Raw genomic sequence first — 115,343 nt, forward strand, 5'->3', positions numbered from 1 at the left:
ACCCCAACTTCTTCGGCATCTCGCCCCGCGAGGCCCTGGCCATGGACCCGCAGCAGCGACTGCTGCTGGAGACCACCTGGGAGTCCTTCGAGTCCGCCGGCATCGACCCCACCGACGTACGGGGCAGCAGCACCGGCGTCTTCGTCGGCACCAGCGGCCAGGACTACGGCTCGCTGCTCGCGTACTCGCCGGAGGCCGCCGAGGGCTACATGCTGACCGGGATGACCAGCAGCGTCATCTCCGGCCGGGTGGCGTACACGTTCGGGCTGGAGGGGCCGGCGGTGTCGCTGGACACGGCCTGCTCGTCGTCGCTGGTCGCGCTGCACTGGGCCGGCCAGGCGCTGCGGCGCGGCGAGTGCGACATGGCCCTCGCCGGTGGCGTCATGGTGATGGCCACCCCGACCGCGTTCGTCGAGTTCTCCCGGCAGCGCGGCCTGGCCGCCGACGGCCGGTGCAAGTCGTTCGCCGCGTCCGCCGACGGCACCGGCTGGTCCGAGGGCGTCGGCATGCTGCTCGTGCAGCGGCTCTCCGACGCCCGCCGGCAGGGCCGCACCGTCTACGCGGTGGTGCGCGGCTCGGCGATCAACTCCGACGGCGCCTCCAACGGGCTGACCGCCCCGAACGGCCCCTCGCAGCAGAGGGTGATCCGGCAGGCGCTGGCGTCGGCCCGCCTCACCACGGCCGACGTGGACGTGGTCGAGGCGCACGGCACGGGCACCACCCTCGGCGACCCGATCGAGGCGCAGGCCCTGCTCGCCACGTACGGGCGGGAGCGGCCCGCCGACCGGCCCCTGCTGCTCGGCTCGATCAAGTCGAACATCGGCCACGCCCAGGCCGCAGCCGGTGTGGCCGGCGTGATCAAGATGGTGCAGGCCATCCGGCACGGCCTCGTCCCGGCGACGCTGCACGTGGACGAGCCGTCGCCGCACATCGACTGGACCTCCGGCGCGGTGGAGCTGGCGACGCAGTCGCGGCCCTGGCCGGCGGTGGACCGGCCGCGCCGGGCGGCGGTGTCCTCGTTCGGCATCTCCGGCACCAACGCCCACGTCATCATCGAGCAGGCCGACGAACTGTCCGTGGCACCGGCCGAGCCCAGCCCCGGGCTCGTGGCCTCCGACGCGGTGCTGTGGCCGCTGTCGGGACGGTCGAAGGGCGCCCTGGCCGGCCAGGCGGCCCGTCTCGCGGAGTACGTGCGTGAGCGCGGCGACATCGACGCGGCGGCGGTGGGCTGGTCCCTGGCTACGACCCGGTCGGCGTTCGGTCACCGTGCCGCTGTCGTCGGGTCGGGCACGGAGGAGTTGCTGGCGGGGCTGGACGCGGTGGTGTCCGGGACGCCGGCCGGCAACGTCGTCGCCGACACCACCACGTCCCACGGCGCGGGCCCGGTGTTCGTGTTCCCGGGCCAGGGTGCGCAGTCGGCACGAATGGCCGCCGGTCTCGTCGGTCGTGCGCCCGTGTTCGACGCGCGGCTGGCGGAGTGCCAGCGGGCTCTCGCCCCGTACCTCGATGTCGATCTCGTGTCGGTGTTGACCGGCGAGGACGAGTCGTGGTTGGAGCGGGTCGAGGTGGTGCAGCCGGTGCTGTGGGCCGTCGGTGTGGCTCTGGCGGCGGTGTGGCGGCATGCGGGTGTGGTGCCGGCGGCGGTGATCGGGCATTCGCAGGGTGAGATCGGCGCGGCGTGTGTGGCGGGGATCCTGTCCCTGGAGGACGCGGCGAAGGCGGTCGCGTTGCGGTCGCGTGCGCTGACGGTGCTGCGGGGTACCGGCACGATGGCGTCGGTCGACCTGTCGGCGGAGTCGGTGGCCGAGCGGCTCGGGGAGTTCCCCGGGGTGGGCGTCGCGGCGGTGAACGGTCCGTCCACGGTCGTGGTGTCGGGTCCGCCGCGGCCGGTTGCCGACCTGGTGGAGGCGTGTCAGGCCGACGGGGTGCGGGCGCGGTTGATTCCGGTGGATTATGCGTCGCATTCGGCGGCGGTGCAGGATGTCGCGGAGCAGTTGCGCGCCGACCTGGCCGACGTGACGCCGCAGCCGGGCCACACCCGACTCGTGTCGACGCTCACCGGGGACTGGGTGGACCCGTCCTCGATGACGGCGGACTACTGGTACGACAATCTGCGGCAGACCGTCCAGTTCGAGGCCGCCGTCCGGGTGGCCGTCGAGGCGGGTCACACCACGTTCGTGGAGATCTCTCCGCACCCGGTGCTGGCGATGCCGGTCACGGCGATCCTGGACGACGCCGGCGTGAGCGGGCACACGCTGGGCAGTCTGCGCCGCGGTGACGACGACGCGACGCGGCTGCTGACGAACCTCGCCACCGCGCACACGATCGGTCTGCCCGTCGACCTGACGGCCGTACTCGCCGAGACCGACACCGTCGCACTGCCCACGTACGCCTTCGACCACCAGCGGTACTGGGTCGAGCCGCCGGTGCACCGGGCGCAGGACGTCGCCTCCGCCGGCCTCCAGGACGCCGGGCACCCGCTGCTCAGCGCCGCGCTGACCTTCCCCGACAGCGAGCGGATGGTCTTCACCGGGCGGCTGTCGGTGCGTACCCACCCGTGGCTCGGCGAGCACCGGGTGATGGACAACATCCTGCTGCCCGGCACCGCCTTCGTCGAACTGGCCACGTACGCCGGTGAGCAGGCCGGCTGCCCGACGGTGGAGGAGCTGACCCTGCTCGCCCCGCTCGTCCTGCCCGAACTCGGCGCGCTCCAGGTGCAGCTGACGGTCGGCGACCGGGACGACGACGGGCGGCGTACCGTCCAGCTCTACTCCCGGCCCTACCGGGACGGCTCGGACGAGATCCTCGCCGACGTCGCCTGGACCTGCCACGCCACCGGTCTGCTCGGCCCGCAGCCGGCCGACGCCGCGCCCGCCTTCGACCTAGGGGTCTGGCCGCCGCCCGGCGCGACACGCGTCGAGTCCGACGACTTCTACTCCGGTATCGAGGCGACCGTCTTCGGCTACGGACCGGCGTTCCGTGGCCTGCGCGCCGCGTGGACCCGCGACGACGAGGTCTTCGCCGAGGTCGAGCTGCCCGCCGACCACCACGCCACGGCCGGCCGCTTCGGCGTGCACCCGGCACTGCTGGACGGCGCGCTGCAGGCCATGTCGATCGGCGGCTTCCTCGGCCGGATGGGCGACGGCGCCGACGCCAGCGTGCCCCGTCTGCCGTTCGCCTGGACCGGGGTCTCCCTGCTCGCCGCCGGGGCCACCGCCCTGCGCGTACGCGTCGCCGCGGCCGGCGAGGTCGGCGTCTCCTTCCAGGTGGCCGACGCCACCGGCGCCCCGGTGCTGCACGTCGACTCGCTGATCATGCGCCGCGTCTCCGGGGACTCCCTCGGCGCGGCCCGCTCCGGCCGGCACGAGTCGCTGTTCCAGGTGGACTGGCCGGTGCTGCCGGTGCCAACCGGCCCCGTGCCGGCGGCCACCCGCTGGGTGGCGCTCGGCGACGACCTGGCGCTCAGCGCCGCCTGCGAGGCGGCCGGTGCCCGGGTGCGTACCGACGTCGGGCTCGACTCGCTGGGCGACCTGCTCGCCGGGGGTGAGCCGACGCCCGAGGCGGTGATCGTCCCGGTCGGCGACGCCGGGGACCCGACGGACCCGGAGCTCGCCGCACAGGCGCGGGCCACCACGCACCGTACGCTCGCCGCGTTGCGGACCTGGCTCGCCGACGACCGGTTCGCCGACTCGCGGCTGGTGCTCGTCACCCGGAACGCGGTCGCGGCAGGGGAGCAGGAGCCGGTGAACCTGCGCCAGGCCCCCGTCTGGGGCCTGCTGCGCACCGCCCAGCTCGAACACCCGGGCCGGTGCCAGCTCGTCGACCTCGACGACGCCCCGGACAGCGCCGCCGCGGTGGCCGCCGCCATCGCCTCCGGCGAGCCGCAGCTCGCCGTGCGCGACGGGCAGGTCCGCACGCCACGGCTCGGCCGGGTTCCGGCCGCCGTCGAACCGCTGCCCGGCGGGATCGACCCGGCCGGCACCGTGCTGATCACCGGCGGCACCGGCGTGCTGGGCCGCATCCTGGCCCGCCACCTCGCCACCAGCCACGGCGTACGGCACCTGCTGCTGGCCGGGCGGCGCGGCGCGGCGGCCGAGGGGATCGGCGACCTGGTCACCGAACTCGCCGGCACCGGTACGGAGGTGGCCGTCGTGGCCTGCGACGCCGCCGACCCCGAGGCCCTGTCGGCGCTGCTGGCCGGGGTGCCTGCGGCGCACCCGCTCACCGCCGTGGTGCACGCCGCCGGCGTCCTCGACGACGGCGTGCTGGAGTCGATGACCCCCGACCGGGTGGACGCGGTCGCCGTGCCGAAGATCGACGCCGCCTGGCACCTGCACCGCCTCACGGCCGACGCGAACCTCGCGGCCTTCGTCCTGTTCTCCTCGGCGGCGGCCACGCTGGGCAGCGCCGGCCAGTCCAACTACGCGGCGTCGAACGCCTTCCTCGACGCCCTCGCGGCGCACCGCCGGGCACGTGGGCTCGCCGGCAACTCGCTCGCCTGGGGCCTGTGGGAGCAGGCCAGCGGCATGACGGGTCACCTCGGCGACGACGACGTGCGACGGATGGCCGAGCAGGGCGCCACCGGCCTGGCCACCGAGCAGGCGCTGAATCTCTTCGACGCCGCGTGGCGGCTCGACGCGGCGGCCGTCCTGCCGATGCGCCTGGACGTCGGGACGCTGCGCGGGCAGGCGGAGGGCGGCACCCTCGCGCCCATCCTCCGGGCCCTGGTCCGGGTGCCGCTGCGGCGCTCCGTGGACGCCACCGGTGCCCGCTCCGGCGGGGTCCAACTCGGCCAGCGGCTCGCCGGACTGGCCGCCCCGGAGCGGCTCAAGGTGGTGCTCGACGTGGTACGGGCGAACATCGCCGCCGTCCTCGGCCACGCCGGCCCTGACGCAGTCGACCCGAACCGGCTCTTCACCGACCTGGGCTTTGACTCACTCACCGCCGTCGACCTGCGCAACCGGCTCAACAACCTGTCCGGCCTGCGGCTGCCGGCGACGCTCGTCTTCGACTACCCGACGCCGACGGCGCTCGCCGAGAAGCTGACAAGCGAGATCGCCGCCGACGCGGCGCCCTCCACCCAACCGCTCTTCCAGGGCATCGACACGGTGGAGAGCCTGCTCACCGCCATCCCGCTCGACCCGGCGGCCCGCGCCCGGTTCACCGCCCGGATGCAGGACCTGCTCGCCAAGGCGTCCGACCTTGCGGCCGGGCCCTCCGTCGAACCGGACCGGCCAGACCTCGACTCGGCCAGCGACGACGAGATCTTCGACTTCATCAGCAAAGAGTTTGGAATCTCCTGAGATGACCAACCTTCGGATCGAGGCAGGGGCCACCCGATGAGCGACGACAAGCTGCGGTACTTCCTCAAGCGGGTGACCGCAGACCTGCACGACACCAAGCGCAAGCTGCAGACCGTCGAGGCCCGGGATCAGGAGCCGCTGGCCATCGTCTCCATGAGCTGCCGCTTCCCCGGTGGCGTCCGGTCGCCGGAGGACCTGTGGGAGCTCGTCGCCGACGGCCGGGACGCGCTCACCGAGTTCCCCGACGACCGGGGGTGGGACCTGGAGGCGCTCTACGACCCCGATCCCAACAAGCCGGGTAAGAGCTACACCCGCATCGGTGGGTTCCTCGACGGTGCCGGCGACTTCGACCCGTCCCTCTTCGGCATCTCGCCGCGTGAGGCCCTCGCCATGGACCCGCAGCAGCGGTTGTTGCTGGAGACGTCCTGGGAGGCCGTCGAGCGGGCCGGCATCGACCCGCTGTCGCTGCGCGGCAGCTCCACCGGTGTCTTCGTCGGGCTGAGCACCTCGAACTACGGCATGGGTCTGCCGCACGTGCCCGAGGGCGTCGACATGTACATCGGCACCGGCAACACCACAAGCGTCGCGTCCGGCCGGATCTCGTTCACCCTCGGCCTCAACGGCCCGGCCGTCACCGTGGACACCGCCTGCTCCTCCTCGCTGGTGGCCCTGCACCTCGCCGTGAACGCGCTGCGCCGCGGCGAGTGCGACCTGGCCATCGCCGGTGGCGTCACCGTCATGGTCACCCCCGGTGTGTTCGTCGTCTTCTCCCGGCAGCGCGGCATGTCCGTCGACGGCCGGTGCAGGGCCTTCGCGGCCGGCGCGGACGGCACCGGCTGGGGCGAGGGCGGCGGCGTGCTCGTCGTGGAGCGGCTGGCCGACGCCGAACGCAACGGCCACCCGGTCCTCGCCGTGATCCGGGGCAGCGCCCTCAACCAGGACGGCGCCTCCAACGGGCTCACCGCCCCCAACGGCCCCTCCCAGCAGCGGGTCATCCGCCAGGCCCTCGCCAACGCCCGGCTCTCCACCGCCGACGTCGACATGGTCGAGGCGCACGGCACCGGCACCACCCTCGGCGACCCGATCGAGGCGCAGGCGCTCATCGCCACGTACGGGCAGGACCGCCCGGCGGACCGGCCGCTGTGGCTGGGCTCGGTGAAGTCGAACATCGGCCATACCCAGAGCGCCGCCGGCGTCGCAGGTCTGGTCAAGATGGTGATGGCGCTGCGCAACGGCGTCATGCCGGAGACCCTGCACATCGACGAGCCGTCCCCGCACGTGGACTGGACGGCCGGGGCGGTCTCCCTGCTCACCGAGTCCAAGCCGTGGCCGGAGCTGGACCGCCCCCGCCGCGGCGGCGTCTCCTCCTTCGGGGTCAGCGGCACCAACGCCCACGTCATCCTCGAGGAGTACCGCCCGCGCGTCGCCGAGGCGGCGACCGTCGACGGCGAGCAGGCGGACGGGACCGGCGCCGTCGAGCCCGCGCGCCGGCCGGACCTGGTCGCCTCGGACGTGACCCTCTGGCCGGTTTCGGCCCGGTCGAGGACCGCCCTGGGCGGGCAGGCGGCCCGGCTCGCGGACTTCCTGCGCAGGCGCGGCGAGATCGATCCGGCGGCGGTCGGCTGGTCGCTGGCCACCACCCGCTCGACGTTCGACCACCGTGCCGCCGTCGTCGGGTCGACCGCCGACGAGCTGCTGGCCGGGCTGGACGCCCTCGCCGCCGGCCAGCCGGCAGGGAACCTCGTCAGCGGTACGGTCACCAGCGCCGGCGCAGGTCCCGTCTTCGTGTTCCCGGGTCAGGGGGCGCAGTCGGCGCGGATGGCGGCCGGGCTCGTCGGTCGTACGCCGGTGTTCGACGCGAAGCTGGCCGAGTGCCAGCGGGCCCTGGCGCCGTACCTCGACGTGGACCTCGTCGGGGTGTTGACCGGTGACGACGAGTCGTGGCTGGAGCGGGTCGAGGTCGTGCAGCCCGTGCTGTGGGCCGTCGGCATCGCCCTGGCGGCCGTGTGGCGCGCGGCGGGCGTCGTCCCGGACGCGGTGATCGGTCACTCGCAGGGCGAGATCGGCGCGGCCTGTGTCGCCGGGATCCTGAGCCTGGAGGACGCTGCGAGGGCAGTGGCGTTGCGGTCGCGGGCGCTGACGGTGCTGCGGGGGACCGGGACGATGGCGTCGATCGACCTGTCGGCCGACGCGGTTGCCGAGCGCCTGGGGGAGTTCCCGGGTGTCGGTGTCGCGGCCGTCAACGGGCCGTCCACCGTCGTGGTGTCCGGTCCGCCGCAGCCCGTGGCCGACCTCGTGCAGGCGTGCCAGGCGCAGGGCGTCCGCGCCCGGCTGATCCCCGTGGACTACGCGTCGCACTCCGAGGCCGTGCAGCAGGTGGCCGAGCAGCTCCGCGCGGATCTGGCCGGTGTCAGTCCGCGGGCCGGCCACACCCGGCTCGTGTCCACTCTCACCGGGGACTGGGTCGACCCGGCGGTGATGACCGCTGACTACTGGTACGACAATCTGCGGCAGACCGTGCTCTTCGACGCGGCCGTGCGGACGGCTGTGGCCGCCGGGTACACCACGTTCGTCGAGATCAGTCCGCATCCGGTGCTGGCGATGCCGGTGACTGCGATTCTTGACGACGCCGGTGTGAGTGGGCACACCATCGGTAGTCTGCGTCGTGGTGACGACGACGTGACCCGGTTGCTGACCAACCTGGCCACCGCGTACACCGTCGGCCTGCCCGTCGACCTGACGAAGGTGCTCCCGGCCGCGGCGACCGTCGACCTGCCCACCTACGCCTTCGACCACCACCGGTACTGGCTCGACGGCAGCGGCGGGCCCGACCTGGAGAGCCTGCTGTCGGGCATGAGCGGCGACCCGGGCGACGCGGGCTTCTGGGCCGCCGTCGAGAGCGGGGACGTCACGGCCCTCGCCGAGACCATCGCCACCGAGGAGACCCCGGCACACGAGGTCCTCGACGCGCTGCTGCCGGCCCTGCCGATGCTCGCCTCCTGGCGCCGGCAGCGGCGCCGGCAGGCCGACATCGACAGCTGGCGCTACCAGGACACCTGGAAGCCGCTGACCGGCGTCGCCAACCGGGGCATGGACGGCACCTGGGTCGTGGTCCTGCCGACCGGCGACATCATCGAGCCATGGCAGGACGCCTGCGTCGAGGCGTTCGCGGCGGCCGGCGCGACCCTCGTCCCGGTGGCCGTCTCCACGCCCGACGTCGACCGCGACCAGTTCGGCAAGCTGCTGCGGGAGGCGCTGGCCGCCGCACCGGGCGGCGACGCCACCGCCGAGGTCACCGGCGTGGTCTCGCTGCTCGCCTTCGACGAACTGGCCCACCCGCTGCACCCCTCCGTGCCCGGCGGCTTCGCCGCCACCGTCGCGCTCTTCCAGGCCCTCGGCGACATCGGCCTGCGCGCGCCGATGTGGAGCGTCACCTCCGGCGCCGCGTCCGTCGGTATGGCCGACCTGCTGCGCTCCCCGGTGCAGTCGCTGGTCTGGGGCTTCGGCCGGGTCGCCGCGCTGGAGCACCCGCAGCGCTGGGGCGGGCTCGTGGACCTGCCCGAGGCCGTCGAGGACCGCTGCGCCGACCTGCTCGTCGCGGCCCTCACCACCGCCGGGGACGAGGACCAGATCGCGGTACGGCCGACTGGCCTGCTCGCCCGCCGGCTCACCCGCGTCCCGCTCGGCGACAGCCAGCCCGCCAACCCGTGGCAGCCGTACGGCACGGCGCTCGTCACCGGCGGCACCGGCGCGCTCGGTGGGCACGCCGCCCGCTGGCTGGCCCGCAGCGGTGTGGAGAACATCGTCGTCGTCAGCCGCAGGGGCATGGCCGCACCCGGTGCGCAGCAGCTCGTCGACGACCTCACCGCACTGGGCGCCCAGGCCGTCGTGGCCGAGTGCGACGCCTCCGACCGCGAAGCCCTGGCCGAGCTGATCGACCAGATCCCCGCCGAGTACCCGCTCACCGTGGTCGTGCACGCCTCCGCCGTCCTCGACGACGCCATGATCAACGACATCCGGCCCGAGCAGATCGAACGGGTGCTGCAGGCCAAGGTCGACGTCGCGTACAACCTGCACGAGCTGACCCTCGACCACGAGCTGTCCGCGTTCGTCATGTTCTCGTCCTTCGCCGGCAGCGTGGCCAGCTCCGGCGTCGGCAACTACGCCCCGAGCAACGCGTTCCTCGACGCGCTGGCCCAGCACCGTCGCGGCCTCGGCCTCACCGCCACCTCCATCGCCTGGGGGGCGTGGGCCGGCGGCGGTATGGCCGACGGGCCGCTCGGCGATCTGCTGCACCGCCACGGTGTACCCGAGATGACCCCGGAGGCGGCGATCACCGCGCTGCACCAGGCCGTGGACCACGGCGAGGCGTTCCTCACCATCGCCGACATCGCCTGGGAACGGTTCTCCGTCGCGTTCACCGCCACCCGGCCCGGTCCGCTGATCAGCGACCTGCCGGACGTCCGGCGGCTCGCCGCCGCCGAGGCGGTGGCCAGTGTGGAGGTCGGCGACGGCCCGGAGTCGTTGCGGGACCGGCTCGCCGGGCTGCCCGCCACCGAGCGGTTCGCCGTGCTGCTCGGCCTGGTCCGTAGCCAGGTCGCCGCCGTGCTCAACTACCCGTCCGCCGAGTCGGTGGACGAGCATCGGGCGTTCCGGGAGCTGGGCTTCGACTCCGTCACCGCCGTCGAGCTGCGTAACCGGCTCGGCTCGGCCACCGCCGTGGCCCTCCCGGTCACCCTGGTCTTCGACTACCCGACCCCGACGACCCTGGCGGAGTACCTCTACGCCGAGGTCGCCCATGACGACGTGGTCACCCCGAACGCGCTCCTCGACGATCTGGACCGGATCGCCGAGGGCCTCGACGTGGTCGCGCGGGACGAGGCGGCCCGGGTGCGGGCCACCGTACGCCTGCAGGCGATGCTCTCCCGGCTCGGCCAGGACAGCGGCGGCGCCGACATCGGTCGGCATCTCGACGACGCCACCGACGACGAACTGTTCGCGATGGTGGACAAGGACCTCGGCATCTCCTGACCCCAGCTCCAGCTCTCTCCCGTCTCTTTCGAGGAAGCGGCACTCCGATGGCCAATGAAGACAAGCTCCGCGATTACCTCAAGCGGGTCATGGCTGATCTCCACGACACCCGCCGCCGACTCAGCGAGGCCCAGTCCCAGGAACTGGAGCCGGTGGCGATCGTGGCGATGAGCTGCCGGTTGCCGGGCGGGGTGCGCAACCCCGACGACCTGTGGGAGCTGTTGCGGGAGGGCCGGGACGCCGTCGCGCCCTTCCCCGACGACCGGGGCTGGGATCTGGAGCGCCTCTACCACCCCGACCCCGACCACCCGGGCACCTCGTACGCCCGGGAGGGCGGGTTCGTCGACGGGGCCGGCGACTTCGACTCCGCCTTCTTCGGCATCTCGCCCCGCGAGGCGCTGACCATGGACCCCCAGCAGCGGCTGCTGCTGGAGACCTCCTGGGAGGCGGTAGAGGCCGCCGGTATCGATCCCGCCTCGCTGCGCGGCAGCCGGACCGGGGTGTTCGTCGGCACCAACGGGCAGGACTACGGCACCCTGCTGATGATGTCGCCCGACGGCGACGAGGGGCACTCGATGACCGGGGGCGCGGCGGCCGTCGCGTCGGGCCGGGTGTCGTACGCCCTCGGGCTCGAAGGACCGGCCGTCTCCATCGACACGGCCTGCTCGTCGTCTCTGGTGGCGCTGCACCTCGCCGTGCAGGCGCTGCGGGCGAGGGAGTGCGACCTGGCGCTGGCCGGCGGGGTGACGGTGATGGCCACTCCGGGCCTCTACATCGGATCCAGCCGGCAGCGCGCACTCTCCACCGACGGGCGGTGCCGGTCGTTCGCCGCCGCCGCCGACGGCGCCGGGTTCTCCGAGGGGGTCGGCTGGCTGCTGGTCGAGCGGCTGTCGGACGCCCGCCGCAACGGCCACCGTGTCCTGGCGGTGGTACGCGGCACGGCCGTCAACCAGGACGGCGCGTCGAACGGGCTGACCGCGCCCAACGGGCCGGCGCAGCAGCGGGTCATCAGCCAGGCCCTCACCTCCGCCCGGCTCTCCACCGCCGACGTCGACGTCGTGGAGGCGCACGGCACCGGCACCAAGCTGGGCGACCCGATCGAGGCGCAGGCGCTCATCGCCACGTACGGGCAGGACCGTGGCGAGGCCCCGCCACTGCTGCTCGGCTCGGTGAAGTCGAACATCGGCCATGCCCAGGCCGCCGCGGGCGTGGCCGGCGTGATCAAGCTGGTGCTCGCCATCCGGCACGGCCTCGTGCCGGCGACGCTGCACGTCGACGCGCCGTCTCCGCACGTCGACTGGGCGGCCGGCGCGGTGGAACTGGCCACGGAGGCACGCCCGTGGCCCGAGACGGGCCGGGTACGCCGGGGCGCCGTCTCCTCGTTCGGCATCTCCGGCACCAACGCCCACGTGATCATCGAGCAGCCGACCGAGCCGGTCGAGTCGGGTGTTGTCGAGTCCGTGTCCGGGTCCGGTCTGGTCGCTTCGGATGTGGTTGTCTGGCCGGTGTCGGCGCGGTCGAGGGCTGCGTTGGCTGGGCAGGTTGTCCGGCTCGCGGGGCACGTGCGTGAGCGGGGTGAGGTCGATCCGGTGGCGGTGGGGTGGTCGTTGGCGACCACCCGGTCGGCGTTCGATCATCGGGTGGTCGTCGTCGGGTCGTCTGCTGAGGGGTTGCTCGCTGGGCTGGACGCTTTCGCTGCCGGTGAGCCGGCGGGGAATGTGGTCGCGGGGGCGGCGTCGGGTCCGGGTGCGGGTCCGGTTTTCGTGTTTCCGGGTCAGGGTGCGCAGTCGGTGCGGATGGCGGCGGGCCTGGTGGGTCGTGTGCCGGTGTTCGACGAGTGTTTGGCCGAGTGCCGGCGGGCTTTGGCGCCGTATCTCGATGTGGATCTCGTGTCGGTGCTCACGGGTGAGGACGAGTCGTGGCTGGAGCGGGTCGAGGTCGTGCAGCCGGTGCTGTGGGCCGTCGGTGTCGCTCTGGCGGCCGTGTGGCGCGCGGCGGGTGTGGTGCCGGAGGTGGTGATCGGCCATTCGCAGGGTGAGATCGGTGCGGCGTGTGTGGCGGGCATTCTGAGTCTGGAGGATGCGGCGAGGACGGTGGCGCTGCGTTCGCGTGCTCTGGCCGTGCTGCGTGGTACGGGGACGATGGCGTCGGTGGACCTGCCGGTCGACGCGGTGGCCGAGCGGCTGCCCGCGTTTGCGGGTGTCGGGGTCGCGGCGGTCAACGGTCCGTCCACCGTCGTGGTGTCCGGTCCGCCGGAGCGTGTCGCCGGCCTTGTGCAGGCGTGCCGGGCCGAGGGTGTCCGTGCCCGGTTGATCCCGGTGGACTACGCGTCGCATTCACCCGCGGTGCAGGAGGTCGCCGAGCAGCTTCGCGCGGATCTGGCCGGTGTCAGTCCGCGGGCCGGCCACACCCGGCTCGTGTCCACTCTCACCGGGGACTGGGTCGACCCGGCGGTGATGACCGCTGACTACTGGTACGACAATCTGCGGCAGACCGTGCTCTTCGACGCGGCCGTGCGGACGGCTGTGGCCGCCGGGTACACCACGTTCGTCGAGATCAGTCCGCATCCGGTGCTGGCGATGCCGGTGACCGCGATTCTTGACGACGTCGGTGTGAGTGGGCACACCATCGGTAGTCTGCGTCGTGGTGACGACGACGTGACCCGGTTGCTGACCAACCTGGCCACCGCGTACACCGTCGGCCTGCCCGTCGACCTGACGAAGGTGCTCCCGGCCGCGGCGACCGTCGACCTGCCCACCTACGCCTTCGACCACCACCGGTACTGGCCCGCGCCGCCGCTCTTCCTCGCCGCGGCCGACGCCGCCCCGGACATCGACCGCTGGCGCTACCGGGTCACCTGGCGAGCCCTGCCCGACCTGCCGCTGACCTGGCTCGCCGGCACCTGGCTCGTGCCGGTGCCCGCGGCGCTGGAAGACGACCCGCTGGTCACCGACGTGCTGTCGGCCCTCGGCAACTTCGGCGCGGACGTCGTCCCGGTGGAGCTGGACGCCACCGGCGATCCGGCGGCGCTGGCCGAGCGCCTCAGCGCCGCGCTCCCCGGCCCCGGCGGCCCCGTCGCCGTGCTCTCGCTGCTGGGCCTGGACGAGCGGGCGCACCCGGAGCACCCGGCCACCTCGCTGGCCGTCTCGGGCACCGCCCTGCTGGTGCAGGCGCTCGGGCTGCTCGGCGTCGAGGCGCCGCTGTGGTGCGCCACCCGGGGAGCCGTCGTGGCCTGCGCAGACGACCCGGCGCCACGCCCCGCCGCCGCCTCCGTCTGGGGGCTCGGCCGCGCCGTCGCCCTGGAACACCCCGCCCGCTGGGGCGGCCTGCTCGACCTGCCCGACGTGCTCGACGCGCAGGCCGGCGCGCTGCTCTGCGCGGCGCTCGGCGCCAGCGGTGGCGAAGACGCCTTCGGCGACGACGGCGCGGAGCAGTCCGGCCGGGGCGAGGACCAGCTCGCCGTCCGCGCCTCCGGCGTCTTCGTCCGCCGCCTCACCCGGATCACCGAACCCGAGCCGGCCGCCTCCGGCGACGCGGACGACACCTGGCGGATGCGCGGCACCGTGTTGATCACCGGTGGCACCGGCGGACTGGGCGGGCATCTGGCCCGCTGGGCCGGCCGCTCCGGCGCCGCGCACGTCCTGCTGGCCAGCCGGCGCGGCCCGGACGCCCCGGGCGCCGCCGAGCTGGAGGCGGAGCTGACCGACCTCGGCGTACGGGTCACAGTGGCCCGCTGCGACGTCGCCGACCGGGCACAGGTGGCCGACCTGCTCGCCGCCGTCCCCGCCGACGCCCCGCTGAGCGCCGTGCTGCACACCGCCGCCGTCCTCGACGACGGCATCGTCGACACCGTCACCGCGCAGCGCCTGCACACCGTCGCCGCGTCGAAGTGCGTCGCCGCGCTGCACCTGGACGAGCTGACCCGCGACCTCGACCTGGACGCCTTCGTGCTCTTCTCCTCGGTGGCCGGCACCACCGGCAACGCCGGGCAGGGCGCGTACGGGGCGGCCAACGCCTTCCTCGACGCCCTCGCCGAGCGGCGCCGGGCCGAGGGACTGCCCGCCCTCTCGGTGGCCTGGGGTGCCTGGCGCGGGGCCGGCCTGCCCGCCGAGAACGAACGCGCCCAGGAGCGGCTGCGCCGGGGCGGCATGATCGGCATGGACCCGGAACTGGCCGTCGAGGCCCTCGCCCGGGCGCTGCGCCGCGACGAGCCCACCACAGTCGTCGCCGACATCGACTGGGCCCGTTTCGCCCCCGCGTTCACCCTGGTGCGGCCCAGCCCGCTGATCGGCGACCTCGCCGAGGCCCAGGAGGCGACGCAGCCGGCCGGGCAGGAGGCCGCCGAGGAGGAGACGGACGTACCATCGGCCCTCGCCCGGCGGCTCGCCGCGCTCGCGCCGGGGGAGCGCGCCGCGACACTGCTGGAGCTGGTGCGGCAGTGCGCGGCGACGGCCCTCGGCTACGGGGCCGCCGACGACATCCCGGCCACCCAGCCCTTCCGTGACCTCGGCCTGGATTCGCTGACGGCAGTCGACATGCGCAACTTCTTGGCCGCCGCCACCGACCTGCGGCTGCCCGCGACGCTCGCCTTCGACTATCCGAACCCGACGGTGCTCGCCGCGCACCTCGGCGAACTGCTCACCGGGATCGTGCCCGACGTGTCCACCCCCGCCCCGGCCACCGCGGCCGAGGACGACGACCCGATCGCCATCGTGGCGATGAGCTGCCGCCTGCCGGGTGGGGCGGACACCCCGGAGCAGCTGTGGCAGCTCCTCGCCTCCGGCGGCGACGCCATCGGGGAGTTCCCCACCGACCGGGGCTGGGACCTGGACCGGCTCTTCGACTCCGACCCGGACAAGGAGGGCACCAGCTACGCCCGGGAGGGTGGCTTCGTCACCGGCGCCACCGACTTCGACGCCGGCTTCTTCGGCATCAGCCCCCGCGAGGCCCTCGCCATGGACCCGCAGCAGCGACTGCTGCTGGAGGCGTCCTGGGAGGCGATCGAGCGGGCCGGGATCGACCCGCACACGCTGCGCGGCAGCGCCACCGGCGTCTTCGTCGGCACCAACTACCAGGACTACCGCAACCTGATGTTCAGCGCCGAGGGCGCCGAGGGGCACCTGATGACCGGCAATGCCGGCAGCGTCCTCTCGGGCCGGGTGTCGTACACCCTCGGGCTGGAGGGGCCCGCCGTCTCGGTGGACACCGCCTGCTCGTCGTCGCTGGTCGCGCTGCACTGGGCCTGCCAGGCGCTGCGCCGCTCGGAGTGCTCCCTCGCCCTGGTCGGCGGCGTCACCGTCATGTCCACCCCCGGGGTGTTCGTCGGCTTCAGCCGGCAGCGGGGCCTCGCCCCGGACAGCCGGGTCAAGGCGTTCGCCTCCGCCGCCGACGGCACCGGCTGGGGCGAGGGCCTCGGCCTGCTGCTCGTCGAGCGGCTCTCCGACGCCCGCCGCAACGGTCACCCGGTGCTCGCGGTCATCCGGGGCAGCGCCGTCAACCAGGACGGCGCTTCCAACGGCCTCACCGCCCCGAACGGCCCGTCGCAGCAGCGGGTGATCCGGCAGGCGCTCGCCAACGCCGGCCTCGCCCCGGCCGACGTGGACGCCGTCGAGGCGCACGGCACCGGCACGAAGCTCGGCGACCCGATCGAGGCGCAGGCCCTGCTCGCCACGTACGGCCGGGAGCGGCCCGCCGAGCAGCCGCTCTGGCTCGGCTCGATCAAGTCGAACATCGGTCACACCCAGGCCGCCGCCGGTGTCGCCGGGATCATCAAGATGGTGCTGGCGCTGCGGCACGGCTACCTGCCGCAGACCCTGCACGTCGACGAGCCGACTGACCAGGTGGACTGGAGCGTCGGCGCGGTCGAGCTGCTCGGCGAGGGCCGCCCCTGGCCGGTCACCGACCACCCGCGCCGCGCCGCCGTCTCCTCGTTCGGCATCAGCGGCACCAACGCGCACACCATCCTGGAGCAGGCCCCGGAGCCGGTCGAAGCCGAGCAGCCGACGGGTGACCCGGCGCGGCTGCCGGTGGTGCCGGTGCTGCTGTCGGGCCGTTCGGCGTCCGCGCTGGCCGCCCAGGCGCAGCGCTGGTCCGAGCAGCTCACCGGGCTGGAGGCGCCACGTACGGTCGACGTCGGCTGGTCGTCGGCCGTCGCCCGGGCCGCCCTGGAGCACCGGGCCGTCGTGCTGGCCACCGACCGGATCGCGCTGGATGCCGGGCTGCGCGCCCTCGGCACCGGCAAGGACGCGCCGCTGGTGGTCACCGGCGTGGCGGTGCCCCGGCCGAAGGTGGCGTACCTGTTCTCGGGGCAGGGCGCCCAGCGGGCCGGGATGGGTCGCGAGCTGGCCGAGGCGTTCCCCGTCTTCGCCGCCGCCCTGGACGAGGCCTGCGCCGCCCTCGAAGCGCACCTGCCCCGCCCGCTCAAGCCACTGCTCTTCGCCGAGCCCGACACGCCCGAGGCCGAGGCGCTGGACCGCACCGAATTCACCCAGCCGGCGTTGTTCGCCGTGGAGGTGGCGCTGTTCCGGCTGTTCGAGGCGTGGGGGGTCCGTCCCGACGCCGTCGCCGGGCACTCGATCGGCGAGATCGCCGCCGCCCACGCCGCAGGCGTGCTCTCCCTGGCCGACGCCGCCGAGCTGGTCGCCGCCCGGGGCCGGCTGATGCAGGCGCTGCCGGCCGGCGGGGCGATGCTCGCCGTCGCCGCCACCGAGGCCGAGGTGACCGCCACGCTCGGCGAGCGGGCCGACCGGGTCTCCGTCGCCGCCGTCAACGGCCCCTCCGCCGTCGTGGTGTCCGGGGCCGGCGACGCCGTCGAGGAACTGGCCTCCGAGTGGGCCGGCCGGGGCGTCCGGGTCCGGCGCCTGACGGTCAGCCACGCGTTCCACAGTCCGCTGATGAATCCGGTGCTCGACGACCTCGCCGCCGTCGCCGGACGGCTGCGGTACGCGGCTCCGAGCATCCCGATGGTCTCCACCGTCACCGGCGCGCCGGTCGACGCGGCGGAGATCGGCACGCCCGACTACTGGGTGCGCCACGCCCGCGAGGCGGTACGCTTCGCCGACGCCGTCGTGGCACTGCGCGAGCGCAACGTCACCGGCTACGTCGAGATCGGCCCGGACGGCGTGCTCACCGCCCTCGCCCAGGCCGTCCTGGCCGAGGCCCCGGCCGGCGGCCGGGCCCCACTGGTGGTGCCCGCCCTGCGCCGGGACCGCGCCGAGCCGACCACCCTGCTGCGCGCGCTCGCCGCGCTGCACACCCATGGCGTCTCCCCGGACTGGTCCGTCCTCTACGCCGGCACCGGCGCCCAGCGGGTCGAGCTGCCCACCTACGCGTTCGACCGGCAGCGCTACTGGCCGGAGCCGCCGCCCTGGGCCGCCCTCGTGGCCGCCGACGAGGCCACCGAGGTTGAGCGCCGCTTCTGGGCCGCGGTCGAGGCCGAGGACCTCGAGTCGCTGGCCCGCGACCTCGACGTTCATCGCGACCAGCCGTTCGGCACCGTGCTGCCCGCCCTGTCGGCGTGGCGCCGGCGCGGCCGGGAGCAGGCCCTGGTCGACGGCACCCGTTACCGGGTGGTCTGGGAGCCCATCGCGGAGACCCCGCAGGAGCAGGACCCCGGCCGGTGGCTGGTGCTGCTGCCCGCCGACCGGGCGGACGACCCCGACCTGCACTCCTGCACCTGGGCCCTGGGCGCCGAGGTGAGCATCGTGCCCGTGGACACCGCCGCCGACTCCGAGGAGCTGTGCGGCGGGTTCGCCGACGTGCTCACCGAGGCGCTCGGCGCGGGCGACGGGCCACTGTCGATCCTGTCCTTCCTCGGCCTGGACGACGCCCCGCACGCCGAGCACCCGGCGCTGCCGCGCGGCCTCGCCGCGACCGTGCACCTGCTCCAGCAGCTCGTCGACCTCGACGCCTCGGTCCGGCTCTGGTGCGTCACCCAGGGCGCCGTCGGCCTCGGCGACGGCGACGCCCCGGCCAACGCGCGGCAGGCGATGCTGTGGGGCCTGGGCAGGGTGGCCGCGCTGGAGCAGCCCGCCCGCTGGGCCGGGCTGGTCGACCTGCCCACCGACCTGGAGCCGTGGACGGCGATGCGCCTCGGCGGCATCCTCACCGGCGGCGGCGTGGAGGACCAGCTCGCAGTCCGCGAGTCCGGGGTGCTGGTGCGGCGGCTCGTACCGGCCACCACCGACGGGGAGCTCACGCCGTGGCAGCCCCGGGGCACGGTGCTGATCACCGGAGGCGCCGGCGCGCTCGGTGGGCACGTGGCCCGCTGGGTGGCCGCCGAGGGCGCGCAACGGGTGGTGCTGACCAGCCGGCGGGGGACCGACACCCCGGGCGCCGCCGAGCTGCTCTCCGAGCTGGCCGGGCTCGGCGTGGACTGCCGGGTGGTCCGCTGCGACGCCGCCGACCGCGCCGCCGTGGCCGACCTCCTGGCCGATCTCCGGCGGGAGGGGCCGCCGCTGCGCGCGGTGGTGCACGCCGCGGGGGTCAGCGAGGTGGTGCCGCTGGCCGACACCACCCTGGAGGACCTGGCGTACGTCATCGCCCCGAAGGTCAGCGGCGCCGAACACCTCGACGAGCTGCTCGGCGACGCCGAACTGGACGTGTTCGTGCTCTTCTCGTCCATCTCGGCGGTGTGGGGCAGCGGCGGACAGGGCGCGTACGCGGCCGGTAACGCCTACCTGGACGCGCTCGCCGAGCGGCGACGCGGCCGGGGCCTGGCGGCCACCTCCATCGCCTGGGGACCGTGGACCGAGTCGGGCATGTACACCGAGGGTGCGGCGGAGCAGCTGCGTCGCCGTGGCCTGCAGGTGATGCCACCCGGTGTGGCGATGGCCGGGCTGCGGCACGCCCTGGCGGCCGGCGACAGCTGCGTCACAGTCGCCGATGTCGACTGGGCCACCTTCCAGCCGCTGTTCACCTCGCTGCGGCCCAGTCCGCTGCTGGCCGACCTGCCGGCCGTACGCGGACTGGCCGCCACCCCCGCCGAGGCGCCGGACGCGGTCGCGCCCGGCTCCCGGGATCTGCTCGCCGGGCTGCGGGCGCTGCCCGACGACGAGCGGCGGGCCGCACTGCTGGAGATGGTGCGGGTCGACGCGGCGAAGGTGCTCGGCCACCCCTCGGCCGACGCGATCGAGACCGACCGGGGCTTCCTGGACCTCGGCTTCGACTCGCTCACGGCCGTGGAACTGCGCAACCTGCTCACCGCGGCGACCGGGCACGACCTGCCCACCACCGTCGTCTTCGACTACCCCACCCCGGACGGCCTGGCCGGCCACCTGTACGAGCAGCTCTTCGCGGGCGGCGAGGGGGACGACGGCGACGGCGGCGACGAGGAGTCGGTGCGCCGGGCCCTCGCCGCGATCCCGCTCGACGAGCTGCGGCAGGCGGGCCTGCTCGACCAGCTGCTCCAGCTGGCCCGTACGAGTGCCGGCACGCCGGCCGTGGCGCCCGCCGTCCCGGTCACGTCGCCCGCACCCGAGACCCAGATCCGCGAACTCGACGTCGCCGGCCTGGTCCGGATGGCCCTGGAAGGCTCCGACTCGTGACCCGGCCGGCCCTGAGGAGCGCCCGATGACTGTTTCCCTGGACGAGGTCGTCGGCGCGCTGCGTGCGTCCCTGCTCGACAACCAGAAGCTCAAGCAGCAGAACCAGCAGCTCACCGCCGCGCTCAGCGAACCGGTGGCGATCATCGGCATGAGCTGCCGGTTCCCTGGCGGTGTCAGGTCACCCGAGCAGCTCTGGGACCTGGTGGCCGCCGGCAGCGACGCGATGTCGGCGTTCCCGGACGACCGGGGCTGGAACCTGGGCGCGCTCTACGACCCGGACCCCGACCCCGACAGCCGGGGCACGTCGTACGTGCGCGAGGGCGGGTTCCTCTACTCCGCCGGGGACTTCGACCCGGCGTTCTTCGGCATCAGCCCCCGCGAGGCACTCGCCATGGACCCGCAGCAGCGGCTGCTGCTGGAGACCGCCTGGGAGGCGTTCGAGCGGGCCGGCATCGACCCCACCCGGCTGCGCGGCGCGCCGACCGGCGTCTACGCGGCCACCAGCAGTCAGGGTGACTACGCGGCTCTGCTCACCGGGGTCACCGGCGGCGTCGAGGGCTACCTCGGCACCGGCAGCGCCGCAGCCGTGGCGAGCGGCCGGATCTCGTACGCCCTCGGGCTGGAGGGGCCGGCGGTCACCGTTGACACCGCGTGCAGCTCGTCGCTGGTCGCGCTGCACCTCGCCTGCCAGGCGCTGCGGCTGGGCGAATGCACGATGGCGCTGGTCGGCGGGGTGTCGGTGATGGCCACCCCGACCGTCTTCGTGGAGTTCTCCCGGCAGCGGGGCCTGTCCACCGACGGCCGGTGCAAGTCGTTCGCCGCCGCCGCCGACGGCACCGGCTGGTCCGAGGGGGCCGGCATGCTGCTCGTCGAGCGGCTCTCCGACGCCCGCCGCAACGGCCATCCGGTCCTCGCCGTGCTGCGCGGCAGTGCCGTCAACCAGGACGGCGCGAGCAGCGGGCTGACCGCCCCGAACGGCCCGTCGCAGCGCCGGGTGATCCGGCAGGCTCTCGCGAACGCGGGGCTGAGTGCCGACCAGGTGGACGTGGTCGAGGCGCATGGCACGGGTACCACTTTGGGTGATCCGATCGAGGCGCAGGCCCTGATCGCCACGTATGGGCAGGGTCGGTCCGCGGACCGGCCGCTCTGGCTCGGCTCGATCAAGTCGAACATCGGGCACACGCAGGCGGCGGCGGGTGTGGCCGGGGTGATGAAGATGGTGCTGGCGATGCGGCACGGGGTGCTGCCGCCCACGTTGCACGTGGACGAGCCCACCCCGCATGTCGACTGGTCGGCCGGGGCGGTGTCCCTGCTGACCGGCACGCAGCCCTGGCCGGAGACCGGGCAGCCACGCCGGGCCGGGGTCTCCGCGTTCGGGATCAGCGGCACCAACGCACACGTCGTCATCGAGCAGGCCGTCGCGACGGACACCGACGACGTCCGGCCGGCCGGTACGCCCGCCCCGCCGGCACCGTGGATCGTCTCGGCCCGCTCCGCGCCGGCCCTGGCCGGGCAGGCGCGGCGGCTGCTGGCGCATCTGGCCGATCACCCCGACCTGACCGCCGCCGACGTGGCGTACTCGCTGGTCACCACCCGGGCGGCCCTGCCGTACCGGGCAGCGGTGATCGGCGGGGACCGCGACGCGCTGCGGGCCGGCCTGCACGCGGTCGCCGAGGAGCGCGACACCCCCGGCGTGGTGCGAGGCGTGGCCCGCAGGGCCGGCAAGGTCGCGTTCCTCTTCACCGGGCAGGGTGCCCAGCGCCCCGGCATGGGCGCCGAGCTGTGCCGCCGGTTCCCGGTCTTCGCCGCCGCCTTCGACGAGGTGGCCGGGGAGCTGAACCGGCACTTGAGCCGGCCGCTGCGGGAGGTGGTCTTCGCCGGGGCCGACTCGCCCGACGCGGATCTGCTGGACCGTACCGAGTTCACCCAGCCGGCGCTGTTCGCCTACGAGGTCGCCGCATACCGGCTGGTCACCGCCTGGGGGCTACGCCCGCAGTTCCTGCTCGGCCACTCGGTCGGCGAGCTGGCCGCGGCGCACGTCGCCGGGGTGCTGTCGCTGGCCGACGCGGCGACCCTGGTGGCCGCCCGGGCCCGGCTCATGCAGCAGTTGCCGCCCGGCGGGGCGATGCTGGCGGTACAGGCGTCCGAGGCGGAGGTGGTCCCGCTGCTCGACGAGCGGGTGTCCCTGGCCGCCGTGAACGGCCCCCGGTCGGTGGTGCTCTCCGGCGACGAGGAGGCCGTGCTCGCGGCGGGGCGGCGGCTGTCTGCCGAGGACCGGCGGTCCCGTCGGCTGCGGGTCAGCCACGCCTTCCACTCCGCCCGGATGGACGCCATGCTGGCCGACTTCCGGATCGTCGCGGAGAAGGTCGCCTGGCACCCGCCGAACCTTCCGATCGTCTCCGACCGCACCGGCGAGCCGCTCACCGCCGCCCAGGCCACGGACCCGGGCTACTGGGTCGACCACGTCCGGGACACCGTCCGCTTCCACGCCGGCGTCGCCACCCTCGCCGCCGGCGGCGTCGGAACCTTCGTGGAACTCGGCCCCGACGGCGCCCTGACCGTGCTGGCCCGGGAGTGCCTGCCCGACATGGAACCGGCGGCCTTCGTGCCGCTCGCCCGCCGGGACCAGCCGGAGACGACCACGCTGCTCGCCGCGCTGGCCGCGGTCGACCTGCGCGGTGCCGGAGTCGACTGGGCGGCTCCCTTCGACGGCAGCGACGCCGCGCGCGTCGAACTGCCCACCTACGCCTTCCACCGCGAGCGCTTCTGGCCGGACCCGCCCACCGTGGATCTCGTCCCGCCCGCCGCGACCGGCGAAGACGAGGAGTTCTGGGCGGCCGTGGCGCAGGGACGACCCGCCGAGCTGGCCGCCGCGCTCGGCCTGCCCGCCGACCGGCAGGACGCGCTCGCCGACTTGCTGCCCGCCCTCGCCTCCTACCGGGACCGGCGGCGTCGCGGATCGGAACTGGACGGGCTGCGCTACCGCGCCGACTGGGAACGCGTCGACCTGTCAGCCCCTACCACGCCGGCCGGTCGATGCCTGCTGGTGGCCGGGGCAGGCACCGACGCCACCGCGGTGCTCACCGTGCTGCGCGCCGAGGGCCTGGACCCGACGCTGGTCACCGTGGGCGACGACCTGGACGCCGTGGCCCGGGCCTTGCTCGCCGACGGCACCTGGTCGGTCGTGGTCTCGCTGCTGGCGGCGGAGGAACGGGCGGCCGGCACGGGGACCGGCGCGCTCGCCGGGACAGCCGCGCTCGTGCGGGCCCTCGCCGCTGCGGGGAACGGTACGCCGATGTGGACCGTGACCCGGGGCGCGGTGGCCGTCGACGCGCACGACGCCGCTCCCGGCGTGGCCGGGGCGTACGTCTGGGGGCTGGGCCGGGTGCTGGCGCTGGAGCAGCCGCGCTTGTGGGGCGGGCTGGTCGACCTGCCGGCGGAGCCGGACGACGTCGCGCTCGCCGCGCTCGCCCGGGTCGTCGCGTCCGGCGGCGACGAGGACCAGGTGGCGGTACGCGCCGGCGGGGTGTACGCCCGGCGGCTCCACCGGGCCCCGGCCGGCGCCACCGATACGGACTGGCGGCCCCGCGGCGCGGTCCTGGTGCACGGTTCCGCGCAGGTGCGTACCCCACACCTGCTGCGCTGGCTCGCCGAGCGGGGCGCGTCGCACCTCGTCCTCGTGGGGCCGGTGGCGGACGCCGACCCGCTCGGCCCGGACGTCACCGTCACCGCCGTCGACGACCTGGACGGGCTGCCCGAGGCGCTTGACCGGCTGGCCGCCACCGGCAGCGAGATCCGTACCGTCCTGCACGTCGCCGACTCCGACGGGGCCGGCGACCCGGTGGCGGTGCTGGATCCGCACGACCTGGCCGACGCCGTGGCCGCCCGTACCACCGCGGTGGAACTGCTCGGGCGGGCCTGCGCCGGCCTACCGATCGACGAGTTCGTCGTCTTCACCTCGACGGCCGCCGTCTGGGGCAGCGGGGGAGCGGCGGTCGCCGCCGCCGTGGGCGCCGGGCTGGAGGCGCTGGCCGCCGGCTGGCGTGCCGCTGGCCGCCCGGCCACCGTCGTCGCGTGGGTGCCCTGGGCGGACGAGGTCACCGATGCGGCGCAGCTGCGCCGCCGGGGGGTCCGGCCGCTGCCCGCCGACGTGGCCCTGTCCGCGCTGGGGCAGGCCCTGGTCCGCGGCGACGACCAACTGGCCGTCGCCGACCTCGACTGGCCCGCGTTCGTGCCGGCCTTCACCGCCGTACGGCCCAGCGCGCTGCTGCGCGGCGTGCCCGAGGCGACGGCCGGTGCCGAGCCGGAGGCCGGCGATGCCGCGGCGACCGATCCCGCTCGCGCGCTGCGCGAGCGGCTGGCCGGCGTCCCGGCCGGCGACCGGCACCGGATCCTGCTGGACCTGGTCCGGGCGCGGGTGGCTACCGTCCTCGGGCACGCCTCACCCAACGCGGTCGAGGCCGACCGGGACTTCCTGGAACTCGGCTTCGACTCGCTGACCGCACTGGAGCTGCGCGACGCGCTGCGCCAGGAGACCGGGGCGGATCTGTCGACGACCCTGCTCTTCGACCACCCCACGCCTACGGCGCTGGCCGTTCACCTGATCGGCCAGCTCCTCGGCGCGGAGGCGGCCGGGGACGGCGCGGACGACGCCGGGGGATCTGCCGGGAATGGTGCCGGCGGCGGACTGCTCGGCGGGTTGTTCAACCAGCCGAAGGCGCGCGAGGACCCGGCCGGGTATGCCGAACTGCTGGTCAAGCTCGCCCAGTTCCGCCCCAGCTTCCGCGAGCCGGCGCAGCTCACCCGCCCGGCCGGCATCCTCCGGCTGGCCGAGGGCGGTGCCCGGGCGCAGTTGGTGTGCTGCTGCACGATGTCGTTGCTGTCCGGCGCGCACGAGTACGCCCGGCTGGCCGCCGGCTTCCGGGGCGTACGTGACGTGTGGGCCCTGCCCAACCCCGGGTTCGGCGCGGGCGAGGAGCTTCCCGCCGACCTCGACGCGCTGCTGCGGGTGCACGCCGACACGGTTCTGCGTACCGTCGGCGCCGGCCCGTTCGTGCTGGCCGGTCACTCCGGTGGTGCGATGGTGGCCAACCTGCTCGCCGGGGAGCTGGAACGCCAGGGCCGCCCGCCGGACGCGGTAGTGCTCATGGACACCTACCCGGCTGACAGCGAGGTGCTCGGCGGGTGGGTGCCGCAGCTTCTCGACGGGATGATCGACCGGGACACCGCGTACACGCCGATGGACGACTGGCGCACGACGGCGTGGGCGGGCTACCTGCCGCTGTTCCTGGACTGGCAGCCGACCGAGACGGCGGCGGCGACCCTGCTGGTGCGGGCCACCGAGCCGCTGGGGGAGTGGGACGGCGAACCGGACGGCTGGCGGTCGCGCTGGCCCTACCCGCACGAGGCCGTCGACGCGGCCGGCGACCACTTCAGCATGGTCGCCGACCGGGGTCCGGAACTCGCCGGCACGGTCCAGCGCTGGCTGGTCGCGCGGGGCCTGTGACCGGTTCCGCCCCTGGCGTGCCCCTAGCGCCCCCTATCGGCGCACATACATCTATCGGACCGACGTTCCAGGACGGAGCATGACGACGTGGACGAGGCAGTGGTGGTCACGGAGCTGGTCAAGCGGTACCAGCCCAACATGCCACCGGCGGTGGACGGGCTGAGTTTCTCCGTCGCCGCCGGTGAGGTCTTCGGCCTGCTCGGGCCGAACGGTGCGGGCAAGACGACGACGATCGGGGTGCTGACCACACGGGTGCGGGCCACCTCGGGCCGGGCCCAGGTGTGCGGCGCCGACGTGATCGGCTCGCCCGCCGTCGCCCGGCAGTTGCTGGCGGTCGTACCGCAGCGGGTGAACCTGGACCGGGCGCTGACCGTCCGGCAGAACCTGCTGTTCCACGCGGCCTACCACCGGGTGCCCCGGGCGCAGCGCATCCGGCGGGCGGACGAGTTGCTGGACCAGATGGGGCTCAAGGACTTCGCGAACCACCGCACCGACTTCCTGTCCGGCGGCCTCGCCCAGCGCACGATGATCGCCCGCGCGCTGATGCACTCGCCCCGGGTGCTCTTCCTCGACGAGCCGTCCGCGGGCCTCGACCCGCAGTCCCGGCTCTTCGTGCACGACCGGGTCGCCGAGCTGAAGCGGTCCGGGGTGACCGTGGTGGTCACCACGCACGACATGGACGAGGCGGAGAAGCTCTGCGACCGGGTCGGCATCGTCGACCACGGCAAGCTGCTCACCCTGGACACCCCGTCCGCGCTGACCCGTACGCTGCCGGGCAGCAGCACCCTGACCCTCGTGGTGACCCCCGGCGCCCCCGCCGAGCAGGTGCGGGCCGCGCTCGACGCGATCCCGGACGTGGAGCAGGTGGAACACTTCAAGGTGACCGCCCCGGCGCCCGTCGCCGCGCCGGCGTTCCCGGGCATGCCGGCGATGCCGATGCCCGCGCCGGCCCCCGACGCCCCCGCCGACCCGGATGCCCCGCTCTCCTTCCGGGTCTACACCAGCGGCCAGCCGGCCAACGCCATCCCGATGGCGATGAAGATCCTCGCCGACCTGGGCTGCGAGGTCCGTGACCTGAACATCGGCCAGCCCAGCCTGGAAGATGTCTTCATCCACCTGACCGGAAGGGAACTTCGGTGAGCGTCGCCGCCCCCGCCCCCCCGTCCGCGCCGTCGCCGGCCTCGTCGCCGCCGCCGGTGCGCGCGCTGGACCAGTTCGCCACGTTTCGGGCGGTGCTCTCGCGGGACCTGTTCGTCACCGGCCGGGAGCTGGTCGGCTTCCTGCTCCAGGTCTTCATCCAGCCGCTGTTCATGCTGCTGATCTTCGGCAAGGTGCTCAGCGACCTGGGCTACGCCAGCGACGACTTCTCCAACGTGCTGCTGCCCGGCGTCATCGCGCTGAACGCCTTCCTGATCGGCCTGGAGAACACCGCGCTGCCGATGATGATGGACTTCTCCTTCACCCGGGAGATCGAGGACCGCCTCCTGTCGCCCATGGCGATTCCGCTGGTGGCCCTGGAGAAGATCGTCTTCGGCGGCATCCGCGGCCTGATCGCCGGCGTGGTGCTGATCCCGGTCGGCATGCTCATGCTCGGTGTCACCTGGCCCTGGGCGGTGGTGCTCAAGGTGGTCGGGGTGTTGGCGATCGGCGCGCTGGTCGGCGCGGCGGTCGGTCTCGCCTTCGGCACCCTGGTGCCCACGCAGCACATCCAGATCATGTTCACAGTGGTGATGACCCCGATCATGTTCACCGGTGCCACCCAGTTCCCGCTGCTCGGCCTGGACTCGCTGCGCTGGTATCAGGTGATCTGTTCGCTGAACCCGCTGACCTACATCAGCGAGGCGACCCGGTCGCTCGTCGGCCCGCCGGGGGTCGAGTCGCTGCCGCTCTGGCTGTGCATGTGTGTCCTCACCGGGGTCTTCGTGGCGTTCTCGGCGATCGGCATGCGTGGCTTCATGCGCCGCGCCATGGACTGACCGGCCCGGGATGCGTCCGCCGAGGGCCCGAACCGCTTCTGCGGTTCGGGCCCTCGCTGCGTCGTCGCCGGTCGCGGTGGCTGTCGCAGGGGGCGGTTCCACCGCGCCCCTGCGACAGCCGTCAGGACGTGGCGCTCTGTGTCTCGTCGGCCAGTGTCTCGGCGTACATGACGAGCCGGGACGGGAGGTCGGTCCGGCGCTTCACGTCGAGCTTGCGGTAGACCCGGGTCAGGTGCTGCTCGACAGTGCTCACCGTGATGAAGAGCCGGCTGGAGATCTGGCGGTTGGTGTGGCCCTGTGCGGCCAGCGCGGCGACGCGCCGCTCGGCGTCACTCAGCCCGTCGTCCGGTTCCTGGAGCTCGGCGGCGGCCGGGTACGCCGGCAGTCCGCTGCCCGGCTCCCGGCGGATCAGCCGCTGAGCCAGCACCGACGCCCCGCAGTCCTGCGCGAGCTGGTAGGCGCGGCGGACGAGCAGCCGGGCGCGGGCGGAGTCTCCGGCGCGCTGGAGTGTCTGACCGGTGTCGCCGAGGGCGCGGACGAGCTCCAACCGGTCGCCGCTGGACTGGAGCAGGTTGACCGCCTCGGAGAGCAGCTTGCGCCGGTGGTCCTGGGCGGCGGTGGTGGCGAGCAGGCGCAGCGTACGGCCCCGGGTCCGGTCGTCGACCCCGTGCGGCACCCGCAACTGCTCCTGCAGGAGCTGCATCGCCTGCGTCTTGTTGCCGACGCTGAGCTGCACCCGGGCCAGCTCCAGCCGCCACGGCACCAGTCCGGCCGCGTCGATCCCCCACGTACGCATCAGCTCGCCGCAGCGCCGCAGGTCGGTGGTGGCGGCGTGCGGCCGGCGTACGGCCAGGTGGTGCCGGCCGCGTGCGGCCAGGTAGTGCAGGCCCAACGGGGTGCGGAACATGCCGGGCGGGGTCGGGTGGGCCAGCCACCGGTCGGCCTCGGCGAACCGGCCCGACTCCGTCGCGGACGCGATCAGGGTGGACAGCGGTCCGGCGATCGCCACACCCCAGGCGGGGGCGGGCATGTCTTCCAGGGCCGCACGGGCGTGGTGCTCGGCACCGGGCAGATCGCCGACGCGCAGGGCCGCCTCCGCCCGGATCGCCCGGATCACGGCCCGCCAGCCCGGCGCGTGCTGAGCCACCGGCCGGTCGAGCAGCACGTCGCCCCAGACCGCGGCCCGGTCCGACCGGCCGGCCCAGAGCAGCGCCAGCAGGGGCGCGGTCAGCAGGCCGAGGGCGCCGTCGTCCGTGTGGTGGCGCTGCAGGATCTGCTCGGCGGTCGTCACCGTGTCGTTGTCGGCGGTCGGCGTCAGCGCGGCGCCGAGCACCGTGACCGCCTGCAGGAGCGGGCTGACGGTGGTCGGGGCGCCGGCCGCGCGGCTCCAGGTGGCCGGGGTCTGCCGCACGTTCGCCAGGTGGTCCGGGTGGGAGAGGGAGATCAGAAGCTGCATGATCCGCAGGCGGCCGGGCGGGGCGGCCGGGCCCTGCTCCTCGTCCGCCGAGAAGCCGCTGACGGCCTCGGCAGCCTCATCGATGCGGCCCTGCCAGAGCAGGTACGGCACGGCGGAGAGGCTCGCATCGGTGGACCAGCCGGCGGCCCGCGCCGTCTGCACCAGCTCCGTCAGCTGCCCGTTCACCGTCAACGGGTTGATCTGCCAGCGGGCATTCACCAGCATCTCGGTGGTGGCGGTGCGTTGCTGCTCGTCCACCGGCGCGCGGGCGAGCAGCCGCAGGCAGGCTGTCGCCACGTCGGGCCGGCCCGACGAGAGCGCGTGACCGGCGGCGTCCTGGAGCACCGGCACCCTCCAGCCGGTCACCGCCGCACCGGCGGCAACGAGGTGCTCGGCGACCACGCTCGCCTCGGCGCCGCGGTCGTGCAGCACCTCGGCGGCCCGCTGGTGCAGGCTGCGCCGCTCGTCGGCCGACATGTCAGCCAGGATCGAGCGCAGGATGCGCGAGTGGCGTAGCTGGTCGCACTCCATCAGGCCCGAGGTACGCAACACCCGTACCGCCGGGACCGTGGTCGCGGGCATCACGTCGAGGAGGTGGCCGAGCAGTTCGGTCGACGCGGGCCGGTCGAGCACGGCGAGCGCCTGGGCCACCCGGCGTACCCCGGGCTCGTGGCGGTAGAGGCACCCGAGCACGGCCTGGTCGAACGCGCCACCGACGGACGGAACGTCGTGGTCGCTGCCCTCGCCACCGGCCCGTTCGTCGAGCAGCGCCCGGGTGAGCAGCGGATTGCCTCCGGTCATCCGGACGTAGTGTTCCGCGGTCGCGCGGGTGTCGGCGTCGTCGACGGCGCCCTCGACCAGCCGGGCGACGGCGTCGACGGTCAGCGGTGGCAGGCCGATCCGGGAGAAGTGCGGCTGGCTGAGCAGCTCGGCGCGGAACAGCGGGTGCGGCGGGCGCAGCGTCGACGCCTCCGCGAACACGACCATGATCCGGGCGTGGCGCAGCCGCCGGGTCACGTAGAGAAGGCAGTGCAGCGAGGCCGGGTCCGCGTGGTGCACGTCGTCGACGAGGAGGACCAGGGGCCCGTTGGCAGTCAGGTCGATCAGGGTGGTGAAGAGGCCGTGCAGCAGGGGTGCCCAGGCCCGGTCTCCGTCGGACGCCTCGCCGCCGACTTCGGGCAACGGCACCGCGGAGGTGGCGTCGCGCAGCAGCTTCTCGACGTGGGCGGCGGTCTCCGGGGCGAGTCGTGCACTGTGGAACAGCTGCCCGACGACTCCCAGGTGGAGACCGCGCTCCGCCCGCGAGCCGGTCGCGCTCATCACCTGCCCGCGGGAGCCGGCCGTCCACTCGCCGAACGACTCCAGCAGGCTGGTCTTGCCGCTGCCCACGGCACCGGTGACCAGCGCGACGTGTCCGCGCTGCTGCTCCTCGCACGCGTGGAACACGCGCCGCAGACGGGTGATCTGTTCCTCTTGCTGAACCAACACCTGCGCGTAAGCCCTCCTTGTACGCGGCGCGGGCCTGGAAACGCCGGTGCGGCCCGACACCGCCACCCCTGCCGGAGACAGCCGCCCCTCCGCCCGCGTCTCGACGGGTAGGGGTGGAGCGCGCCGGGCGGCCACGCCGGGTGGACCTGAAATCCTTCGTCGGACCGGTCTTCTTGCCGTACGGTCCGCGTGTCGAGGCGAGTCTGGCACCGGCATGATGGTGCGACAACGGGCGTGAGACCCCATCGTTTCGCACCCAAACCTGCGGCCCCAGAAGGCATTTAGGGGTTGCGCGACTCGGGGTGAGGGGTGTTGGAGCCGATCGGCCCGGGGGAGGCGACACGCCGGTGAGCGGCCGGTGTCGGGGCGTACGGCTTGATGGTGCCACACCGCGACTCCCGGCGCACGCCTGGTGGTACCCACAGTGGTGGTGAGCAGACTCTTCGCGACGGCCGGCGAGGGCGACGGTCGCGTGACACCCGGTGGCTGTTCCGTGCGTAAGCCCGATCGGGATCAGCGCGGCCGAGGGCCGGACGGACGGCCGCCCGGGGGGTCCGTGCCCCGCGTCAGCGGATCCAGCACCGTCGTACCGGGGCGGTCGAACCGCAGCCGTCCGGCGAGTTCGCTGCGCGAGTTGACGTCCAGCTTCCGGTAGATGCGCGTCATTCGCTGTTCGATCGCGCTGACCGTCAGGAAGAGCTTCTCGGCGATCTCACGATTGGTGTGACCCTGGGCGGCCAGGGTGGCCATCCTGGATTCGGTGTCCGTCAGGCCCTGGACCACGACCGCCGCACCCGCCCGGCCGCCGGTGGCACCGTCTCTGGTGGACAGGGCGCTGGGCCACAACGTCGGGATGCCGCACTCCTCTGCGAGAGCCCGGGCCGACCGGGTCGCGGCGCGGGCCTGCCGCCGGTCGCCGGCCTGCTCGTAGGCGTGACCGAGGTCGGCAAGGTTGTGCGCCAGTTCCATCCGGTCGCCGCACTGCCGCAGCAGCCGTACGGCGCTGCGCAGGTGCGGGATCCGTTCCTGTCCCTCCTCGGTCGCGGCCAGAACCCGCAGGGCCGCGGCCCGGTACCGGACATGGACGGGCCGCAGCCGGGCCAACTCGTCGCGCACCAGCTTGCGCGCCTGCTGACGGCGGCCCATCCGGAGCAGTGCCCGAGCCGACTCGGTGCGCCACGGCACCAGGCCCGAGAAGTCCAGCCGCCACCGCTGCATCAGCTGCCCGCAGAGCTGGAAGTCGGCCAGCGCGGCCTCGGGGCTTCCCGCGGCGAGGGCGTGCGTCCCGCGGGCGTGCAGGTAGTGCAGCCCGAGCGGGGTCTCGAAGATCGCCGGCGGCACCGGCACCTGAAGGCAGGCGGCCGCCGTGTCGAGCTGGTCCATGAAGGTCAGGGCCCGTATCCGGACGGCGAGAGGTATCCCGATCACCACCCCCCAGCCTTTCGGCGAGAGCTGCCCCAGTGCCTCGTCGGCCAGCTTGCCGGCGCGGGGGAGGTCGCCGAGCCGGCCGGCGACGGCGGCCCGCAGGGCGGTGAGCGTAGCCGAGGGGGTGGTGTGGGGTGGCGAGGTGGCGGTCCAGCCGGTCGCACCAGTCGTCGGCCAGGTCGAGCCGGTCGGCGTAGATCATGGCGATGAGGGCGCAGATGACCCTCCACATGTGCGGTTCGTCGTCCGGCCCGGTGGTCGACAGTGTCCGCTCGGCCGCCTCGACCACGCCCGCGTCACCCCGGGCCAGCACGCCGGACAGCAGGATGACTCCGCTGAGCCCGTGCTTGACCCGGGCCAGCGTGAGCGGATCCCGCGCGGCCACGGCGGGCGCGGGCCGGTCGACCATGACCCCGGGATAGAGCGTCGAGATCCAGCCGGTGATGACGAGCAGCTCGGCCGCGGACTGCGGATCGGCGGGATCCGACCGCTCGCTCAGGTGCCTGACCAGGTCGACGGCCTTGTCGATCTCACCGTGCCAGAGGAGGTACTGGATGGGGCCGGCGGCCTGTTGGCTGCCGAGGTGCCCGGCCCGGATGGCGGTGGCGACGCTGACCAGGTGGGGGATCGTGGCCTGCGGGTCGAGTCGCCACTCGGCGCGCGCCAGCGCGGAGCGGATCCGCGCCCGCAGACACTCGCCGACGCCACTGCGGTGCGCCCGGCGCAGGTACCGTAGGGCGGTCTCCACCTCGCCGTCGAGCAGCGCCTGCTCGCCGGCGTCCAGCAGGGTCTGCGCCATCCAGGGTTCGGCCAGCTCGCCGATGTCCACCAGGTGCGGCGCGATCCGGGCCGGGGGCGCGCCGTCGTCGTGCAGCAGGCGGGCTGCTCCCAGATGCAGCCGTACGCGTTCCTCGGCGGTCATCCCGTCGATCACGGCCTGGGTCACCGCCGGATGGCGCAACCCCTGTTCGTCGATCAGCCCCGCGCTGGTCGACTTGTCGACAGCGCCCAGCGCGGGGTGCAACCGGGCGTCGACGAGATGCGGCAGCAGGCTGCCGTGCAGCGGCTCGCCGGTCACGGCGAGCACCCGGGCGGCGTTGAGCACCAGGCGGTCGCAGCGGTACAGGCAGCTCAGCACGGCCTCCCGGAACGACTCGCCGACCGCCGGGGCGTCGGCGGACCGTGGCGCGGCTGCCTGGTCATCGGCGAGCGCATGCACCAGGAGCGGATTCCCGCCGCTGATCCGGTGGCTCTCCTCGGCGATGCTGCGGGCGAGCGGGATGTCGAGCCGCTGGGCGAGCAGCTGGAACGTCCCCTCGGCGGTGAGCAGCGGCAGGCGGATGCGGTGCAGCTTCGCCGGTTGCAGCATCTCGGCGTGCACGTCCGCCTGCCACGGCCGGGTGCGTGGCGCCTCCGTCAGGACCATCAGCACGGGCAGGCCGGAGAGCCGCCGGGCCACGTAATCGAGACAGCGCAGCGACGGCACGTCCGCGTGGTGGATGTCGTCCACCACGATGACCAGCGGCCCCCGCGAGGTCAGTTCGAGCAGGGCGCGCCCGATGGCGGCGGTGAGCCGGGCGTTCTCCGCGTCCGCCGGATCGGCGTCGCTCCATGCGAGGGCGCCCGCGTCCAGCAGCCGGGCGAGGCGGGCCCGGATGTCGGGGGCGTCCGCGGCGCACGACGGCACCGCGCGGACGAGCTGCCGGACGACCTCCAGCGGTACGCTGCGCTCCGCGCGGGAGGCGCTCGCGCCGATGACCCGTGCTCCGGCGTCGCAGGCGCGCCGGGCGAAGGTCTGTGAGAGCGCGGTCTTGCCGGAGCCGACCGGGCCGGTCAGCACGGTCACCGGCCGGTCGGTCGGCGAGGTGCCGCCGCGGAGCAGGTCTGCGAGTCGGCGCTCCAGCAGGCCGAGCTGGCTTGAACGCTCGGTCAGCTCCATCACCGCCCCCTCCGGGGGAGGGCCGCGTGCCCGGTGCGGCCCGACAGCTCGACCAAATTGGAGACCGGCAATTCTTGACCCATTCCATTATCGGCAAGTATCGACGGGTGTCGAGCTTTGCCGGTGCGCCATCGACCGACTTGACCGGTTGGCTGCTGCGAGCCGTGTTCCCGTGTGCGTCGGCGATAATTCCCCAGCTCTCGCGGGGTCGACACTTCCTATCGACCTCCTTGATGGTGGGAGTATGGCAGTTGGGCAATTGGGCGGCAAGCCGAGTTGTGTAAAGGATGAGCAAACATGGGTTACTTGTCTCGGGTGACCCGGACCGGGGGTGGCGACGGAAAGTCGCCGGCTGGTCCCGTACCGTGACAGAGCGCTCCCATGAGCCGATGGTTCCGCTTATTCGGCCCGCCTGATGATTGGCGAATGGGCTTTTCCGTGCTAATCCGGCGTCCGGGCGTTGCCGGTCGCTCTCGCCGAGGTGTTCGAAGCCGCCCGCGGTTGCGGCGTGCGGAGACGTCGAGCTGGGCGTCATCGTCGTTGAACTCGGCGTTCGTGACCCCGCCCGTGCCGATCCCGGCGCGGGCGGGCCTGGTGCCGGAAGCTGGTGTGGAGGTGTCGTCCGCCCCCGGGGTGGGGCTGCGGGGCCTGGTCGGGCCTCCGGCAATTGCCGGAGGCGCTCGATTGTTGCGATGTAAGGCATTGATGCCGGAACTGCGATCGATGCCTGTCCGATCCTGCCGGCGGTCGAGGCTTGGTGTGCGTCGGCGGGCCACGATTCGGACGTTTGGGAGATTCTGCGATTATGTATGAAAAGGAATTATGCGTCCGAGTGTCCTGTTGGTTGCGGAGGTCTGCGGTCCCATTCGGCCTGAAGGCTGATCTCATGCGGGACGCGTCAATGCGATAAAGTCGTGACGGCGAGTTGCCGGGCATTGAGAAAGACGTTTTCCGATCGGTTTTCGCTCGCTGAAGACAAATGCGGTCTCTGTATTGTTCGCCGAGCCGGAGTGAGCGCTCGGGCCGGCCGTTGTGTCCGGACGGCCGGGATCCGGTCCTAGCTGGCCAGTAGGCCCGGACAGGGGGATTCGGACTCGGCGGCTAGGGGTTGTGCCCGACGATAGCCCGGCCCTAATTTCGGGGCACCCGGTCTCCACCGTCTGGATAGCCGGACATGGGGCCGTGCAGGCCCGAGACCTGAAGGGTTCTGTGGCCGTCGTGATGTCCCAGCTGCCGCCGCGACTCGTTGCCGCCCCGCGCAGGGGATAGCGGAGATGACACTGCTGCCGGTGCTGCGTGGATTCGGTGCGGATCGGGCCGACGCGGTCACGGTGGCCGGAAAAGCCCTCTCCAGCGAGGCCCTGCTGGGCTGCGTCACCGCCGTCGCTGATCGGATCAGGGGCGCGACCGCGGTCGCGGTCGACGGCACACCGACGCTGGAAGCGGTGGTCGGAATGCTCGGCGCCCTCCTCGCCGGGGCGCCGCTCGTACCGCTGCCTCCCGGCGCCGACGAACGCGAACGCCGCCGCATCCTGCGGCAGTCCGGAGCGACGGTGATCCTCGGCCGTGCCCCGTCCGGGGCCGACGGCCTGTCCACGATCCCGGTCGACCTGCGAGAACACGCCTCGACGCGGCACCCCGAGCCCGCCCCGGGCAGCGACGCCGTCATCCTCTACACCGGTGGCGCATCAGGGCCGCCACGAGGGGTGCGCATCTCGCGCCGCGCCATCGCCGCCGACCTCGACCTTCTGGCCCGTGCGTGGCACTGGAGCGAGGAGGACGTGGTCGTCCAGGGCACCCCGCTGTTCCGGGCGTACGGTCTGGTCGTCGGCCTGCTCGGCGCACTGCGGGCCGGAAGCCGTTTCGTCCACCTCGATGACGCCGGCACCGCCGGGCCGGTCGGCTCCATGCACCTGGCGTCGCCCGACCAGTGGGCGAGGATAGCGCTGGACGGCCACCGGGCCCGGCCGCTGTCCGCGGCGCGGATCCTCGTTTCCGCGGACGGTCCGCTGGCCCGCGCCGTGGCCGAGCGGCTCCGACTGCTCACCTCGCACCGGCCGGTGCAGGCCTACGGCACCACCGAGACGCTCGTCGCGCTGACCGGGCGGGCCGGCGACCGTTCGGTTCCGGGCGCTGTCGGCACCCCCCTGCCCGGCGTCGAGACGCGCGTGCTGGACCGCGAGGACCGGCCGGTGCCGGCCGACGGCCAGTCGGCGGGCGAGCTGAGCGTCTGCGGGCCGACGCTGTTCAGCGGGTACGTCGGCGGGCGGAGCCTCGCCGCCGGTCGCTGGCACGCCACCGGGGACCTGGCCAGCGTGGCCCCCGACGGCACGTACCGGATCATCGGGCGGTGCGGGCTCGACGTGGTGCACAGCCGGGGCCGGCGAATGCCCACCGGGCAGATCGAGGAGGCGTTGCTGAGTCACCCCGGCGTGCGCGACGCCGCCGTCGTCGGCACGCCGCACCACGCGCTCGGCGAGCAGGTCACCGCCTACGTCGTCGCCGAGGGGGTGACCGCGCAGGTGCTCATCGACCACGTCGGCCGGTACCTCTCGGCGGGCCAGCGCCCCCGGCGGGTGCACTTCGTCGACGAGCTGCCGCGCAGCGCCTTCGGGCGGATCAGGAAGTCCCTGCTGATCGCCCGCGGCTGAGCCGGCCGGACAGCGGGCGGCGGTGACCCGCCCCCGCCACGGTCAGCCCTCCACCCAGCCGTGCCGCCGGGCCAGCTCCAGCATCCTCGCACGTACCGCCACGATCTGCGCTCCGGTCAGGTCCGACACGGAGGTCACCAGCGCCTCGGTGGTCTCCGCGGAGAAGGCCCGCTCGGAGAGGACGTCGCACAGGCCCTCGTCCTCCTCCGCGCCGCCCGTGGCCTGCCCGCTGTCCCTGCTGCGCCCGCCGCCGACCGTGACGCCGGCCCGGGCGGACAGCCCGGCACCGGCCGCCGGGACGCGATCCGCACCCGGGGCGACGCCGGACACCCGCACCAGCACGGCCTTGGGCCCGCGCTCGGTCTCCACCGCGTCGTACTCGACCGGGACGCCGGGCGTCAGTGCCCACTTGTCGCCGTCGAGCATGTTCGCGTGCACGAACACGTCGTCGCTGCCGTCGTCCGGGGCGATGAACCCGTAGCCCCGCACCTCGTCGAACCGCACCACTTTGCCAGTAAGCATCGCCATTCCCGCGTCCATCCGCCCCAAATCCAGGTGCCCCGCCCGCAGGACCGGGACGGCGCCCAGAGTGGCACCTGTCCCGTGCAGGCCGGCACCCGTACCCGACCCCTATGGTGCACCTATCGCCGAGGCCCGCCGCGGCGAGGGGTGCCGCAGCGCCTACCATCGGCCAACGTGATCGAGCAGATCCTGCCCCCCACCGTGGCGGTGTCCGAGTCCTTCACCGATCCCGCCGGCGTGACCCTGTTCCCCGAGGAGGAGGCGCTGGTGGCACGGTCGGTGGAGAAACGCCGCCGGGAGTTCACCACAGTGCGGCACTGCGCCCGGTTGGCCCTCGGCGAGCTGGGCCTCGCCCCGGCGCCGATCGTCTCCGGCGCACGCGGTGCCCCGCTCTGGCCGGACGGCGTGGTCGGCAGTATGACGCACTGCGATGGCTACCGGGCGGCGGTCGTCGGCCGTACGGCGGCGTTCGCCAGCCTCGGGGTGGACGCCGAGCCGCACGCCCCGCTGCCCGACGGGGTGCTTGGAGCGATCGCCCTGCCGGCCGAACGGTCGCGCACCGTCACGCTGGGCGCGGTCCGCCCCGCCGTCTGCTGGGACCGCCTGTTGTTCAGCGCCAAGGAGGCGGTGTACAAGGCGTGGTTCCCGCTCACCGGCCAGTGGCTGGACTTCTCCGAGGCGGACATCGTGTTCGACCCGGCCGGCACGTTCGAGGCCCGGCTGCTGGTGCCCGGTCCGGTGTTCGGCGGGGCCGAGGTGCGGGCGTTCGCGGGCAGGTTCCTGGTCGAGCAAGGGCTGGTGGTCACCGCGGTCAGCATCCCGGCGGTCGCGTCCTAACCGTCTGCGCTGAGCCGCGTCTTCTGCACCTTGCCCAGGGCGTTGCGGGGCAGGGCGTCGACAAGGCGCACCTCGCGTGGTCGCTTGTGCGCCGAAAGGTGCCGGGCCACGAAGTCGATCAGCTCGGCCTCGCCCACCCCGTCGCCCACCACGTACGCGGTGACCTGCTGACCGAGGTCGGGGTGCGGGGTGCCCACCACGGCTGCCTCACGGACCCCCGGGTGCGTCAGCAGGGCGTCCTCCACCTCGCCGGCGCCGATCCGGTAGCCACCGCTCTTGATCAGGTCGGTCGACGCCCGGCCGACGATCCGGTGCCAGCCGTCCGGGTCGACGGTGGCGACGTCCCCGGTGCGGAACCAACCGTCCGGGGTACGGCTCGCCGCGTCGGCGTCCGGACGGTTGAGGTAGCCGTCGAACAGCGTGGGGCCGGTGACCTGAAGCTCGCCCATCGTCGCCCCGTCGGCCGGGAGCGGGGTGCCGTCGTCGCCGACCAGCCGCGTACGGACCCCGGGCAGCGCCAGCCCGACGGTGCCGGGCCGGCGTGGGCCGTCCGTCCGGGCGCTCACAGTGATCAGGGTCTCGGTCATCCCGTACCGCTCGACGACCCGGTGACCGGTGAGGGTGGCGAGGTCGGCGAAGACCGCCGCCGGCAGCGCCGCGCTGCCCGAGACCAGCAGCCGCGCCGGACGCAGCGCCCGGGCCGCGTCCGGGTCGGCGGCGATTCGGGACCACACCGTCGGCACCCCGAAGTACATGGTGCCGTTGGCGGCGGCGTACCGGTCGGGGCGGGGGCGGCCCACGTGGTGCAGCCGGCCGCCCAGCCGCAGTGGTCCGAGCACGCCGAGCACCAGCCCGTGCACGTGGAACAGCGGCAGGCCGTGCACCAGCAGGTCGTCCGGCGTCCATGCCCAGGCGTCGGCCAGCCCGTCGAGGCAGGCGGCGATCGCGCGGCGGGAGATCACGGCGCCCTTCGGGGCGCCGGTGGTGCCGCTGGTGTAGAGGATCACCGCGGTGCAGGCCGGATCCGGCTCGGGGTGGACGGTGTCCGACCGGCGGGTCAGGTCGACGGGTACGACGGGCCGGCCGGCGTCACCGACGGTGCGTTCCGCGCCGGCCGGGGCCAGCAGCGCCGTCGCGCCCGAGTCGCGCAGGATGTGATCGCGCTCCATCGGCCCGGCGTCCGGCGGGATCGGCACGACCGCCGCCCCGGCCGTCAGCGCGCCCACCACGCCGACCACGGTCTCCAGGGTGGCGGTGGCCTCGATCGCCACCCGGTCGACGCCGCGCAGCTCGTCGGCCACCGCCGTGGCAAGGCGGCGAAGCTCCACCCAGGACACCGCCCGGCCGTCGACCCGGATCGCGTCCGGGTGCTCGTCGGTGCCCTTCGTCAGCCAGCCCAGCAGCGGCATGGTGCGATCCTCTCAGCGGCCCGGTCCGAGCCCTGCCGGGGGCCGCGACGCCGGTAGGGTCGTGGGGTACCGCCGGATCCGGGTGGGCGAGTGCGCCGCGCCGGTGGGCCGGGAGAACGGTCCTGACCGTAGTCGGGGGTCTCCGCGGCCTGCCACCCCTACCGGCCGTGGCGGTCGTGCGGGCGGGGAGGTGACATCGGTGGTCGCGAGGGCGACGGCGGCACCCGACGGTGTCCGGGCGGTGGTGCTCGACCTCGACGGGGTGCTGGTCGACAGCCTCGCCGTGGCCAGAGAGGCGTTCGCCCTCGCCTACGCCGAGGTGGTCGGCGACGGCATGGCCCCGGTCGAGGAGTACTGCCGCCACCCGGGCCGGTACCTGCCGGAGGTGCTGGAGCTGATGGGTCTGCCAGCGGCGCTCGCCGAGCCGTTCGTGCGGGAGAGCAACCGCCTTGCACACCGGGTCAGCCCGGTCGTCGGCGCGGCGGAGCTGCTGCGCACCCTGCGTCGGCGGGGGATCGGGCTCGCCGTGGCCACCGGCCGCAGCGGCGTACGCGCCCGGGACCTGCTCGGCCGGCTCGACCTGTTGCCGCTCGTCGACCACGTGGTGGGCTCGGACGAGGTGCCCCGCCCGAAGCCCGCGCCCGACATCGTACGGCGGGCGCTGCACCTGCTCGGGGCCCGGCCCGCGGAGGCGCTGATGGTCGGCGACGCGCCCAGCGACCTGGCCAGCGCGCGGGCGGCCGGGGTGACGGCGGTGGCCGCGCTGTGGGGCGAGTCCGACGAGGAGACGCTGCGCACGGCCGGCCCGGACGTCGTTCTGACCCGGCTCGACGAGTTGCTGCCGCTGTGCCCGGCACGGCGGTGACGAGCCACACCGGATCCGTGGGCGAGAAGCCGCCCGGAGCCGCCGCCCGCCCGGACGGACGCACGGACACTTGGCGTGACCGGGCGACACCCCTGTCGCCGGGCGGCACCCCTGTGGAGGATCGTTCCCCGACATCGACACCCCCGATTCGTCACCCGATCAGTTGATCGGCGCATCGGTTGCGCGGATGATGTCGGGCGTCGGTCGGCCCGGGTCCGGCCCGTTCCCGCGAACCGACGCCGCGATCAGCCGAGGGGTCCGCCCTTTCCGACGGCAAACCGCACATGAAGGAGGACCACCCCAGATGCCGGTCATCGAGGTCGATCATCTGCAGAAGCGGTACGGCGAGAAGGTCGCGGTCGACGACGTTTCCTTCACCGTCGAGCAGGGCGAGATCTTCGGCGTCCTCGGCCCGAACGGCGCCGGCAAGACGACCACGGTGGAGTGCGTGCAGGGGTTGCGCCGTCCCGACGGCGGGACCGTCCGGGTGTTCGGGCTGGACCCGGTGCGCGACCGCACCGAGGTGCGCCAGCGCGTCGGCGCCCAGCTCCAGGAGAGCCAGCTGCCGGACAAGGTGCGGGTGCGGGAGGCGCTGGACCTGTACCGGTCCTTCTACCGCAACCGGGCCGACATCGACGAGCTGCTGACCGACCTCGGCCTGGCCGAGCAGCGCAACACCTATTTCCAGAAGCTCTCCGGCGGGCAGAAGCAGCGACTGTCGGTGGCCCTGGCGCTGGTGGGCAGGCCGGAGATCGCCATCCTCGACGAGCTGACCACGGGCCTCGACCCGCAGGGCCGCCGGGACACCTGGGATCTCGTCGAGCGGATTCGCGACCGCGGCGTCACCGTCGTGCTGGTCACCCACTTCATGGAGGAGGCGCAACGACTCTGTGACCGGATCGCGATCATCGACAAGGGGCGGGTGGTGGCCATCGACAGCCCCGCTGGTCTGCTCGCCCGCGTCGGCAGCGAGCACCGGGTGCACTTCCGCCCGGCGGAGCCGGTCGAGGACGCCCTGCTGCTCGCCTCGCCCGACGTGACCGGGGTCAGCCGCTACGGCGCGGAGGTGACGGTGACCGGCACGAAGGACGTGCTCCAGTCGGTCCTGTCGGTGCTCAACGGGCGCGGAACAACCTACACGGACCTGCGGGTCGAGCAGCCCAGCCTCGACGACGCCTTCGTCGCCCTGACCGGCCGTGGCGGCCGGACCGCCGCGCAGTCCCCGACCGACGGGAGGTCGTCGTGAGCGCCCTGTCCAAGCTGATCGCCGTCGAGACGAAGCTGTTCCTCCGGGAGCCCGTGTCGTTGTTCTTCGTCTTCGCCCTGCCGATCGGCCTGATGCTCGTCTTCGGCCTGCCGCAGCGTGCCGGTACGGCCGCCGACACCGGGCAGCACGCCGAGCAGACGTTCCTGCCGTCGCTCGCGCTGGCTCTCACCATCGGCATGCTCGCGCTCTTCACCCTGCCGATGGCGCTGGGCATCTACCGGGAACGCCGGATCCTGCGCCGTCTGGCGACGACCCCGGTGCAGCCCGCGCTGCTGCTGGTCGCCCAGGTCGTGGTCAACCTCGTGATGGGCGTGCTCGGTGCGGTGGTCACCGCGATCGCCGTGCGGTTCCTGCTGGACCAGCCGGCGCCGGCCAACCTGCCCGGGTTCGTGCTGGCCTTCCTCCTCGGGGTCGCGTGTCTGTTCGCCGTCGGCCTGCTGATCGCGGCGCTGGCGCCGTCGGCCAGGGCGGCACAGTCGATCGGCCCCGCGCTGTTCTTCCCGCTGCTCTTCCTGGCCGGTGCCTGGTTGCCCCGCGACCGGATGCCGAGTGCCCTGGCCGTCGTCGCCGACTACTCGCCGCTCGGCGCGACGGTCGACACCATCGGCGCGGCGTGGGCGGGCGCCGACCCCGAACTGCCGCAGCTGATCGCCCTGGCCGTCACGGCCGCCGTCGCCTCCCTGGGGGCGACGCGGTTCTTCCGCTGGGAGTGAGCCCCGCCGCCCGACAGGGCTGCTCTGGGTATCGTCGCTGCCCAGGGCGCATCTAGGGGTGCGCTAAGGGTGCCGGCGAAATGTGATCTGCACTACGTTCGGTTCACCCGGCATCGGGTGTCGTTGGACCTGTGTGGACCGAGCCGCCGTCGCCCCCTGTGGCGGCTCGTAAGGTGTGCGGAATGCGACGGAGGTCGTGCCATGAAGGACGTTTCGCAAGCTGATCCGGTCGCCCGGGACGCCGCCGGCGTCATCGATGTCGTCCTGGAGGGCGGCCCGGCCGGCCTGCCGGCCGACCTGCGCAGCCGTCGGGTTTCCACGGCCGAGAAGAAGATCAAGATCCTGTACTACGGCGGGTACGAGCACTTCGAGCGGGGCAACGCCGCCGCGGCGGTCGAGCCGGTGGTCTTCCGCTGGACCGGTCGGACCCGGATCGCCGAGTAGCGAAGGGACAGCAGTCTCATGCGGGCACAGGATCAGCGTACGGGACCGCACCTGACGGTCAGCGACACAAGCGAGGCGATCGCCTTCTACACGGACGTCTTCGACGCCGTGGCCATCCAACGGGAGTGCCTGCTCGACGGGCATGTCGTGCACGCGGAACTGGCCGTCGGCGGCCATCACCTGACCGTGAGCGAGTGGTGGGAGGCGGGCGACCCGTCGGTGGCCGCAGACCGTGACGAGGTGTTGACCATCGAGCGGACGGACCCCGAGTCGGTGCTGCGGCGGGCGGTGGCCGCGGGCGCCCACCTCGAGCCGCCGGCTGCCCCGTCGCACCAGGTCATGTTGCGCGACCCTGCCGGCCTCTGCTGGAGCGTCGTCGGCCCGCAGCGGACGGCGTAGGGCGAGCCTTCGCGCGCCCCGGCGGACCCGGGACAGCCGGGCTTCCGCCGGCCGGCCCGATGTGCAGGATCGCGGTCGGCGCGTCGGCCAGGTCTCCGCCGGCCGGCAGCCGGGCCGCCGGGAGAGCGGCCGCCTCCGCCTCCGCGCCCGGTGCGCTCCTGCGCCGCACCATCACCAGTGCGAGCGCGCCCAGGCCCGCGGCGACCAGCAGGCCGCCCAGCAGGAACATCGACGTACTGCCGCCCTCGTCGCCGGTGGCCGTGAGTGTGGGCGGCGCGGCCGCGGGGGTGTCGTCGTCAGCCGCCTCGGCGAGAGGGCTCGCCTCCGCGGTGGGCGACGGCGACGTCGTGGTCGGCGCCGGCACCGCGGAGAGGGTCAACCGTACGGTCGCGACGTCACCGGCCCGGCCCCGTACGGTCGCGCGGGCGGTGCGGTAGCCGTCCATGGTCGCGCGGACCGTGATGGATCCCTCGGCGATCGTCCTGCCGGCCCTGGACGTGATCGAGAACCGGCCGCTGCGGTCGCTGGTCGTCCGGTACTCGTGGCCGGCACTGTCCCGGATGGTCAGATCCGCCCCGCCGATGGCCTTTTCGTCGGCGTCGCTGACCCGGCCGGAGACCCCCCTCACCCCCGCCGCCGGCTCGGCCTCGCCGGAGGGCGAGGCGCCCGGCCCGTGGACGTAGACCATCTTGTACGCGTAGCTGTTCTGCCCGGCGAGCCGCACGCCGACCGAGATGTTGAGGCCGGTGGTCTCGCCCGGGCGAGCGTCAGGGGCCACGAGTGTCGCGTCGAAGGTCCGGCTCTGACCGGGCCGGAGATTCGGCTCCGCCCGGCAGCCGGTGGCGCACCGCAGGCCGCCGCCCACCACCACGATCGCCGTCTCGGCGCGGCGTCCGTCGTTGGTGACGCGGAACTGCACACGTACCGTCTCGCGGGGTTTCACGTTCTCCGCCGACACGCTCAGGATGCTCACCGTCTCCGGCGCGGCCGTCGCCGGTGCCGCCGCCACCACGAGCGTCCCTCCGGCCAGCGCCACCAGTGCGGCCGCCCGGGCCAGCCGGACACGTGAGCGCGTCGTCACTCCCCACCACCTCTTCCCCCGAGCCGGCGACGCCGGTCGATGGCGCCGCGGGCCACTATGCCCGGTCGGGCGCCGGCCGCGCGACCCGCCTCCGGCGGCCGGCCGGCAGCCCGCACGGGCCGGGACCGTCCGGCCGGGACGGACCGCAAGCGGGAAGAGGTTCCGGAACCGGTCCGCTCCTACCGTCGAAGCCGTCCGACCGCTACGGCCACGCCGTCAGCGCCGATCCCCGGAGGCCCGATGTCCGACCGTCCTCGGCGGCTCCAGCCGGTGAACCCCACGTCGCTCGTCACGGCGTGGAACACCAGTTGGCACCGCGCCGCGATCAACGTGTTCACGTTCGTCGTGCTGGCCCACTGGGCCGAGCACCTCGTGCAGGCCGCGCAGATCTGGATCCTGGGCTGGAGCCGGCCCGACGCCCGTGGTCTGCTGGGCATGCCCTTCCCGTGGCTGATCGAGTCGGAGTGGCTGCACTACGGATACGCCCTGGTGATGCTCGCCGGATTCTGGCTGCTGCGGGACGGCTTCGTCGGCCGCGCCCGGCTGTGGTGGGGCATCGCCCTCGGCGTGCAGGTGTGGCACCACCTGGAGCACCTGCTGCTGCTCGTCCAGTCGCTCACCGGTCAGTACCTGCTGGGTCGCCCGGTGCCGACCAGCCTCGCCCAGGTCGTGTTCCCGCGCGTCGAGCTGCACCTGTTCTACAACGCCGTGGTCTTCGCGCCGATGGTGATCGCGATCGGCTTGCACCTGCGTCCGACGTGGCACGAGCGGGCACTGATGCGGTGCAGCTGTCGTCGTCCCGCTCCCGCGGGGGCCTGACGTGCCCGTCCCCGCCGCCCGGCCGGCCCGCACGGGCTGGGCGGCCGGTGCGGCGGTGGCGGCGCTCGCGCTCGGCGTACCGCTGTTGAGCGTCCTGTCCGCCGCGGCACCGGTCCGGATGGTCTCCGCGGCGCCCGCGGACCGGGCGGTCGTCGGCCGGCCGCCGTCCTCGGTCACGCTCACCTTCGACCGCCCGCCGGCCGGCTCCGGGACGCACCTCTCGGTCGCCGCGCCCGGGATCGCGCCGCAGGTCGGCCGCCCGGTCGTTCGTGGACGCCAGGTCAGCATCGCCGTGCCGCCGGCCGGCGAGGGGACGTACCTGGTGGCCTATCACGCGGAGTTCGGCGCCGGCCGTGAGCTGGCCGGCACGATCCGGTTCGACGTACGTGGGGACGCGCCGCCGGCAGTCGTCGGCGACCGGCCCGATCCGCGTGTCCAGGTCGAGCCGGCGGGGGGCGGGCACTCGCACGGCGCGTCGGCCGAGCCGTGGGTGCTCGTGCTGCTCGGGGCCGACCTGCTGGTGCTGCTGGTCGTCGGACTGCGGCTGCTCCACCGGCGCCGGCGGGACGACCCCTCGCCCGGCAGGTGAACGGCGCGCCGGGGTTGCACTGACTGATAGTCATACTCCACTATGACTGTTAGTCATAGAGGGCGTCGGGCGGCGACGGATTCCGTGCGCCGCCGTCCCGTCGGCTGATCGCCGCTCGCCCGCGGTGCATCCCGGCCGGCGCTGCCAGCCGGGTGGGGCGCGAACCGCCGGGGAGGATCCGATGGTCGCCGCAGACACGACGAAGCCAGAGGTGCCGGTGCTGCCCGGCCGGTTGCCCATAGCCGGGCACGCACCGCTGCTGATGAGCCAGGGACTCCGGCTGATGGAGCGCGCCCGGGACACCGCGCCGGTGGTCCGGATCTACCTCGGCCGCAAACCGGTCTACGTGGTCAACGACGCCGACCTGCTGCGCCGCGTGCTGGTTACCGACGCCCCGGCCTTCGCCGGCAAGGGCCCTCTGGTCGAGAAGGCGAAGCTCGTGCTCGGCAACGGCATCTCGTGCTCGACCGGCGACTTCAACCACCGCCAGCGCCGCCTCATGCAGCCCGCGTTCCACAAGGAACGCGTCGCGGGTTACGTCGACGTCATGCGCGCCATCGCCGGCGAGCGGATCGCCGGCTGGCGCGACGGCGACCGGATCGTGATGGAACAGGAGATGCGCGAGATCGCCCTCACCGTCGCGGCGAAGGCGCTGTTCGCCTCCGACATCGGGCGCGAGGCGGTCGAGGAGTTCCGCACGTCGATCCCGATCGCGGTGAGCGGCGTGGCCGTCCGCACCATGATGCCGGCCCTCGCGGCCCTTCCCACCCCGGGCAACCGCCGCTTCGACCGGGCGCTGCACCGGCTGCACCAGATCATCGACCGGATGATCCAGGCGTACCGGCGCGACGGTGTCGACCACGGGGACGTGCTGTCGATGCTGCTCGCGGCCCGCGACGAGGAGACCGGCGAGCCGATGCCGGACCTGCAGGTCCACGCCGAGGTGATGACCATCGCCACCGCAGCGACCGAGACCACGAACGGTGCCCTGGTGTGGGCGGCGTACGAGCTGGGCCAGCGGGAGGACGTCGAGCGCCGGCTGCACGAGGAGCTGACGGACGTGCTCAGCGACCGGCCGGTCACCGCGGCCGACCTGCCGAAGCTCGAGTACACCCGGCGCTTCCTCAGCGAGGTGCTGCGGCTGTACGCGATGTGGGTGCTGACCCGCCAGACGACCCGGGCCGTCGAACTCGGCGGGTACGCCCTGCCGGCCGGCGCGACCATCATGTTCAGCCCGCAGGCGATCCACCGCGACCCCCGGATCTACCGCGATCCGCTCCGGTTCGACCCGGACCGGTGGCTGCCGGAACGTGCGGCAGAGGTGCCCCGCAACGCGTTCCTGCCGTTCGGTTCCGGCCGCTACATCTGCATCGGCGAGCAGTTCGCCATGACCGAGATGCTCGTCGTGTTCGCCACGCTCGTCCGCCGGCTGCGCCTGCGGCCCGTGCCCGGTCACGTCGTGAAGCCGTCGGTCGCCAAGGGCGGCCTGCCCAACAGCCTGCCCATGGTCGTCGAGTCACGCCGCACGTGAGACGTCGTGCACTAACCCAGGAGGAGACATGGCCGTTGCGGCCGATGAGCCCCGTTCACCCGTACGCCGGCGCTGGTGGGCGCTGACACTGCTCTGCTTCGTGCAGTTCATGCTGGTCGTGGACGACACGGTGGTGAACGTCGCGCTGCCGTCCATCCGCGAGGACCTCGGTTACTCGGCCACCGGCCTGGCCTGGGTCGTCAACGGCTACCTGCTGGCCTTCGGCGGCCTGATCCTGCTCGGTGGACGTGCCGGGGACCTGGTCGGGCACCGTCGGGTGTTCCTCGCCGGTGTGGCCGTCTTCGCCGTGGCGTCGCTCGCCTGCGGCGTCGCGCAGGAGCCCTGGCAGTTGGTGGCGGCACGGTTCCTCCAGGGCGTCGGCGGCGCGCTGGCCTCGCCGACCGCGCTCGCCCTGATCACCCTGATCTTCGCGGAGGGCGCGGAGCGGGCCAAGGCCATCGGCCTCTGGGGCGGCATCGCCGCCCTCGGCGGAATCGTCGGCTACGTGCTGTCCGGTCTGCTCACCGACCTGGTCTCCTGGCGGCTGGTCTTCCTGATCAACCTGCCGGTGGCGGTCGTCGTGCTTGCGCTGGTGCCGGCACTGGTTCCGCCCGCCGCGACGGCCGCTCGCCAACGGGTCGACATCCCGGGCGCGGTCACCGCCACGGTCGGCCTGGCCGCCCTGGTGTTCGCGCTGCTGGAGGCGCCCGGCGCCGGCTGGGGCAGCCCTCGCGCGCTCGTTCCGCTGGCGGTGGCCGTGGTGCTGCTCGCGGCGTTCGTGCTCCAGGAACGCAGGGTCGCGTACCCGCTCGTGCCGTTGCGGTTCTTCGCCAACCGCACGCGCAGCGCGGCGAACGGCACCATGATGCTCTTCACCACCGGCCTGTTCGCGATGTTCTTCCTGCTCACCCTGCACGTCCAGGAGCGCCTGGGCTGGTCGCCGCTGCAGACCGGCCTGGCGTACGTACCAATGGCCGTGTGCCTGCTGATCGGCATCTCGCTCTCGCAGCGCCTGGTCGGGCGCCTCGGCCCCCGGCCGGTGCTGCTCGTGGGACCGCTGCTCACCGCGGCCGGACTGCTCTACCTGTCCTGGATCGACGGGACCGAACGCTACCTGCCGGACATCCTGCCCGGCATGGTGCTCGTCGCGCTGGGCGCCGGGCTCGCCGTGCCGGTCCTCGCCACCGCCGCGATGTCCGCCACCACCGCCGAGGACGCCGGCCTCGGCTCGGGGATGCTGACCGTCGCCCAGCAGATCGGCGGTGCCGTCGGCCTGGCGCTGCTGGTCAGTCTCGCGGGGCTGAGGTCGCGGCAGATGGTCTCCGACGGCGCCGGCGAGGACGCCGCCGCCATCGGCGGCACGGTGCTCGCCTTCCAGGTCGCGGCCGTGATCCTCGTCGCCGCCGCGCTGCTCACCCTCGTCATCCGGCCGCCGCGACCCGCCGCGTCGCCGGACCGGACCGACAGCCCGGACCACACGTCGATCGGAGTGCCGTCATGAACCGTCTCGAGGGAAGAGTAGCGCTGGTCACCGGCTCCACCTCCGGCATCGGCCGGGCCATCGCCGCGGGATACGCGGCCGAGGGCGCCACCGTGGTCGTGCACGGCCGGGACAAGGAACGCGCCGACGCCGTGGTCGAGCGGATCTCGGCCGCCGGAGGGCGGGCCGAGGCGGTCCTCGCGGACCTGTCCCGGCCCGGTGAGGCCGGCCGGCTGGTGCGGGCGGTGCTGGACAGCCACGGCGGGGTCGACGTCGTCGTGAACAACGCCGGCGTGATGAGCATGGGCACCGCCGGCCAGGTGACCGAGGAGAACGTCGACGAGGTCCTGGCGATCAACTTCAAGGCGCCGCTGTTCGTCACCCGGGCCGCTCTGCCGTCCCTCGTGGAGCGCGGCGGGTCGGTCGTCAACGTGACCACCGCGGGCGCCCACCGGGGCTCTCCGGGCGGTGCGGTGTACGCCGCCGCGAAGGCGGCGCTGCACATGCTGACGGTGAGCTGGGCCGCCGAGTTCGCCCCGCAGGGCGTACGGGTCAACGAGCTGATCCCCGGAGCGACCCGGACGCCGATGATGGAGCCGCTCCTGCAGGCCCCCGAGGTCCAGGCCATGCTGGCCCAGCGGATCCCGATCGGCCGGGTGGCGGAGCCGGAGGACCTGGTCGGCGCGGCCGTCTTCCTCGCCTCGGCCGAGGCGAGCTACGTGACCGGCGCGGTGCTCGCCGTGGACGGCGGCTTCCTCGCCGGCTGAGCGGCCGGGCGCTTCCGCGGCTGCGTGGCGGATCCGCAAGCCGGGAGAAGACCCCGGCACCCGACGGTGGCTATCAATGGCGAAGGGGCGCGACCAGGTGTCGCGCCCCTTCGCGTCAGCCTCATGAAGGGACTGCCATGCGTCACGGCGTCACACAGCACCGCGGCCTCCACGTTCCCCCGGGGAACACCGCACAGCACGGCCGGTTCGGCCGGATGTTTCCCAACCTGCCGCCCCGTCGCCCGACCGGCCTGCCGCTGGCCGAGGAGTACGGGCTTCCGGGAGGCCGGCTGGACGCTGGGGAGATCACCCCGGACAAGCTCGGCCCGGTCGACACCGGCTTCGTCTACCTCGCCCAGTTCATCGACCACAACATCACCTTCGACCCCACCACCGTCCTGAACCAGCAGGTCGACCCGGAGGCCATCCAGGCGTTCCGGCCGCCGCGGCTCGACCTCGACGCGCTCTACGGCGCCGGGCCGACAGTCGACCCCTACCTCTACGACCAGGCGTCGCACGGCACCAAACTGGTACTCGGGCCGGGCGGTACCGACTTCGCGCGGACCGCCGAGGGGGTGCCGCTGATCGGGGACCCGCGCAACGACGAGAACATGCTGATCGCCCACATCCACCTCGCGTTCATCAAGTTCCACAACCGCGTGGTGGACGGGCTGGCCGACGGCAGCCTCACCGACGCGGTCGGCGACCGGGTCCGGTCACGACCGGCGGCCCCGGGTGACGCGCCGGCCGGCCGGCTCGACGATCTGCTCTCCCTCGACAACTACTACAACGAACTCACCTACAAGGCACAGCAGCTGGTCCGCTGGCACTTCCAGTGGATCGTGGTGCACGAGTACCTGCCGCTCTTCGTCGGGCAGCACATCGTCGACGACATCTTCGAGAACGGCCTGCGCTTCTACGATCCCCGTCCGGTGCCGTACATCCCGGTGGAGTTCGCGGTCGCCGCGTTCCGGGTGATGCACTCGACGATCCTGCCCCGCTACCAGATCAACGAGAAGTTCAGCGCGCCGCTGTTCCCGGCCGACCGGAACGCGCCCCCGAGCCCGCGGGCGGACCTGCGGGGCGGGCGGATCCTGCCCGAGCACTCGATCGACTGGTCGCTGTTCTTCCGGACCGACCCGAACCGGGTGCCCCAGCGGGCCAAGGCGTTCGGCGCCTCGCTCACGTCGGCGCTGCTCAACCTGCCGGTGAGCGCGGTGCCGGGAGCGAAGGAGGGCGCGCTCGCGAAGTCGCTCGGCTCGCTGGCCGTGCGGAACATGCTGCGCAGCGAGGCGCAGCAGCTGCCGTCGGGCCAGGACGTCGCACGCGCCATGGGAGAGGTGCCGCTCTCCGACGAGCTGCTGGACTTCGACGGTCCCGCCTACCTCTGGTACTACATCCTGAAGGAGGCGGAGGTGCTCACCGGCGGGCACCGGCTCGGCCCGGTCGGCGGGCGGCTGGTGGCGGAGGTGTTGCTGGGAATCCTGAAGGGAGACCCGATGTCGTACTGCTCCGCCTACCCCGCCTGGCGACCCACTCTGGCCGGTCAGAACGGTGTCTTCGGCATGGTGGAACTGCTCCGGTTCGCCGGTCTGGTGCCGGCTGGGCGCGGCTCCGGAGATTGACGGCCCGCCCACCCGTGTCCGGCTGGCGTGGATCGTGCGTCTCGTGCACTATGACTGACAGTCATAGTGCACGAGACGTGAGCGCCCGGCCCCGTCGGGTGCGGGGCGGATCAGACGGAGGTTCCCTGTGGAACGTGTGACGGGCATCGGTGGTCTCTTCTTCCGGGTCAAGGACCCGACGGCGATGACGAAGTGGTACGTCGACCACCTCGGCCTCACGCCACCGCCCACTCCGGACGAGGACCGGGACTGGTGGCAGGAGCAGGGCCCCACCGTCTTCGCGCCGTACGGCGCCGACGTCGAGGAGGAGACCGGGCAGGCGGTACGGCTCAACTTCCGCGTCCGGGACATGGCGGCGATGCTCGCGCAGCTGCGGGCCGCCGGCGTGGAGGTCAGCCCCGAGCCCGAGGACTATCCGGAAGGCCGGTTCGGCTGGGCGATCGACCCCGAAGGCAACCGGATCGAGCTGTGGGAGCCGGCCCCCGACCGGCTCAAGCCGCCGACGGGCTGACCGTCCGGGGACGCGACGACGGGGTGGGGCCGCCGAGGGCCCCACCCCTGTTTTCGACCTCGGATCAGGCCGCCCGCCTCACGGCGAGGGCGGTGAGGTCCGGTACAGCCGGTTCGGAGTGTCGTCGAGGAAGTCGCGCGGGTCCAGCCGGAAGCCCGTGAAGCGGTAGGGCACGATCCGGTGTTCCTCGCCCGCCGTCCGCGGCTCGACGTGCTGCCGCAGCGCGTACCACAGGCTGACGTCGTTCTCCTCGCCCACCGAGGCGCCCGTCTCAGCCGCGTACCTCGAGGTCAGAACGCTGTCGTCGGTGCCGACCTCGTAGCCGTCGTCCAGGTTGCCCCGGTAGGGCGCGACCCAGAGGTCGGCGCTGCTGGTGCGGCCGTCCGGGCCGATGTTCGACCCCGGCAGCAGCTCGTAGGAACGGAGCAGGCCGTTGGGCTTGGGCGCCTCGCTCGCCACTCGCAGCCGGGAGCCGGGCTCCAGGGTGTGGGCGCCACGCGCCACGTTCTGCCACTGGGTCGCGGCGGCCCCGCCCCGGGTGCCGAGCTGGACGGTGTTCCCGCCGATCGTCGCCACGTCCGGGTCGAGCCGGTAGTAGTGGTGATGGGTGTGCGGCAGGCCCGCCACCGGGCCGGCGGCCGGCCGCCCGCCGACACCCACCGAGGCGGCGATGACGCCGTCCTCGAAGAGCTCCCAGCGGTGCACGTACTGGTAGTCACCGGCCTGGAACTTCGCCCAGAAGGCGACCTTCGCCGGCTCGATGCCGCTGGGGCCGTACCGCTCGACGTGGACCGCGCCGGTCGGATTGGCGGCGGCGTCGTACTGGCTGTCGTTGGTGGCGATCGCCGTCGGGGGCAGGTCGCTCCCGGCCGCGTTGGGCGCCGTGGGCAGCAGCGGCACCAGGGGCGACCCGCCGCCCCGGGCGCCGAGGCCGTTCTTGGCCACGCCGTGGGTCGGGCCGTGGTCGACCAGGGTGAAGGCCAGCTCGCCCCGGAACAGGACGGGTCGGCCGTCGAAGTGGGCGTGGGCGAGCCGCAGCCCGGTGCCCTGCATCGTGTTGATCGAGTATCCGAAGGTCCAGTTGGCGTGGGTGATGTAACCGCCAGGCATTGGTTGTCTCCTCGTCAGTTGTGGGGAGCCTGGGTCTGCGGCCCCGACGCGGTGCCCCGCGCCTCGTCGGTCGGGACGACCTCGCGGGTGCTCAGGTCGACCGCCGCCTGCCCGACCCGGGCCGGCGCGTCACCGCGGGACCAGAAGTAGAGCTGGAAGAGCCGGTGGCCGAAGCGGGGGTTCTCCTCGATCTGGGCCGCCCGGGCCGGCAGGGCCACCATGTCGACCGGGCCGCGGGCACGCAGCGCCTCGTACCGGTCGTCGGTGACGACCAGCTCGTACGCCTCCTCCCGCTCCTCCGCGGTCAGCGCGGGCTGGATGCCCGGCCGTTCGACGATCGCCTCCACCACGCCGGCCCGCAGGTCCAGCACGGCGATGATGAGGACGCTGCGGTCGTAGTCGTAGATGACCGCCTCGGCGAGGCGGACCGACACCTGGGCGTCGGCGACCTTCTGCTCCTCCTCGCGGAACTCGATGTCGATCAGCCGGTGCCGGTTGCCGCCCAGACGCTCGGCGACCAGGGGGTCGGCGTCGATGGCGGCGGCCACCCGGTCCTTGATCTGGCCGAGCAGGTCGAGGAAGACGGAGGTGGAACCAGGCTGGTCCTGGACCAGTTCGAGAAGTTGGCTGACTTCGTGGGAATGCAGCAGTGCAGGCATTCTGTCCTTCCTCACAGTTGTGCGGCCGTGGGCGGGCGCTTCCCCAGGAAGATCGGCGGGGCCGCTCCTCAGCCGACTTGAAGAATCGTTTACCGATCTCCGTTCGGAGACGTGGCACACCGATCTCCATCCATTGGTAGGTGCGCACCGCCCGTGCGGCTTCTTCCCCCTTGCTGCGCGGCCGTCCGCCGGCCGTCCGCGTCCGGCCCGCAAAGCGCGGCAAGCTGCGAGAAGTTCGATGACCGCGGCGGCCGTACGAATGGAGGAGCGGCACAGCAGAATAGGAGAGCCACGTGAATGACCTGCGCGTGTTCGGCGAACAACTCCGGACGTTGCTCAGTGGGCTGCTGGGATTCGGGGACCCCGGCGCACCGGAGCGCAACAGCCGACTCATCCACCAGATTTTCGAGTGGTACAACCAGGGTGACCTCGACTCCATCGTGGAGAGCGTCACCGACGATTTCGAACTGCACGACGTGCCGGCCGGGCAGATCTACCGCGGGCCGGACGGACTGCGCCGCTGGTTCTCGATCTCCAAGACCGCGCTGCCCGAGGCGCGGCTGTTCATCACCAACCTGATCGCCGACGGCGAGAAGGTGGCCAGTGAGCACGCGGGCGGAGGTCTGCAGACCGGCCCGCTGGAGGTGCCGGGCGGCACTGTCCCGCCGACCAACCGGCTGGTGAAGGCCGAGGTGGCCGAGACCTTCGAGTTCCGGGACGGGCGGATCTTCCGGTGGCGCGTCTACTACGACGGTGCGGCGCTCGCCGCGCAGCTGCTGGGCCCCGAGGCGGGCGGGTCCTCCGCGCCCGCCGGGGGCCCGGCCACTGCGCCGCCGACGTCGGGCACCGCCGGCTCGTCCGCCGGCGCGGCGGCCTCCCGGCCGGCATCGGGTGGCGCATCCGCCCGGGACTGACGCCGGACCCGCCGGGGCCCGTCCGGACGGACGGGCCCCGGTCGCGCGCCCGGGGTCTCAGTGGTCCTGCGGTCCCGGCGGTGCAGGGGGCCCGGCCGGCGTCGCCGGCGGCCGGAGACGTTCGAGTTCGGCCAGCACCGCTTCGACCGCCGCGGTCTCCGCGGCGTAGTAGGCCTGGCCCCACACGGCCACCAGATGCGGGTACCGGAAGTCGGGCAGCAGCCCACGCCCGACCTCGCCCAGGTCGGCACGCTGCTCCCGGAGCCAGGACAGGTAGCCGTGCAGCGCGCGGTGCAGTTCCTCCGGGTCCGCCTGGTGACCGAAGAACAGGCGCAGCATCACGCTGTGCTTGATCACCGGCGGATCCACCTCGTCCCGGCTCAGCCATGCCCGCAGGGCCGCCACCCCGGTGTCGGTGATCCGGTAGTGGCGCTTGGTCTGCGAGCCGCGCTGCGTCTCCTGCCGCTCGCTGATGTATCCCTGGGCCAGCAGCCGGCGCAGCTCGCTGTAGACCTGGCTCTGCGCCGGGCTCCAGTAGAAGAAGCGCATGTTCATGGACCACTTGCGCAGGTCGTAACCGGTCAGTTCGCGCCCGAAGGAGAGCAGACCGAGAACCGCGTACGCGGTGGCCGGCAGGCCGGGCGCCCCGGGCCGATGGGGATCTGCCACGATGTCCTCCTTGCGGTGGGCGGCTGCGGCTTCCACTATGACTATTAGTCCTAGTGCGGCGCTCGGCGGGATGCGAAGTTGCCGGAGGATCTTCCCACCTCGTGTCGGACCGCTCGGTGGAGGGAGCTGCCATGGCACCGGCACGTCTGATGGTGTCCACGACCGTCAACGCCCGCCGGTCGGCCGTCTACGCCGCGCTGACCGATCACGAGGCGCTGGCCGGCTGGTTCGCCGAGCGGGTGGAGACGCAGCCCGACGCGGGCTGCTTCCGTACCGATGGAAGCTTCACCCCGAGATGGGCCAGCGGCGCCCTGCGGACGATCGATGCGCAACCGGGCCGGCGGCTGGCGCTCTGCTGGGAGGCCGGCGCCGGTTCGCCGGTGGAGATCGAGCTGGTGTCGGTGCCGACCGGGCGCACCGGCGTCCGGTTCGTCCAGTGGTCGCCTCCGGGCGGCGGCCCCGACGACCCCTCCGCCCTGGACTTCTGGTGCCTGGCCGCCGGCAACCTCGCCAACCACTTGGAGGGCCGCCCGGTCGTCCGGCACGACTTCGCGCGGCCCCGGCGCGGCACCGCCCGGGCAGAGGCGACACTGGCCGTCCCCGCCCGGCGGGTGTACGCGGCGCTGACGGTGCCGGCGGAGCTGGAGCGGTGGATCGCCGCCACCGCGGTGGTCTCGCCCAGGGTCGGCGGCCGGTACGACTTCGGCTGGGGGGACGACCTCGGTCCCCGGTCCATCGTCGACCTGGAGCCCTCCCGGTCGCTGGCGTACACCTGGCGGGAACGTGGGCACCGGGACAGCGTCGTGCGATGGACGCTGCGTCCCTGCGGGCGCGGCACCACCGTGCGGGTGCAGCACGACCTGGGCGGCCGCCCGGCCGATCGACACCAGATCGGCTGGGAGAACTTCCTCATCGACCTGCAACGGATGCTCGCGTCCGGCCAGGACTGGCAGCGCAGCGTGTGGCAGGACGAGCCGGTCGGCTGACACGGCGCCCGCCCGCACGGCGACGGGTCACACCCGGCCGGGTACCGGGGACGTCCGGGTCGCGCTCACCGCCCAGAACCGCGACCGGCCCTCGCGCAGGTCGGCCTGCGCGGTGAGGATCAGTGCGAGGAACTGGTCGGCGGCGGCGGGCGGGAGGTGACGCAGCACCTCGTGGCGGCGCCGGATCAGGGTCAGTTGCGCCGTGCGCAGCGCGTCCACCGCCTCGTCCGTGATGTCGACCGACCGCGGTCCGGCGAAGCCGGCCTGCCGCAGGCGGACCTCCAACCCGTTCGGGGCGGCGCCGCGGGGCCGGCCGGGACGATGGTGGACCAGCTCGCCGAGCAGGATCCGTCCCCCGGGGCGCGCCGCGAGGGCGGCCTGACGAAGCACTGCCGCCAGGTCGTCCCCGGTTCGGGCCGGTTGCAGCACCAGCACCCGGTCGAAGGGCGGGCCGGAGGTGCCCTCCGACGTGGATCCGGCGATCCGTACGCGCGCGGCGACGTCGGGCGGCAACGCCCGGGCGCGGCGCCGGGCGTGACCGCGCCGGACCGGGTCCGGCTCCACAGCGGTCACCGCACAGCCCGCCCCCAGGGCGAGGTACCGGGACGTCTCCCCGCCGTCGGAGCCGAGGTGCAGGACCCGGTCCGAGGCGTGCAGCGGCAGCTCCTCGACCGCCCGGTCGAGCAGTGCCGGACCGGCGTACGAGCCGAACTCCCAGCCCTGATGGGCCGGCCCGAACCAGATCAGCCGCCACAGGCCGTCGGTGGCCCAGTCGCCGGGCCAGGCCGGCGCGCAGGCGGCCGGGGTGGCGGTGGCCGGTGCGGCCGGGTCGGGCGTGCCGGTCACGAGAGCCCCTCTCCGTCCGACGGCGCGCCCCAGCTGCCGGTGAAGACGATGTCCGCCAGCGGCAGCCGGGAGCGGGGCACGGGAGTCCGGGAGGGGTCGGCGGTGGCCCGCCCCACGGCGAGTACGACGAACGGCTCGAACTCCGCAGGCACCTCGAACGCCGCCACCAGGGCACGACGGCGGAAGCCGCCGAGCTGCACGGTGTGCCAGCCGGTGGCCCGTGCCTGCACGCTGAGCCGGGCGACCGCGAGGCCCAGCTCGTACTCGGTGCCGATCAGCGGAGCGCCGTCGACGCCGCGGACCTGACGCAGGGCCAGGACCAGCGCCCCGGCGTCGCCGGCGATCGTGCGGTTCGCCGGGGTGAGCGCGCCGTGCATCTCCTGGAAGGTGCGGTCGCCGTTGCGCCCGACGACGAAGCGCCAGGGCTGCCGGTTCCAGCTGGAGGCGGTCCACCGGGCGGCCTCCAGCAGTCCCGCCAACCGGGTCCAGGGCAGCGCCGAACCGTCGAAGATCTGCGTGCTGGCCGGGGGCGTGAGTAACGGGTGCACCACGCCGTTCGTGGCCGAAAGTCCATTCACGCGTGGAGATCCCTCCCTGGTCGGCCGGCCGGACGCCCGGCGGTTCCGCACCATTCAAGGCCGCCGGACAACGGCGTTCCACTCGCATCTTGCTCAAGCGTCGTCCGTCGATACGAGCAAGATCCGAGAAGTTCGGGCTCGCGTCGCCCCGGTACGAATTGATCGCTGCGCCGGGATGCCGCCGCAAGCCAGTGACGTGTGATTCAGGGAGGTTTGGCGTGCGATTCAGTTCAGCGGCCCGTCGCCGATCCGATGGTTCGGTCCGTCGTGACCGGCCGGTGTCGTGAAGCGGGCGGCCCGGGGCGCAGGAATCGCCGGAGCGGGAACGGACGGATTCCGCCTCCGGCTTCTCGCCGCCGATCCGAACGGTTCCGGGGACGGGGCGATATCGCCCGACGGAACCAGATTCGTCGCCTCCTCCAAGCGAAACGGATCGGTCAATCTGTGGTTCTTCGATCTGCGTACGGGGAAATGGCAGCAGGGCACCTGGGGCACCGGTGACGACATCGAGGCGCAGTGGTCGCCGGACAACGAGCAGCTGGCCTTCACCTCCTCCCGCGGTGGTCACAAGGCGATCTGGCTGTACCGGCTCAGCGACGGCCAGACCCGCCAGCTGACCTCGGCCGGACACGAGGAGGAGTACCCCTCCTGGTCGCCGGACGGCCGGACCGTCGCCTACGTCGGCGGGCCCTGGGGCAGGCGGCACTTCCTGGTGGTGTCCGCCGACGGCGGCGCGCCTCGCCGGGTGACCACCGAGCCCGGCCGCGCCGGCGCCTGCTCCTGGGCGCCGGACGGACGCTGGCTGGTCTGCCACTCGTACGACACCGGCGCGGGAGCGGTGTGGTTGCTGGACAGCCGGACCGGGGAGGCGATCCCGGTCACCGACGGCTCCTCGTGGGACTACAAGCCGACCATCTGCCCGACCCGGCCGGCGGTCGCCTTCTCCCGCAGCGACGAGGGGCGGTCCGTCATCTGGGTGCAGCGGCTCGCCGACGGGGTGGGCCGGCCGCTCGTCGTCACCGGCGCGGACGACCGGTGGCCCACCTGGACCCGGGACGGGAACCACCTCTTCTTCCACCGGCTGGTCGACGAGGGCGCGGGCATCGCGGTGTGGGACCGGCGGACGAAGGCGGTACGGGAACTCGTGCCGGCCGAGGAGAAGCCCCGGTACGCGTCCTTCGCGCCGGACGGCCGCCGGATTGTGTACGGCACCGAGGCGGACGGCCGCTCGGCGCTGCGCATCCTGGACCTGGCGACCGGGGTGTCCCAGCCGGTGCCGGCCGGTGAGGCCGCCTTCCCCTCGTGGTCCCCGGACGGCCGGACGATCGCCTGCGCGCTCCGGCCCGATCCCACCTCGCGATGGGAGATCGCGACGGTCGACGTGGCGGGCGGGCAGCCGCGCGTCTGGACGGCCGACCGTGACGACCTGCGGGGACTGCACGCGCCCGTCTCCTTCGCGCCGGACGGGCGGCGCCTGGTGTTCCGCAGCGAGACGGAGCCGTTCGAGGCGAACCTGCTCGTCCTCGACCTCGACAGCGGCCGGATCACCAACCTCACCGAGGACAGCTGGTGGGACGAGGCGCCGGCCTTCACCCCCGACGGGCGCGGCGTCGTCTTCATGTCCACCCGGGGAGGGAACTGGACCTGGGGCTTCTACCGCATCGACCTGGACAGCGGGGAACTGCTGACGCTGGCCGGTCCGGACTACGTGGAGCGGAACAACCCGCGGTCCACGGCGGACGGCCGGATCCTGTCGACGATGGTCGCCTCGAAGGTCGAGGAACTGTACGAGCAGCTACCCGACGGCACCGGCCGGGTGGTGACCGAGGCGGGGCCGGGCGTCCGTTACCCCGTGCCGTCCGCCGACGGCGAGCAGGTGCTCTTCACCCGTACCCGCACCACAGTCGAGTACTGGCTCGCGGAGAACGTCTGGGCCGCCGACTCGCCGCTCGCGCCGCTCGGCCGCCCGCTGGTCGCCGCGACCGCGCCGGCGGGGGTGATCGAGCAGCCGCCGCTCGGTCCGGTGCGCAGCCCCGTCGACACCCGCCGCAGATGACGGATGTGACGCCGTCCCATCCGGTCGGGTGGGCGATGACCGCGCGATCAGCCGACGCGTGTGACAGGAGGAGCAGGAGATGACCGGAGCACCGCCGGGGGCGTCGCGGGAGAACGCCGCCCCGAACGAGGACGACAAGAACCGCATCTACGACACCGTGACCGGCCCGCTCTGGCGGACGACCGTCTACGAGCCGGTCCACGGCGGGTGGGAGTTCACCAACATCGCCGGGGCACGCCTGCTCGACGACGTCGCGGCGACCTTCCGGGTCGGCCCGCTGACCCATGTGCTCGAACTCTGCTCCGGCACCGGCGCGGTCGCACGGTACCTCAACCAGCGGACCGGGTGCGCCGTCACCGGCGTGGAGCTGAACGCCGCCCAGCTCGCCTGCGCCCGCCGGGCACGCGCCGAGGCGGGCCCGGGGATGGCCCGGGTGTCGTTCGTGGAGGGCGACGTGACCAGGTGGCAACCGGACCGGCTCTACGACCTGGCGCTGGTCGTCGACTCGCTGTCCCTGCTGTCGGACCCGGTGGCGGCGCTGCGCAACGCCCGCCGGGCGTTGTGCTCGGCCGGGTGGCTGGTCTTCGCGGACACCCTGGCGGGGCCGGAGATGACCGCGGCGACGCAACGCCGCGCCTGGGACCTCGACGGGCTGCGCCCGCTGCCCGGCGGTTCGCGGTCGGACGACCTGTTCACCGCGGCGGGCCTGGTGGACGTGCACCTGGTCGACGCGACCGACACCGCCGTCGCCTGCTTCCAGACCATCGCCGACGCGACCACCGAGCGGGCCGGCGAACTCGCCGCAGTGGTGACGGCGGAGGAACTCGCGGAGTGGCGCACGGCCACCGACTTCTATCTCGACGCCTATCGGAGCGGGCAGCTCACGTACTGGCACGGGCTCGCCCGTCGGCCCCGTCGGGCCACCGCCCGCCAGGCGGCCTGACCCGCCCTCGACAACGAACGGAGCAGACATGATCTTCAAGCGTGAGCCCGTCATCCTCCAGGTGGCACTCTTCGCCCTGTTCAACCTCCTGGCCGCGTTCGGGGTGATCGGGTGGTCCTGCGCCCAGATCGCTGCCGTGAACGCCGCTGTCGCCGCCGCCTTCGGTGTGATCACCCGCCGGCTGGTGACGCCCCTGAGCGACCCCCGGGACGCGCACGGCCGGCGGCTCGCCCCCGCCGGCGGAGGGCCGGACGACGATCGGTCCTACCGGTGACAAGCGGCAGGGGACAGGGGCGTCTACTCGTGCCGCCCCTGTCGCCGGCGCTCGTCGAACTCGCCGGGCGGCGACACCGGCGCGGGGAGGTGACCAGCCGGCTGCTCCTGCAGACCCGCGCGCTCGCCTTCGTCGAGGGCTACCGGCTGCGGCGTGCCGGACGCCGCGACATCCACGAGGAACTGGCACTGATCGAACCCGTCAACCGCGGGTTCGCGTACGAGGGGGCCGCGCTGGCCGCGGCCCTGGCCGACCTCGCCACGCCGCGCCGGGCCCCGGCACCGGGGAGCCGGGACGGCCGGCAGACCCGGCTGGGGCACCTGCTCGACGGCCCCGGCGCGGGCTTCGTCCACCTCGTCCACGTCGGGGCCGGCTGGGCGGCCGCCGTGCTGCCCTGGCGGACCGTCCACCGCCGGCTGCCGCTCGACCCGCTGCTGCGCTGGCTCGCCCTGGACGGCGCCGGGTTCGCCCGCGGCTTCTTCGGCGGGCCGGGCGCGATCCGCCGGCTGGCCCGCCGGCCGGACCGCGACGATCCCGTCCAGACGGTGCTCCGGCAAGGGCTGGGCCGCAGCCTGTGGTTCGTCGAGTGTGGTGACGTCCCGGCGATCGGCCGGCAGATAGAAGGGTTCCCACCGGGCCTGCGGCCCGAGTTGTGGGCCGGTGTCGGCCTTGCCGTCTGTTACGCGGGCGGCTGCTCGGACCGCCAGTTCGAACACCTTCAGACGCTGGACGGCAAGGAGCGCGCCGCGCTGGCCCAGGGCGCCGCCTTCGCGGCCGAGGCCCGGCGCACCGCCGGTCATGTGCCTGCGCACACGGCGGCGGCCGTGGCCGCGCTCACCGGCGTACCGGCCGACACGGCCGCCAACTGGGCACGGGACTCCCGAGATTCCGCCCTCGCCCTCGGCCCTGAGATCGACTCCTACCGGTGGTGGCAGCGGGAGATCCGCCGCCGGGCAACCGCGGCGGCCGGCTGAGCCTCGGCTCCACCGGTCCCGATCCGCACCCGCCGGCGGCGCCCGCCGCCACGAGCAGGGAGAAACCCCATGTCCTTGTCACCGCGTCGCATGCTGCCCGGAGCACTGGTGATCGTGCTGGTCGCCGTCCTCGGCGTGCTCACCGTCCGGCCGTCGCCGAGCCCTCGCGAGGCCGCCGTGCTGGCCGCCCGCTTCGCTTTCGACGTACGCCCGCTGAACACCGCCCCTGCCGGGGCCAGGAGCGTTCGTGACGTCGCGCCCGAGCTGTCGGGCATCCGGTCCTGGATCTCCGCGGTGGGCGCCGCGGTCGCGCTCCTCGACGCCGACGGCAACCGGCGCCAGGACGACGTGTGCCTCGTCGATCCGCGGGACGACTCGGTGCGGGTCTTCCCGGCACCAGGCACCGGGGAGCGTTACTCGCCGGCGTCGCTCGTCGCGCCGCCGGGCCCGATCGACCGCGTCGCACCGATGGGCTGCGTCCCGGCGGACCTCGACGCGGACGGCGACAGCGATCTCGTCGTCTACTACTGGGGCCGTTCCCCGGTGCAGTTCCTGCGGGTCGCCGAGGGATGGCGCCCGGTGGAACTGGTCCAGCCGCCGCAGGTGTGGAACACCACCGCGCTCGCGGTGGGCGACCTGGACGGTGACGGCGCGGCCGACATCCTGGTCGGCAACTACTTCCCGGACGGTGCCCGGGTGCTCGATCCGGAGGCCGCCGGGGACGGGCGGATGCGGATGCAGGCGGGCATGGCGGACGCCGGCAACGGCGGCACGAACCGGGCCTTCCTCTCCCGCCCCGGTGCCCCCGACACGGCGCCGGCCTGGCTCGACGCGTCCACCGGAGTGCCCGACCGGGTCGCCCGTTCCTGGACGCTCGCCATCGGGATGCAGGACCTGACCGGGGACCTGCGGCCCGAGGTGTACCTCGCCAACGACTTCGGCCCGGACCACCTCCTGGTGAACCACTCCCGGCCGGGGCGGCTCGACCTGCGCCCGGTCCGGGGCGAGCGGACCGCGTCGACGCCGAAGTCGAAGGTGCTGGGCCGGGACTCGTTCAAGGGCATGGGCGTGGCCTACACCTACCCGGACGGCGCCGACCTGCCGACCATCGTGGTCAGCAACATCACGACACCCTGGGGGCTGCAGGAGAGCAACTTCGCCTTCACCCCGACCGGTAAGGGCTCCGACCTGCTCGACGGCCGGCTGCCGTACCGGGACCGCAGTGAACCCCTGGGCCTGTCCCGCAGCGGCTGGGGCTGGGACGTCAAGGCCGTCGACTTCGACGGCGACGGCACCGACGAGTTGTTCCAGGCGACCGGATTCATGGCCGGGGACCGGTGGCGCTGGCCCGAACTCCAGGAACTCGCGATGGCCAACGACCAGGTGCTCCAGCACCCGTGGGCCTGGCCACACTTCGGCCCGGGCGACGACGTGTCGGGCCACCAGGCGAACGTGCTCTGGACGCGGGGGCCCGACGGACGGTACGTCGACGTGGCCGCCCGGAGCGGTCTCGGTCACCTCGACGTCAGCCGTGGCATCGCCGTCGGAGACGTGGACGCGGACGGCCGCCCGGACGCGCTGGTGGCGAACCAGTGGCAGGACAGCCGGCTGCTGATGAACCGGTCCCGGTCGGTCGGCCGGGCCACGCTGGTCCTGCTGCGCGCCGGCGCGGACGGACGGCAGCCCACTCCCGCGCTCGGCGCCTCGGTGGTCGTCCGGCCCGGCGAGGGCCGGCCGGCCCTTCGCGCTCAGCTCTACCCCAGCAACGGTCACGCCGGCGCCTCCAGCACGGAACTCTTCTTCGCCGTCGACCGGGAAGCCCCGTTCACGCTGTCCTGGCGTACGGCCGGCGGGGTGCGGACGGCGGAGGTGCGGCTGGCGCCGGGCCGGCACGAACTGGTGATGCACGACGACGGCCGGGTGACAACGCGATGAGGGCCCGGACGAGCCGGCCCGTCGCGACACCGGCCCTCCTCGACCCGCCGCGGACCGCCGCCGCCCGCCCACCCGGCGAACGGAACCAGGACCCGCTGCCGTGCGGGCCGCCGGCCGCGGGGGACACGCCCCGCCACGTCATCAACGCGACGAGCGTCCTGGTGCACCCCGGCCTCGGCCGGGCCGTCCTCTCCGGTTCGGCCCGGCGCGCGGTGGCGGTGGCCTCCGGCTGCACCGACCTGGAGTACGACCTGCACAACGGGCAGCGGGGGCGGCGCGGCCGGGAGACGGTCGCCGCCCTGCTCGCCGCGGTGCCGACGGCCGCGGCGGCCTACGTGGTCAACAGCAACCCGGCCGCGCTGGTGCTCGCCGCGACGGTGCTCGCGCCCGGCCGGGAACTGGTGATCAGCCGGCGGGAGCTGTACGAGATCCGGGACGGCTTCCGCCTGCCCGAACTGCTCACCTCGACCGGTGCCCGGCTCTGCCCGGTCGGTACGGCGGACGGTGCGGTGCTGGAGGACTACCGGCAGGCGGTGTGGTCCGGCACCGGGTGCGTGCTCACCCTGGTGCCGGGCCGCTCCGCCACGGACGCCCCGGCGGACCGGCCGGACGTGGCGGCCCTGGCCGGCCTGCACGTCCCGGTGATCGCGGACATCAGCTCCGGCCTCCTGCGTCCCGAGCCCGCGCTGCCCGGTGAGCCGGACGCGGAGACCGCCCTGCGGCAGGGCGCCACGCTGGTCACCGCCGGCGGCGACAAGTTGCTGGGCGGTCCGCAGACCGGGCTGCTGCTCGGCGACCGGGCGGTGATCGAACAGGTGCGGCGACATCCGCTCGCCCGGGCGATGCAGGCGGACAAACTGGCCCTGGCCGCGCTCCGTGCGACGGTCGCCCACGGCGGCACACCGACGCTCGCCGCCGTCCGGGCCGCCCCCGACGACCTGCGGGCCCGGGGCGAGTCGCTCGTCGGCGCCCTGCGGGCCGGGGGAGTCCCCGCCGAGTTGGTCGAGTCCCACGTCACGGTGCTCAGCGGCGCCAGCACCCGGCTGCACAGCTTCGCGGTGGCGGTCGACCAGCGGCTCGCCGGCCGGTTGCGCGTGGGAGACCCGGCCGTGGTGGGCGAGCTGCGGGACGGACACCTGTTGCTCGACCTGCGCCCGGTGCCCGCCGGCAACGACACCGACCTGGTCGTGGCGGTGCTCGCGGCGGCGTCCCGCCCTTGATCAGGTAGGGCAATCCGCGAGAAGTCGCCCCGGCACGCCGACGCATAGAAAGGAGGAACCCACCCCCCGATGACGGAGGAAGCCCATGACCGGTTCGGCACGTCTCGGCCGTTGCGCCCGGCATCTGCTCGCGGGCGTACGGACGAGTGAGCGGGACCAACAGGACCTGCTCGCCGCCGCCGACCGGCTCAAGACCCGCCTGGTGCGTCTGCTGTACGCCCACCCGGCGGCCCGGACCAGACTGGCCGGCGTCCGGCACCACCTGCTCGACGTGGAGGTGGTGCCGGCGCCGGCCCGTTCGTGGTTCCGGACGTCCCGGCGGCACGCCGGCACGGCCCGGATCCGGCTCTACGACTACGACTCGGACCTGCTGCTGGAGTTCTTCCTCGACCTGCCGTCCGGCCGCCTCACGGCGGTCACCGGACGGGCCCGGGCCCGTCCGCCACTGACCCGGTCCGAGCGGGCCGAGGCGCTCGACCTGCTCCGTGCGGCCGGCCGGCTCGGCCCGCTCGCCGAGGCGAGCCGATGGGTCGTGGTGCCGAGGATCTCCCGGGCGGCGATCGGCGCGGGCCACCCGCGCCGGGGCCACCGCCTCTACACGTTCTTCTTCTGGTCGGCGACCGACCGGCCGGTACGACTCGGCCAGGCGTCGGTCGACCTGAGCGCGCGAGAGGTGGTCGGGGTCCGGGAGGCGGAGTCCGTCGGGAGGTGGGAGATCCGGCCGTACGCGTGACAACGCAGCCAGAGAGAGGGATCCACCATGTATGCAACCCTGCCGTGCCCGTCCGGGCGGTCGAGTTCCGATGACCACGGATCGTGGTAGGCACCGATGCCCACCTCACACGTCCGAGACCGCCGCCGCTTCGCACCGGAGCGCGAACCACGGACCGCCCGGGGTGGTGACCACCTCCGCCGGCTGCCCGGTGGCCTGGTGCTGGCCGTCGCCGTCGCCGTGCAGGCCGCCGTGCTCTGGGCCGAACCCGGGCTGGTGATCGCAGAACTCGGGGCGATGCCACAGCGACTGCGGGAGGTGTTCCGTGTGCTCGCCCCGGGCCTCGCCACCCTCCTGCTCGCCGCGCAGGTCATGAATCTGTTCGGCCGACTACGCCGGCATCAGCGGCGGATCGTGGCCGCGGCGGCCGCCTGGTGGGTGTTCGCCGCGGTCGAGTCGATGCTCGCCGACTGGCGGTCCTCCGTCTGGCTCACCGAGCTGGCCCTCGCCTGGCTGGCGATGAACTGCCTGCGGATCGTCGCCCGCGCGGAGGCCACGGGCCTGTCGAGCGTGGCGCGAGGGAGGTGACCGGTGGACTGGCAGTCCGTGGGGACACCGATCGCCGCCGTCTGCACCGCGATCCTGACCTACCTGGGCACCCGGCACATCGCCCGGGTCGAACGCAGCCGCGAGGAGGCACGTCTCGCCGAGGCGGCACGGGACGAGGCCCTCGTCGTCGAGCAGGCCCTGTCCACGGCCCACGAACAGGCCCAGGCCGCGATCATCATGGAGCGAAACGAGCTGCTGGAGCGCTGGCAGCGCACCCTCGACGAGGCCCGTGACGACCGTCAGCGCCTGCTCCAGGAACACCGGTCCGAGCTCGCCCGGGTCCGCCAGGAGACGCGGGACGAGGTGGCCGGCGTCCGGGAGAGCGCCCAGCTGGTCATCGCCGACCTGCGCGGGCAGATCGTGCAGTTGCGGGCCGAGGTGCAGGCCGTCCGGGACCGGCACCGTCCCGGCCCGTCCGCCGGGGACTGACCGGCCGGCCCGCCCGGGCGCCGGTCCCGGCGCACCGCAAGGCGGAAGAAGTTCCCCACCACCCGCGCGATCTACAACAGACGTACCGATCGCCGCACGAGAACGGTCGCACCGGACCGATTGTTTCCCACTGTTCACGGGCGGGCGGTATCCGTCCCGAGAACATCCAGAGAGGAATGGCGCAGAAATGACAGAGGTACAGAACTTCGGCCGCCAGCTCGGCGACTTCCTCGGCGGTGTCTTCGCCGACGCCGCGGGTGGCGGAGCCGGTGTCTTCCGGCCCGACCCGCAGGCCGAGATCGAGGTCCGGCAGCTTCTCAACGACCTCCAGACCGCCTTCGCGGAGAAGAACGCGGATGCCATCGTCGACAGCCTGGCCGAGGAATTCACCACCTACGAACTCACCTCCGCCGAGGGACACGCGGTGACCATCACCGAGAAGGCCGCCATGCGTGAGTACCTCGACACGCTGTTCCCGGCCGACGGCGAGACGCAGAACAAGTCGGTCTCGGTGAGCCAGGTGCTGGCCAGTTCCACCATCGGTCTGACCCGCGAGGACGGCGACGTCGTCATCGCCCGAACCGACGGCACCTTCGAGCACCAGCCGCTGCGCGCCTCGGCCGTGGCCATCCGCACGGCCGAGGGCTGGAAGTGGCTGCACTGGCACATGTCGGCCGCCGCCCCGCGCTTCCGGGTCAACGCCAACGGCGTGCGGATCCCGCTCGATGGTGCCCCGGCGACCGGCACCCCGGTCGCGGACTGACGTGTCCGCCGGCGGCTGTTCGTCCGAAGCCGCAGCAGAAAGGTGTGTGCAGTGAGTACCTCGTCAGGAAGTTCGCGACGGCAGCCGCCGGTGACCGGCGGCCGCATCGCCGGCCCGGATCCGACCGAGCACGTCAACAACGGAGAGGAGAACATCTACCCGGGATACGTCGCCTGCTACAGCAAGGGGCTGCCGCACGACGACACGGGCGAGGTGGACCCGGAGGCGTACCGGCGGCTGCTGCGGGCGGTCAACAGCGCCGACCCGGCGGACTTCGAGTCGATCCCGCTGGACCCGGCCGGTGCCCGCAAGCTGACCAATCCCCAGGGCGGGCTGGCGGCGAACGCCGACGGCATCGACGCCACCTCCTTCACCGCGCCGCCGGCGCCCCGGCTCGACAGCCCGGAGAACTCCGGCGACATGGCCGAGCTCTACTGGATGGCGCTGACCCGGGACGTGCCGTTCGACCAGTTCGACACCGATCCGCTGGTCGCGTCGGCCGCCGCCGACCTGTCCCGGATGTCGGACTTCCGCGGCCCGAAGGAAGGCGGGGTGGTGACCACCCGCACGCTCTTCCGCGGTGACACCCCGCAGGACCGGATCGGGCCGTACATCTCGCAGTTCCTCCTGCGCGACGTGCAGTTCGGCACCCATCACTACTCCCAGCGGCAGGACACCGTGCAGCCGGGGCGGGACTACGTCACCACGTTCCCCACCTGGCTCGCGGTGCAGCGGGGGTTGTCCCGGGGACTGGCCCCCGGCGACCGGAACCGGACCGAGACCCGGTACCTGCGTACGCCCCGCGACCTGAGCCACTACGTCCACTTCGACGCGGATGCCAGCCCGTTCCAGCCCTTCCTGAACGCCGGGCTGATCCTGCTGCGGGAGCGGGCGCCGCTGGACGCGAACCTGCCGTACCACTGGTCCTCGAACCAGGACGGCTTCGCGACCTTCGGCATGCCGCACCTGTTCGACCTGATCACCTCGGTCGCCGCCCGCGCGCTACGGACCGCCTGGTGGCAGAAGTGGTACGTGCACCGCAGGCTGCGGCCGGAGGCGGTCGGCGGGCGGGTCCACGCCCACCTGACCGGTCTGCACCGGTACGACTTCCTCGACCGGGAACTGTTGGAGTCCGAGGCGGTGCAGCGCGTCTTCGACCGCAACCAGAGCCACCTGCTCCCGCAGGCGTACCCGGAGGGGGCACCGACCCACCCCTCGTACACGGCCGGTCACGCCACAGTGGCGGCCGCCACCGCGACTGTGCTGAAGGCGTGGTTCGACGAGACGGCCCCGCTGGCCGACCCGGTCCAGGCGGACGCGACCGGCACCGCGCTGGTGCCGTACGAGGGCGCGGACGCCGGGCAGCTCACCGTCGGCGGCGAGTTGAACAAGCTCGCCGCGAACATCGCCGTCGGCCGCAACATCGCCGGCGTCCACTACCGCAGTGACTACTCGGCGTCCAGCCGGCTCGGTGAGGCGCTGGCCATCGAGATCCTGCGGCGCCAGAAGTCCTGGTTCAACGAGGACCACTCGTTGACCCTGACCCGGTTCGACGGCACGTCCGTCACCATCTGAGCCCCGTCGCGCCGGCCGGCTGCTGTTCCCCTCAGCGCGCCGGCCGGCGCGACGGCCCTCCAACCCGACCATCCACCGACGGAAACGGTGACCGCTGTGACGTCCGCTGCCGCGAGAGACCTCCGCCTGACGGCCCTGCGCCGCTTCGCCCTGTCCATCACGATCCTCACGGTGCTCGGTCACCTCTTCCTCGGGTTCGAGCAGGCCCCGGTGACGCCGGTGCTGACCCTCCTGCTGGGCTACGCCCTCGACCTGACACTGGAGACGCTCGCCGCCCGGGCCGAGGGCCGCGCGCCCGCCTTCGCCGGTGGCTTCCGGCGGCTGGTGGACCATCTCCTGCCCACGCACATCGGCGCGCTGGCCTGCGCCATGCTGTTGTACGGCAACTCCTCACCCTGGCCGTACCTGTTCGCCGTCGCGGCCGCTGTGGGCTCCCGCCACGTCCTGCGGATCCGGATCGACGGCCGTGCCCGGCACGTGCTCAACCCGTCCAACGCGGGCATCGCGCTGACCCTCGTGCTCTTCCCGTGGGTCAGCATCGCGCCGCCCTACCAGTTCACCGCCGGGGTCTCCGGTGCGCTGGACTGGCTGCTGCCGCTCGGTGTCCTGATGGCCGGCACGCTGCTCAACGGCAAGCTCACCGGGAAGATGCCGCTCATCCTCGGCTGGCTGACCGGGTTCGTCGCGCAGGCGCTGCTGCGTGCCCTCCTCTTCGACCACGACTTCGTCGCCGCGCTGCTGCCGATGACCGGTCTGGCCTTCATCCTCTTCACCAACTACATGATCACCGACCCGGGGACGACCCCCCGTGCCCGCGCCAACCAGTGGGCGTTCGGGCTGTGCACCGCGGCGGTCTACGGACTGCTGGTGCTCGCGCACGTGTCGTACGGGCTGTTCCTCGCACTGGTCATCACCTGCGCCCTGCGCGCGGGTCTGCTCCTGATCGGCCGTCGCCGGCCGGCCCGGGCCCGGCGGGTCCGGCTGCGGGAGGCGGCATGAGGCCGGGCGAACGGCAGATCGCGGTCGTCGGCCTGGCCTGCCGCTACCCGGATGCCGACGACCCGGCACAGCTGTGGCGGTCGGTGCTGGCCCGCCGCCGCGCGTTCCGGGCCATCCCGGCCACGCGCCTGGACCCCGAGCACCGGCTCGGCGCGCCGCACGCGCCGGAGTCCACGTACGTCCGCCGGGCCGGGCTGCTGCGCGACTGGCACTTCGACCGTGAAGCCTTCCGCGTGTCCGGGTCGAGCTGGCGGGCGGCCGACCACACGCACTGGCTGGCACTGGAGACGGCGGCGGCCGCCCTGTCCGACGCCGGCTTCCCCTCGGGCGCCGGCCTGGACGCCGACCGGGTCGGCGTGATCCTCGGCAACTCGCTCACCGGCGAGTTCACCCGGGCCGGCCTGGTACGGCTGCACTGGCCGTTCGTACGCCGCTCGGTCGAGGCGGCGCTGCGGCAGACCGGAGTGGACCCCGCCGTCGCCGCGCAGGTGGTCGACCAGGCCCGGCGCGGCATCGCGGCGGCGTTCCCCGAGCCGGGCGACGAATCGCTGGCCGGGGCCCTGAGCAACACCATCGCCGGCCGGATCTGCAACCACTTCGACTTCCACGGCACCGGGTACACGGTGGACGGCGCCTGCGCGTCGAGTCTGCTGGCCGTCGTCACAGCCGCCAACGCGCTGCTCTCCGGCGAGCTGAACTTCGCCCTCGCCGGAGGCGTCGACCTGTCTCTGGACCCGCTGGAGATGATCGGCTTCGCCCGCCTCGGCGCGCTCGCCGACGGCGAGATGCGGGTGTACGACGAGCGGCCCACCGGGTTCCTGCCCGGGGAGGGGTGCGGGATCGTCGCCCTGATGCGCGCCGACGAGGCGGAACGGCGCGGCCTGCGAGTCTACGCGCGGCTGACCGGATGGGCGACGTCCTCCGACGGGTCCGGGGGCCTGACCCGCCCCGACGCCGGGGGACAGGCGCTGGCGCTGCGGCGCGCGTACCGGATGGCCGGACTGGCGCCGGAGCAGATCGCCCTGATCGAGGGGCACGGCACCGGAACCGCCGTCGGCGACCGGGTCGAGCTGGAGACGCTGGCCGGGATCCGGCGGCACGCGCCCGGGGCGGCGGCGCTCGGCTCGGTGAAGGCGAACATCGGGCACACGAAGGCGGCCGCCGGAGCGGCCGCACTGATCAAGACGGTCCTGGCCGCGTACCACCGGGTCCTTCCGCCGACCACCGGCTGCGAGACGCCGCATCCTCTGCTGCGTGCGCCGGACGCCACCCTGCGGGTGCTCGACGAGCCGGAACCGTGGCCGGGCGGGCGGCTGGCCGCCGGGGTGTCCGCGATGGGCTTCGGCGGGATCAACAGCCACGTGGTGGTGGAGAACGCCGATCCCGCCGCCGTGGGTCGCCGTCGCCTCCCGCCCTCGGTGCGGTCCTGGTCCCGCCGTCCGGTACGACCGGAGATCCTGCTGATCGAGGCGGCCACCACGGCGGAGCTGGCCGAACGGCTCGACCTGCTGGGCAGCTGGGGCGCGACGCTCAGCGACGCCGAGGTCGGCGACGTGGCGGCGACGCTCGCCGCCGGTGCCGGCGGCACGGCCGGGATCCGCTGTGCCCTGGTCGCCGGGGACGCCGACGAGCTGTCGGCGGCGGTCCGCGCGGCGACGGGCCTGCTCGCCACCTGGGACGGGCGCGTCGTGGTGGACGAGGCGGCGGGGGTGGCGTTGGGTGGCGGACCGCCCGCCCGGGTGGGCCTGCTCCTGCCCGGCCAGGGAGCACCGGTGCGGTACGACGCCGGCCCGCTGGCCCGGCTGCTCGGCGACCTGCCCGAGGGGCCGGCGGCCACCGGCGCCACCGGCACCGAGGCCGCACAGCCGGCTGTCGTGTGGCAGTCGCTGCTCGGGCTCGCCTGGCTGGACCGGCTGGGCTGCGCCCCGGTCGGCGCAGTCGGGCACAGCCTCGGCGAGCTGACCGCCCTCGCCTGGGCCGGTGCGCTGGACCCGGGCCGGCTCGTCGCGCTGGCTGCCGCCCGCGGACGGGTGATGGAGCACAGTGGTGTGCCGGGCACCGGGATGGTGAGCCTCTCCGTCGACGAGACGCGGGCGATCCGGCTGGCGGACGAGCACGGACTCGTGGTCGCGGCGCTCAACGCCCCCGACCGTACGGTGCTCGCCGGGGCCGACGAGAACCTCACCCGGCTGGCGGCGGCGCTGCGCGACAGCGAGGTCGAGGCGATCCGGTTGCCGGTGTCGCACGCCTTCCACAGCCCTGCGATGGAACCCGCGCTGCCGGCGTGGGCCGCCGAGCTGAACACTGTCGAGTTCGCCCCGCCGGCGCGGTCCGTGACGTCCACCGTGACGGGTGCGGACGTGCGGACGGTCGACGACCTGGCGGCACTGCTCACCCGTCAGCTCATCGCCCCGGTGCGCTTCGCCGCCGCCGCCCGCGACCTCGGCCAGCGGTGCGACCTGCTGGTCGAGGCGGGCCCGGGGACCGTGCTGTCGCGGCTGGTCACCCGGTTCCTGCCGGTACCGGCGGTCAGCCTGGACTGCGGCGGTCCGCCGCGCTCGCTCGCCCTCGCCACCGCCGCGGTCGTGGTCGCCGGCGCGGGCGACCTCGCCGCCTGGTACGACGGGCGGCCCTACCGTCCGCTCCGGCCCGGGGCGGCCATGACGTTCCTCAGCAGCCCGTGCGGAGCCGGCATCTCTCGCGCCGGGCTGCCGGGGTCGCGCTCCGCGTCCGCCGACGCGGAGCGCGACTCCCCTCCGGGCCGGGTCGAGCAGCCGTCGAGTGTCGCAGCAGCGGTGGTGAGGACCGCCTCCGCTCGACCGGCGCCGACCCCGCCCGAGGCGGACCCGGCCGGGTCGGTAGACCCGGCCGGGTCCGCTCCCCGTCCCGACGACCCGCTCGGCCGGTTGCGCGCCCACCTCGCCGCCGAGCTGGAACTGCCGGTGGCGGGCATCACCCCGGCCAGCCGGCTGCTCGGCGACCTGCACCTGAACTCGCTGCAGGTGGCCCGCACCGTCGCCGCGGTCGCCGCGGCCCTGGGCCGGCAACCCCCGGCCGCGCCCCTGTCACTGGCCGACGCGACAGTCGCCGAGGCGGCCGAGGTGCTCGCGCAACTGCCCGCCGCCGGCGACGACGAGGCGCCGGCGCAGGGCCTCGCGCCGTGGGTGCGGCTGTTCCGGCACGACTGGGTTCCGCTGCGGGGACCGCTGTCCGGGCCGCCGGCCGCCGGCTCCGTGCGGTGGCGGGTCGAGGCGCCGGCCGGACATCCCCTGCACACGGTCTTCCCCGCCGTACCCGACGGGACGGCGACGTCGCACGGTCTCGCCGTCGCGCTCGGCCCGGACGACGGCCCGGAGCAGGTGGCCGCGCTGCTGGCCCGCATCGCCGGGCAGCGGCCGGCCCGGCTGGCGATCGTGCACGACGACCACCCGGCCGCCGCCGCCGTGGGCCGGTCGGTGGCGGCGGAGATCTCCGGCTGCGCCGTGACGGTGCTCGACGTGTCCGCGGACGGGGACGTGGGCCTGCTGGCCGGGCTGGCGGTGCCGGCCGGGTACGCGGAGCTGCGGGCCGGGCCCGGCGGCGTCCAGCGGCTGGTGACCTCCGTGCACCGGCCCGCCGAGGAGACCCGGGAGGTGCCGCTGGGGCCCGGCGACGTCTGCGTCGTCACCGGTGGCGCCACCGGAATCACCGCCTTCGCCGCGGCGGCCGTCGCCGAGCGGACCGGATGCCGGCTGGTGGTCCTCGGCCGGCGTCCCGCCGAGGACGCCGAGACCGGGGAGGCGCTGCGCCGGCTACGCACGGTCCTCGGCGACGACCGGTTGCGCTACGAGCGGGTCGACCTGACCGATCCCGACGCGGTACGGGAGGTGCTCGGCGCCGGCCGGCTGGGTCCGGTCCGGGCGGTGGTGCACGGGGCGGGGATCAACCGGCCGGCCCAGCTGACCGACGTCACTGCCGGGGACCTCCGCGAGCACCTGGGCGGGAAGGTGACCGGACTCCGGTCGGTGCTCGACGCGGTCGGACCGGACCTGCGGCTGGTGCTTGCGTTCGGTTCCATCATCGGCCGGCAGGGGCTCGCTGGGCAGGCCGCCTACTGCATCGGTAACGAGTGGCTGCGGCACGACGTGGAACGGTGGGCCGGCGATCACCCGGAGACCCGGGTGCACCTCGTCGAGTGGTCGGTCTGGTCCGGGATCGGCATGGGGGTGCGGCTCGACGTGCTCGACTCGCTGCGCCGCCGGGGGGTGGCCGGGATCGCACCCGACGACGGCGTCGCGGCGCTGTGGCGGATCCTCACCGATCCGACCGCTCCGGTGACAGTGCTCTGCACTGCTGCCTTCCCCGAGTCCGGCACCCTGAGCCCGGCGCCCGCGCCCGGCACCCCCGAGCCGGGCCGGCTGCGCTTCGCCGAGTCGGTGGTCGGCCGGGTCGGGCAGGTCGCCACGGTGACCGAGGCGGTGTTGTCCGTCGGGGCGGACCCGTACCTGCGGGAGCACCGGGTCGGCGACGCGCCGCTGCTGCCCGCCGTGCTCGGACTGGAGGCGATGGCGCAGGTGGCGGCGTTGACCACCGGAAGCCGGGCCGGCTGGGCGGTCCGCGACGCGAGCTTCGCCGCGCCGATCGACGTCCCCGAGCGCCGGACGAGGCGGATCCGGGTGGCGGCACTGGCCGCGGAGACCGGCGAGGACGTGGCGGTGGCGATCCGCGCGGACACCGACGGCTTCGCCACGGACCGGTTCGCCGGGACGGTCACCGACCCGCCGGCACCGCCGGCCGCCGCCACGGCGGACGATGCCGCGCACCGGCCGGAGTCACCCGTGGACAGCGGGCGGGAGGCCACCACCCCACATCCGTGGTACGGCCCGGTGCTCTTCCACGAGGGACGGATGCGCCGCCTGACGCACGCCGGACCGGTCTCGGCGTTCGCGGTGCGCGCCATCGTCGACGCCGACGACCGGGACCGCTGGTTCGCCTCCTTCCTCGGGCAGGAGCTGCTGCTGGGCAGCCCGGGAGGGCACGACGCGGCGATCCACGCGCTGCTCGCCTGCGCGCCGCACCGCAGGGTGCTGCCGGTGGGCGCGGCGGAGGTGGTCGTCTGGCGGCCGCTGCGGGGGCGGCTCACCGTCGAGGCCCGGGAGGTGCGGCACAGTGCCGACGAGTACGTCTTCGACGTGGACGTCGCGCACGCCGGCGTACCGGTGGCCCGTTGGCGGGGTCTACGGCTGCGGGCGGTCGGCGACAACCGGGAGTTCGCGGTGGCCAGGTCCGGCGGCCGGCTCGGCGCGGAGCTGGTGGGCCCGTGGCTGACCCGCCGGCTGATCGAGGCCGGTGCGGTCGACGCGGTCGAACTCGTGGTGGGGCCCGGCCGGCGCGAGGCGGACGGCGCCCGCCGGCTGCTGGCCCGGCATCTCGCCGTGCCCGAGGCGGACGTGGACCACCAGCCGTCCGGCGCGCTCCACGTGCCGGGCCGGTACGCCTCGGCGAGCTACGCCGACGGGCAGGTGCTCGTCGCGCTGGCCGATCGTCCGGTCGGGGTGGACTGGGAACCGGTGACCGACCGGCCGCCGGCCGGGTTGCTGGACGACGGCGCGCGGGCGAGCGCCGAGGAGCTCGGCCGGCGGACCGGTGACGACCCGGCGGTGGCCGCCACCCGGCTGTGGGCCGCCCGCGAGGCGCTGGTCAAGCTCGGCGCCGACCCGGACCAGGTGCTGGCGCACGGGGAGCCGGAGCCGGACGGCCTGCTCGTCTCGACCGGCCAAGACCTCACCGTGGTGACAGTGCCGGCGTGGGCCGACGGGGCGACGCGGGTGGCCGTGGCGGTGGCGACCCGGCCGGTGGCGTCATGACCGGCTGGTACGTCTACCGGCACGTGGTCACCCTGGACGAGACCAACATGGTGGGCAACGTCTACTTCGCCCACTTCCTGCACTGGCAGGGGCACTGCCGGGAGCGCTTCCTCGCCGACCACGCACCGGCCGTCCTGGACCAGCTCCGTCGAGGTGAGCTGACGCTGGTGACAGTGTCGTGCGCGATGGACTACTACGAGGAGTGCTTCGGCCTGGAGGAGATCGAGGTGCGGATGAGCGCCGACGGCCGGGAGGGCCACCGGCTGAGCATGCACTTCGAGTTCCTCCGGGCGGGGCGGGAGGTGGCCCGGGGCCGGCAGACGGTGGCCTGTCTGCGCCCCACCCCGGCCGGGCCGGTTCCCGTCGCTCCGCCGGTCGACCTGCGGGCGGCCCTGGCGGCCTTCACCGCCTGACACAGTCGCGGCGCCCGACCCGGTTAACGGGTCGGGCGCCGCGGTGTCGGCACCCCCTCGTCGGGGACGCGCCGTCCTGCGTCGTCAGCTGCCGGTAGCCAGCAGCTGCGGACGCCTGCGCTGGGCGAGGGCGAGCACCGACGAGGTGAGCTGCAGCGGAGGATCGATGGGGCGGGGTCGCCGCAGCGCGACCTGGAAGGTCCGGAAGGTGCGCCCGCCGCGGACCACGATGGGTGCGCCGCCCGTGCCGACGAACTCCACCTGCCGGCCGTTGTCGCCGAGCACGTCGGACAGCGTCGAGGTCTTGTCGAACCCGAGCGCCACGGCGTGGTACGCCCCGTCGGCCAGCGGCCGGATGCGGCTGAGACGGTTGGTCTCCAGCACGCCGTAGGTCAGCGGGACGTCGTCGGGCTCTTCCGACCGGTACAGCGCCAGCACCGCGCACCCGCCGCCGCTCGGTCCTCCGGTTACGGCGCCGACCGGGCCCGGGGCGCAGTGGCGGTCGGCGGCCGGATCGGTCAGCTCGCTCAGTCGTACCTGGCCGAAGACGGACATCGCGGACCGGAACCGACGCGGCGACATCCCGGTCAGCCGGGTGAACTGGCTGATGAAGGTGCCGAGACTGGAGTAGCCGACGGCCATGCAGACCTCGGTCACCGACAGGTTCGAATTGACAAGGAGGTTCCGGGCCTGAGCCATCCGTAGCGCGGTCAGGAACCGCGCGGGCGTGGTGGAGGTGACGTGTCGGAAGACCCGGTGGAAGTGGAACGGGCTGAGCAATGCGGCCTGGGCGATGTCGGACAGCCGCTGAGGTTCCGAAAGATATTCAGTCATGTATTCGACGGCTCGGGTGACGGAATCCAGCCGGGCCGCGTCGGTAGGATTGCCGAGGCAGACGCCCAGGGTGCTGCACGTCATGAATTGGGCGCAATCCATACAGTTCCCCCCCTGTCGCCATGCTTGATCGGCGGTGGTCATCGTATGGCCTCCCCTAGGATTTACTTGAGCATCGGACGGTGGTCCGACGGAGTCCGGGCGGGCGTCTCTCCTTGCCGCCGACCAGTCCTCATCCGGGCACAAAGGCCCGAGATTCGTACGCCTCCAGGCACTCGAACTGACGTTCTGCCGGCTGCGCCGCTGAGCGTTCAGTCAACAGCTCGTCACGCTGTGCGTATAGTCGCAATCTTGCTAATGTCCTCACCAATGGCGTGATGTCGACGGCGGAAAGACCTGACTGTGGCAAAGACACTGATTGTCGTCATCGGCCCGCCAAAGAATCCACAGATACGGCTCCGGGGCGGCCGGCATTCGCCGTCCGCCCCGGAGACCAATCAGCTCAGTTCATCCAGTTGGTGCGCGGGCAGAACTGCACGCCCGGGATGTCGGCTACGCCGTCCTGGTCGGAGTCGACGTCCCCGTCGAGCGTGGAGTAGATGTCGAGGGAGTTGACGTTGATCTTGCCGTCGCCGTCCCAGTCGACCAGCTTGCCCTTGAACGTGCCCACGATGAACGCGTTGGCGAGCGGCCCCGTGGGGGTGTCCAGGGTGCCGAGGATGCTGTTGCCCGGGAACAGCACCTCCTCCAGCGAGCTGCCCGCCATGGTGTCGAAGTTGACGTACCCCCAGGTGTGCACGCGGCCCCGGACGTAGCGGATGGCCGACTCGCCCTTGATCTGGATCTGCGGGTCGAGGGTCCACTCACCGCTGCGCTTGGCCGCGACCATCTCGTTGCGGTGGCCCAGGCTGTCGTCGTCCGCGCGGCCGGACAGGAAGACCGGGCGCAGACCGCGGGACTCGAAGTAGAAGCTGCCCCGACCGGCGTTGGCGTGGTTCGTCAGACCCCGGAACACGAAGTTCTCGGTGTGCGGCGAGCCGTCGTCGTGCAGGCCGGAGAGCGTCTTGCTGATGATCAGCTTCTGGTTGCGGGTGTCCACGTTCGGGCACGCGTGCGCCTGCCCGTAGCTTCGGGCGAGTCCCTGCGGGGACAGGGAGATCTTGCCCCAGTTGCGGCCCGTCTCGTCCAGGGCGACGTAGACGTCGCAGTGGATGTTGAGCAGGATCGTCTCGTCGAAGGTCCGGTCGCCGTCCCAGGTGAACGACCGGTTGTCGAAGGCCGGCACGCCGGTGCGCAGCTCGGAGCTGAACAACCGCGCCCACTCGCCGACGTCCGCGTCGTCGTCGTCGATGTGCCGCTCGATGACCTGCAGGGCCCGCGGGCCGCCGATCTTCTCCAGCGCCCACAGCGCGTTCCACCGCACCTCGCGGTTCTCGTCGCTGGCGATGCTCTCGGCGATCAGGTCGATCGTCCCGGTCAGCCGGCGGTCCATCGCCTGGTACAGCGACTGCTCGCGAACCATCGGGTCCGGGTGGTGCAGCGCCTCGTACGCCACCTGGTCGTCGGTGCGGATGTCGAGCCGGACGGCGTCCCGGTCCAGGATGTCGCCGAACTCGCTGTTCAGCAGCGCCGGGTCACCCTTGAGGTAATGCTCCCACTGCGGCGCGCGGTCCCGGCCCCCGGTGGACAGGCCGATGGATTGGAGCGTCATTTTCGTGATCACCCTTTCATCTCTGGTGATTGCGGTGCCTGTGTTATGCGTGCGGCGGATCCCGATGCGGAGCAGTCATCGGGGGTTCCGCCTCGGATGGCGAATACGGGCACCGGCTGCAGACCGAGTGCGAACCATTCGCGACCTCATTGCCGGTTCAGGATTCGGGCCGCAGGCGAAGAACCATGAAGCCGCCCGGTGGCGGCCGGCTCCGCTGGCCGCTGCTCCACATGCCATGGCCCCGCCTGCGGTGGTGCCCCTCCAGGGTTGGCAGCGCGGCAGCGCGGCGTCAACCGTCCGGCGCAGCGCAGCAAGAACGCGTAACTGCGAATGCCGGAGAACTGCGAAGTCTTGCTCTCCTGCATTCGAGAAACCCGGTCGGGGGTCGTTGCGAACTATTGTTCCCCCCGTCGTCGAGGTCGGGAGAAAGCGGTGCGGGAATCAATGTTCGTACGATTGTCACTCGTGGTCCGGGCGGGAATGGTCGCCGTCCTGCTGGCCGGCTGGACCGGCCGGCTCGGCGCCCGTTTGCTGGTCGACGCGTTGCGCCGGACCGGTCCGGGCGGCGCCGGCCGGGTCGCCCCGCGGGAGCGGGTGGCGGCCACGCTCACCGATGCCGTCGAAGGGCTCGGCCCGGCTTACGTCAAGCTGGGACAGGTGCTCAGCACCCGGTCCGACGTGCTGCCTCCCCGGCTCTGCCGGAGCCTGTCCCGGCTGCACGACCGGGTGTCACCGCCGTCCGACATCGCTGCGGTCGTCCGGACCGTGCCGCCGAGGTTGACCGGCTCCGTCGTCGGGGCGGCGTCCGGGCTGACCCTCACGGCGGCGGGCAGCATCGCCTGCGTCTTCCGCGCACGGCTCAGGGACGGCCGCGAGGTGGCCGTCAAGGTGCGGCGGCCGGGAATCGACCGGACCATGAGGCTCGACCTGGCTCTGGTCGGCGCCGTCGCCCGCGCGGTGGGCCGGCTGCCGGCGCTGCGCCGGGTTCCGCTGGCGGAGATCGTCGACCAGGTCTCGGCGGCCGTGTACGAGCAACTCGACTTCGTCCGCGAGGCCCGGTCGCTGACCCGGTTGCGGGAGAACCTGCACACCCTGCCCGATGTCCGGGTGCCGGCCGTCGTGCCCGAGCTGTCCAGCCGCACGGTTCTGGTGACGGAGTGGATGGACGGGCTGGTACGCGACGCCCAGCCGACCGGCGCTCGCCGGACGGCGGTGCTCAACGGGCTGCGGGCCGCCTACCAGATGCTCTTCCGGGACGGCTTCGTCCACTGTGACCTGCACCCGGGAAACCTCTACCTGATGGCGGACGGGACGGCGGTGATCGTCGACGCGGGCTTCGTCCGCTGTCTGACCGACTTCGCGCGCCGTACCTTCGCCGAGTTCTTCTACCACCTCGGCCGCAACGACGGGCGACGCTGCGCCGAGGTCCTGCTGTCGACGGCTCGGGCGCCCGGCGGCGGGTACGACCGGGACGGCTTCCGGGAGGACGTGGTGGCGCTGGTGGCCCGCAACAGCTCGGTCGCGGCCGCGGACTTCGACCTGGTGTCCTTCGCGGCCTCGCTCTTCGCCATCCAGCGCTCCCGCGGCCTGTACGCCGACCCGCAGTTCGTCTTCCCGATCCTCGCCCTGCTGGTGCTCGAGGGCTCGGTGCGCGAACTGGCGCCGGACATCGACTTCCAGGCCGAGGCGGTGCCCTACGTGCTCCGCGGACTCCAGGAGACGGCCTCCCTGACCACGCGCCCCTGACCCACGCGCCCCTGACCCACGCGCCCCTGATCCACGCGCTCCGAGAGGAGACCGGAACATGGAAACCCACGAGCACGTCGACGCGGTGGTCGTCGGCTCCGGATTCGGCGGCTCGGTCGCCGCGTACCGGCTGGCGGAGGCGGGCCGCCGCACCGTGGTGCTGGAGCGCGGGCGGCCGTACCCGCCGGGCAGCTTCCCGCGTACGCCGCAGGAGATGGGCCGGGCGTTCTGGGATCCGAGCGAAGGGCTGTACGGCCTGTTCGACGTGTGGACCTTCCGGGGACTGGAGTCGGTGGTGGCCAGCGGTCTCGGCGGCGGCTCCCTGATCTACGCGAACGTCCTGCTGCGCAAGGACGAGCACTGGTTCGTCACCGAGGATCCGGTGCCCGGCGCCGGCCATGAGAACTGGCCGGTGACCCGGGCCGACCTGGACCCGCACTACGACCGGGTCGAGCGGATGCTGGGCGCCAGCCGGTTCCCGGCCGACCGTCCGCCGTACCGCTCGGTGCCCAAGGCGGCGGCGATGAGGACGGCAGCCGAACGGCTGGGACTGGCGTACCAGTACCCGCCGCTCGCGGTCAGCTTCGCTCCGGGGCCGGGCGCGGAGCCGGTCCCGGCCGCGCTGATCGCCGAGCCGGCGTACGGCAACCTGCACGCCGCGCCGCGCCGCACCTGCCGGTTGTGCGGAGAGTGCGACATCGGCTGCAACGACGGCGCCAAGAACACCCTCGACCACACCTACCTGTCGGCGGCCCGGTGGCACGGCGCGGAGCTGCGGACCCGCGCCGAGGTCCGGTCGATCCGCCCCCGGCGCGGCGGCGGGTACGAGGTCCGGTATCTCGTACACGACCCGGTCGACGAGGACCGGCGGAGCGACGGCCGCGCCCGGCCGGGCAGGACGATCACCTGTGACCGTCTGGTGCTCGCCGCGGGCACGTACGGCACCACGTACCTGCTGCTGCGGAACCGGCACCAGCTGCCCGCCGTCGGCCCGGCACTCGGCACCCGGTTCAGCGGCAACGGTGATCTGCTCGGGCTGATCCGGCCGCCACGTCGCGGCGACGCCACCCGCTTCTCGGCAAGCCGCGGGCCCGTCATCACCACGGCCATCCGGGTGGGGGACGCGCACGACGGGGACGGCTCTCCGGGCCGCGGCTTCTATCTTCAGGACGGCGGCTACCCCGGGTTCGTGGACTGGCTGGCGGAGTCGTCCCGGCTGTCCGGCGCCTCGGCCCGCCGGCTGCGGTTCGCTGTGGACTGGCTGTCGGCCCGGCTCACCGGCTCGCCCCGCAGCGGTCTGGGCGGGGGACTGGCCCGGCTGCTCGGCGACGGCCGGCTCTCCGCCGGCTCGCTGCCGCTCCTCGGTATGGGACGGGACGTGCCGGACGGCGTGTTCCGGCTGCGCGGCGACCACCTCGACGTGGACTGGACGACCCGGACCAGCGCCGGCTATTTCGCGGCGGTCCGGTCCACGATGCGAGCGGTGGCCGACGTCCTGGGTGGCCGCTACACCGACAACCCCGCGTGGTGGCTGCGCCGGGTGGTCACCGTCCATCCGCTCGGGGGCGCGCCGATGGGCCGCCACCGGGGGGACGGGGTGTGCGACGGGCACGGCCAGGTGTTCGGTCATCCCGGCCTCTACGTGCTCGACGGCTCGGCGATGCCCGGGCCGGTGGGACCGAATCCGGCGCTCACGATCGCGGCGGTGGCCGACCGGGCCCTGGACCGGCTGCTGGGGGAGCCGGCGGGGCGGTAGCCCTCGGTCCGAGGTCGGGACCGGCTGCCATTGACCCGGCGAGCCGACCGGCGGCGGCCACTAATCGGTTGCCCGACGCGGCAGGGACTGCCTAGATTGCCGATCATGCACGACATCGACGGGTATGCCGGATGAGTGGCCGTCTCCGCGAGATCGCCCGGCAGACGGTCGCGATCACCGAAGCCGGACGCTATCGCAACAATGCCGGCGAGGACATCGCGATCGAAGCGGCGGTACGCGCCGCCGTCGCCGGCACCCGTGAGCACCTGCCGGACGAGGTCCTCCACGTCGACGGCGCGAAGCCCGGCACCGGCGACCTGGAGGTGACGCACGAGTCGACGTTGCAGGCGGCCCGCCGGCTCGGGCCCGGCGCGGCGTGTCTGGTGTTCGCGTCGGCGAAGAACCCGGGCGGCGGGTTCCTGGGCGGCGCGAAGGCGCAGGAGGAGAGCATCGCCCGCGCGTCCGCGCTGTACCCGTGTCTGCTCGCGGCGCCCGACTTCTACGCCTTCCACCGGGCGCAGCGGGATCTGCGGTACAGCGACCGGGTCGTCTACTCGCCGGGCGTGCCGGTGTTCCGGGACGACAAGGGCGACCTGCTCGACCAGCCGTACACGACGTCCTTCCTGACCGCGGCGGCGCCCAACCTGGGCGCGATGGTGCGCAATCAGCCGGAGCACGCCGCGGACGTGCCGGCGGCGCTGGGCCGGCGCGCCCGGCGGGTGCTGGAGGTGGCGGCCGCGCACGGGCATCGGACAGTGGTGCTGGGCGCGTGGGGGTGCGGGGTGTTCCGGAACGACCCGGCGACGGTGGCCGGTGCGTTCGCCGACGCGCTCCGGGTGGTCGACCGGTTCGACCTCGTGGTGTTCGCCGTTCGTGACGGGTTGCCGGGCACACCGGTGTACCGCACGTTCGCGGAACGCTTTTCGGTAGGTTCGTCGCATGAGTGACGACACCTTCCGGTCGGTGGAGATCGAGCGCACCAGCGTGGGCAGATACGTCGCGCGCAACGCCCGCGGCGGCGAGCTGTCGATGGGTACGGGGGAGGACGCGACCTTCACGCCCGTGGAACTGCTGCTGGCGGCCCTCGGCGGCTGCACCGCCGTGGACGTCGACCACGTGACCAGCCGGCGCGCCGAACCGACCCGGTTCGCCGTCACGGTGAGCGGCGACAAGATCCGTGACCCGGAGGCCGGGAACCGGATGGAGAACCTCACCGTCACGTTCGCGGTGACGTTCCCGGACGGCGCGGACGGTGACCGGGCACGAGAGGTGCTGCCGCGTTCGCTGCGGCAGTCGCACGACCGGCTCTGCACCGTGTCCCGCACGGTGGAGCTGGGCACTCCGGTCTCCATCGTGGACGCGAACGACCCGGGTCCGGCCGACCCGCGCTAAGCCGGCGACGCGGCTCCGGCGTGCGGCCGGAGCCCTGTCAGCAGCTCTGTTAGCGCTAACTAACCGCCCGCGCCGTGAGACGAGTGCGCCGTGATGTGACGCCGGGCTGCAGCGGAAATCAGCGAGACCTTGACAGATATCGATGTTATCGACAACATGACCGGTAACCCGGACGTAACGCCGCCGCCATCATCCTTCGCCCCCGATCGTGCTTCCGGGAGCCGGAGGCGGCCGAGCGCAGGAGGTTTCGGTGACAGGGACCGCTCGGACGACGCGTACGGCGGCTGTCGTGGTCTCGGCGGCGCTGGTCCTCGCCGCGGGGGTGGTGGCAGGGATGCCGCCGGCGTCGGCGGCGACAGTCGACACGTCCGCGTCGTACGTCGTCGTGAACCGGCACAGCGGCAAGGCGATGGACCTGTACGACTGGTCGACCGCGGAGAACGCGCCGGTGAACCAGTGGACGCGCAACGACCTCGCGGTGCAGCAGTGGCAGTTCGTGGACGCCGGCGGCGGGTTCTACAAGGTGCGATCCCGGCACAGCGGAAAGGTGCTGGAGTTGCCGAACGGCGGCGACGGCACGCAGCTCGTGCAGAGCACCGACCGCTCGTCGGCCACCCAGCAGTTCCGGTTGCAGGACTCCGCGGGCGGGTTCGTGCGGTTCGTGAACCGGCAGTGGGGCAAGGTCGTCGACGTGTGGCAGTGGTCGACGGCCGACGGTGGCCGGCTGGCCGGCTACGCCGATCTCGACGGCGCCAACCAGCAGTGGCAGCTGATCCGGCTGGGCGGCGGCACACCCACCACACCGGCGCCCACGACCCCGGCACCGACCACCCCGGCGCCCGCCTACCCGCAGCCCGGCCGGGTGACCGGGGACATCGGCGTCCACGACCCGACTGTGGTCAAGCGACCCGACGGCACCTACCTCGTCGCGCACACCGGTGACGGCATCGCGCTGAAGACCTCCGCCGACCGGATCGCCTTCCGCAACGCGGGCGCCGTCTTCCCCGGCGGGGCACCGTGGACCACCACGTACACCGGGGGAGCGCGCAACCTGTGGGCGCCGGACCTGTCGTACCGCAACGGGCGCTACCACCTGTACTACTCGGCGTCCACGTTCGGTTCCAACCGCTCGGCGATCTTCCTGGCCACCAGCACCACCGGGAACTCCGGGAGCTGGACCCACGAGGGGCTGGTCGTCGAGTCGCGGACCACCGACGACTTCAACGCCATCGACCCGAACCTCACCGTCGACGACCAGGGCCGCTGGTGGCTCACCTTCGGCTCGTTCTGGTCCGGCATCAAGATGATCCCGATCGACCCGGCCACCGGACGCCGGCTCGGCACCGCCCTGTACGCGCTCGCGAACTACGGCCCCGGCATCGAGGCACCCGTCCTGGTCAAGCGCGGCGCCTGGTACTACCTGTACGTCTCGTTCGACAGATGCTGCCAGGGTGCCGCCAGCACGTACCGGATCATGGTCGGTCGCTCGGCGAGCCCCACCGGGCCGTTCGTCGACCGCGCGGGCCGGGACATGCTCGCCGGGGGCGGCACGCAGATCCTGGCCTCGCACGGCAGCGTGCACGGCCCCGGCCACCAGGCGGTCCTCGCCGACACCGACGGCGACGTCCTCTTCTACCACTACTACGCCGAGAACGGCGCGTCGCTGCTCGGCGTCAACCGCATCGGCTACGACGCCGCTGCCTGGCCCTACGCGTACTGAACCGGCCACCAGGGAGGGCGCGCATGTCGCCTCGTCACCTTCTCCACCCGGCCCGCCGCACGGCCGCCGACCCGGCCCGCACCGCCGACCCGGCCCGCCGTCGTCTGCGGCCGATCCTGGCCGCGGCGCTCGCGATGCTCACCGCGTCCGCCGGTCTCACCGCGCCCGGCCCCGCGCAGGCGGCGCCCGCGGTGAACTACGCCAACCCGCTGGTCGACCAACGCGCCGACCCGCACATCGTCAGGCACACCGACGGCTACTACTACATGACCGCGACGGTGCCGCAGTACGACCGGATCGTGCTCCGGCGGGCCACCACGCTGCAAGGGCTGGCCACCGCCACGGAGACGACGATCTGGCGCCGGCACACGAGCGGCGAGATGGGCGCCCACATTTGGGCCCCGGAGATCCACTTCATAAACGGCAGGTGGTACGTCTACTTCGCCGCCGGGCGGACCGACGACGTGTGGCGGATCCGGATGTACGTGCTGGAGAACGCGAGCGCGAACCCGCTGACCGGCTCGTGGACCGAACGCGGCCGGATCACCACCCCGTGGGACACGTTCAGCCTGGACGCCTCGACGTTCGTGGTGAACGGGGTGCGGTACCTGACCTGGGCCCAGCAGGAACCGGGCATCGCCACCAACTCCAACGTCTACCTCGCCCGGACGGGCGCCGAACCGTGGCAGATCACCGGCCCGGTGGCCCGGCTGGTCGTGCCGGCGTACGACTGGGAGACCCGCGGTTACCGCGTCGCCGAAGGACCGGCTGTGATCCAGCGCAACGGCCGGGTCTTCCTCACGTACTCGGCCAGCGCCACCGACGCGAACTACTGCCTCGGCATGCTCACCGCGTCGGCCGGCGCGAACCTGCTCGACCCCGCCTCCTGGAGCAAGAGCCCGACCCCGGTGTTCGCGAGCAACGCCGCCACCGGCCAGTACGGCCCCGGCCACAACTCCTTCACCGTCTCCGAGGACGGGCAGAGCGACATCCTCGTCTACCACGACCGCAACTACCGGGACATCAGCGGTGATCCGCTCAACGACCCGAACCGGCGGACCCGGATCCAGAAGCTGTACTGGAACGCCGACGGCACGCCGAACCTCGGCATCCCCGTACCCGACGGCGCCACACCGGTCCGGTTACGCTCGCACGATCTCCCGGCCGCCTACGTCCGGCACTACGACTACCGGGCCCGGGTCGAACCGAACGTCACCAACCTCGCCGACTCGCAGTTCCGCCTCGTCCCCGGTCTCGCCGGCGCCGGATCGGTGTCGCTGGAGTCGACGAACTTCCCCGGTTACTACCTGCGGCACCGGGCCTTCGCTCTCTACGTCGAACGCGACGACGGCTCGGCCCTGTTCGACGGCGACGCGAGCTTCCAGCGCCGACCGGGCCTGGCCACGACCGAAGGGCTCTCCCTGGAATCGCAGAACTACCCCGGCCGGTACGTCCGCCACCGGGACGGACTGCTCCAGCTCGAAACGGTGGGTACGGGCGCGGACCGGGCCGCGGCCACGTTCCACCTGGAGTAGGCGCCCCGACAACCGCTGCGCCGGACTCGGCGTACCCCTTTCTCGGAGGTCGAACGATGCTCAACCCCGCAGTGACGTCGCCGCCCGGCGCCCGCCGGGGCCGGCGCGCCGGCCTGGCGCTGACCCTGGTGGCGGCGCTGGCCGCCGCGATCGGCGTGGCAGTGGTGGCCGCGCCGTCGGCGCAGGCGGCCACCATCGACACCAGCGCCTGGTACGTGCTCGTCAACCGCAACAGCGGCAAGGCCCTCGACGTCCGGGACACCTCGACCAGCGACGGCGCGGCGATCCAGCAGTGGTCCCGCAACGACGGCGAGTGGCAGCAGTTCCAGTTCGTCTCCTCCGGCAGCGGCTACTACCGCCTCCGTGCCCGGCACAGCGGCAAGGTGGTCGACCTGTGGGAGTGGAACGTCGCGGACGGCGCGGAGTACCGGCAGTGGCCCGACCTCAACGCCGCCAACCAGCAGTTCCAGGTGCGCGACTCGGACGGCGGCTACATCCGGTTGATAAACAGGCACTCCGGCAAGGCACTGGAGGTCTGGGAGAGGTCGACCGCCGACGGCGCCCGGGTCAGCCAGTACGCCGATCTCAACGGCACCAACCAGCAGTGGCAGATGGTCCGGGTGGGCACCGGCGGCACGCCGACCACGCCGCCGCCGTCCACCGGGTGCGGCAGCGGCTCCTACCAGGCCGAGGCCGTGCTGAACGGCGGCACCTGGACGGCGCGCAACGGATCGTCGACCGTGTACTCGGGCGGGGACATGCTCGCCGCGATGCAGGCAGCGGTGAACTCCCTGCCGGCGGGACGGACCGCGAAGCAGCGGGTGGTGGTGCGCGGCTCCGGGTCGATGAGCGCGGGGTCGCGGTTGTCGCTGCCGTCGTACACGACGCTCGCGGTCTGCGGCACGATCAACGTGACCGGCTCGGGGTCGGGTGACTATGCGCCCGTGTACTCGCGCGGGACCACCGACGTCGAGGTGCAGAACCTGACCCTCACCGGGGCGCCGCTGTACGGGATCTTCATGCGCAACGTGAACAACCTGACGCTCGGCCAGATCGACATGCGGCTGTCCGGCGGCCTGGGGGTGCGGATCGACAACCACGGCGGCGACCGGGCGGTCAAGGTGCGCAACGTGCGGATCGACAGCGTGTACGTGTCGGGGACCGGCGCGCACGGCGTGGAGACGTACGGCGTGGACGGCCTGACGATCGGCACCGTCACCGCGCGCAACACCGGCTACTCCGGTCTGCTGCTCAACGACACGATCAACGCCACAGTCGGCACCGTCGACGCGCAGGGCGCCGGCACCGGAACCGGGTACGCGGCGTTCCGGATGGCCAACCGCAACGGCCGGGTCGGCAGCTCGTACCCGACGAACATCCGGGTCGGCACCGTGATCGCGTCCGGCGGTGGCCGGGGGATCTTCTGCGTGTCGGAGTCCGGCGGCGCGGTCATCGACCGGGTGACGATCTCGAACACCGGGAACAACTCGATCCTCGTGGAGAACTGCTACAACGTCACCATCGCCGGGGTGTCCGGGACGGTGACGGGCGGCGGCGAGGTGCGGATCGCCTCGCGGACCGAGTTCCCGATCTCCTCCGGTATCCGCTTCCAGAACCTGACGGTCACCAACACGAACATCACCCAGAGCCCGTGCGGCGGGGCGAACAACACGATCAGCAACGTCACGCGGGTCAACTCGACGCTCACCTGGTGCTGACGGTCCGGCTGCCCCGCAGTGCCGGTGGCGCGCGGGGCAGCCGGTCAGGCCCGGGGCAGCACGCCCAGCAGGGTCGCGGTCAGGGCCATCGTCAGCGAGTCCGCCATCTCCAGGTGCAGGCGGGCCAGTTCGGGCTCGGCCCGGTAGGCCGCCGCAAGGCTCGGCGGCGGCGTGCTGTACGCCGACAGCGCTCCCGCCAGAACCATGGTCTGGAGGCTGAACAGCATCGCGTTCCCGCCCAGCTCCGGCAGGTATTTCCGCATCAGGTCGGTCATGGTCGCCAGGCGGTCCAGGGAGGCGCGCTTGTAGCGGGCCACGACCTCGACGGAGACGTTGTGCTCCAGGACGCTGCCCTGTGCCCCGAAGAGGTCGCACATCACCGATCGGCGGGCGAGCGAGCGGCTGACGATCCCGGCCACGGCGGTCGCCCGCTCGGCCATCGGCAGGTTCGCGTCGACGCCGTCGGCCAGCTCGTCGGCCAGCTCCGTCAGCCACTCCCGCAGGTAGCGGTCCAGCAGCTCCAGCAGCACCGCCTCGCGGGACTCGAAGTAGCGCAGCACGTTCGGCTTCGCCAGGCCGACCCGGCGGCTCAGCTCGTTCAGCGTGACGGCGGCGACAGGCATCTCGTCGAGCATCGCCGACGCCACGTCGAGGATCGCCCGCCGGCGGATCTCCCGCTGCTCCTCGGTCCGGGCCCGCTGGAAAGTCACGCCCGCCAGCCTAACTTGAGTACCTCCGGTACGTTGACAACGTACCGGAGGTACCTTAACGTCTACGGCACAAGATACTTCCGGTACTTTAAGTGGAGGCGTGGCATGGGCGAGACGTGGACGACGGCGGACATCCCGGATCAGCGCGGGCGGGTGGCGGTGGTGACCGGGGCCAACACCGGACTGGGGTACGAGACCGCGAAGGCACTGGCCGAGCGCGGCGCGTCGGTCGTGCTCGCCGTCCGCGACGTCGGGAAGGGCGAGCGGGCCGCGGCCGGCCTGACCGGCGACGTGAGCGTGCAGGCGCTGGACCTGACCTCGCTCGACTCCGTCCGCACCGCCGCGGCGGCGCTGCGGTCCCGGTTCGGCCGGATCGACCTGCTGGTCAACAACGCCGGCGTGATGTACACCCCGAAGCGGACCACCCGCGACGGCTTCGAACTCCAGTTCGGCACCAACCACCTCGGCCACTTCGCGCTCACCGGGCTGCTGCTGGACCTGATGCTGCCGGTGCCCGGCTCACGCGTGGTGACGGTCAGCAGCACCGGCCACCGCATCCGGGCCGCGATCCACTTCGACGACCTGCACTCCGAGCGCTCGTACGGCCGGGCCGCCGCCTACGGGCAGTCCAAGCTGGCCAACCTGATGTTCACGTACGAGCTGCAACGCCGGCTCGCCCCGTACGGCACCACCGTCGCGGTGGCCGCGCACCCCGGCATGTCCAGCACCGAACTCGCCCGCAACACCCCGGCGGCCCTGCGGCTCCCGCTCACCTGGCTCGCGCCGCTGATCACCCAGACACCCGCGATGGGCGCGCTGCCCACGCTGCGGGCCGCCACCGACCCCGCCGTGCTCGGCGGCCAGTACTACGGCCCCGGCGGACGGTACGAGGTGAAGGGTCACCCCCGGCTGGTCACCTCCAGCCCGCAGTCGTACGAGGCGGCCGTCCAGCAGCGGCTCTGGGCCGTCTCCGAGGACCTCACCGGCGTGCGGTTTCCCGTCCGGTCCGGTCCGCACCCGGTTACCGCCGCCGCGGCCGGCATGAGGTGACAGCGGCCCTCTGTTCCGCGTTCGGCAGCGCGGGGCGGGCCGTCTTTGTGACGCTTCGATAGTGGAGATACCCGGCGGCGACAGAGGCGTCGAGCTGCGCATCCACGGGGTGTCCGGTGCGTCGGCGGAGACGATCGTCGACCATCCGATAGTGGTGCGTGTGGCCGGCGACGGGCACGCCGGGTTCTACCGGGTCCGGGAAGGGCTCGGCTCGGCCGGCGGCGCGACTGCCGGGGTGGTGGTGGAGGCGTACCGGTGGGGAACCCTGACCGCCGGGGTGGCGGTGCGTACGGCGTCGATGCTGGTGCTGCTGCCGTTCATGCTGAGCAACCTGGCGGTGTGGATGCGTTCCACGCCGGTGGACCGCTGCGGCCTGCTCGGTGGGCTGTGCCGCCTGCTGGCCGGATCGCTGACCGTGGCGTTCACGCTGGCGCTGGTCGGGGTCACCATGAACCTGACCGGCTGGCAGTGCGTCCCGTACGCGGAGTGCCGGGAGGGGAGACCGTACCTGTCGTGGCTGGTGGCGTTGCCGATCGGCCCGCGCCTGGCCGTGCTGGCACTGGTCCCGCTGCTGGCGCTGCGGGTGTTCTGGGCCGTCGGGAAGCGGTCGGCCGCCGCTTTCGAGGGCTTCGGATCGGCCCCGCCGCGCGGGCGGTTCCTGGAGTCCACCGGGAGTCTCGCCGCCCCCGGGGTCTGGCACGACGAGCAGATGACCTCGTGGCTGCGCCAGATCCACGTGGGTCTCGGTGCCGGCACCGTCGGCGTCAGCCTCGTCGTCGCGGTGTCGCACGGCCGGTGGAGCGCCGTCGCCGTCGGGCTGCTCGGCCTCACCGCCGGGCTCGTGGTCCTCTGCGCCGTGCTGCTGACAGTGACGGTCCCCGCCGGGCGGGCCGGGCCGTTGCGCCGCGTGGTCTGGATCCTGGTCGCGGTCGCCACCGTGTCGAGCCTGGGGTACGCCGTGTCCCGGCGGGAGGTGCCCGTGCCGGCCGGGCAGATGCCCGGCTACGAGGGCGCCGTCGCCGGTCTGGTCGCGGCGCAGGGCCTGATGCTGGTCCTGATCGCCGCGGTGACGCTCGTGCGCCGGCGCGCCCGGCCGGCCGGTTCCCGCGCCCTGCTCCGGGGGCTCGGCACACCGATGGTCGCCGCCATGTCGGTCACCGTCGCCTCGGCCTACACGGCCACGCTCGTGTTCCGGACGGCGGACCAGCTCGACCGGGGCCGTATCCCCGACCCGATCCGGAACAACCCACCCGCCCTGGGCCCGCTGGAACCACCCGTCGGGTACTGGTGGGCGGCGCTGGCCGGGCTCGCCGCTCTGCTGGTCGTCAGCGCGGCGATCGCCGTCACCCTGCCGGTGGCCCGGCGCCGGCGGCGGGCGTACGCGCGGCACGTGGTCGAGCACGACTATCCCGACGCGCCCGCCGAGGCGACACCACGACTCGACGCGGTCCGCTCGACGATCGCCCGGTCCTTCGTGACCGACGAACTGGGGCCGACGTTCGTGGCGTTCTTCGTGATCTCGTCGGTCGGGCTCGCCACCGTCGCGCTCGACCTGATCGGGATCGGCCCGACCCAGCTCGTTGCCCGCCTCGGCCGCCGGCACGACACGCTCGCCGTGCTGACCGCGTACGTGACGGACGTCGGCATCTGGGCCATCAGTCTGCTCGTCATCGGGCTGCTGATCCTGGGCTACCGGGCGTACCGGTCGCCGGAGACCCGCCGGCTCGTCGGCGTCCTGTGGGACCTGGGCACGTTCTGGCCGCGTACGGTGCACCCGTTCGCGCCGCCGTGCTACGCCGCCCGCGCCGTACCGGAGCTGGCCCGGCGGGTCTCCGCGCTCGCCGCGCAGGGCCCGGTGGTGATCTCCGGACACAGCCACGGCTCCGTCCTGGCCGCCGCCACCGTCCTGCAACTGCCGCCGGAGGCCCTGCCCCACGTCGCGTTGCTGACCCACGGCAGTCCACTGCACCGCATCTACGCCCGCCTCTACCCCGCCTATCTCGGTGAGGAGGCGCTGCGCGACGTCGGCGACCGGATCGGCTGGCGCTGGCGCAACCTGTGGCGCGACACCGATCCGATCGGCGGCCCGATCTTCGCCGACCCGGCTCTGCGGGCCCACCTGCCCCCGGCCGCCGAGGCGGTCGACGTCCGGCTGCGGGATCCGCGCAGCGTCGTCGTGGAGGCGCCGGACACCGTGCCGCCGCCCGTCGAACGCCACTGGCACTACCACACCGAGCCGGAGTACCGGGAGGCCGTACGGGAACTCGTCGACGACATCCGGGCCGGTGCCCCCGGCTGAGGCCGCCCCGCGTACCGCCGCCGGCCGCCGCGACTGTGGCGCTCACAGCAGCCGGCGGCGGGTCAGGAGCCGGAAGGCCAGATACCCCGGCGGTACCGGGAGCCAGAACGTCGCGAGACGGTAGATCAGGGTGCCCGCGACGGCGGCGTCCAGTGGCACTCCGTAGAGCAGCAGCCCGGAGACGAGCGCGGCCTCGGTGGCGCCGAGCCCGCCGGGGGTGGGCGCGGCGGACGAGACTCCCTCGCCGACGAGGCAGACCAGGATCACCGGGGGCAGGTGCGCGAGGGGGAGCGGGCCGGTGGCGAGGAGCGCGAGGTAGAGACAGAGGCCGTAGGTGAGCGTGAGCGCCGTGGACGCGACGACGAGCCACCACAGGCCGTGCTGACGGGTCAGGGCGCGCAGGGCGGTGACGACCTGGCCGGCCGCGTCGCGTCCGCGCCGCCGGAGCCGTGGCGCGGCGAGGACGGCCGCCAGGACGAGCAGCACAGCCAGGGCGCCCAGCAGCAGCGGTATCGCCCTGGTCGCGTCATGGGTGAGGATGCGGGCGGGCCGGCGGGCGAACGGCAGCAGCACCGGCAGGAGCAGCACGACCGACACCGCACCGGCGGCGCGGGAGACACCGACGGCAGTGGCCGCGTCGGCGGTGGTGAGTTCCCTCTGGTGCAGGTACCGCAGGCTGAGCGCGGCGCCGCCGAGGCTGCCGGGAGCCAGCCGGTTGGCGAACGACGCGGCCACCTGCACCAGGGTGGCCTCGCCCAGCGGGATCCGCTTGGCCGCGGCGAGCCGGAGCACGACGCCGCCGAGCAGGTAGGTCAGGGCTGAGCCGAGCAGCGCCGCGGCGACCGCGAGCGGATCGGCGTGCAGGATCAGACGCGCCGCGGTGCGTATCTCGCCGAGCTGCGGAAGCAGCAGGTGCACGATCAGCCCCAGGATCAGCAGCTCCAGGACGGTGCGGCGGTTGAACCGGACCACCTTCGCCGCCGGGCGGTCGCGGTCGGGGCAGCGCCGCACGATCTCCTGACGGAGGCTGTCGAGCATGCCGGGACGGCCGCGCAGGGCGCTGCGGCCGGCGCGGGACAGCACCGCGGGTTGCAGGAACGGCACACTGTCCGCGACCGCCGCGGCGCCCAGACGGTCGACCGCGGCGGCGACCACAGCGGCGGGGTCCACCCGCGTGGACAGCGCGACCATCAGCTCGACGACGTCACGGGCCCGCTGGTCGGCCGGGGCGTCGTCGGCGGCGAAGCCCAGGTCCACCAGGTAGACGTGGTCCCGGCCGACGAGCACGTTCGCGGCGCGCAGGTCGCGGTGTGCGATGCCGGCCCGGTGCAGGCGACCCACCTGGTCCCACGCGTCGCGCACGGCGGCGGGCGGGACCGGTCCGACGACGGCGTGCAGCGGGGCGGCGTCGATGAACTCCTGCACCAGGACGGCGTCCCCGCCGGACATCGCGGCGGTCGTGACGACCGCCGGGATCCGCACGCCCCCGCGCTCGGCCAGCAGGGTCATGCAGGTTTCGTGTTCGCTCTGCTGGCGGGCGCTGAGATACGGGGGCGCGTCGGCCACGTGCCGGTACCGCGCCCGGCGGTAGAGCTTGTAGGCCCAGTCCGCGTCGCGCTGCTCGCCGCCGGTCACCTTGACGAACAACTGCCGCCCGCCGGTGGTGACCGCCCGCCACGGCTGCGAACCCCGGGCGTCACCGTGGATCGGCGTCAGCCCTGCCACGTCGATCCCGCGCCGCCGCAGCGCCGCCCGCAGGGCGGGCACCGACCGCTGCGGCCCGACCTCGCCGACCACGAGCCGCGTCACGCAGACCGCGAGCCAGCCGACGAGGAACCCGCCGAGCACGTCGACCGGCAGGTGCGCCCCGACGTGGATCCGGGCCCCGGCCACCAGGGCGATCGCCACCCAGGCCGCCCGGCGCCACCGGGTGCCCCCGGCCCGCGCCGCGACGAGCGCCAGGGCGGTGGCGACCGCGACGTGTCCCGAGGGGTATCCGTACCGCCCGGTGATCGTCTCCCGCAGGACCACATCGGTGAGCAACGCCGCCGGCCGCTGCCGGGCGACCGCGGCCTTGGCGGCGACCGCGAGCCAGTACGCCAGGTTCCCGGCCAGCAGCAGGCTCCACGCCGTGCCGATCCGGCGGGCCAGGACGGCCGCGGTGGCGGCGACGAACACCGCCGGGTAGGAGCCGAGCTGCATGACCAGGACCAGGACCGGAGTCAGCCCGGCGGGAAGGTGGTTGAGGAGGGCGAACAGGTCCCGTTCCCAGGGCGGCACCCGGCGGCTCCGGACGGCCGCGCTCAGCGCTGCCAGCAGACCGGTCGAGGTGGCCAGGCTGACCAGCAGGGCGGGCGACGGGCGATGCGTACGCGCTGCCACCGGTCCTCGGCCGCCCCTCAGTCGGCGCAGATGCCTGCTGTCGATCCGAACCCTACGGATCGCCGACCCGGCGGATGCTCCGGTTCGCCACCGGTCAACCCGTTGGGGGCGACGATCAGCTGGTGGTGGACACGGCGGTGGAGACGCTCGTCGGGCTGCCGCCGGTCCTCGTCCTGACGCTGGTGATCGTCCTGGTGGCCCACGGTGGCGCGTTGCCGCTGTGGGCGGTGGCGGGCGCCGGTACGGCCCGGGTGTGCTCGCCCGCGCTCCACGGGTGCTGCGCCGGCGCCTCGACATCGCGCGGGTCCGCCGATGAACTGTGGCGTCAGCCGCGACCACGTACCAGGGGCAGGAACACCTCGTCCACGATCTCGACCAGCACCTCGTCGGGGACGGACGGGACGCCGCGCATCGCGTACTCGGCGCGCAGCAGCATCATCGGTACCGTCGCCACCCGGTGACGGACGGCCGCCGCAGGCGCCTCGCCCCGGGCCGCGGCCCGTTCCAGCATCCCGATCCACGCACGGTCCATGGTGTCGGCGCCGGATCGTTCGCGCATGAGCGTGAGCAGCTCCGGATCGTCGGCCGCGGCGGCGAGCAGGCCGCGCAGGACGGCCCCGTGCGGCGACGACCACGTCTCGTTCGCGAGCCGGAGCATCTCGAGCGCGTCGCCTCGCAGCGTGCCCGTGTCCGGATTCGGCATGGCCGCGTCGGACAGGTGGCGGTACGCCGCGACGCCCAGCGCCGCCCGGTGCGGCCACCGGCGGTAGATGGCGTTCTTGTTGGTTCCGGCGCGGGCGGCCACCCGGTCCATCGTCATCCCCGCGTATCCGGACTCGCGTAGTTCCTCCGCCGCGGCCCGCAGGATCGCCTGTTCCAGTTCCTCGCCCCGTCGCCTCCTGCTCATGCCTTGCAGGGTACGCGCCGTACCTTATAGGGTACGCGTCGTACCCTAAGAGTGGAGTTCTCGATGCGCGTCTTCGGCATGAACTACGACACCGGCTTCGTCAGCGCCGGATCCACCACCCACGAGCCGTTCGACCCCGACGTCGTGCGCAGCGACCTGCGTGTCATCCGCGACGAGCTGCGCTGCGACGCGGTCCGCGTCACCGGCGGCGTGCAGGACCGGCTGGAGCTGACCGCGCGGCTGGCGGCCGAGGCGGGGTTGGAGGTGTGGTACTGCCCGTTCACCAACGGCCTGGACCGCGACGGCCTCATGGCGTTCCTGCTCGACGGCGCCGAGCGGGCCGAGCGGCTGCGGCGTGACGGCGCCCCGGTCGTCTACCTCACCGGTTCCGAGATCTCCCTGTTCACCGACGGTTTCCTGCCCGGCCGTGACCTGACCGAGCGCATGGCGGTGTTCACCGACCCGATGCGGATGCGGGAGGCGGTCCCCGCCGCGCGGGCGGCGGTGCGCGACTTCCTCGCGGAAGCGGTGCCCGCGGTGCGGGAGCGCTTCGGCGGCCCCGTCGGGTACGCCTCGATCCCGCTCGAGGACGTCGACTGGACGGCCTTCGACATCATCGCCAGCGACGCCGGCTACCGTGACGCGACCAACTCCGCGGTGTTCCCGCAGTCCCTGGCGGCGGCCGTGGGGCAGGGCAAGCCGTACGCGGCGACCGAGTTCGGCTGCTGCACGTTCCGCGGCGCGGCCGACGTCGCGGGCGCGACGGAGCCCGTGGCCTACGACGAGCACGGCCGTGCGGCGAAGCTCACCGCGGAGCTGGAGCGCGACGAGGAGGGCCAGGCACGCTACCTCGTCGACCTGCTGCGCGACTACGAGGCCGGCGGGGCGGAGGCGGCGTTCGTGTACACGTTCGCGAACCGGCACCTGCCGACCACCGGCGACCCCGAGCACGACTACGACCTGGCGTCACGGGGGATCGTGCGCGTGCTGCCGGACGGCTCGTGGACGCCCAAGGCCGCCTTTCACGCCCTGGCCGAGTACGGCCGCGTCCGTGCGCTGAGCCGGACCGAATTCGGTGGTGGTGGTCGCGGCGGACGGGCAAAGTAGGACTGCGCACCGGCGGCGAGCGCCGCCACCACGACTGTCACCAGGAGAGACAATGCGAGCAGCTTCCACGCTTCGGACCCTTGCCCGTCCTACCGTGGAGCTCCGCCTTGGCCCTGTTGAACCTCGGAATCGTCGCGCATGTTGACGCCGGAAAGACCAGCCTGACCGAACGCCTGCTCTACGAGGCGGGCGCCGTGGCCGAGCCGGGCAGCGTCGACGCCGGCACGACCCGGACCGACTCGATGGAGCTGGAACGCCGCCGCGGCATCACCATCCGGGCGGCCGTCACCTCGATCACCATCGGCGACCTCAGCATCAACCTGCTGGACACCCCCGGCCACCCCGACTTCATCGCGGAGGTCGAGCGGTCCCTGGCCGTCCTCGACGCCGCAGTGCTCGTGGTGTCGAGCGTGGAGGGCGTCCAGCCGCAGACAGTCGCCATCTGGCGGGCGCTGCGCCGCATCGGCGTACCGACTGTGTTCTTCTTCAACAAGGTGGACCGTGGCGGCGCCGACGTGGACCGGGCGACGGCCCAGGTGCGGCAGCGGCTCGGGGCGCGGCCGGTCCTGCTCACCACTGTCACCGGCCAGGGCAGCCGCGAGGCCCTGGTGCATGCCGTGGACCTCGACGCCGAACCCGTGGTGGCGGAGGTGGCCGAGGTCGACGACGCGGTGGCGGCACGCTGGCTGACCGACCGGCCGGTACGTGTCCGCGACGTCCGCCGGGCGCTCCGCCGCGCGGTACGAGGCGCCGAGCTGGTCCCGGCGGTGTGCGGCTCGGCCATCACCGGTGCCGGGGTACGCCGGCTGTGCGACGTCCTGGCCGACCTGCTCCCGCACGGCGAGGCGCGGGACGGTCCGCCGGCGGGCACCGTCTTCGCCGTCGACCGGGACGGGCGCGGCCGGCGCGCCTGGCTGCGGTTGTGGTCCGGGCGTCTGCGGGTGCGGGACCGGGTGCAGCTCGCCGGCGGTCGTCCGGAGCCGGTCACCGAGATCGCCGTCATCGAGCCCGCCGGCGTGCTGGTGCGCCGGTCGGTCTCCGCCGGGCAGATCGCGGCGGTACGCGGGGTGTCGGCCCGGATCGGCCAGCACATCGGCGACCCGCCACGGCGGCACGGCTACCGGTTCCCGCCACCGACCCGGCAGGCGGTCGTCGAGCCGGTCGACCCGGCGCAGCGCCTGGCGATGTTCGCCGGCCTGGCCGAGCTGGCCGACGAGGACCCGCTCGTGGACCTGCGCCTCGACGAGCAGCAGGCGGAAGCGGTGATCCGCCTGCACGGCGAGGTCCAGAAGGAGGTCCTCGCCGCCCTGATGGAGGACCGCTACGGCGTCCGGGTGCGGTTCTCCGGCACGCTCACCGCCTGCATCGAACGGGTCGCCGGCACCGGCGCCGCCGAGGAGCGGTTGCGCGAGCGCGGCAACCCGTACCTGGCCGGGCTGGGGTTGCGCATCGACGCCGCACCGGCCGGGCACGGCATCGAGTTCCGTCCCGGGATCGAGCCGGGCCGGCTGCCACCCGCCTTCGTCGCCGCCACCGAGGAGGGCGTGCGGGCCGCGCTGCGGCAGGGCCGGCACGGCTGGCCGGTCACCGACTGCACTGTCACCATGACGGCGTCCCGGTACTGGCCCCGGCAGAGCAGGCCGCACCAGAAGTTCGACAAGTCGATATCGACGGTGGCGGCGGACTTCCGCAACCTCGCCCCGGTCGTGGTCGCCGCCGCGCTGCGGCAGGCCGGTACGCGGGTGTGCCAGCCGATCGAGCGGTTCGACGTCAACCTGCCCCGGCACGCGGTCGAGACGGTGCTGGCGCTGCTCGGCCGGCTCGGCGCGGTCGTCCACGACACCGCAGTCGCTGGCGGCTACCTGGAGGTGAGCGGCACCCTGCCGTCCGCCCGGGTGCCGCGGGTCGTCGCCGCCCTGCCCGACCTCACCGGCGGCGAGGCGGTGCTGACCACCACCTTCGACCATTACGCGCCGGTCACCGGCGAGGAACCCCCGACACTGCCCCGGCGCGGACCGGACCCGGACGACCGGGAGGCGTGGTTCCGGGCCGTACCGAGGTAGGCCGCGCCGGGCGGTGACGGGAGCGTTGCGGCGATAGGATCACCGGCGCCCGCCGCCGCCCGTACCAGTTGGAGCCCCGCTGTCAGCGCAGCCGGTCACCCACCTCGCCCGGCGTGTCCGCCGGGTGCTGACCGCGGTGTGTCTGCTCGTCGTTGCCGGGCTACCGGCTGGATCCTCGGACGCCGGCGCCGCCGGCGCGGGGACGCTGCGGGTGCTCCAGATGAACCTGTGCAACAGCGGCCGGGCCGGCTGCTACACCGGCCGGGCCGTCCCGCAGGCCGCCGACGTCATCGCCGCGGAACTGCCCGACGTGGTCACGCTCAACGAGGTCTGCCGCGACGACGTGGTGACGCTTGCGCGTACGCTGCGGGCCGTCCGTGCCGGTGGCACGACGGTGTCCGCGTTCCAGGCCGCCGGTGACCGCCCCTCCGGCGGTCCCACCCGGTGCAACAACGGCGAGCCGTACGGGATCGGGTTGCTGGCCCGCCTCGACGCCCGCGACACGCGGCCGTCGGTGCACCGGGGGACCTATCCGGCGCAGGACCTGACCGACCCTGAGGAGCGGGTCTGGCTCTGTGTCCGGGCCGACGGGCTGCACGCGTGCACCACGCACCTGGCGAACACCAGCGGCCAGGTGGCGCTGGCCCAGTGCGGGCAGTTGCTCGGCACCGTCGTGCCGGGCGTCCGGGGCGGCGCCGTCGGCGCGCCGACCGTCCTCGGCGGTGACCTCAACCTGCGGGCCGGAGGCATGCCGGACGTGCGGTCGTGCGTGCCGGTGGGCTACCGGCGGATCGACGACGGCGGCCGCCAGCAGATCCTGGCGTCGAGCGGCGTGACGATCTGCTGCCGCCGCGCGGTGGACATGCGCGGGGCGACCGACCATCCGGCGCTGCTGGCGACCATGATCCGCTCGTGGCCGGCGCCGCCACCGGGACGGTACTGACGAGGCCTCCGGACACGTGGCGGAATTGGTCCGCCGTCCGTGCAACTTCCCGGGCGGGCGTAGCCGTTCTACCTCCGTCACGAGGAGGCAGTCGATTGAAAGCCGAAGACGAGCAAGCGTTCCGCGAGTTCGTGACGTCACAGATGGCGTCCCTGCGCAAGCTGGCGTACATGACCTGCGGCGACTGGCACGCCGCGGAGGACGCCGTGGCAAACGCGCTGGTCAAGCTCTATCCACGCTGGCGGAAGCTGGAGCGGCCCGATCTCTACGTCAAGACCATGGTCTACCGGGCCGCGATCGACGAGACCCGTCGGCCCTGGCGGCGCGAGCGGTCGGCCGGCGACGCCATGCCGGACGCCGCGGTGCGGGACACGGCGGCGGTGACTGACGAGCGGATGCGCCTGCGGGCGGCGCTCGAAGCCGTCCCGGCGGGACAGCGGGCCGCCGTGGTGCTCCGGCACTACCTGGACCTGAGCCTGGAGGACACGGCCGCCGTGCTCGACTGCACGGTCGGCACTGTCAAGGATCGTTAGAAGCTATGGTCGATGTTGCCTAACAGACGTCTAGGGGGACGGTTCTGATGGTACGGCGGAAGGCCCGGTCGGGGAACCAGGGCCGTTTTGACAGCAAGGACGCGCTGCTGGCCGGGGGCGGGCAGGTGCGGGCGTTGCGGTATCAGCGCGCGAGTCAGGACAAGAAGGAGCAGGGCAAGAGCGTCCACGACCAGGGCGTGCTCAACTTGGCGGAGATTACGAAGCGGTCCTGGACGGACGCGGGGTCGTTCACCGACAACCACCGCTCGGCCAGCCGCCGTGCGACGAAGGAGCGCGAGCAGTTCGAGTTGCTGATCGAGCAGATCCGCGCGGGCAAGGGCGATGTGCTGGTGGTCTGGGAGATCTCCCGCAAGGAACGCGACTTGGCCGTGTTCGTGAAGATCCGGGACATGTGTCACGAGGTCGGCCTGTACTTCTGGCTGGTCGGTGGGGTGTTGTATGACCTGCGGGACAAGAACGACCGGATGATGCTCGGTTTCCAGGCGGTGCAGGCCGAGTGGATGGCCGAGGCGATCCGCGACAACGTGCTGCGCGGCATCGTCGGCGCCGCCGAAGCGGGTCGCCCGCACGGAAAGATCACCTACGGGTATCGGCGGATCTACGACCAGCGCACCCGAGCGTTGCTGCGTCAGGAGCCCGACGACGAGATCCGCACCGCCGTGGCCGCCGACGGGACGGTGACGGAGTATTCCCACGCTCAGGTGGTGCGGGACAACTTCCGGCTCATCGCCGCGGGGATGCCGTTGACGGCGCGGGAAGCCGAGTTGAACCGGCTCGGGATCCCCGCCTCCCAGGGCGGGGTCTGGCGGCGGGGGATCCTGCGCAAGCAGGTGATGAACCCGGCCTACATCGGTAAGCGGGTCCTGCGCGGGGAGATCGTCGGCGACGGGATCTGGCCCGCCCTGGTCAGCGAGGAGACCTACTGGGCGGTGGTGCGCATGCTCGGCGACCCCGCGCGCACCACGACCCGTCCCGGCCGGGCGGTGCACCTGCTGTCCTACATCGTGCGCTGCGGAGTGTGCGACGGGCCGCTGTCCTCGCAGCGGCAGAACCGGCACGGCTGGACCGGGCAGGTGTACTCCTGCCTGCACAAGCGGCACGTCGGAGTGAAAGCACCGATCCTCGACGAGTACGTGCAGCGCGCCGTAGTGGCGTGGCTGTCCCGCCCCGACGTCCACGACATCCTCACCGCCGCCGCTGGCAGCGACGAAGACGTCACCCACGCCCGCGCCGAAGCCCAACGCCTGCGCAGAGAACTCGAAGACTGGCGCCGCCTCGCCGAAAACGGCGACGTCACCGCCATCGCCTACGCCCGCGCCGAGAAAGGCCTCCTCGCCCAGATCGCCGAGCACGAACAACGCGCCGCCGACGCCGGCATCCCCGCCGTGCTCCGCGGACGCATCGGCGACCACGCCGTACAGGCATGGCAAGAACTCGACGGCAACACCCCCGTCAAACGAGAGATCATCCGCCTCGTCGCCGACATCAAACTCCTACCCGCCGCCTACAAAGGCGACCGCAGCCCCTTCGGCCGCCACCGCCTCCACTGGAACTGGAACTTCGACCCCCACCACCACCCGAAGGCCTGACTCGCGCGTTCCAAGATGGAGAAGGTTCTCCCGGCAACCAGCGGTTCGATCGGCAAATTACTCACCTGCGATTGAAGCACAGGCAAGAAGGGCTTTATCGCAGTTGCGCCGCCGTCGGCGCCATCGTCGCATTGTCGTGGTTCGGTAGCGCCCGTTCGAATAGGTGTATGTCGACGACGGTGTCGATGCCATCGGAACTGCTGTTCAAGTCCGATAGAAATTCTCGGCGGCGCGCAGCAGCGCGAGGTCCGATCCAGGATTTGAACTCAAGGCTGGCCGTGACGACGTCGTGAAGTTCGCCGACCCGATCCAGCGTCGCTTCGAGGGCGAAGACGTCTGCGCCGTTCGGTCCGGCTCATCCTCGTCGTGTTTCCGAGGACGGCCAAGGACTGCCAGCTTGGCGTACAGGATCGGCGGCGTTGGCCCGTCGGCACCCAAACTCGTGCGGAAGCAGAGGATGTCGTCCGGCTGCGAGCCTGGACCGAGGCTGGCAGCTGTGTGCCCCAGTGGACAATGGCGGAGGCCCGCCGCCGCCACCGCGAGCCAGGGCAGCCTACGAGGCTGTTGAGGATGAGTAAGGCAACGACGTCTGTCGTTCCCCGAAGTCTTGTGACGGCGAAGCGGCTCTTGCTACCTTCCGTGAACCATCGATCACGCTACTTTGGAGGACCGGTGCGACGACGCACAGCTCACAAGGCTGCCGCGCTCTCGGCGGCGACTCTGCTCGCCCTGGCCGCAACGCCGACAGCGCAGGCTGTGGCCTCTTCCGCTCCAGCCGATGCGACCACTGCCGCCACCGAGGACTATGCGCGGCTCAACAACGTGGGCATCGACAAGGCCACTGACGCAATCAATGACCAGAAGAACGTCGTCGAGTTAATCTCCCGCACCGGCGTCACACTTGGGGTCGACGCCGACGTCTGGATCGAGCAGGACTCCGGTGGCCAGACACTGCGGGTGCGCACCGCGCGAAAAGATGTCGCATCCGCCTTCGCCGAACTGCGGCTGTCCAGCCTGACCACCGTCTCGGTGGTCGATGGAACACCGATCAGCAACAGGCGACCCGAGTTGACGACACAGGTCGAGGCTGCAGTACGTCAGGTCTCCCCGGGGGTGCAGGGCATGTACGTCCGGACGGCAGACGGAGCACTGGTCATCGAAACCACAGACAGCGGCAGTGGGTCAGTAGCTCAGGCGGTGAAGGACGCTACCGGTTTTCCCGAGGTCGTGCTCAAGCACCTGCAGGACGCCGGCGGTGACTCTGGGCTGACGGTCCGGGGCGGGGTAGCGCTGACCAGCTGTACTGCGGGCTTCTCCGCGAAGAACGGTTCCGCCATCGGATACTTCTCCGCCGCCCACTGCGGTCAGACTCAGAACATCTACCCTAACACCGCAGGCACCGGCGTCTGGGAAACCAGCACCAGACAGGCCCAGAACTACGGCGCCAACGCGGACATCGCGTTCTACGGCGTCGCCGTCGGCACCGGGAACTCCATCTCCAACACGTTCTACGGGTCATCCTCATCAAGTCCGACGATCGTCGGGGGACCGCAAGACGTGCCGGAAGGCATTACGGCATGTCATCGGGGCAAGACGAGCGGTTGGAAGTGCGGCACGATCACCTCGATCGCCTACAAGCCGACCTGGTCCGGCGCCTGCCCCGGCACGACATGCAATTCGGTCTTCGTCAGGGTGAGCGCCGACCAGGCCGGAGGCGACAGCGGCGGGCCGTGGGTGAACGGAAGTAACGCGATCGGGATCCATAAGGGCGGGGGTAGCGGGTGGAGCGTATACTCCAAGATCTACCGAATCCCGTCAGGCACAACCCTCTACTACTAGCAGAGTTGGTGACGGATGAATCGTGCTGTTCTGCGCCCCCTGCTCGCAGGCTGCGTGATCATGGCTTGCATGAACGGCTGCTCCCGTTCGCCCGACGATGCCTTTGACGCCGGCTCGGCGACATTTGCCCAATATCGAGACGAGGAGCCAGGCGTCGGCGACAGCGCGCTATTGGAGGGCACCGTCTCGAAAAGAGATGAGTGCCTGAGCGTCACCGATTCCACATCAGGCACGGTCTACGTGCCGATCTTTCCTACCTCCTCACTGAGTCAGCCCAAGTCGCTCAAGACCGGCGACAAGGTCTCCTTGCGAGGAGGATCAGTGGAGGCAGCAGCCCCAGAGGGTGCCCAGTTACCGACCCGATGTCCCACGGCCGGACCGTTTTGGGTCGTCGTGGCTTCGTGAGCGCCCGCCTGCAACGGCAAGAGACGGTGGGCCGAACCGACCGGTCCGGCCCACCGTCTGGGTGTACTGCCCAGGCAGGCTGGTTGAGGTCGTGTGACGACACGGCGTAGATAGACGGGATGACGAAGGCCTCCGGTTGTGGAGTGGAGCTGTCTAGGAACCGCTCCGGCAACCAGGAGGCCTTCGTGTCCCACGCTAACGCCGCTCTGAACTCCTCGTGCACGTCTTCGCCTGGCGCGTTTGATCGTGATCACGGGTCGCCCGGGCCGCGAAACGCTATGACGTGTCCTGGCCTATGGCGAAACGGTGGGCGGCGCATTAATGCCGAGCTCGGCGCTGACGCGATTGGCGACCGGTCGTCACGGCCGCGTTCGGCCGCCACCGCCTCGACTGGCGGTGGAAGTTCGGCCCGCAGGACCAGCGGGTGGCCTGACGACTTGACCTTCAGGCAGAGGTGAGCGTCGATCGTGTCCGTCGTCCCGCCGTGATCGGGCTGGGCGGCGTGACCCGTCGACGGAAGGTTTCTCGCCGTGCCCCGCGAACGACTCAGCGCTCTCGCTGCCCTGCCCGGTGATGTGGTCGATCCGCTGTTGTGGCGGCTCGCCTTCGATGTCGCCGCCGCGCACCAACCGAATGAGCGTGGCAACTGCCGGAATCTGCAGTGTGTCGGGCAGCGGGGCATGTGCGCCGCCGCGCGCGCTGCCCGCCGCGCGATGGCCCTCGCTCGGTCTTCCCGAACGACCGCCTCACGTACCCAACCAGCCCGGGGGGGCGCGACGGTGGTCAAACCTTCCCAGCGCGGTTTCGCCGGTTGGTTCGCGACGCGGTCACCACGTGAGGTGACGCGTCCCGTCAGCCGTTCGGCTAGCCTCCCGCGTTGGTCACCTGTGAGGAGCGCCGTCGCGTAGCGGGGCCAGCATCAGTGGCATGCCCGCGCGAGCGCTCATGCCCACCCGAGCGATGTCACGGCGGGCGTCCGGACACGCCCGCAAGGCCGGGCGGTCACAGTCGAGCGGGCACACCAGGTGCGAGCGGCTGGGTACGTGGTTCGGCCCCCCCCAGACGTTCCAGGCGTCGATCTCGCTGCACTCCAGCTCAATGTCGTAGTGCTCGCTCCGGCGCATCGGATATCTGCCGTCGGGGGCCATGTCCGGGTCGTGCAGGCGTGCGGTGATGACGCCGTCGCACGGCAGCCGAAAGTCGCAGACGAGCTCACCATCGTGTTCCGAGGCGTCGTTCGACCGTGGCGGGCATCCGCATCGGCGCGGCCACCACCCCTTGCCGGCAGTCTGGGCACGTGGTGGGGTGCCCCTGCCGGGCCTGCTGGCACGCGATGCTGAAGGGCACGTCGCGGAAGTACTCGCGGCCCGCTGGCGTGCGTCTGCCGATCTTGGCGCAGACGGCGATCAGCTGGCGCTCCGCCCACTGGGCGCCCTGCCATGCCTCCGAGACCCAGCGACGCTTGATGGTGAGACGGTAGCGACCGCAATCTCGGCTCGTGACGCTCGTGGCGCATGCGGGGGTCGCCGGTGCGGCCCACCGTGATGACCCCGTTGTCGAACTGCAGGACGTGGAGGTGTTCTCCGCCCGGACGCATTGATGTCTACTGACCTCTTGCCGCGGCCGGGGAGTGTAGCGACTGCCTCTGACAGCGGCCGGCAAGGATCGACTGCCGTCGCCATCTGACGATCTTCGCCACGGCACTCGCACTCCGTGGCGCCACCACAGCGGTAGGACAACAGAAGGCCACGAACCAGCGGTTGAGGGCAGAATGTGACCACCCGATTCGCCGCTTACGGAGATCGACATCCCAGCATGCGAGACGTCACAGAAAGATTCTCGACCGCGAATCGCGTGGACGGACAGGAACCGTCACGGACGTAGGCGACATCCATAGCACTCAGGCGGACTGGCGACAAGACTTCGCGGCTGATCTGTTGGAGATCGGTGGTTGACTGGATCGGGTTTCCGGGGCGTAATGGAGAGACGTTCCCGCAGCGTCGGCTGGCGCCGTCGGCCACAGACTCAGCGGGCAGGCACCCCCAGTGGGGGTGCCTGCCGTTGCTGGTGCCGACCCTGTCGGGGTACGTCGAGTGATGGGAGGACCCCATGAAGGATCGTCTGTCGGCGAGTTGAGCCGCCGCACCCACCTGAGCGCCTGCGCGCTATCGGTGGTGGGTTCTGATCATCTGTGGCTCGGCTTGGCCGTTCGCCCTGTGTCCACGCTGTTGACTGCGGCCTGCTGTGCGGGCTGCGGCGACGCCTGCTTGCCCTGCTGCCTGCTGCGTGGGGTCTGGCGTGTTCCTTGACTCGACCATAGTGACTTGCCGTCCCCCGCGCCCACGTGAGGGGTCCGCCCGGCCGGGCGTCACCCGGCAGGGTCGCGCCTGCCCGTACCCGGCTGGCAGGCGCGACCCGCAGGCGATCCGCCCTCGTGCCGCACCTGGAACCCACAACCCCAATTTTGGAGAAGATCGTGACTTCACTCGACAACATCGTCGCTACGGGCCCGGCCGTCACGGCCGCCCTCCCGGTCGTCCACGTCTGGGCGACGACGCCTCACCGGGTGTCATCCGGGCCAGCCGGCCACAGGTGGTGGGCCTTTGGCGACACATGACCAGCGACGTCGCGACCCGCCCGCTGCGGCGGGGCGCGGACGGCAGCGGCTGGAGGACCGCGCCCAGGTGGCGATCATGCTGCTGATCGGCGGGGCGGCCGGCGCGGCGTCGTTCACCCACGTGCATGACGTCGCCGCTGCGCACGGCCAGCCGGGCTGGCTGGCCTGGGCCGACGCGATCGTCCTGGAGCTGACCTCGATCGCCGCCGGTCTGGAGCTGCGCCGCAACCGGCGACTGGGCAGAAGCATCGTTTTCCCCGCCACCATGCTGACCGCAGCGGTGCTGCTGTCGCTTGCCGCGCAGGTCGTCGAGGCCGAGGCGTCGGTGATCGGCTGGATCGCCGCCGCCCTACCCGCCCTGGGTTTCCTGGCGATGGTGAAGATCGCCCTCGGCCGCGCCGACCCCACCCCACCCACCTCCACCGCCCAGCCCGCGCCGACGGAGCTCGAACCGCCGCAGACCGTCGACACGTCGGTCCCGGACAACCGCCCGCCGGTCCCCGTCACCGCCGCCGCGGTCCCGGACCCCGCGACAGCGGTCCCCGCCGTCGCGGACCAACCATCGGCGGTCCCGGACCACCCGGACCACGAGGCATCGACCGACGACGGCGCTCCGGAGGTCACCGCGCTGGTACCGGCCGCCCGGACCGCCGCCCACACCCTCACCGCCGAAGGGACACCTCTGTCCCGCAAGGCCCTCGCCCACCGGCTACGCGCGGACGGGCACCAGTTGTCCAACGCCACCGCCTCAGCCCTCGTGCGCGTCCTGCGCGCCGAGACCACCCCGCCGGCACCGGATCCGTCAGCGAGGGAGGTCGCGTGACAGAACCCGAACCAATGGCTTCTGTCAGGCCGAGCCGACGCTGTCAGACCGGCGTGCGCGCCTGTCAGCACGCCCGCGAGCTGACAGAAGTCGACCGGACCTGCCCACCCGCTCTCGCCCGCTGCGGCGGCAGGCGCACCAACGTCACACCCACTCGCACCCTCTGACCATGGAGCAAGAACGATGATCACCCCGCACCGCGAAGCGCACCAGCGTCACTGGCCCGACCCACACCGACTCCTACCAATCCGTCATTCCAGACCCGGTGGGCCCGGCGGTTTAGCAGTCAGCGCGGATCTCCGGTCTACCGTCCGTCTTGATCCTGACCCCCAACCTGACCCCTCACGGCCGCTCACAGCCCAGGTCAACCCCGCTCTCAGCGCTCCGATGCCGCTCCAGACAGACCCTCAACTCTGGGGTCTCCCCCCTGGGGCTGCCCATGCGTAAACCCATACACAGCGCAGATCCGCTGCTGCGGCTTCAAGCCAGCATCACCGCCCGTGACGACCGGCTATTCGGTTGGCTCTACGACCACGGTGTGCTCACCACCGACCAGATCGCCGCCGCCCTATTCCCGTCCCTGGACTTCACTCAACGCCGGCTGCGCCGCCTCACCCTGCTGCGGGCGGTGGACCGGTTCCGACCTAACAAGGCCGACGGCGGCTCCTACCCGTACCACTACGTCCTGGACCAGCTCGGCTACGACCACGTACACGCTCAACGCGGACTTCCACGAGGCCGCCGGGACCAGGCCCGCCGCCGCAAACAGTCATTGACGTCCCGGCCGGACCTGCCGCATCTGCTTGGCGCTAACCAGGTCTTCATCGACCTCGCCGCCCACGCCCGCACTCACCCCGACACCGACCTGGTCCGCTGGCAGCCCGCGTCGGCCTACCACGAACCAGGCTCCCTGTACCGCGCCGGCGGCGACCCGCAGATCATCATCGCCGGAGCGACCGGCTTCCCCCGTCCGGACGGTGCCGGGGTGTGGACCGAGGACGGACGGTCCGTGCCGTTCTTCCTTGAGTACGACACCAGCGGCGAAAACCTGCAGGTCCTCATCGACAAGGTCATCAAGTACGAGCGGCTGTACATGATGAGCACCTGGGCATGGCCGGTGCTGTTCCACCTCCCCTCCGCACGACGGGAGGCGAACCTGCACCACCGCCTCGCCGCCGTCCCCGACCCGACAAAGGTCATCGCCACCACCAGCGCTGAACTACGCACCGCCTTCGCCGCCAGCCCCGCCCACCAGATCTGGCAGCTACCCGGCCGCGCGGGCCGTCACCGCCTCATCGACCTGCCCTATACCGACACCCGCCACGACGACGAATATCCCGTCCATGACCAGCCCGCCCCAGATAAGCGGGACGCCTCATGAGGTCAGGCGGGACAGGCGGCGCGGACGGCCGCCCTGAACGCCCTACACACCGCCGGACATACCCATGCCCGCCAAACCCGCCAGGGCGGGAGCCGTTCTTCGCATGTGGGCGCGCACCGAGGGCGACGAGAGCGGACAGCCCGCATCGGACGGGACCCGTCAGACTCTGTCAGCAGCGCAGTTCGGCGGCAGACCCGCGCCCGTCCGAGTACTCACACCCGACGGCACGTCGCGGTGAGTCGCTGTGAGTGGCGCACTGTTCACTTTCGTGGCCCCTGGAGGTACCGTCCGCGGCCCTCCACCCGCTGCTCCCGCAATCGAAGTCACCCGACCGGCGACTACGTCGACCCGCCGCCCCAGTCCGGGTGGCGGAGGCCGGCGATCGATTTTCAGAACTCCCTGGTGAACCGAGAGAGGAGATGACCATGGCCCCACACCTCGCCCCCACGCCGCGAGTCGTCCTGGGAGGGACATGGCCGCACGCCGTGACCAGCAATCACGTGCGAACACACCACACCCGTCGCCGCCGACCCCGCCCACGCGGACAGCCGGCTGCGAGGCCCCGACCGCGCGTCCCGAGGCGGACGCTCCACTCCTGCCAGGGACGATGTCGATGGCCCGCTACCTGACCGAACCCGCAACCGAGACCGAGATCCAAGCCTTGGCCGCCGAAGCCGGCCTCCCGACCGTCGACCAAGCCGCGACCCTCGCCCGCCTGCTCCGCCTACACCAACCTGCACCGCCACGCGCCGCGTGACCTGCGCCCGCCCTGTCTCGGGGCGGGCGCAGCCTCCTTCACCCGAACGCCGGCCGAGTGAGCACCCTTCGAAGACGGCAACCCCTGCCGTCCGCGACAAGGTGCGGAGCAAGAAACATGAGCCTGGCGATCATCCCAGGGGGTGACATGGCGGAGGTTGAACAAGATTCAGGAACCGAGTTCTACCGTGGCGTACGGTTCCCACACGTACATGCCCTCGTCGCGGTTGAGGACGATGAGCTGGCACGAGGTGATCAGCGCGTCGGCGCTGATTTTCGGGGCGGCGGAGAGGGCCTCGATGAGTGGCGCTGCGGGACCGTCGGTGTTGGTGTAGGCCAGGCTGAGGTGAGGGTCGTAGGGCTCGGCGGCCTCGGGTACGCGGTCCTGCCCCCAGACGTCGGCGATGGCGGCACGGATGGCGGCGCGGAGTTGCCGCACGGGCTCGATCGGCTCGACGGCGATCTGGATGGACTCGGGATCGACGTGGGGGGTTCCGATGGTGAGCTTGAAAGGTGACAGGCGCGAGCACCGGTCGGTGGCGGCGGCCACGATGGCGTCGACGTCGTCGGTGGCGACGTCTTGGACGAAGCCGATGCCCTGCATGGTGAGGTGAAGCCATCGGTTCGGGATGACGTCGAGGCTGGGCTGCGAGGACAGCAGGGACCGGTACTGGTCAGCGAGCTTCTCGACCTCGGGCTGTCCGTCGAAGGTGATGTGCCAGGTGTAGAAGCGGGAGCCGATGCCCCAACCCGGTCGCCAGTACCAGTGATCACGGATATCGGTGGCGTGCGGGACTGCCATGGGTTCTCCAGGTTCAGGGAAGTTGTCGGGCGGCGCCGGTGGCGCAGAACTCGGTGATGGCTGCTTGGACATTGCGGGCCTCGATGCTCGCGCGCAGTGACGGGTTGCCGGCGATGTTGCGCCCGACGCCACGCAGGCGGTGCACCAGCGGGTCGAGCCGCTGTTCGGGTGGCAGAGCGAGCACTGGTGACAGGACCGAGACCGCGCCGTCGAGGCTGCCGGCTTTGAGATGTGCTGCGGCGGCCCAGATGCGGATCTGGGCGAGCGTGCCGTACGCGACCGAGGGGTCCGCGGCGGCTTCCGTCAGGGCGTGCTCGGCATGTTCGATGGCGTTGGCGGCCTCGCCGATGCGGAGCAGCACTGATCCAGCGTAGTTGTGTTGGCGTACCGTGCCGCAGGCGAGGAGGCCACCCACGGGGTCGCTGCTTGCCTGTTGGCGGGCTTCCTCGGCTCGTTGCAATGCTGCCCGTGCCGGCTCGACGGCGCCGATCTCCGCCCACGCGTCCGCTTCTTGGCACGCCAGCATGACGGCCGCGCTGCCTTCGGCGGCATGGCCGTAGCCGCGCACGGCGGCGTTGGCCGCGTCTTCGAACCGCCGCTCCCACAGGTGGGTCTTGCTGACCGTGGAGAGGACCCAGGCGCGGAGGGTGCTGTCGCGGACGGTCTCGGCGCACATCCAGGCGGTGCGTGCCTGGGACTCGGCTGCGGCCGGATGCCCGAGATCGCCGGCCATCCAAGCGAGCAGTGTGCAGAGGTAGCCCGCCCATGTGTAGAGCTCCCGAGACTGATCAGGATTCTGGCGCCCGGTCTGCAGAAGGCGGAATACGCGATCCGCCAGGAGCCCGGCCCGCGCGTAGACGACGACAGGCGGCTCGGTCAGGTAGTCGACGGCGATCCTGCGGGTGGAGGCGGCGACATCGTCGAGGGTGAAGGGCCCGACGTTGGAGGCTTGCGCCCATGCGCCGAAGCTCGCCGTGCGTTCTGACACCGCTATCACCAGTTCCGTCTCGTCCTGCAGAGCGCCCAGGTCCCACCGCAGAGGCTCAGCCATCGCGCCAGGCGGTGCTGAGGATGTGACCGATGGCGCAGGCATCGGGGCGGCGCTCCTGCCGCTCACCGCCGCTCGGTCTGCTTCCGGCATAGCGGTCAGGTCGTCGAGGTCGACCAGACTGCTCGGTTCGGTGCCGAAGACCTGCGCCAGTGCGTTCAAGGCGGCCAAGGTGGGCCGACGACCGCCGAAGGGCCACCGCTCGTAGTCGCTGATCCGCGCCCCGGTGAACGTCGCCGAACCGTTTCCTTTAGCGTTCAGTCTCTCGGCTACCGCGTCCTGAGTCCAACCATGGGCCTGGCGGAAGGCATCCCGGGGGCGTAGCCCGAAGCGGCGCTGCAGCTCGGCGGCGATGGCGGCCGGGGTCACTCCGAAACCGGCCAGTGTCTGGCGTACGTGATCACGCTGCGCCTTGGTGCCCGTCGTCCTCGCCATTGCGGTCACCTCCTACCTGCGGCCTCCTGTCGCACGGTATCGCCCCTCTCATCGGAATCGGTACGGGGCGCGGCGAGGCCAGCGGCCCCGGGGTGGGTAGCTCGTCGCTAATTGATCAAAGTATCTGCAGTTCGTGGGCATGCACGGGTGGGGAAAAATCTCACCACTAATGGGAATCCACTCACGTGGATGCGCTTGGCAAGCTTGCTGAGCCGGATCACGGTCGGTCCGGATGTAGCCACCACCAGTGACGAATGGAGTGGCTGCCACAGCAACGTCAACTGCGGATGCCCGTCGCCGTCGGGTCGTTGACGGCCACCCGGCAGGCGTCTCTCCGCGCCCTGCTCGCGCTTCTCATCCTCGTGAGGATTACCGATGACAACCTCGAACGACCTGGCCCGCTACGGCTATCGGCAGGAGCTCAGCCGCCAGCTGCGGTTTCGGGACCTGTTGGCGTACGGCCTGGTGTACATGGTCCCGATCGCGCCGATGGCGATCTTCGGCAGCGTCTACACGGGCTCTGGCGGCATGGTGGCCCTCGCCTACGCCATCGGCGTGGTGGCGCTGGTGTTCACCGCGTTCTCGTACGCGCAGATGGTGAAGGCGTTCCCGATGTCAGGCAGCGTCTACAACTACGCCGGTCGGGGCATCAGCCCGCCGGTCGGGTTCCTCGCCGGCTGGGTGATCCTCCTCGACTACGTGCTCGTTCCCGGCCTGCTGTACCTGGTGGCGTCGGTGGCGATGCACTCCACGGTGCCGGCGGTGCCGGTGTGGCTGTGGCTGCTCGGGTTCGTCGCGGTCAACACCGTTGTCAACTCGGTCGGCATCCGCATGACGGCGGTGGTCACTCGGGTGATGCTCGTCGGTGAGCTGATCGTCCTGGCATTGTTCCTGGTCGTCGCCGGTTGGGCACTCGCGACGGGCACGGGCCGGTTCAGCTGGGATGCGTTCTACAACGCCGACACCTTCACCTGGTCCCTCGTGGCGGGGGCGGTGTCAATCGCGGTGCTGTCGTTCCTGGGCTTCGACGGCATCTCCATGTTGGCGGAGGAGACCCGTGACGGCGCCCGGCAGATCGGCCGGGCGATGGCGGCCGTGCTCGTCCTGGCGGGGGTGCTGTTCATCGCGCAGACATGGCTGGCGGCGATGCTCGTGCCCAACCCCGGCGGGCTGCTGGCCGAGGGCGACGTGCACGGCACCGCCTTCTACGACGCCGCCGCGGTGGCCGGCGGGAGCTGGCTGGCGACGGTGTGCGCGGTGGCGACCGCGATCGCATGGGGGCTGCCGAACTCGATGGTCGCGCAGGTCGCCACGTCCCGGCTGCTGTACGCCATGGCCCGCGACCGGCAGCTCCCCGCGTTCCTGGCGAAGGTGTCGGTGCGCCGCAGCGTGCCGATCAACGCCACTCTGCTCACGGGTGTCGTGTCCCTGGCCCTGGGCTTGTACATGGCCACCCGCTCCGACGGGATCACGCTGTTGTCGTCGCTGATCAACTTCGGGGCGATGGTGGCGTTCCTGGTCCTGCACGTCTCCGTGGTCGTGCACCACCTGATCCGCCGTCGCAGCGGCAACTGGTTCGCGCACCTGCTCATGCCCGCCGCCGGGTTCGTGATCCTCGCCTACGTGGTGGTGAACGCCAACATCGCCGCCCAGCGCCTCGGCCTGGCCTGGCTGGGCCTCGGCGTGCTGGTCCTGGCCGGCCTGTACCTGACCGGCCGCCGGCCGGTGTTGTCCGGCCTGGCCTCCACCCAGGCCGCTGGGCGTGACATGGAGCGGGTGTGATCGCGATGAGTCACTTCACCTACCGTCCCGCCCGTGACGAGTTGGCCTACACCTTCGGTGGACGCCTGCCGGTGGCGCACGTCCGCTCCGGCGACCTGATCACCGTGCACACCGAGGACTGCTTCGGCGGCCTGGTGCGGGGGCCTGCGGACCTGCCGTCGCAGGTGTGTCAGATGCCGTACCTGAACCCGGTGTCGGGGCCGTTCTTCGTCGAGGACGCCGAGCCCGGCGACACCCTCGCCGTGCACCTGCTGTCGATCGAGCCGACCCGCGACTGGGGTGTGTCGGCGACGTTCCCGTACTTCGGGGCACTCACGTCGACCTCGCACACGGCCACGTTGCAGCCGCCGCTGGAGGAGCGGGTGTGGGTGTACGGCATCGACGGGCACGCGGGCGTCGTTCGGTACCGGGCCACCGCCAGTGACCACATGGTCGAGCTGCCGCTGGATCCGATGATCGGCACCATCGGCGTCGCGCCAGGTGGCATGGAGTCCCGGTCCACGATCGTCCCGGACTACTACGGCGGGAACCTCGACACCCCGGAACTGCGCGCCGGGACCACCCTGTATCTCGGGGTGAACGTGCACGGGGCGATGCTCGCCCTCGGCGACGGACACGCCCGCCAGGGCCACGGCGAAGTCTGCGGTGTCGGCGTGGAGATCGCCACCGTCACGACCCTCGCTGTCGAGGTCATCAAGGGTACCGACACCGCCTGGCCGCGTCTGGAAACCGACACGGCGATCATGTCGGTCGGCTGCGCCCGCCCGCTGGAGGACGCCTACCGCATGGCCCACCAGGACCTCACCGGCTGGACCGTCGACCTGTGCGGCCTGCACACGCTGGATGCCTATCAGCTCATCTCGCAGGCCGGGCGGGCGCCCATCGGCAACGTCTGCGATCCCAACTACACCGTTCTGGCGGCCATCGACAAAGCCCTGCTCCCGCAGCGGCAGGCTGCCTACCGCGACGCGCACGCCCGGCTGCGGGCCCTTGCCGCTGTGCAGGGATAGGGGCCTGGGATGACCACGTCGATACCCCACCTGTCGCTGCGCGACGAGCTGTTCCTGCTCGGGCACCACGACGACACCGGCCAGCCGCACCTGCACCGCCAAGCCCTGGCCCTTGGCATGGCCGGCGGTGTGCTGATCGACCTGTTCCTCGCCGGGCGGATCACCATCGACTCCTACGCCGAGCATCCGGCTGCGGACTGGTGGCTACGCCTGAACTCCGACCAGCCGGTCGGTGACCTGATTGCCGACACTGCCCTCGCCGCGATCCGGTACTCCCGTGCGACTCCGACGGTGAAGGCATTTCTGCGTAGCTTCGCCGACGACCTGTATGAGCGCACTCGCGCCGGACTCATCGCCGCTGGGATCCTGCGCCACACCGCCCGCCGCCGCCTCGGCGGCCTGGTCCGCGCCGACGCCTACCTCCCCACCGACACCAAATGGGCTGTCGTCGCCCGCGCCCGTCTGCGCTACCTCGCCGCCGGCCGCGAACAACCGGACAACCACACCGCCGCGCTCGCCGGACTCGTCGCCGTCCTCGGCCTCGCCGACCACCTCTACCTCGACGACGACACCGCCACCCTCACGGCCCACCTGAAGACCATCGCCGCCCAGCACCACCGCCCCGTCCGGGAAATCACCGCCGCCGTCGACGCCGCGATCGGTGACCTCGCCACCGCCACCTACCGATAGACCACCGAGGAGATGACAACAGCCGTGGACCCCAGCGTTCGTATCCGTGC

74 protein-coding genes and 2 pseudogenes (2 of these 76 only partly in view) are annotated in these 115,343 nt (G+C 72.9%); 58 read left to right on the plus strand and 18 right to left on the minus strand.

What is annotated here, in order from left to right:
• The 6 genes and pseudogenes from MICAU_RS12325 to MICAU_RS12350 all read left to right on the plus strand — a co-directional run.
• Window positions 1-5,303, plus strand: the 3' end of a protein-coding gene (locus MICAU_RS12325; RefSeq protein WP_013285638.1) for a type I polyketide synthase. The gene continues 5,647 nt to the left of window position 1, outside the view; 5,303 of the gene's 10,950 nt are visible here — the last part of the coding sequence; its start codon lies beyond the left edge, outside the window; it ends in the stop codon at window positions 5,301-5,303.
• A gap of 36 nt (window positions 5,304-5,339) precedes the next feature.
• On the plus strand, window positions 5,340-10,334 hold the full coding sequence (locus MICAU_RS12330; RefSeq protein WP_013285639.1) for a type I polyketide synthase: 4,995 nt from the start codon (window positions 5,340-5,342) through the stop codon (window positions 10,332-10,334).
• Window positions 10,331-19,879 carry a type I polyketide synthase gene (locus MICAU_RS12335; protein ID WP_432205796.1) on the plus strand — a complete coding sequence of 3,183 codons (9,549 nt, stop codon included), beginning with the start codon at window positions 10,331-10,333 and terminating at the stop codon, window positions 19,877-19,879. The genes MICAU_RS12330 and MICAU_RS12335 overlap by 4 nt, the downstream gene beginning before the upstream one ends.
• Before the next feature lie 25 nt (window positions 19,880-19,904).
• Window positions 19,905-25,385, plus strand: a pseudogene (locus tag MICAU_RS33440) (type I polyketide synthase); the annotation flags it as partial.
• 87 nt (window positions 25,386-25,472) lie between these two features.
• The gene (locus MICAU_RS12345; RefSeq protein WP_013285642.1) at window positions 25,473-26,525 is read left to right on the plus strand and encodes an ABC transporter ATP-binding protein; all 1,053 of its coding nucleotides are present in this window, start codon (window positions 25,473-25,475) and stop codon (window positions 26,523-26,525) included.
• Window positions 26,522-27,361 (plus strand): ABC transporter permease, encoded by an 840-nt coding sequence (locus MICAU_RS12350; RefSeq protein WP_013285643.1) that lies wholly within the window; start codon window positions 26,522-26,524, stop codon window positions 27,359-27,361. The genes MICAU_RS12345 and MICAU_RS12350 overlap by 4 nt, the downstream gene beginning before the upstream one ends.
• 121 nt (window positions 27,362-27,482) lie before the next feature.
• On the opposite strand, the gene MICAU_RS12355 is transcribed toward MICAU_RS12350, so the two are convergent.
• Entirely contained in the window at window positions 27,483-30,305 is a 2,823-nt protein-coding gene (locus tag MICAU_RS12355) for a helix-turn-helix transcriptional regulator (RefSeq protein WP_013285644.1), read from the minus strand.
• Between the two features lie 513 nt (window positions 30,306-30,818).
• Window positions 30,819-31,688: a helix-turn-helix transcriptional regulator gene (locus MICAU_RS33120; RefSeq protein ID WP_244879752.1), complete on the minus strand. Its 870-nt coding sequence runs from the start codon at window positions 31,686-31,688 to the stop codon at window positions 30,819-30,821.
• A 274-nt stretch (window positions 31,689-31,962) separates the two neighbouring features.
• Here MICAU_RS33120 and MICAU_RS33125 point away from each other — a divergent pair, with 274 nt between their 5' ends.
• Window positions 31,963-32,466: a hypothetical protein gene (locus MICAU_RS33125; RefSeq protein ID WP_244879753.1), complete on the plus strand. Its 504-nt coding sequence runs from the start codon at window positions 31,963-31,965 to the stop codon at window positions 32,464-32,466.
• Window positions 32,467-33,210: 744 nt separating this feature from the next.
• On the opposite strand, the pseudogene MICAU_RS33130 reads toward MICAU_RS33125, so the two are convergent.
• Window positions 33,211-33,669, minus strand: a pseudogene (locus MICAU_RS33130) (ATP-binding protein); the annotation flags it as partial.
• 1,274 nt (window positions 33,670-34,943) lie between these two features.
• Here MICAU_RS33130 and MICAU_RS12365 point away from each other — a divergent pair.
• A complete protein-coding gene (locus MICAU_RS12365; protein ID WP_013285646.1) occupies window positions 34,944-36,320 on the plus strand; it encodes an AMP-binding protein in 1,377 nt (458 codons plus the stop codon).
• A gap of 42 nt (window positions 36,321-36,362) precedes the next feature.
• Here the strand turns inward: MICAU_RS12365 and MICAU_RS12370 are convergent, their stop codons facing one another.
• The gene (locus MICAU_RS12370; RefSeq protein ID WP_013285647.1) at window positions 36,363-36,860 is read right to left on the minus strand and encodes a cold-shock protein; all 498 of its coding nucleotides are present in this window, start codon (window positions 36,858-36,860) and stop codon (window positions 36,363-36,365) included.
• 156 nt (window positions 36,861-37,016) lie between these two features.
• Between MICAU_RS12370 and MICAU_RS12375 the strand changes: the two genes are divergently transcribed.
• Window positions 37,017-37,679: a 4'-phosphopantetheinyl transferase family protein gene (locus MICAU_RS12375; RefSeq protein WP_013285648.1), complete on the plus strand. Its 663-nt coding sequence runs from the start codon at window positions 37,017-37,019 to the stop codon at window positions 37,677-37,679.
• Here MICAU_RS12375 and MICAU_RS12380 read toward each other — a convergent pair.
• Complete coding sequence (locus MICAU_RS12380) at window positions 37,676-39,088, minus strand: acyl-CoA synthetase (RefSeq protein WP_013285649.1); 1,413 nt, start codon at window positions 39,086-39,088, stop codon at window positions 37,676-37,678. The two genes, MICAU_RS12375 and MICAU_RS12380, sit on opposite strands and share 4 nt — an antisense overlap.
• Before the next feature lie 199 nt (window positions 39,089-39,287).
• Between MICAU_RS12380 and MICAU_RS12385 the strand changes: the two genes are divergently transcribed.
• The 5 genes from MICAU_RS12385 to MICAU_RS12405 all read left to right on the plus strand — a co-directional run bounded on the left by MICAU_RS12385 (window position 39,288) and on the right by MICAU_RS12405 (window position 42,776).
• Window positions 39,288-39,953, plus strand: a complete 666-nt coding sequence (locus tag MICAU_RS12385) for an HAD-IA family hydrolase (RefSeq protein ID WP_013285650.1) — start codon at window positions 39,288-39,290, stop codon at window positions 39,951-39,953.
• Window positions 39,954-40,257: 304 nt separating this feature from the next.
• Entirely contained in the window at window positions 40,258-41,199 is a 942-nt protein-coding gene (locus MICAU_RS12390; RefSeq protein WP_013285651.1) for an ABC transporter ATP-binding protein, read from the plus strand.
• On the plus strand, window positions 41,196-41,933 hold the full coding sequence (locus tag MICAU_RS12395) for an ABC transporter permease (RefSeq protein WP_013285652.1): 738 nt from the start codon (window positions 41,196-41,198) through the stop codon (window positions 41,931-41,933). Before MICAU_RS12390 ends, MICAU_RS12395 begins: the two co-directional genes overlap by 4 nt.
• Window positions 41,934-42,134: 201 nt before the next feature.
• On the plus strand, window positions 42,135-42,377 hold the full coding sequence (locus MICAU_RS12400) for a DUF5988 family protein (protein WP_013285653.1): 243 nt from the start codon (window positions 42,135-42,137) through the stop codon (window positions 42,375-42,377).
• Between the two features lie 18 nt (window positions 42,378-42,395).
• Complete coding sequence (locus MICAU_RS12405; protein ID WP_013285654.1) at window positions 42,396-42,776, plus strand: VOC family protein; 381 nt, start codon at window positions 42,396-42,398, stop codon at window positions 42,774-42,776.
• Here MICAU_RS12405 and MICAU_RS12410 read toward each other — a convergent pair.
• Window positions 42,715-43,857: a carboxypeptidase-like regulatory domain-containing protein gene (locus MICAU_RS12410; RefSeq protein ID WP_013285655.1), complete on the minus strand. Its 1,143-nt coding sequence runs from the start codon at window positions 43,855-43,857 to the stop codon at window positions 42,715-42,717. The two genes, MICAU_RS12405 and MICAU_RS12410, sit on opposite strands and share 62 nt — an antisense overlap.
• A gap of 240 nt (window positions 43,858-44,097) precedes the next feature.
• Between MICAU_RS12410 and MICAU_RS12415 the strand changes: the two genes are divergently transcribed.
• The 7 genes from MICAU_RS12415 (at window position 44,098) to MICAU_RS12445 (ending at window position 51,179) form a co-directional block, all read left to right on the plus strand.
• Window positions 44,098-44,676, plus strand: a complete 579-nt coding sequence (locus tag MICAU_RS12415) for a hypothetical protein (protein ID WP_013285656.1) — start codon at window positions 44,098-44,100, stop codon at window positions 44,674-44,676.
• A 1-nt stretch (window position 44,677) separates the two neighbouring features.
• Window positions 44,678-45,265: a copper resistance CopC family protein gene (locus MICAU_RS12420; RefSeq protein ID WP_013285657.1), complete on the plus strand. Its 588-nt coding sequence runs from the start codon at window positions 44,678-44,680 to the stop codon at window positions 45,263-45,265.
• 181 nt (window positions 45,266-45,446) lie between these two features.
• Window positions 45,447-46,796, plus strand: coding sequence for a cytochrome P450 (locus tag MICAU_RS12425; protein WP_013285658.1), 1,350 nt, complete (start codon window positions 45,447-45,449; stop codon window positions 46,794-46,796).
• Between the two features lie 28 nt (window positions 46,797-46,824).
• On the plus strand, window positions 46,825-48,297 hold the full coding sequence (locus MICAU_RS12430) for an MFS transporter (protein WP_013285659.1): 1,473 nt from the start codon (window positions 46,825-46,827) through the stop codon (window positions 48,295-48,297).
• Window positions 48,294-49,043 (plus strand): SDR family NAD(P)-dependent oxidoreductase, encoded by a 750-nt coding sequence (locus MICAU_RS12435; protein ID WP_013285660.1) that lies wholly within the window; start codon window positions 48,294-48,296, stop codon window positions 49,041-49,043. The genes MICAU_RS12430 and MICAU_RS12435 overlap by 4 nt, the downstream gene beginning before the upstream one ends.
• A gap of 215 nt (window positions 49,044-49,258) precedes the next feature.
• Window positions 49,259-50,668 carry a peroxidase family protein gene (locus MICAU_RS12440; RefSeq protein ID WP_225319672.1) on the plus strand — a complete coding sequence of 470 codons (1,410 nt, stop codon included), beginning with the start codon at window positions 49,259-49,261 and terminating at the stop codon, window positions 50,666-50,668.
• Window positions 50,669-50,795: 127 nt separating this feature from the next.
• Window positions 50,796-51,179 (plus strand): VOC family protein, encoded by a 384-nt coding sequence (locus MICAU_RS12445; RefSeq protein ID WP_013285662.1) that lies wholly within the window; start codon window positions 50,796-50,798, stop codon window positions 51,177-51,179.
• A gap of 78 nt (window positions 51,180-51,257) precedes the next feature.
• Here the strand turns inward: MICAU_RS12445 and MICAU_RS12450 are convergent, their stop codons facing one another.
• Window positions 51,258-52,289 (minus strand): hypothetical protein, encoded by a 1,032-nt coding sequence (locus tag MICAU_RS12450; RefSeq protein ID WP_013285663.1) that lies wholly within the window; start codon window positions 52,287-52,289, stop codon window positions 51,258-51,260.
• A gap of 14 nt (window positions 52,290-52,303) precedes the next feature.
• On the minus strand, window positions 52,304-52,948 hold the full coding sequence (locus tag MICAU_RS12455) for a hypothetical protein (protein WP_013285664.1): 645 nt from the start codon (window positions 52,946-52,948) through the stop codon (window positions 52,304-52,306).
• Window positions 52,949-53,241: 293 nt separating this feature from the next.
• On the opposite strand from MICAU_RS12455, the gene MICAU_RS12460 reads away from it, so the two are divergent.
• Complete coding sequence (locus tag MICAU_RS12460) at window positions 53,242-53,862, plus strand: nuclear transport factor 2 family protein (RefSeq protein WP_013285665.1); 621 nt, start codon at window positions 53,242-53,244, stop codon at window positions 53,860-53,862.
• 57 nt (window positions 53,863-53,919) lie between these two features.
• Here MICAU_RS12460 and MICAU_RS12465 read toward each other — a convergent pair whose 3' ends face one another.
• On the minus strand, window positions 53,920-54,531 hold the full coding sequence (locus MICAU_RS12465; RefSeq protein WP_013285666.1) for a PadR family transcriptional regulator: 612 nt from the start codon (window positions 54,529-54,531) through the stop codon (window positions 53,920-53,922).
• A 131-nt stretch (window positions 54,532-54,662) separates the two neighbouring features.
• Between MICAU_RS12465 and MICAU_RS12470 the strand changes: the two genes are divergently transcribed.
• The gene (locus MICAU_RS12470) at window positions 54,663-55,517 is read left to right on the plus strand and encodes an SRPBCC family protein (RefSeq protein ID WP_013285667.1); all 855 of its coding nucleotides are present in this window, start codon (window positions 54,663-54,665) and stop codon (window positions 55,515-55,517) included.
• 27 nt (window positions 55,518-55,544) lie between these two features.
• Here MICAU_RS12470 and MICAU_RS12475 read toward each other — a convergent pair whose 3' ends face one another.
• Window positions 55,545-56,363 (minus strand): class I SAM-dependent methyltransferase, encoded by an 819-nt coding sequence (locus MICAU_RS12475; protein WP_013285668.1) that lies wholly within the window; start codon window positions 56,361-56,363, stop codon window positions 55,545-55,547.
• Window positions 56,360-56,941, minus strand: coding sequence for a nitroreductase family protein (locus tag MICAU_RS12480; protein ID WP_013285669.1), 582 nt, complete (start codon window positions 56,939-56,941; stop codon window positions 56,360-56,362). The genes MICAU_RS12475 and MICAU_RS12480 overlap by 4 nt, the downstream gene beginning before the upstream one ends.
• A 283-nt stretch (window positions 56,942-57,224) precedes the next feature.
• On the opposite strand from MICAU_RS12480, the gene MICAU_RS12485 reads away from it, so the two are divergent.
• The 14 genes from MICAU_RS12485 (at window position 57,225) to MICAU_RS12550 (ending at window position 75,689) form a co-directional block, all read left to right on the plus strand.
• A complete protein-coding gene (locus tag MICAU_RS12485) occupies window positions 57,225-58,997 on the plus strand; it encodes a DPP IV N-terminal domain-containing protein (protein ID WP_013285670.1) in 1,773 nt (590 codons plus the stop codon).
• Between the two features lie 79 nt (window positions 58,998-59,076).
• Entirely contained in the window at window positions 59,077-59,940 is an 864-nt protein-coding gene (locus MICAU_RS12490; RefSeq protein ID WP_013285671.1) for a class I SAM-dependent methyltransferase, read from the plus strand.
• Window positions 59,941-59,968: 28 nt separating this feature from the next.
• The gene (locus tag MICAU_RS12495) at window positions 59,969-60,214 is read left to right on the plus strand and encodes a hypothetical protein (RefSeq protein WP_013285672.1); all 246 of its coding nucleotides are present in this window, start codon (window positions 59,969-59,971) and stop codon (window positions 60,212-60,214) included.
• A gap of 29 nt (window positions 60,215-60,243) precedes the next feature.
• Window positions 60,244-61,188 (plus strand): DUF1702 family protein, encoded by a 945-nt coding sequence (locus tag MICAU_RS12500; protein WP_013285673.1) that lies wholly within the window; start codon window positions 60,244-60,246, stop codon window positions 61,186-61,188.
• 69 nt (window positions 61,189-61,257) lie between these two features.
• Window positions 61,258-63,123, plus strand: a complete 1,866-nt coding sequence (locus tag MICAU_RS12505; RefSeq protein WP_013285674.1) for an FG-GAP repeat domain-containing protein — start codon at window positions 61,258-61,260, stop codon at window positions 63,121-63,123.
• On the plus strand, window positions 63,120-64,343 hold the full coding sequence (locus MICAU_RS12510) for an aminotransferase class V-fold PLP-dependent enzyme (RefSeq protein WP_013285675.1): 1,224 nt from the start codon (window positions 63,120-63,122) through the stop codon (window positions 64,341-64,343). Before MICAU_RS12505 ends, MICAU_RS12510 begins: the two co-directional genes overlap by 4 nt.
• 85 nt (window positions 64,344-64,428) lie before the next feature.
• Window positions 64,429-65,076 carry a hypothetical protein gene (locus tag MICAU_RS12515; RefSeq protein WP_013285676.1) on the plus strand — a complete coding sequence of 216 codons (648 nt, stop codon included), beginning with the start codon at window positions 64,429-64,431 and terminating at the stop codon, window positions 65,074-65,076.
• 96 nt (window positions 65,077-65,172) lie between these two features.
• On the plus strand, window positions 65,173-65,643 hold the full coding sequence (locus MICAU_RS12520; protein WP_141722500.1) for a hypothetical protein: 471 nt from the start codon (window positions 65,173-65,175) through the stop codon (window positions 65,641-65,643).
• Between the two features lie 3 nt (window positions 65,644-65,646).
• Window positions 65,647-66,093, plus strand: coding sequence for a hypothetical protein (locus tag MICAU_RS12525; protein ID WP_013285678.1), 447 nt, complete (start codon window positions 65,647-65,649; stop codon window positions 66,091-66,093).
• 187 nt (window positions 66,094-66,280) lie between these two features.
• A complete protein-coding gene (locus tag MICAU_RS12530; RefSeq protein WP_013285679.1) occupies window positions 66,281-66,856 on the plus strand; it encodes a nuclear transport factor 2 family protein in 576 nt (191 codons plus the stop codon).
• A 51-nt stretch (window positions 66,857-66,907) separates the two neighbouring features.
• Window positions 66,908-68,431, plus strand: coding sequence for a phosphatase PAP2 family protein (locus tag MICAU_RS12535; protein ID WP_013285680.1), 1,524 nt, complete (start codon window positions 66,908-66,910; stop codon window positions 68,429-68,431).
• Between the two features lie 96 nt (window positions 68,432-68,527).
• Window positions 68,528-69,430, plus strand: coding sequence for a hypothetical protein (locus MICAU_RS12540; protein ID WP_013285681.1), 903 nt, complete (start codon window positions 68,528-68,530; stop codon window positions 69,428-69,430).
• Window positions 69,427-75,276 carry a type I polyketide synthase gene (locus MICAU_RS12545; protein WP_013285682.1) on the plus strand — a complete coding sequence of 1,950 codons (5,850 nt, stop codon included), beginning with the start codon at window positions 69,427-69,429 and terminating at the stop codon, window positions 75,274-75,276. The genes MICAU_RS12540 and MICAU_RS12545 overlap by 4 nt, the downstream gene beginning before the upstream one ends.
• Window positions 75,273-75,689 (plus strand): acyl-CoA thioesterase, encoded by a 417-nt coding sequence (locus MICAU_RS12550; RefSeq protein WP_013285683.1) that lies wholly within the window; start codon window positions 75,273-75,275, stop codon window positions 75,687-75,689. The genes MICAU_RS12545 and MICAU_RS12550 overlap by 4 nt, the downstream gene beginning before the upstream one ends.
• An 84-nt stretch (window positions 75,690-75,773) precedes the next feature.
• On the opposite strand, the gene MICAU_RS12555 is transcribed toward MICAU_RS12550, so the two are convergent.
• Both MICAU_RS12555 and MICAU_RS12560 read right to left on the minus strand, forming a co-directional pair.
• Window positions 75,774-76,667 (minus strand): helix-turn-helix domain-containing protein, encoded by an 894-nt coding sequence (locus MICAU_RS12555; RefSeq protein WP_013285684.1) that lies wholly within the window; start codon window positions 76,665-76,667, stop codon window positions 75,774-75,776.
• A gap of 358 nt (window positions 76,668-77,025) precedes the next feature.
• Window positions 77,026-78,234: a HEAT repeat domain-containing protein gene (locus MICAU_RS12560; protein ID WP_013285685.1), complete on the minus strand. Its 1,209-nt coding sequence runs from the start codon at window positions 78,232-78,234 to the stop codon at window positions 77,026-77,028.
• Window positions 78,235-78,699: 465 nt separating this feature from the next.
• Between MICAU_RS12560 and MICAU_RS12565 the strand changes: the two genes are divergently transcribed.
• From MICAU_RS12565 to MICAU_RS12595, 7 genes are all read left to right on the plus strand, one after another.
• Window positions 78,700-79,980 (plus strand): ABC1 kinase family protein, encoded by a 1,281-nt coding sequence (locus MICAU_RS12565; protein WP_244879755.1) that lies wholly within the window; start codon window positions 78,700-78,702, stop codon window positions 79,978-79,980.
• Between the two features lie 58 nt (window positions 79,981-80,038).
• A complete protein-coding gene (locus tag MICAU_RS12570) occupies window positions 80,039-81,736 on the plus strand; it encodes a GMC oxidoreductase (RefSeq protein WP_013285687.1) in 1,698 nt (565 codons plus the stop codon).
• Between the two features lie 131 nt (window positions 81,737-81,867).
• Entirely contained in the window at window positions 81,868-82,683 is an 816-nt protein-coding gene (locus MICAU_RS12575; RefSeq protein ID WP_013285688.1) for a TIGR02452 family protein, read from the plus strand.
• Complete coding sequence (locus MICAU_RS12580) at window positions 82,676-83,128, plus strand: OsmC family protein (RefSeq protein WP_013285689.1); 453 nt, start codon at window positions 82,676-82,678, stop codon at window positions 83,126-83,128. Before MICAU_RS12575 ends, MICAU_RS12580 begins: the two co-directional genes overlap by 8 nt.
• 250 nt (window positions 83,129-83,378) lie before the next feature.
• Window positions 83,379-84,848, plus strand: coding sequence for a family 43 glycosylhydrolase (locus tag MICAU_RS12585; RefSeq protein ID WP_013285690.1), 1,470 nt, complete (start codon window positions 83,379-83,381; stop codon window positions 84,846-84,848).
• 23 nt (window positions 84,849-84,871) lie between these two features.
• On the plus strand, window positions 84,872-86,383 hold the full coding sequence (locus tag MICAU_RS12590; RefSeq protein ID WP_013285691.1) for a family 43 glycosylhydrolase: 1,512 nt from the start codon (window positions 84,872-84,874) through the stop codon (window positions 86,381-86,383).
• Window positions 86,384-86,439: 56 nt separating this feature from the next.
• A complete protein-coding gene (locus MICAU_RS12595; RefSeq protein ID WP_013285692.1) occupies window positions 86,440-88,101 on the plus strand; it encodes an RICIN domain-containing protein in 1,662 nt (553 codons plus the stop codon).
• A 44-nt stretch (window positions 88,102-88,145) separates the two neighbouring features.
• On the opposite strand, the gene MICAU_RS12600 is transcribed toward MICAU_RS12595, so the two are convergent.
• Window positions 88,146-88,811: a TetR/AcrR family transcriptional regulator gene (locus MICAU_RS12600; RefSeq protein ID WP_013285693.1), complete on the minus strand. Its 666-nt coding sequence runs from the start codon at window positions 88,809-88,811 to the stop codon at window positions 88,146-88,148.
• A gap of 105 nt (window positions 88,812-88,916) precedes the next feature.
• Between MICAU_RS12600 and MICAU_RS12605 the strand changes: the two genes are divergently transcribed.
• Both MICAU_RS12605 and MICAU_RS12610 read left to right on the plus strand, forming a co-directional pair.
• Window positions 88,917-89,861, plus strand: coding sequence for an SDR family NAD(P)-dependent oxidoreductase (locus MICAU_RS12605; RefSeq protein ID WP_013285694.1), 945 nt, complete (start codon window positions 88,917-88,919; stop codon window positions 89,859-89,861).
• Between the two features lie 61 nt (window positions 89,862-89,922).
• Window positions 89,923-92,160: a hypothetical protein gene (locus MICAU_RS12610; protein ID WP_013285695.1), complete on the plus strand. Its 2,238-nt coding sequence runs from the start codon at window positions 89,923-89,925 to the stop codon at window positions 92,158-92,160.
• Between the two features lie 42 nt (window positions 92,161-92,202).
• Here the strand turns inward: MICAU_RS12610 and MICAU_RS12615 are convergent, their stop codons facing one another.
• Both MICAU_RS12615 and MICAU_RS12620 read right to left on the minus strand, forming a co-directional pair.
• Entirely contained in the window at window positions 92,203-94,542 is a 2,340-nt protein-coding gene (locus tag MICAU_RS12615) for a lysylphosphatidylglycerol synthase domain-containing protein (protein WP_013285696.1), read from the minus strand.
• Window positions 94,543-94,867: 325 nt separating this feature from the next.
• The gene (locus MICAU_RS12620) at window positions 94,868-95,449 is read right to left on the minus strand and encodes a TetR/AcrR family transcriptional regulator (RefSeq protein ID WP_013285698.1); all 582 of its coding nucleotides are present in this window, start codon (window positions 95,447-95,449) and stop codon (window positions 94,868-94,870) included.
• 51 nt (window positions 95,450-95,500) lie between these two features.
• Here MICAU_RS12620 and MICAU_RS12625 point away from each other — a divergent pair, with 51 nt between their 5' ends.
• From MICAU_RS12625 to MICAU_RS12670, 8 genes are all read left to right on the plus strand, one after another.
• Window positions 95,501-96,556 (plus strand): glycoside hydrolase family 113 protein, encoded by a 1,056-nt coding sequence (locus MICAU_RS12625; protein WP_236619317.1) that lies wholly within the window; start codon window positions 95,501-95,503, stop codon window positions 96,554-96,556.
• Between the two features lie 107 nt (window positions 96,557-96,663).
• Complete coding sequence (locus tag MICAU_RS12630; protein ID WP_013285700.1) at window positions 96,664-98,619, plus strand: elongation factor G; 1,956 nt, start codon at window positions 96,664-96,666, stop codon at window positions 98,617-98,619.
• A 124-nt stretch (window positions 98,620-98,743) separates the two neighbouring features.
• Complete coding sequence (locus MICAU_RS12635; protein ID WP_013285701.1) at window positions 98,744-99,562, plus strand: endonuclease/exonuclease/phosphatase family protein; 819 nt, start codon at window positions 98,744-98,746, stop codon at window positions 99,560-99,562.
• A gap of 95 nt (window positions 99,563-99,657) precedes the next feature.
• Complete coding sequence (locus MICAU_RS12640) at window positions 99,658-100,095, plus strand: SigE family RNA polymerase sigma factor (RefSeq protein ID WP_013285702.1); 438 nt, start codon at window positions 99,658-99,660, stop codon at window positions 100,093-100,095.
• Between the two features lie 47 nt (window positions 100,096-100,142).
• Window positions 100,143-101,705 carry a recombinase family protein gene (locus MICAU_RS12645; protein WP_013285703.1) on the plus strand — a complete coding sequence of 521 codons (1,563 nt, stop codon included), beginning with the start codon at window positions 100,143-100,145 and terminating at the stop codon, window positions 101,703-101,705.
• Window positions 101,706-102,377: 672 nt separating this feature from the next.
• The gene (locus tag MICAU_RS12650; protein ID WP_013285704.1) at window positions 102,378-103,544 is read left to right on the plus strand and encodes a chymotrypsin family serine protease; all 1,167 of its coding nucleotides are present in this window, start codon (window positions 102,378-102,380) and stop codon (window positions 103,542-103,544) included.
• Between the two features lie 3,008 nt (window positions 103,545-106,552).
• Window positions 106,553-107,389: a DUF2637 domain-containing protein gene (locus MICAU_RS12665; RefSeq protein ID WP_041798987.1), complete on the plus strand. Its 837-nt coding sequence runs from the start codon at window positions 106,553-106,555 to the stop codon at window positions 107,387-107,389.
• 439 nt (window positions 107,390-107,828) lie between these two features.
• Complete coding sequence (locus MICAU_RS12670; RefSeq protein WP_013285707.1) at window positions 107,829-108,770, plus strand: replication-relaxation family protein; 942 nt, start codon at window positions 107,829-107,831, stop codon at window positions 108,768-108,770.
• A gap of 925 nt (window positions 108,771-109,695) precedes the next feature.
• Here MICAU_RS12670 and MICAU_RS12675 read toward each other — a convergent pair.
• The gene (locus MICAU_RS12675) at window positions 109,696-110,328 is read right to left on the minus strand and encodes a 2'-5' RNA ligase family protein (RefSeq protein WP_013285708.1); all 633 of its coding nucleotides are present in this window, start codon (window positions 110,326-110,328) and stop codon (window positions 109,696-109,698) included.
• 13 nt (window positions 110,329-110,341) lie between these two features.
• The gene (locus MICAU_RS12680) at window positions 110,342-111,811 is read right to left on the minus strand and encodes a helix-turn-helix domain-containing protein (RefSeq protein WP_013285709.1); all 1,470 of its coding nucleotides are present in this window, start codon (window positions 111,809-111,811) and stop codon (window positions 110,342-110,344) included.
• Between the two features lie 375 nt (window positions 111,812-112,186).
• On the opposite strand from MICAU_RS12680, the gene MICAU_RS12685 reads away from it, so the two are divergent.
• The 4 genes in view from MICAU_RS12685 to MICAU_RS12700 are tightly spaced (at most 24 nt apart) and all read left to right on the plus strand, a layout consistent with a single transcriptional unit that may run on beyond the window.
• Window positions 112,187-113,593, plus strand: coding sequence for an APC family permease (locus MICAU_RS12685; protein WP_013285710.1), 1,407 nt, complete (start codon window positions 112,187-112,189; stop codon window positions 113,591-113,593).
• Window positions 113,594-113,598: 5 nt separating this feature from the next.
• The gene (locus MICAU_RS12690; protein ID WP_425311448.1) at window positions 113,599-114,603 is read left to right on the plus strand and encodes an acetamidase/formamidase family protein; all 1,005 of its coding nucleotides are present in this window, start codon (window positions 113,599-113,601) and stop codon (window positions 114,601-114,603) included.
• A 9-nt stretch (window positions 114,604-114,612) separates the two neighbouring features.
• Complete coding sequence (locus MICAU_RS12695; RefSeq protein WP_013285712.1) at window positions 114,613-115,293, plus strand: GOLPH3/VPS74 family protein; 681 nt, start codon at window positions 114,613-114,615, stop codon at window positions 115,291-115,293.
• A gap of 24 nt (window positions 115,294-115,317) precedes the next feature.
• A protein-coding gene (locus MICAU_RS12700) for a GNAT family N-acetyltransferase (RefSeq protein WP_013285713.1) crosses the window boundary here: on the plus strand, window positions 115,318-115,343 show its 5' portion. Its footprint extends 652 nt past the window's final position; the window shows 26 of its 678 coding nt (coding positions 1-26); the start codon lies at window positions 115,318-115,320; the stop codon falls past the right edge of the window.

This window comes from Micromonospora aurantiaca ATCC 27029 (assembly GCF_000145235.1).
Taxonomy (GTDB): domain Bacteria; phylum Actinomycetota; class Actinomycetes; order Mycobacteriales; family Micromonosporaceae; genus Micromonospora; species Micromonospora aurantiaca.

Excerpts from the sequence above, each read along its gene's own strand:
- MICAU_RS12330 (WP_013285639.1), top strand. The coding sequence starts at position 5,340 with ATGAGCGACGACAAGCTGCGGTACTTCCTCAAGCGGGTGACCGCAGAC.
- MICAU_RS33120 (WP_244879752.1), bottom strand. The coding sequence starts at position 31,688 with ATGGACCAGCTCGACACGGCGGCCGCCTGCCTTCAGGTGCCGGTGCCG.
- MICAU_RS12365 (WP_013285646.1), top strand. The coding sequence starts at position 34,944 with ATGACACTGCTGCCGGTGCTGCGTGGATTCGGTGCGGATCGGGCCGAC.
- MICAU_RS12370 (WP_013285647.1), bottom strand. The coding sequence starts at position 36,860 with ATGGACGCGGGAATGGCGATGCTTACTGGCAAAGTGGTGCGGTTCGAC.
- MICAU_RS12380 (WP_013285649.1), bottom strand. The coding sequence starts at position 39,088 with ATGCCGCTGCTGGGCTGGCTGACGAAGGGCACCGACGAGCACCCGGAC.
- MICAU_RS12390 (WP_013285651.1), top strand. The coding sequence starts at position 40,258 with ATGCCGGTCATCGAGGTCGATCATCTGCAGAAGCGGTACGGCGAGAAG.
- MICAU_RS12400 (WP_013285653.1), top strand. The coding sequence starts at position 42,135 with ATGAAGGACGTTTCGCAAGCTGATCCGGTCGCCCGGGACGCCGCCGGC.
- MICAU_RS12405 (WP_013285654.1), top strand. The coding sequence starts at position 42,396 with ATGCGGGCACAGGATCAGCGTACGGGACCGCACCTGACGGTCAGCGAC.
- MICAU_RS12415 (WP_013285656.1), top strand. The coding sequence starts at position 44,098 with ATGTCCGACCGTCCTCGGCGGCTCCAGCCGGTGAACCCCACGTCGCTC.
- MICAU_RS12425 (WP_013285658.1), top strand. The coding sequence starts at position 45,447 with ATGGTCGCCGCAGACACGACGAAGCCAGAGGTGCCGGTGCTGCCCGGC.
- MICAU_RS12430 (WP_013285659.1), top strand. The coding sequence starts at position 46,825 with ATGGCCGTTGCGGCCGATGAGCCCCGTTCACCCGTACGCCGGCGCTGG.
- MICAU_RS12435 (WP_013285660.1), top strand. The coding sequence starts at position 48,294 with ATGAACCGTCTCGAGGGAAGAGTAGCGCTGGTCACCGGCTCCACCTCC.
- MICAU_RS12440 (WP_225319672.1), top strand. The coding sequence starts at position 49,259 with ATGTTTCCCAACCTGCCGCCCCGTCGCCCGACCGGCCTGCCGCTGGCC.
- MICAU_RS12450 (WP_013285663.1), bottom strand. The coding sequence starts at position 52,289 with ATGCCTGGCGGTTACATCACCCACGCCAACTGGACCTTCGGATACTCG.
- MICAU_RS12455 (WP_013285664.1), bottom strand. The coding sequence starts at position 52,948 with ATGCCTGCACTGCTGCATTCCCACGAAGTCAGCCAACTTCTCGAACTG.
- MICAU_RS12470 (WP_013285667.1), top strand. The coding sequence starts at position 54,663 with ATGGCACCGGCACGTCTGATGGTGTCCACGACCGTCAACGCCCGCCGG.
- MICAU_RS12490 (WP_013285671.1), top strand. The coding sequence starts at position 59,077 with ATGACCGGAGCACCGCCGGGGGCGTCGCGGGAGAACGCCGCCCCGAAC.
- MICAU_RS12495 (WP_013285672.1), top strand. The coding sequence starts at position 59,969 with ATGATCTTCAAGCGTGAGCCCGTCATCCTCCAGGTGGCACTCTTCGCC.
- MICAU_RS12505 (WP_013285674.1), top strand. The coding sequence starts at position 61,258 with ATGTCCTTGTCACCGCGTCGCATGCTGCCCGGAGCACTGGTGATCGTG.
- MICAU_RS12510 (WP_013285675.1), top strand. The coding sequence starts at position 63,120 with ATGAGGGCCCGGACGAGCCGGCCCGTCGCGACACCGGCCCTCCTCGAC.
- MICAU_RS12515 (WP_013285676.1), top strand. The coding sequence starts at position 64,429 with ATGACCGGTTCGGCACGTCTCGGCCGTTGCGCCCGGCATCTGCTCGCG.
- MICAU_RS12520 (WP_141722500.1), top strand. The coding sequence starts at position 65,173 with ATGCCCACCTCACACGTCCGAGACCGCCGCCGCTTCGCACCGGAGCGC.
- MICAU_RS12530 (WP_013285679.1), top strand. The coding sequence starts at position 66,281 with ATGACAGAGGTACAGAACTTCGGCCGCCAGCTCGGCGACTTCCTCGGC.
- MICAU_RS12545 (WP_013285682.1), top strand. The coding sequence starts at position 69,427 with ATGAGGCCGGGCGAACGGCAGATCGCGGTCGTCGGCCTGGCCTGCCGC.
- MICAU_RS12550 (WP_013285683.1), top strand. The coding sequence starts at position 75,273 with ATGACCGGCTGGTACGTCTACCGGCACGTGGTCACCCTGGACGAGACC.
- MICAU_RS12555 (WP_013285684.1), bottom strand. The coding sequence starts at position 76,667 with ATGACCACCGCCGATCAAGCATGGCGACAGGGGGGGAACTGTATGGAT.
- MICAU_RS12560 (WP_013285685.1), bottom strand. The coding sequence starts at position 78,234 with ATGACGCTCCAATCCATCGGCCTGTCCACCGGGGGCCGGGACCGCGCG.
- MICAU_RS12570 (WP_013285687.1), top strand. The coding sequence starts at position 80,039 with ATGGAAACCCACGAGCACGTCGACGCGGTGGTCGTCGGCTCCGGATTC.
- MICAU_RS12575 (WP_013285688.1), top strand. The coding sequence starts at position 81,868 with ATGAGTGGCCGTCTCCGCGAGATCGCCCGGCAGACGGTCGCGATCACC.
- MICAU_RS12580 (WP_013285689.1), top strand. The coding sequence starts at position 82,676 with ATGAGTGACGACACCTTCCGGTCGGTGGAGATCGAGCGCACCAGCGTG.
- MICAU_RS12590 (WP_013285691.1), top strand. The coding sequence starts at position 84,872 with ATGTCGCCTCGTCACCTTCTCCACCCGGCCCGCCGCACGGCCGCCGAC.
- MICAU_RS12595 (WP_013285692.1), top strand. The coding sequence starts at position 86,440 with ATGCTCAACCCCGCAGTGACGTCGCCGCCCGGCGCCCGCCGGGGCCGG.
- MICAU_RS12605 (WP_013285694.1), top strand. The coding sequence starts at position 88,917 with ATGGGCGAGACGTGGACGACGGCGGACATCCCGGATCAGCGCGGGCGG.
- MICAU_RS12620 (WP_013285698.1), bottom strand. The coding sequence starts at position 95,449 with ATGAGCAGGAGGCGACGGGGCGAGGAACTGGAACAGGCGATCCTGCGG.
- MICAU_RS12645 (WP_013285703.1), top strand. The coding sequence starts at position 100,143 with ATGGTACGGCGGAAGGCCCGGTCGGGGAACCAGGGCCGTTTTGACAGC.
- MICAU_RS12670 (WP_013285707.1), top strand. The coding sequence starts at position 107,829 with ATGCGTAAACCCATACACAGCGCAGATCCGCTGCTGCGGCTTCAAGCC.
- MICAU_RS12675 (WP_013285708.1), bottom strand. The coding sequence starts at position 110,328 with ATGGCAGTCCCGCACGCCACCGATATCCGTGATCACTGGTACTGGCGA.
- MICAU_RS12680 (WP_013285709.1), bottom strand. The coding sequence starts at position 111,811 with ATGGCGAGGACGACGGGCACCAAGGCGCAGCGTGATCACGTACGCCAG.
- MICAU_RS12685 (WP_013285710.1), top strand. The coding sequence starts at position 112,187 with ATGACAACCTCGAACGACCTGGCCCGCTACGGCTATCGGCAGGAGCTC.
- MICAU_RS12690 (WP_425311448.1), top strand. The coding sequence starts at position 113,599 with ATGAGTCACTTCACCTACCGTCCCGCCCGTGACGAGTTGGCCTACACC.
- MICAU_RS12695 (WP_013285712.1), top strand. The coding sequence starts at position 114,613 with ATGACCACGTCGATACCCCACCTGTCGCTGCGCGACGAGCTGTTCCTG.